This window comes from Enterobacter cloacae complex sp. 385G4 (assembly GCF_057320665.1).
Genome location: NZ_JBXWDD010000003.1, coordinates 1 through 111,805, shown reverse-complemented (window position 1 = coordinate 111,805; position 111,805 = coordinate 1). Strand labels below are relative to the sequence as shown.

The 111,805-nt window shown below is 56.5% G+C and carries 111 protein-coding genes, 4 tRNA genes, 2 rRNA genes and 1 pseudogene (2 of these 118 running past the window's edge); 43 read left to right on the top strand and 75 right to left on the bottom strand.

Annotation, left to right across the window (positions count from 1 at the left end; genetic code table 11):
* Positions 1-4: pseudogene (locus AC2FAJ_RS11045) on the bottom strand (type II toxin-antitoxin system RelE family toxin) (it extends 281 nt beyond the left edge of the window).
* Positions 1-236, bottom strand: partial view of a type II toxin-antitoxin system RelB/DinJ family antitoxin gene (locus AC2FAJ_RS11040; RefSeq protein ID WP_023331889.1) — the 5' portion only. 7 nt of this gene lie to the left of the window's left edge; only the first 236 of its 243 coding nucleotides appear in the window; its start codon is at positions 234-236; the stop codon falls past the left edge of the window. The pseudogene AC2FAJ_RS11045 and the gene AC2FAJ_RS11040 overlap by 11 nt, the downstream one beginning before the upstream one ends.
* Before the next feature lie 77 nt (positions 237-313).
* Positions 314-2,224: a BglG family transcription antiterminator gene (locus AC2FAJ_RS11035; protein WP_060573507.1), complete on the bottom strand. Its 1,911-nt coding sequence runs from the start codon at positions 2,222-2,224 to the stop codon at positions 314-316.
* A gap of 19 nt (positions 2,225-2,243) precedes the next feature.
* Positions 2,244-3,380 (bottom strand): lactonase family protein, encoded by a 1,137-nt coding sequence (locus AC2FAJ_RS11030; RefSeq protein ID WP_485454128.1) that lies wholly within the window; start codon positions 3,378-3,380, stop codon positions 2,244-2,246.
* A 25-nt stretch (positions 3,381-3,405) separates the two neighbouring features.
* Entirely contained in the window at positions 3,406-4,146 is a 741-nt protein-coding gene (gene dagF, locus AC2FAJ_RS11025) for a 2-dehydro-3-deoxy-phosphogluconate aldolase (protein ID WP_041911457.1), read from the bottom strand.
* Positions 4,143-5,261 carry a DgaE family pyridoxal phosphate-dependent ammonia lyase gene (locus tag AC2FAJ_RS11020; RefSeq protein WP_028015299.1) on the bottom strand — a complete coding sequence of 373 codons (1,119 nt, stop codon included), beginning with the start codon at positions 5,259-5,261 and terminating at the stop codon, positions 4,143-4,145. Before AC2FAJ_RS11020 ends, dagF begins: the two co-directional genes overlap by 4 nt.
* Positions 5,245-6,378 carry an amidohydrolase/deacetylase family metallohydrolase gene (locus AC2FAJ_RS11015; RefSeq protein ID WP_485454127.1) on the bottom strand — a complete coding sequence of 378 codons (1,134 nt, stop codon included), beginning with the start codon at positions 6,376-6,378 and terminating at the stop codon, positions 5,245-5,247. Before AC2FAJ_RS11015 ends, AC2FAJ_RS11020 begins: the two co-directional genes overlap by 17 nt.
* 42 nt (positions 6,379-6,420) lie before the next feature.
* Entirely contained in the window at positions 6,421-7,062 is a 642-nt protein-coding gene (locus AC2FAJ_RS11010; protein WP_003856081.1) for a DUF4310 family protein, read from the bottom strand.
* A 13-nt stretch (positions 7,063-7,075) separates the two neighbouring features.
* Positions 7,076-7,852, bottom strand: a complete 777-nt coding sequence (locus AC2FAJ_RS11005; RefSeq protein WP_023310182.1) for a DUF4311 domain-containing protein — start codon at positions 7,850-7,852, stop codon at positions 7,076-7,078.
* Positions 7,853-7,874: 22 nt separating this feature from the next.
* On the bottom strand, positions 7,875-8,174 hold the full coding sequence (locus AC2FAJ_RS11000; RefSeq protein WP_008501409.1) for a DUF4312 family protein: 300 nt from the start codon (positions 8,172-8,174) through the stop codon (positions 7,875-7,877).
* A 2-nt stretch (positions 8,175-8,176) separates the two neighbouring features.
* Positions 8,177-8,539: an SFCGS family glycine-rich protein gene (locus tag AC2FAJ_RS10995; protein WP_023293430.1), complete on the bottom strand. Its 363-nt coding sequence runs from the start codon at positions 8,537-8,539 to the stop codon at positions 8,177-8,179.
* Positions 8,540-8,549: 10 nt separating this feature from the next.
* Positions 8,550-8,888 carry a PRD domain-containing protein gene (locus tag AC2FAJ_RS10990; RefSeq protein ID WP_026080657.1) on the bottom strand — a complete coding sequence of 113 codons (339 nt, stop codon included), beginning with the start codon at positions 8,886-8,888 and terminating at the stop codon, positions 8,550-8,552.
* 416 nt (positions 8,889-9,304) lie between these two features.
* Between AC2FAJ_RS10990 and AC2FAJ_RS10985 the strand changes: the two genes are divergently transcribed.
* On the top strand, positions 9,305-9,460 hold the full coding sequence (locus tag AC2FAJ_RS10985) for a Hok/Gef family protein (protein WP_041911460.1): 156 nt from the start codon (positions 9,305-9,307) through the stop codon (positions 9,458-9,460).
* A gap of 70 nt (positions 9,461-9,530) precedes the next feature.
* Here the strand turns inward: AC2FAJ_RS10985 and cybC are convergent, their stop codons facing one another.
* Positions 9,531-9,917 (bottom strand): cytochrome b562, encoded by a 387-nt coding sequence (gene cybC / locus AC2FAJ_RS10980; RefSeq protein WP_028015297.1) that lies wholly within the window; start codon positions 9,915-9,917, stop codon positions 9,531-9,533.
* Positions 9,918-9,957: 40 nt separating this feature from the next.
* Complete coding sequence (gene pmbA / locus AC2FAJ_RS10975; protein ID WP_485454126.1) at positions 9,958-11,310, bottom strand: metalloprotease PmbA; 1,353 nt, start codon at positions 11,308-11,310, stop codon at positions 9,958-9,960.
* Positions 11,311-11,405: 95 nt separating this feature from the next.
* Between pmbA and yjgA the strand changes: the two genes are divergently transcribed.
* Positions 11,406-11,957: a ribosome biogenesis factor YjgA gene (yjgA, locus tag AC2FAJ_RS10970; protein ID WP_028015295.1), complete on the top strand. Its 552-nt coding sequence runs from the start codon at positions 11,406-11,408 to the stop codon at positions 11,955-11,957.
* Between the two features lie 74 nt (positions 11,958-12,031).
* Here the strand turns inward: yjgA and mpl are convergent, their stop codons facing one another.
* Positions 12,032-13,405 (bottom strand): UDP-N-acetylmuramate:L-alanyl-gamma-D-glutamyl-meso-diaminopimelate ligase, encoded by a 1,374-nt coding sequence (mpl, locus tag AC2FAJ_RS10965; RefSeq protein ID WP_047364063.1) that lies wholly within the window; start codon positions 13,403-13,405, stop codon positions 12,032-12,034.
* 197 nt (positions 13,406-13,602) lie between these two features.
* Between mpl and fbp the strand changes: the two genes are divergently transcribed.
* Positions 13,603-14,601, top strand: a complete 999-nt coding sequence (gene fbp, locus AC2FAJ_RS10960) for a class 1 fructose-bisphosphatase (protein ID WP_028015293.1) — start codon at positions 13,603-13,605, stop codon at positions 14,599-14,601.
* Between the two features lie 148 nt (positions 14,602-14,749).
* On the top strand, positions 14,750-15,106 hold the full coding sequence (locus tag AC2FAJ_RS10955; protein WP_041911461.1) for a helix-turn-helix domain-containing protein: 357 nt from the start codon (positions 14,750-14,752) through the stop codon (positions 15,104-15,106).
* Here the strand turns inward: AC2FAJ_RS10955 and AC2FAJ_RS10950 are convergent.
* The 5 genes from AC2FAJ_RS10950 to ytfQ form a co-directional block, all read right to left on the bottom strand.
* The gene (locus AC2FAJ_RS10950) at positions 15,078-16,649 is read right to left on the bottom strand and encodes a methyl-accepting chemotaxis protein (RefSeq protein ID WP_485454125.1); all 1,572 of its coding nucleotides are present in this window, start codon (positions 16,647-16,649) and stop codon (positions 15,078-15,080) included. The genes AC2FAJ_RS10955 and AC2FAJ_RS10950 overlap by 29 nt on opposite strands.
* 68 nt (positions 16,650-16,717) lie before the next feature.
* Positions 16,718-17,698 carry a galactofuranose ABC transporter, permease protein YjfF gene (gene yjfF / locus AC2FAJ_RS10945; protein WP_041911463.1) on the bottom strand — a complete coding sequence of 327 codons (981 nt, stop codon included), beginning with the start codon at positions 17,696-17,698 and terminating at the stop codon, positions 16,718-16,720.
* Positions 17,685-18,710, bottom strand: coding sequence for a galactofuranose ABC transporter, ATP-binding protein YtfT (gene ytfT / locus AC2FAJ_RS10940; RefSeq protein WP_162268710.1), 1,026 nt, complete (start codon positions 18,708-18,710; stop codon positions 17,685-17,687). Before ytfT ends, yjfF begins: the two co-directional genes overlap by 14 nt.
* Positions 18,711-18,720: 10 nt before the next feature.
* A complete protein-coding gene (gene ytfR / locus AC2FAJ_RS10935) occupies positions 18,721-20,223 on the bottom strand; it encodes a galactofuranose ABC transporter, ATP-binding protein YtfR (protein WP_485454124.1) in 1,503 nt (500 codons plus the stop codon).
* 65 nt (positions 20,224-20,288) lie between these two features.
* Positions 20,289-21,245 (bottom strand): galactofuranose ABC transporter substrate-binding protein YtfQ, encoded by a 957-nt coding sequence (ytfQ, locus tag AC2FAJ_RS10930; protein ID WP_021240696.1) that lies wholly within the window; start codon positions 21,243-21,245, stop codon positions 20,289-20,291.
* A 309-nt stretch (positions 21,246-21,554) separates the two neighbouring features.
* On the opposite strand from ytfQ, the gene ppa reads away from it, so the two are divergent.
* Positions 21,555-22,085: an inorganic diphosphatase gene (gene ppa, locus AC2FAJ_RS10925; protein ID WP_041911466.1), complete on the top strand. Its 531-nt coding sequence runs from the start codon at positions 21,555-21,557 to the stop codon at positions 22,083-22,085.
* A 54-nt stretch (positions 22,086-22,139) separates the two neighbouring features.
* On the opposite strand, the gene AC2FAJ_RS10920 is transcribed toward ppa, so the two are convergent.
* From AC2FAJ_RS10920 to tamA, 3 genes are read right to left on the bottom strand one after another with little or no spacing between them, the layout of a single operon-like run.
* Positions 22,140-22,484, bottom strand: coding sequence for a gamma-glutamylcyclotransferase family protein (locus AC2FAJ_RS10920; RefSeq protein WP_008501424.1), 345 nt, complete (start codon positions 22,482-22,484; stop codon positions 22,140-22,142).
* 2 nt (positions 22,485-22,486) lie between these two features.
* Positions 22,487-26,263 carry an autotransporter assembly complex protein TamB gene (gene tamB / locus AC2FAJ_RS10915; RefSeq protein ID WP_485454123.1) on the bottom strand — a complete coding sequence of 1,259 codons (3,777 nt, stop codon included), beginning with the start codon at positions 26,261-26,263 and terminating at the stop codon, positions 22,487-22,489.
* A complete protein-coding gene (gene tamA, locus AC2FAJ_RS10910) occupies positions 26,260-27,993 on the bottom strand; it encodes an autotransporter assembly complex protein TamA (RefSeq protein WP_045631255.1) in 1,734 nt (577 codons plus the stop codon). Before tamA ends, tamB begins: the two co-directional genes overlap by 4 nt.
* Positions 27,994-28,216: 223 nt before the next feature.
* On the opposite strand from tamA, the gene msrA reads away from it, so the two are divergent.
* Together msrA and paeA are read left to right on the top strand one after the other, a co-directional pair.
* Positions 28,217-28,858 (top strand): peptide-methionine (S)-S-oxide reductase MsrA, encoded by a 642-nt coding sequence (msrA, locus tag AC2FAJ_RS10905; RefSeq protein WP_028015284.1) that lies wholly within the window; start codon positions 28,217-28,219, stop codon positions 28,856-28,858.
* 211 nt (positions 28,859-29,069) lie between these two features.
* Positions 29,070-30,407 (top strand): polyamine export protein PaeA, encoded by a 1,338-nt coding sequence (paeA, locus tag AC2FAJ_RS10900; RefSeq protein WP_028015283.1) that lies wholly within the window; start codon positions 29,070-29,072, stop codon positions 30,405-30,407.
* A 75-nt stretch (positions 30,408-30,482) separates the two neighbouring features.
* Here paeA and AC2FAJ_RS10895 read toward each other — a convergent pair whose 3' ends face one another.
* The gene (locus AC2FAJ_RS10895; RefSeq protein WP_008501430.1) at positions 30,483-30,689 is read right to left on the bottom strand and encodes a DUF1107 domain-containing protein; all 207 of its coding nucleotides are present in this window, start codon (positions 30,687-30,689) and stop codon (positions 30,483-30,485) included.
* 323 nt (positions 30,690-31,012) lie between these two features.
* Between AC2FAJ_RS10895 and AC2FAJ_RS10890 the strand changes: the two genes are divergently transcribed.
* A complete protein-coding gene (locus AC2FAJ_RS10890; RefSeq protein WP_485454122.1) occupies positions 31,013-31,570 on the top strand; it encodes a YtfJ family protein in 558 nt (185 codons plus the stop codon).
* Here the strand turns inward: AC2FAJ_RS10890 and cysQ are convergent.
* Positions 31,564-32,304, bottom strand: a complete 741-nt coding sequence (gene cysQ / locus AC2FAJ_RS10885; RefSeq protein WP_028015281.1) for a 3'(2'),5'-bisphosphate nucleotidase CysQ — start codon at positions 32,302-32,304, stop codon at positions 31,564-31,566. The two genes, AC2FAJ_RS10890 and cysQ, sit on opposite strands and share 7 nt — an antisense overlap.
* Positions 32,305-32,494: 190 nt before the next feature.
* Here cysQ and AC2FAJ_RS10880 point away from each other — a divergent pair, with 190 nt between their 5' ends.
* Positions 32,495-34,438, top strand: coding sequence for a bifunctional 2',3'-cyclic-nucleotide 2'-phosphodiesterase/3'-nucleotidase (locus tag AC2FAJ_RS10880; RefSeq protein ID WP_045631256.1), 1,944 nt, complete (start codon positions 32,495-32,497; stop codon positions 34,436-34,438).
* A gap of 40 nt (positions 34,439-34,478) precedes the next feature.
* On the opposite strand, the gene AC2FAJ_RS10875 is transcribed toward AC2FAJ_RS10880, so the two are convergent.
* The gene (locus AC2FAJ_RS10875) at positions 34,479-34,865 is read right to left on the bottom strand and encodes a winged helix-turn-helix transcriptional regulator (protein ID WP_028015279.1); all 387 of its coding nucleotides are present in this window, start codon (positions 34,863-34,865) and stop codon (positions 34,479-34,481) included.
* An 84-nt stretch (positions 34,866-34,949) separates the two neighbouring features.
* Here AC2FAJ_RS10875 and AC2FAJ_RS10870 point away from each other — a divergent pair, with 84 nt between their 5' ends.
* The 3 genes from AC2FAJ_RS10870 to AC2FAJ_RS10860 all read left to right on the top strand — a co-directional run bounded on the left by AC2FAJ_RS10870 (position 34,950) and on the right by AC2FAJ_RS10860 (position 37,745).
* The gene (locus AC2FAJ_RS10870; protein ID WP_045631257.1) at positions 34,950-35,798 is read left to right on the top strand and encodes an SDR family oxidoreductase; all 849 of its coding nucleotides are present in this window, start codon (positions 34,950-34,952) and stop codon (positions 35,796-35,798) included.
* An 81-nt stretch (positions 35,799-35,879) separates the two neighbouring features.
* A complete protein-coding gene (locus tag AC2FAJ_RS10865; protein ID WP_248113318.1) occupies positions 35,880-36,704 on the top strand; it encodes an AraC family transcriptional regulator in 825 nt (274 codons plus the stop codon).
* A gap of 75 nt (positions 36,705-36,779) precedes the next feature.
* Positions 36,780-37,745 carry a DMT family transporter gene (locus AC2FAJ_RS10860; RefSeq protein WP_045631258.1) on the top strand — a complete coding sequence of 322 codons (966 nt, stop codon included), beginning with the start codon at positions 36,780-36,782 and terminating at the stop codon, positions 37,743-37,745.
* A gap of 38 nt (positions 37,746-37,783) precedes the next feature.
* Here AC2FAJ_RS10860 and AC2FAJ_RS10855 read toward each other — a convergent pair whose 3' ends face one another.
* The gene (locus AC2FAJ_RS10855; RefSeq protein WP_045631259.1) at positions 37,784-39,433 is read right to left on the bottom strand and encodes a methyl-accepting chemotaxis protein; all 1,650 of its coding nucleotides are present in this window, start codon (positions 39,431-39,433) and stop codon (positions 37,784-37,786) included.
* A 244-nt stretch (positions 39,434-39,677) separates the two neighbouring features.
* Here AC2FAJ_RS10855 and ytfE point away from each other — a divergent pair, with 244 nt between their 5' ends.
* A complete protein-coding gene (gene ytfE / locus AC2FAJ_RS10850) occupies positions 39,678-40,340 on the top strand; it encodes an iron-sulfur cluster repair protein YtfE (protein ID WP_041911473.1) in 663 nt (220 codons plus the stop codon).
* 86 nt (positions 40,341-40,426) lie between these two features.
* Here ytfE and cycA read toward each other — a convergent pair whose 3' ends face one another.
* Positions 40,427-41,836: a D-serine/D-alanine/glycine transporter gene (gene cycA / locus AC2FAJ_RS10845; RefSeq protein WP_485454121.1), complete on the bottom strand. Its 1,410-nt coding sequence runs from the start codon at positions 41,834-41,836 to the stop codon at positions 40,427-40,429.
* Positions 41,837-42,148: 312 nt separating this feature from the next.
* Complete coding sequence (gene bamJ / locus AC2FAJ_RS10840) at positions 42,149-42,769, bottom strand: BamJ family beta-barrel-assembly machinery protein (protein ID WP_008502892.1); 621 nt, start codon at positions 42,767-42,769, stop codon at positions 42,149-42,151.
* Positions 42,770-43,002: 233 nt separating this feature from the next.
* Between bamJ and AC2FAJ_RS10835 the strand changes: the two genes are divergently transcribed.
* Positions 43,003-43,641 (top strand): OapA family protein, encoded by a 639-nt coding sequence (locus AC2FAJ_RS10835; protein WP_028015272.1) that lies wholly within the window; start codon positions 43,003-43,005, stop codon positions 43,639-43,641.
* A 46-nt stretch (positions 43,642-43,687) separates the two neighbouring features.
* On the opposite strand, the gene AC2FAJ_RS10830 is transcribed toward AC2FAJ_RS10835, so the two are convergent.
* The 5 genes from AC2FAJ_RS10830 to rpsF all read right to left on the bottom strand — a co-directional run bounded on the left by AC2FAJ_RS10830 (position 43,688) and on the right by rpsF (position 46,210).
* On the bottom strand, positions 43,688-44,617 hold the full coding sequence (locus AC2FAJ_RS10830; protein WP_063437233.1) for a DMT family transporter: 930 nt from the start codon (positions 44,615-44,617) through the stop codon (positions 43,688-43,690).
* A 153-nt stretch (positions 44,618-44,770) separates the two neighbouring features.
* Positions 44,771-45,220, bottom strand: coding sequence for a 50S ribosomal protein L9 (rplI, locus tag AC2FAJ_RS10825; RefSeq protein WP_006810372.1), 450 nt, complete (start codon positions 45,218-45,220; stop codon positions 44,771-44,773).
* 41 nt (positions 45,221-45,261) lie between these two features.
* Positions 45,262-45,489 (bottom strand): 30S ribosomal protein S18, encoded by a 228-nt coding sequence (gene rpsR, locus AC2FAJ_RS10820; protein ID WP_000135199.1) that lies wholly within the window; start codon positions 45,487-45,489, stop codon positions 45,262-45,264.
* Between the two features lie 4 nt (positions 45,490-45,493).
* A complete protein-coding gene (gene priB, locus AC2FAJ_RS10815; RefSeq protein ID WP_028015270.1) occupies positions 45,494-45,808 on the bottom strand; it encodes a primosomal replication protein N in 315 nt (104 codons plus the stop codon).
* A 6-nt stretch (positions 45,809-45,814) separates the two neighbouring features.
* Positions 45,815-46,210, bottom strand: coding sequence for a 30S ribosomal protein S6 (gene rpsF, locus AC2FAJ_RS10810; RefSeq protein ID WP_014068637.1), 396 nt, complete (start codon positions 46,208-46,210; stop codon positions 45,815-45,817).
* A gap of 340 nt (positions 46,211-46,550) precedes the next feature.
* Here rpsF and yjfY point away from each other — a divergent pair, with 340 nt between their 5' ends.
* Entirely contained in the window at positions 46,551-46,826 is a 276-nt protein-coding gene (yjfY, locus tag AC2FAJ_RS10805) for a DUF1471 family protein YjfY (protein WP_045631262.1), read from the top strand.
* A 139-nt stretch (positions 46,827-46,965) separates the two neighbouring features.
* Here yjfY and AC2FAJ_RS10800 read toward each other — a convergent pair whose 3' ends face one another.
* The 6 genes from AC2FAJ_RS10800 to ulaA are packed head-to-tail and all read right to left on the bottom strand — an operon-like array spanning position 46,966 to position 51,373.
* Positions 46,966-47,652 carry an L-ribulose-5-phosphate 4-epimerase gene (locus AC2FAJ_RS10800; protein WP_045631263.1) on the bottom strand — a complete coding sequence of 229 codons (687 nt, stop codon included), beginning with the start codon at positions 47,650-47,652 and terminating at the stop codon, positions 46,966-46,968.
* Positions 47,645-48,505 carry an L-ribulose-5-phosphate 3-epimerase gene (locus AC2FAJ_RS10795; RefSeq protein ID WP_045259632.1) on the bottom strand — a complete coding sequence of 287 codons (861 nt, stop codon included), beginning with the start codon at positions 48,503-48,505 and terminating at the stop codon, positions 47,645-47,647. Before AC2FAJ_RS10795 ends, AC2FAJ_RS10800 begins: the two co-directional genes overlap by 8 nt.
* A 9-nt stretch (positions 48,506-48,514) precedes the next feature.
* Positions 48,515-49,165 (bottom strand): 3-keto-L-gulonate-6-phosphate decarboxylase UlaD, encoded by a 651-nt coding sequence (gene ulaD, locus AC2FAJ_RS10790; protein WP_023334265.1) that lies wholly within the window; start codon positions 49,163-49,165, stop codon positions 48,515-48,517.
* A gap of 12 nt (positions 49,166-49,177) precedes the next feature.
* Complete coding sequence (gene ulaC, locus AC2FAJ_RS10785; RefSeq protein ID WP_045259633.1) at positions 49,178-49,645, bottom strand: PTS ascorbate transporter subunit IIA; 468 nt, start codon at positions 49,643-49,645, stop codon at positions 49,178-49,180.
* A 9-nt stretch (positions 49,646-49,654) separates the two neighbouring features.
* Complete coding sequence (gene ulaB, locus AC2FAJ_RS10780) at positions 49,655-49,960, bottom strand: PTS ascorbate transporter subunit IIB (RefSeq protein ID WP_003856022.1); 306 nt, start codon at positions 49,958-49,960, stop codon at positions 49,655-49,657.
* Between the two features lie 12 nt (positions 49,961-49,972).
* Positions 49,973-51,373 carry a PTS ascorbate transporter subunit IIC gene (ulaA, locus tag AC2FAJ_RS10775; RefSeq protein ID WP_041911480.1) on the bottom strand — a complete coding sequence of 467 codons (1,401 nt, stop codon included), beginning with the start codon at positions 51,371-51,373 and terminating at the stop codon, positions 49,973-49,975.
* Between the two features lie 358 nt (positions 51,374-51,731).
* Here ulaA and ulaG point away from each other — a divergent pair, with 358 nt between their 5' ends.
* Both ulaG and ulaR read left to right on the top strand, forming a co-directional pair.
* Positions 51,732-52,796 (top strand): L-ascorbate 6-phosphate lactonase, encoded by a 1,065-nt coding sequence (ulaG, locus tag AC2FAJ_RS10770; protein WP_045631264.1) that lies wholly within the window; start codon positions 51,732-51,734, stop codon positions 52,794-52,796.
* Between the two features lie 110 nt (positions 52,797-52,906).
* The gene (ulaR, locus tag AC2FAJ_RS10765; RefSeq protein ID WP_024907324.1) at positions 52,907-53,662 is read left to right on the top strand and encodes an HTH-type transcriptional regulator UlaR; all 756 of its coding nucleotides are present in this window, start codon (positions 52,907-52,909) and stop codon (positions 53,660-53,662) included.
* On the opposite strand, the gene yjfP is transcribed toward ulaR, so the two are convergent.
* Positions 53,659-54,381 carry an esterase gene (gene yjfP / locus AC2FAJ_RS10760; protein ID WP_041911482.1) on the bottom strand — a complete coding sequence of 241 codons (723 nt, stop codon included), beginning with the start codon at positions 54,379-54,381 and terminating at the stop codon, positions 53,659-53,661. The two genes, ulaR and yjfP, sit on opposite strands and share 4 nt — an antisense overlap.
* A gap of 137 nt (positions 54,382-54,518) precedes the next feature.
* Here yjfP and bsmA point away from each other — a divergent pair, with 137 nt between their 5' ends.
* The 3 genes from bsmA to AC2FAJ_RS10745 all read left to right on the top strand — a co-directional run bounded on the left by bsmA (position 54,519) and on the right by AC2FAJ_RS10745 (position 57,375).
* Positions 54,519-54,848 (top strand): biofilm peroxide resistance protein BsmA, encoded by a 330-nt coding sequence (gene bsmA, locus AC2FAJ_RS10755; protein WP_028015263.1) that lies wholly within the window; start codon positions 54,519-54,521, stop codon positions 54,846-54,848.
* Between the two features lie 136 nt (positions 54,849-54,984).
* Positions 54,985-55,272 carry a DUF1471 family protease activator YjfN gene (gene yjfN, locus AC2FAJ_RS10750; RefSeq protein WP_032644956.1) on the top strand — a complete coding sequence of 96 codons (288 nt, stop codon included), beginning with the start codon at positions 54,985-54,987 and terminating at the stop codon, positions 55,270-55,272.
* A gap of 171 nt (positions 55,273-55,443) precedes the next feature.
* Positions 55,444-57,375, top strand: coding sequence for a methyl-accepting chemotaxis protein (locus AC2FAJ_RS10745; RefSeq protein ID WP_047364087.1), 1,932 nt, complete (start codon positions 55,444-55,446; stop codon positions 57,373-57,375).
* Here AC2FAJ_RS10745 and AC2FAJ_RS10740 read toward each other — a convergent pair.
* Positions 57,372-58,994 carry an isovaleryl-CoA dehydrogenase gene (locus AC2FAJ_RS10740; protein ID WP_485454120.1) on the bottom strand — a complete coding sequence of 541 codons (1,623 nt, stop codon included), beginning with the start codon at positions 58,992-58,994 and terminating at the stop codon, positions 57,372-57,374. The genes AC2FAJ_RS10745 and AC2FAJ_RS10740 overlap by 4 nt on opposite strands.
* 194 nt (positions 58,995-59,188) lie before the next feature.
* Between AC2FAJ_RS10740 and AC2FAJ_RS10735 the strand changes: the two genes are divergently transcribed.
* Positions 59,189-60,463: an MFS transporter gene (locus tag AC2FAJ_RS10735; RefSeq protein ID WP_485454119.1), complete on the top strand. Its 1,275-nt coding sequence runs from the start codon at positions 59,189-59,191 to the stop codon at positions 60,461-60,463.
* Between the two features lie 90 nt (positions 60,464-60,553).
* On the opposite strand, the gene rlmB is transcribed toward AC2FAJ_RS10735, so the two are convergent.
* The 14 genes from rlmB to nnr all read right to left on the bottom strand — a co-directional run bounded on the left by rlmB (position 60,554) and on the right by nnr (position 76,324).
* Positions 60,554-61,288 carry a 23S rRNA (guanosine(2251)-2'-O)-methyltransferase RlmB gene (gene rlmB / locus AC2FAJ_RS10730; RefSeq protein ID WP_028015258.1) on the bottom strand — a complete coding sequence of 245 codons (735 nt, stop codon included), beginning with the start codon at positions 61,286-61,288 and terminating at the stop codon, positions 60,554-60,556.
* A gap of 65 nt (positions 61,289-61,353) precedes the next feature.
* Positions 61,354-63,795, bottom strand: a complete 2,442-nt coding sequence (gene rnr, locus AC2FAJ_RS10725) for a ribonuclease R (RefSeq protein WP_163332749.1) — start codon at positions 63,793-63,795, stop codon at positions 61,354-61,356.
* Between the two features lie 38 nt (positions 63,796-63,833).
* Positions 63,834-64,259, bottom strand: a complete 426-nt coding sequence (gene nsrR / locus AC2FAJ_RS10720; protein ID WP_028015256.1) for a nitric oxide-sensing transcriptional repressor NsrR — start codon at positions 64,257-64,259, stop codon at positions 63,834-63,836.
* Positions 64,260-64,451: 192 nt separating this feature from the next.
* Positions 64,452-65,750, bottom strand: coding sequence for an adenylosuccinate synthase (locus AC2FAJ_RS10715; RefSeq protein WP_006178975.1), 1,299 nt, complete (start codon positions 65,748-65,750; stop codon positions 64,452-64,454).
* Positions 65,751-65,854: 104 nt separating this feature from the next.
* Entirely contained in the window at positions 65,855-66,052 is a 198-nt protein-coding gene (locus tag AC2FAJ_RS10710; RefSeq protein WP_003855996.1) for a DUF2065 domain-containing protein, read from the bottom strand.
* Positions 66,053-66,124: 72 nt separating this feature from the next.
* On the bottom strand, positions 66,125-67,129 hold the full coding sequence (hflC, locus tag AC2FAJ_RS10705; protein WP_028015255.1) for a protease modulator HflC: 1,005 nt from the start codon (positions 67,127-67,129) through the stop codon (positions 66,125-66,127).
* A 2-nt stretch (positions 67,130-67,131) separates the two neighbouring features.
* Positions 67,132-68,391 (bottom strand): FtsH protease activity modulator HflK, encoded by a 1,260-nt coding sequence (gene hflK, locus AC2FAJ_RS10700; RefSeq protein ID WP_319879710.1) that lies wholly within the window; start codon positions 68,389-68,391, stop codon positions 67,132-67,134.
* Between the two features lie 56 nt (positions 68,392-68,447).
* Positions 68,448-69,728 carry a ribosome rescue GTPase HflX gene (gene hflX, locus AC2FAJ_RS10695; protein ID WP_163332750.1) on the bottom strand — a complete coding sequence of 427 codons (1,281 nt, stop codon included), beginning with the start codon at positions 69,726-69,728 and terminating at the stop codon, positions 68,448-68,450.
* A 73-nt stretch (positions 69,729-69,801) separates the two neighbouring features.
* Positions 69,802-70,113, bottom strand: coding sequence for an RNA chaperone Hfq (gene hfq, locus AC2FAJ_RS10690; protein ID WP_013095287.1), 312 nt, complete (start codon positions 70,111-70,113; stop codon positions 69,802-69,804).
* A gap of 85 nt (positions 70,114-70,198) precedes the next feature.
* Positions 70,199-71,149, bottom strand: a complete 951-nt coding sequence (miaA, locus tag AC2FAJ_RS10685) for a tRNA (adenosine(37)-N6)-dimethylallyltransferase MiaA (RefSeq protein ID WP_028015253.1) — start codon at positions 71,147-71,149, stop codon at positions 70,199-70,201.
* On the bottom strand, positions 71,142-72,986 hold the full coding sequence (gene mutL, locus AC2FAJ_RS10680; protein ID WP_047364110.1) for a DNA mismatch repair endonuclease MutL: 1,845 nt from the start codon (positions 72,984-72,986) through the stop codon (positions 71,142-71,144). Before mutL ends, miaA begins: the two co-directional genes overlap by 8 nt.
* Positions 72,987-72,995: 9 nt before the next feature.
* On the bottom strand, positions 72,996-74,330 hold the full coding sequence (amiB, locus tag AC2FAJ_RS10675; RefSeq protein WP_028015251.1) for an N-acetylmuramoyl-L-alanine amidase AmiB: 1,335 nt from the start codon (positions 74,328-74,330) through the stop codon (positions 72,996-72,998).
* 16 nt (positions 74,331-74,346) lie between these two features.
* On the bottom strand, positions 74,347-74,808 hold the full coding sequence (gene tsaE / locus AC2FAJ_RS10670; protein ID WP_485454118.1) for a tRNA (adenosine(37)-N6)-threonylcarbamoyltransferase complex ATPase subunit type 1 TsaE: 462 nt from the start codon (positions 74,806-74,808) through the stop codon (positions 74,347-74,349).
* Positions 74,801-76,324, bottom strand: a complete 1,524-nt coding sequence (gene nnr, locus AC2FAJ_RS10665) for a bifunctional ADP-dependent NAD(P)H-hydrate dehydratase/NAD(P)H-hydrate epimerase (RefSeq protein WP_163332751.1) — start codon at positions 76,322-76,324, stop codon at positions 74,801-74,803. Before nnr ends, tsaE begins: the two co-directional genes overlap by 8 nt.
* On the opposite strand from nnr, the gene queG reads away from it, so the two are divergent.
* Positions 76,323-77,462, top strand: coding sequence for a tRNA epoxyqueuosine(34) reductase QueG (queG, locus tag AC2FAJ_RS10660; protein ID WP_028015248.1), 1,140 nt, complete (start codon positions 76,323-76,325; stop codon positions 77,460-77,462). The genes nnr and queG overlap by 2 nt on opposite strands.
* A gap of 270 nt (positions 77,463-77,732) precedes the next feature.
* Here the strand turns inward: queG and AC2FAJ_RS10655 are convergent.
* The 4 genes from AC2FAJ_RS10655 to orn form a co-directional block, all read right to left on the bottom strand.
* A tRNA-Gly gene (locus AC2FAJ_RS10655) sits at positions 77,733-77,808 on the bottom strand.
* 36 nt (positions 77,809-77,844) lie between these two features.
* Positions 77,845-77,920, bottom strand: a tRNA-Gly gene (locus tag AC2FAJ_RS10650).
* A gap of 36 nt (positions 77,921-77,956) precedes the next feature.
* Positions 77,957-78,032 (bottom strand) — tRNA-Gly (locus AC2FAJ_RS10645).
* A gap of 196 nt (positions 78,033-78,228) precedes the next feature.
* Positions 78,229-78,774 carry an oligoribonuclease gene (orn, locus tag AC2FAJ_RS10640; RefSeq protein WP_028015247.1) on the bottom strand — a complete coding sequence of 182 codons (546 nt, stop codon included), beginning with the start codon at positions 78,772-78,774 and terminating at the stop codon, positions 78,229-78,231.
* Between the two features lie 107 nt (positions 78,775-78,881).
* On the opposite strand from orn, the gene rsgA reads away from it, so the two are divergent.
* The 3 genes from rsgA (at position 78,882) to mscM (ending at position 84,343) form a co-directional block, all read left to right on the top strand.
* Positions 78,882-79,934, top strand: coding sequence for a small ribosomal subunit biogenesis GTPase RsgA (gene rsgA / locus AC2FAJ_RS10635; protein WP_319879719.1), 1,053 nt, complete (start codon positions 78,882-78,884; stop codon positions 79,932-79,934).
* Positions 79,935-80,031: 97 nt separating this feature from the next.
* A complete protein-coding gene (gene asd / locus AC2FAJ_RS10630) occupies positions 80,032-81,000 on the top strand; it encodes an archaetidylserine decarboxylase (RefSeq protein WP_485454117.1) in 969 nt (322 codons plus the stop codon).
* Between the two features lie 19 nt (positions 81,001-81,019).
* Positions 81,020-84,343 carry a miniconductance mechanosensitive channel MscM gene (gene mscM, locus AC2FAJ_RS10625; protein ID WP_028015244.1) on the top strand — a complete coding sequence of 1,108 codons (3,324 nt, stop codon included), beginning with the start codon at positions 81,020-81,022 and terminating at the stop codon, positions 84,341-84,343.
* Positions 84,344-84,380: 37 nt separating this feature from the next.
* Here the strand turns inward: mscM and yjeM are convergent, their stop codons facing one another.
* Together yjeM and epmA are read right to left on the bottom strand one after the other, a co-directional pair.
* Positions 84,381-85,880, bottom strand: coding sequence for a glutamate/gamma-aminobutyrate family transporter YjeM (yjeM, locus tag AC2FAJ_RS10620; RefSeq protein ID WP_041911492.1), 1,500 nt, complete (start codon positions 85,878-85,880; stop codon positions 84,381-84,383).
* 198 nt (positions 85,881-86,078) lie between these two features.
* A complete protein-coding gene (gene epmA, locus AC2FAJ_RS10615) occupies positions 86,079-87,056 on the bottom strand; it encodes an elongation factor P--(R)-beta-lysine ligase (RefSeq protein WP_041911493.1) in 978 nt (325 codons plus the stop codon).
* A 310-nt stretch (positions 87,057-87,366) separates the two neighbouring features.
* Between epmA and frdA the strand changes: the two genes are divergently transcribed.
* From frdA to frdD, 4 genes are read left to right on the top strand one after another with little or no spacing between them, the layout of a single operon-like run.
* Positions 87,367-89,157, top strand: a complete 1,791-nt coding sequence (gene frdA, locus AC2FAJ_RS10610) for a fumarate reductase (quinol) flavoprotein subunit (RefSeq protein WP_060573537.1) — start codon at positions 87,367-87,369, stop codon at positions 89,155-89,157.
* Positions 89,150-89,884 carry a succinate dehydrogenase/fumarate reductase iron-sulfur subunit gene (locus AC2FAJ_RS10605; RefSeq protein WP_041911494.1) on the top strand — a complete coding sequence of 245 codons (735 nt, stop codon included), beginning with the start codon at positions 89,150-89,152 and terminating at the stop codon, positions 89,882-89,884. The genes frdA and AC2FAJ_RS10605 overlap by 8 nt, the downstream gene beginning before the upstream one ends.
* A gap of 10 nt (positions 89,885-89,894) precedes the next feature.
* On the top strand, positions 89,895-90,290 hold the full coding sequence (frdC, locus tag AC2FAJ_RS10600) for a fumarate reductase subunit FrdC (RefSeq protein WP_028015239.1): 396 nt from the start codon (positions 89,895-89,897) through the stop codon (positions 90,288-90,290).
* A gap of 10 nt (positions 90,291-90,300) precedes the next feature.
* Entirely contained in the window at positions 90,301-90,660 is a 360-nt protein-coding gene (gene frdD / locus AC2FAJ_RS10595) for a fumarate reductase subunit FrdD (RefSeq protein WP_000609653.1), read from the top strand.
* 29 nt (positions 90,661-90,689) lie between these two features.
* Here the strand turns inward: frdD and ampR are convergent, their stop codons facing one another.
* Positions 90,690-91,565, bottom strand: coding sequence for a LysR family transcriptional regulator AmpR (gene ampR, locus AC2FAJ_RS10590; protein WP_041911495.1), 876 nt, complete (start codon positions 91,563-91,565; stop codon positions 90,690-90,692).
* 132 nt (positions 91,566-91,697) lie between these two features.
* Here ampR and blaACT point away from each other — a divergent pair, with 132 nt between their 5' ends.
* Both blaACT and AC2FAJ_RS10580 read left to right on the top strand, forming a co-directional pair.
* Positions 91,698-92,843, top strand: coding sequence for an ACT family cephalosporin-hydrolyzing class C beta-lactamase (gene blaACT, locus AC2FAJ_RS10585; RefSeq protein ID WP_224066186.1), 1,146 nt, complete (start codon positions 91,698-91,700; stop codon positions 92,841-92,843).
* A 105-nt stretch (positions 92,844-92,948) separates the two neighbouring features.
* Positions 92,949-93,479: a lipocalin family protein gene (locus tag AC2FAJ_RS10580; protein ID WP_028015236.1), complete on the top strand. Its 531-nt coding sequence runs from the start codon at positions 92,949-92,951 to the stop codon at positions 93,477-93,479.
* Here the strand turns inward: AC2FAJ_RS10580 and sugE are convergent.
* Entirely contained in the window at positions 93,476-93,793 is a 318-nt protein-coding gene (gene sugE, locus AC2FAJ_RS10575) for a quaternary ammonium compound efflux SMR transporter SugE (protein ID WP_006178944.1), read from the bottom strand. The genes AC2FAJ_RS10580 and sugE overlap by 4 nt on opposite strands.
* A 259-nt stretch (positions 93,794-94,052) precedes the next feature.
* Between sugE and AC2FAJ_RS10570 the strand changes: the two genes are divergently transcribed.
* Positions 94,053-94,652: a helix-turn-helix transcriptional regulator gene (locus AC2FAJ_RS10570; protein WP_041911497.1), complete on the top strand. Its 600-nt coding sequence runs from the start codon at positions 94,053-94,055 to the stop codon at positions 94,650-94,652.
* Positions 94,653-94,692: 40 nt separating this feature from the next.
* On the opposite strand, the gene ecnB is transcribed toward AC2FAJ_RS10570, so the two are convergent.
* From ecnB to efp, 3 genes are all read right to left on the bottom strand, one after another.
* Complete coding sequence (gene ecnB, locus AC2FAJ_RS10565) at positions 94,693-94,839, bottom strand: lipoprotein toxin entericidin B (protein WP_003855942.1); 147 nt, start codon at positions 94,837-94,839, stop codon at positions 94,693-94,695.
* Between the two features lie 108 nt (positions 94,840-94,947).
* Positions 94,948-95,079, bottom strand: a complete 132-nt coding sequence (locus tag AC2FAJ_RS10560) for an entericidin A/B family lipoprotein (RefSeq protein WP_028015234.1) — start codon at positions 95,077-95,079, stop codon at positions 94,948-94,950.
* A gap of 58 nt (positions 95,080-95,137) precedes the next feature.
* Positions 95,138-95,704, bottom strand: coding sequence for an elongation factor P (efp, locus tag AC2FAJ_RS10555; protein ID WP_003855940.1), 567 nt, complete (start codon positions 95,702-95,704; stop codon positions 95,138-95,140).
* Positions 95,705-95,744: 40 nt separating this feature from the next.
* Here efp and epmB point away from each other — a divergent pair, with 40 nt between their 5' ends.
* Positions 95,745-96,773: an EF-P beta-lysylation protein EpmB gene (gene epmB, locus AC2FAJ_RS10550; protein WP_028015233.1), complete on the top strand. Its 1,029-nt coding sequence runs from the start codon at positions 95,745-95,747 to the stop codon at positions 96,771-96,773.
* Between the two features lie 64 nt (positions 96,774-96,837).
* Here the strand turns inward: epmB and AC2FAJ_RS10545 are convergent, their stop codons facing one another.
* Entirely contained in the window at positions 96,838-97,191 is a 354-nt protein-coding gene (locus tag AC2FAJ_RS10545; RefSeq protein ID WP_014882205.1) for a DUF4156 domain-containing protein, read from the bottom strand.
* Positions 97,192-97,425: 234 nt separating this feature from the next.
* Here AC2FAJ_RS10545 and AC2FAJ_RS10540 point away from each other — a divergent pair, with 234 nt between their 5' ends.
* Genes AC2FAJ_RS10540 through iadA form a run of 3 tightly spaced genes read left to right on the top strand, consistent with a single transcriptional unit; the run spans position 97,426 to position 99,707 of the window.
* On the top strand, positions 97,426-98,091 hold the full coding sequence (locus AC2FAJ_RS10540; RefSeq protein ID WP_041911498.1) for a nucleoside recognition domain-containing protein: 666 nt from the start codon (positions 97,426-97,428) through the stop codon (positions 98,089-98,091).
* The gene (locus AC2FAJ_RS10535; RefSeq protein ID WP_028015231.1) at positions 98,072-98,533 is read left to right on the top strand and encodes a YjiG family protein; all 462 of its coding nucleotides are present in this window, start codon (positions 98,072-98,074) and stop codon (positions 98,531-98,533) included. Before AC2FAJ_RS10540 ends, AC2FAJ_RS10535 begins: the two co-directional genes overlap by 20 nt.
* A gap of 10 nt (positions 98,534-98,543) precedes the next feature.
* Complete coding sequence (gene iadA / locus AC2FAJ_RS10530; RefSeq protein ID WP_485454116.1) at positions 98,544-99,707, top strand: beta-aspartyl-peptidase; 1,164 nt, start codon at positions 98,544-98,546, stop codon at positions 99,705-99,707.
* Positions 99,708-99,771: 64 nt separating this feature from the next.
* Here the strand turns inward: iadA and groL are convergent, their stop codons facing one another.
* Entirely contained in the window at positions 99,772-101,415 is a 1,644-nt protein-coding gene (gene groL / locus AC2FAJ_RS10525) for a chaperonin GroEL (protein WP_023310114.1), read from the bottom strand.
* Between the two features lie 31 nt (positions 101,416-101,446).
* Positions 101,447-101,740, bottom strand: a complete 294-nt coding sequence (locus AC2FAJ_RS10520) for a co-chaperone GroES (RefSeq protein WP_003855929.1) — start codon at positions 101,738-101,740, stop codon at positions 101,447-101,449.
* A 178-nt stretch (positions 101,741-101,918) separates the two neighbouring features.
* Here AC2FAJ_RS10520 and yjeH point away from each other — a divergent pair, with 178 nt between their 5' ends.
* The gene (gene yjeH, locus AC2FAJ_RS10515; RefSeq protein ID WP_028015229.1) at positions 101,919-103,157 is read left to right on the top strand and encodes an L-methionine/branched-chain amino acid transporter; all 1,239 of its coding nucleotides are present in this window, start codon (positions 101,919-101,921) and stop codon (positions 103,155-103,157) included.
* Positions 103,158-103,188: 31 nt separating this feature from the next.
* On the opposite strand, the gene AC2FAJ_RS10510 is transcribed toward yjeH, so the two are convergent.
* Positions 103,189-103,653, bottom strand: coding sequence for an FxsA family protein (locus tag AC2FAJ_RS10510; RefSeq protein ID WP_028015228.1), 465 nt, complete (start codon positions 103,651-103,653; stop codon positions 103,189-103,191).
* Positions 103,654-103,988: 335 nt separating this feature from the next.
* Between AC2FAJ_RS10510 and aspA the strand changes: the two genes are divergently transcribed.
* The 5 genes from aspA to AC2FAJ_RS10485 all read left to right on the top strand — a co-directional run bounded on the left by aspA (position 103,989) and on the right by AC2FAJ_RS10485 (position 109,590).
* Positions 103,989-105,425 carry an aspartate ammonia-lyase gene (gene aspA / locus AC2FAJ_RS10505; protein ID WP_047364122.1) on the top strand — a complete coding sequence of 479 codons (1,437 nt, stop codon included), beginning with the start codon at positions 103,989-103,991 and terminating at the stop codon, positions 105,423-105,425.
* 116 nt (positions 105,426-105,541) lie between these two features.
* On the top strand, positions 105,542-106,843 hold the full coding sequence (locus AC2FAJ_RS10500; RefSeq protein WP_008502949.1) for an anaerobic C4-dicarboxylate transporter: 1,302 nt from the start codon (positions 105,542-105,544) through the stop codon (positions 106,841-106,843).
* Positions 106,844-106,956: 113 nt separating this feature from the next.
* On the top strand, positions 106,957-107,280 hold the full coding sequence (cutA, locus tag AC2FAJ_RS10495; RefSeq protein ID WP_028015227.1) for a divalent cation tolerance protein CutA: 324 nt from the start codon (positions 106,957-106,959) through the stop codon (positions 107,278-107,280).
* Positions 107,256-108,965: a protein-disulfide reductase DsbD gene (locus AC2FAJ_RS10490; RefSeq protein WP_485454115.1), complete on the top strand. Its 1,710-nt coding sequence runs from the start codon at positions 107,256-107,258 to the stop codon at positions 108,963-108,965. The genes cutA and AC2FAJ_RS10490 overlap by 25 nt, the downstream gene beginning before the upstream one ends.
* Before the next feature lie 49 nt (positions 108,966-109,014).
* On the top strand, positions 109,015-109,590 hold the full coding sequence (locus tag AC2FAJ_RS10485) for a transcriptional regulator (RefSeq protein ID WP_045631277.1): 576 nt from the start codon (positions 109,015-109,017) through the stop codon (positions 109,588-109,590).
* Here the strand turns inward: AC2FAJ_RS10485 and AC2FAJ_RS10480 are convergent.
* Positions 109,587-110,177, bottom strand: a complete 591-nt coding sequence (locus tag AC2FAJ_RS10480; protein WP_045631278.1) for a LysE family translocator — start codon at positions 110,175-110,177, stop codon at positions 109,587-109,589. The two genes, AC2FAJ_RS10485 and AC2FAJ_RS10480, sit on opposite strands and share 4 nt — an antisense overlap.
* A 40-nt stretch (positions 110,178-110,217) precedes the next feature.
* Entirely contained in the window at positions 110,218-111,060 is an 843-nt protein-coding gene (locus AC2FAJ_RS10475) for an AraC family transcriptional regulator (protein WP_045631279.1), read from the bottom strand.
* A 168-nt stretch (positions 111,061-111,228) separates the two neighbouring features.
* Here AC2FAJ_RS10475 and AC2FAJ_RS10470 point away from each other — a divergent pair.
* Positions 111,229-111,304, top strand: a tRNA-Phe gene (locus AC2FAJ_RS10470).
* A 241-nt stretch (positions 111,305-111,545) separates the two neighbouring features.
* On the opposite strand, the gene rrf is transcribed toward AC2FAJ_RS10470, so the two are convergent.
* Positions 111,546-111,661, bottom strand: a 5S ribosomal RNA gene (gene rrf, locus AC2FAJ_RS10465).
* Positions 111,662-111,726: 65 nt separating this feature from the next.
* A 23S ribosomal RNA gene (locus tag AC2FAJ_RS10460) occupies positions 111,727-111,805 on the bottom strand; the annotation flags it as partial.

Below are 111,805 nucleotides of genomic sequence, written 5' to 3'. Positions count from 1 at the left end.
TCATCCAGACTAACCTTAATTCCCTTTTGTGGATTCGCCAGTCGCTCCCGGACTGTCTGTATCAGTTCATCTTCACTGTCACTGATGGTGACAGTTTTCACCGGCATACGCCCTGTTTCCGCAACGTACTGAAACAGTAACCGCACGGCTTCCGTTGGGGTAATATTGAGTTTTTCCAGCACGGCATACGCCTCATTTTTGAGTTTGTCATCCAGACGGACGTTAAGCGTGGCCATTATGCCTCCAGTAAAATCGAATGTGTAATGCAGTTTAGCATTACATTCGCATTACATCGAATTCTGGATAACGCCTCTCAAAACCGGCTCAAACTCTCCATCGCCTCAGCCTTAAACGCCGCAAAATCCTCGCACTGGCACAGGCGCGTCATTGCGCGTTCTCGCAGGAAAGTGACGAAGATGTCGTAAATCGCCATCGCCTCTTCGTACTCGCTTTTGCTGATGGCGAGCAGGAAGATGACGTGCGCCGTTTCATCCCCCCACTGAATACCCTGCGGAGCCAGCACCGTATAGACCACCGTTTTCTGTGCCAGCAGGCCGAGGGAGTGCGGCAGCGCGATGCCGTCGCCGAGCATGGTGCTGACGATAGCTTCACGCTCAACGACCGAATCCAGAAACTCCGCGCCAACAAAGCCTTCGCGTTCAAGCTGGTCACACAGCTCGCGGAACAGCGTTTGCTGGTCAACAGGTTTGTTGAGAATGCGGAAATGGGCCGCGTCGAAGTATTTCTCCAGCATCCACGGGCGGGTGCGGTCCACCAGCACCAGCTTGCCGATCTGCTCTAACTGATAATCGGTCGGGAACGGGGCGATCGTCACCACCGGTTTAGATTTTTCACTCACGCGGGCGGTGGAGATGACAAAGTCTTCGCCGATGGCATCCGCAAGCTCGTACTCGCGCAGAGTGAGCGTGCGCGTCACCTCGATCTGCGGGTATTTGCGCTGGAGCACCGCCTCGATCATGCGCACCATCGCATTACCGGCGTCGCACACCAGCAGCACGCGCGGCTGGCGCTGGTAGCCGATGTTGTAGTGGCGCTCCAGCCCCACGCCGATGTGCAGCACCAGAAAACCAATCTCGTTCTCGCTGATCGCATACGGCGTATATTTCCCCCAGCTCGACACCGCCGCGAGAGTCATATCCCACGCCATCGGATAGTGCTGCTTGATGTTGTCCAGCAGCGGATTGGGGATCATGATTTGATAGCGCACGCGGGTGATCATGGTTTTGATGTGCGTGAGCAGATCGGCGTGCAGCTGCGCGTCGCTGAGCAGGTTGTAGTTATAGTGGGTGTTGATGTAGCGCAGGATATAGTTGACCAGCGCTTCGTCGTCGTCGGCGTTAATCGCGCTGGGGGCAATCTCCTGAATCTGCCGCGCCGCGATGTGGACGCACAGCCAGCTCTCTTCCGATGGCGCAAGCGCCTTGCCCGCCAGCTCCTGAATGGCCACCGCGATATCCTTCGCCGCCTCGCGCACGTTCTCTTCCACGTCTTCCGCGTGGAATTCCGGCAGCGGATACCCCTCGCTGATGCGCCGCACCGACACCGCGCAGTACAGGCGCAGGAACAGTTCGCCTTCGTCGGTCAGACGAATGTGATGGCGGGTGAGCGCGTCGTGAAGCACGACCACCATCTGCTCCGGTACCCCGGCGTTGAGCGCGACCTCCGTCACCAGCGGGTTAAGGCTGTCCTGCTGCGCCAGCTCCCACAGAAGATCGGTCAGGCAGGCGCGGACCGACATCTCGCTGCCAAACAGCTTCATGCCGTGGCGCGGGCGGGTTTCCAGCGTCAGGTTATAGCGCTGGAACCACTCGCGCACTTCCACCATGTCGCTCTGCAAGGTGGCGCGGCTGACAAACCACTCGTCGGCCAGATCTTCAAGCTTAAGTGAAAACGCCGACGTCAGGAAACGCACCACCAGATAATGCACGCGCTCCGGTCCCGTTCGGGGAATACGCAGCGCGCGCGGGTGCGATGCCTGCAGCTGCTGATAGCGCTCGGCATCGTCAATTTTAAGCTGGTAGCCGTTACCCCGGCTCAAAATAAACTGCGCGCCGTGGCTCGCCAGCAGCGCGTTCAGGGCGGTGATATCTGCGCGGACGGTTCGCGTGGAGACCGACAGCCGCTGCGCCAGCTCGTCCTGCGGCAGCGTCTCGTTTTGCAACAGATCGAAAAGTTGCGCTAAACGTTGGTTCGGAAATCGCACGTCGTTGTCCTCTTACTGCTCAGGGTGAAATAACCATCTGGGATGGGCTGCCGACCGGGATATAGTCTGGCTCGAAGATCAGCTTGCCGTCCTGCGCCACGCGGAAACGGGTAATGTTGTCGCTGCGCTGGTTCATGACGTACAGCCAGCGGCCCTGCTTATCGAGCGTCAGGGTGCGCGGGTAGTCGCCGCGCGTCCAGACATCCTCCTGATGCGTCAGCGTGCCCTCCGCTGTTACGGTAAAGTGCCCGATGCTGTTATGCAAACGGTTCGCCACATACAGCTGTTTACCATCGGCGCTTAGCGCCAGCCCGGCAGCAAAACTGGTGCCTTTATAGCCGTCCGGCAGGGCAGAGACCGTTTTACCCTCTTTCAGTCTGCCGCTGCTGTCCAGCGCATAATGGGTGAGCGTCGACGCCTCTTCGTTAATCAGCCACAGGGCATCGCCTTTCGGCGTAAAAACAAAATGACGCGGGCCGGCGCCTTTTGAGGAGGCGCTGATAAACGGCGGATCGTTCGGCGTTAGCTTTCCGGTTCGATCGTCAAAGCGGTACTGATAGATACGATCCAGCCCAAGATCGGTGGAAAAAACGTACTTCCCACTCGGATCGGCGGCGATCATGTGCGCATGCGGGCCGTTGTGATCGCTGATGGCAAAGCTACCTTCGACAGCCGCTTCCGGCTTCGCCGCGCCCGGTTCGCCCTGGTCCTGATGTCTGTCCGTCGCGTCACCCAGGCTGCCGTCCGCGTTGACGGGCAAAACGGCAATCGATCCGCTGACGTAGTTCGCCACCAGCAGATGCTTGCCGTTTGGCGTTAGCGAAAGATACACCGGCCCGGCGCCGCCGGAGGCCACCTGATTCAGCTCGCTCAGCTCACCGTTATCGCCGACGCGCAGCGCCTGCACCACGCCCTGCTCCACTTCGCTTGCCAGATACAGCGTTTTACCGTCTTGCGAAAGGGTCAACTGCGCCGCATTCGGCAGTTTGCTCACCAGCGTTTTGTTATCGAGCGCGCCGGTTTGCGGGTCAACGGTAAAACGGTACAGCCCTTCACCATTCGGATTATAGGTGCCCACCCAGGCGTATTGCGTCTGGGCGATGGCGGCGGTGGCGAGCATTGAGAGTGAAGCGACAAGCAGGTTACGGGTGTGCATGGTGGCTCCTTTATATGTGTGAGTTCTACTTCACCAGCTTCTTCGTCATCGCCAGCAGCGTACGCACATCTTCGGGACGCGTATCGCCGCTGGCTTTGTCGATAATCGAGCTGTAGATATGCGGGATGATTTTGCTCACGCCCGCGTCGAGGGCGATCTGCAGGATCGCCTCATAGTTTTCCAGATCGATACCCCCCGTCGGCTCCAGCCAGAAGTCGTGACGGGCGCAGGCTTCCGCCACCGCCTGGTATTCGTCACGGCACTTGAGGCCGCCCATCGGGAAGTACTTAATCGAACTGCCGCCGAAGTCTTTCAGCAGGGCAATCGCCGTTTCAACCGGCACGATACCGTCCGGCGCTTTGCTGCTCAGCGGGCCGGTGGAGATTTTCACCATGCCGACGGTACCGGTCGGAGAGACCAGGCCATTGACCACCGATTCATTCTGCCCCAGCAGCGCGCGGCTCGCGGCCACGCCGGTGAAGACCTGATTAACGTGCTGCGGCTGCACCTGGCGGGAGATCTCGCTCACCATTGCCGACTGGTTCGGATCGCCCGCGCCCAGCCCTACGGAGAGCGCGTTATCAATCAGCGCCGCGTATTCACGCATATCCGCGACCGCGCTCGCCACGTCCGGGTAATTTTTGGAGAGCACGCCCACCAGCACGTGACCTTCCGCCGCCTCGTAAATGGCGCTGGCGTTGGCTTTCGAGCCAGCCAGCACGTTCAGGCAGACGCGGTCACGGTAAAAATTGGGGGTCAGTTTCATGCGTTTTTCTCCTGTCCTAATACTTCACTAATGCGGCGGTAGACGATGTTCAGCTGGTCAGCACTTACGCTGCGCACGTCCGCTTCGATAATCCCTTCGTTGGCCTTGTAGCCACGGAAATAGATGGCGTATTCGCCCTGCTTGAGCGCATTCACCAGGTCACCCGTGCCGACGCCTGTGGTGGCTTCGTCGAACTTAATTTCGGTGCGGGCGATATCGCGACCCGCGCTGTCCCAGACCACGCGGGCGGTGACGCCGTTCAGGGTGTTGAGCGCGTCGATAAACGGCGTCATTTTCGCCACCATCTCGGCGCCGCTTTCCTTGGTGGCCGTCAGGTAGTGTTCGATGGCGCAGGTCAGGCCGAGGATCCCCTCTTTACCCACCTTCATGGCGCGGCCAATACCCGCCGTCTGGCGTTTCACCCACTCGACGTACTGGGTTTTGCCGATCACCAGGCCGCTGGTTGGCCCCTCGATCGCCTTCGCGCCGCTGTAAATCACCAGATCCGCGCCGGAGCGGTAGTACACGTGCAGATCTTCTTCCGCCGCGGCATCGACGATCAGCGGCAGGGAGTGTTTACGTGCGACGACTGCCGCCTGCTCGACGCTGAGCATGCTTTTCTGAACGCAGTGGTGCGATTTGATGTAGAGGATCGCCGCCGTGCGCGGGGTGATGGCCGCCGCCAGCTGATCGGCGGAACATTCGTTGGCGTAGCCCGCTTCCACCAGCTTGCCGCCGCCCAGCGCTACCATGGTGCCGACCGGCGCGCCAAAGTTAACGTTGTGGCCTTTCGGCAGGACGATTTCATTGTTCTCGATTGGCGTGACGTGTAGGTTTTCCAGCAGCCAGTCGCTGTCTTTTACCAGCACCGCCGCCACGGACTGGGCGATGCCCGCCGACGCGCAGGAGACCACCGTCGCGCCTTCCACATCCAGCAGCTTCGCGATGTATTCCCCGGTTTTATTGACCAGATCCTTCATCTCGAAGTAATGATTCATGCCGTCCATCGCCGCCTGCACTACTTCCGGGCGCGGCGTGGAGACGCCCAGCGCCGTCATGCGGCCAGAGGTGTTGATAACCTGCTTTAAATTATACTTCTCATAAATCGAAGGCATGTTCCGTGCTCCCTTGTTCGGTCATGTAGCCCTTGCCCGCGCGGATCGCGGCAAGCGGCACCAGAATGTGTTCAGCCTGCAGGCTGTCGTTTTCAGCGTCCGTCAGCACCGTTGGCTGGCGTTTAATCGTAAACAGCGTCAGGTCGGCGTCGAGACCCGGCTGGATGCGACCCTTACGCGTCAGGCGCAGGCCGTCGGCGGCGTTCGAGGTCACGCAGTCAATCACCTGCGGCAATGACATGCCGATGGCGAGAAACTTCGACATCACGCTTGCCAGCGAGCCAACCGGGCCGTTGATGCGGTTGCGGCAGTAGATATCCGAGCTGATGGTGTGCGGCAGAATGCCCATCGCGATGGCGCGTTTCGCCACCTCAAAGCTGAAGCTCGCCGTGCCGTGGCCGACGTCCAGACGCACGCCACGCTTCAGGGCGGAGGTGATGGAGGCGCGCAGCTCGCCGGACGGCGTCAGAATGCGGTTAGGCTTACCGTTATAGCAGTGGGTAATGATGTCGCCGGAGCTTAACAGCTCGGCGATTTCATCGAGGTTCGGCGGGTTATTGCCGATGTGCACCATCAGCGGCAAGTCGCCATTCTCTTTCTGGATGGCTTTGGCGCGCTCCAGCGGCGTGATGCCGTTTTCACCGACCACGCTGCTGCTCATGCGCGCCTTCAGGCCGACGATGAAATCAGGGTGGCGCGTTACCGCCTGCTTCACCGCGCCCGCATCAATATTGGCCATATTGGCCAGCTCGTTCTGGGCGATCAGCCCCACGCGGGAGATGTTCAGCAGGGCAAAGACCTCGGTGGAGGCCTTGCGGGTAATCGCGTAAAAATCGTCCACGTCGTCGGCCCCGGTACTGCCCGCGTCCACCACGGTAGTGACGCCGGTGGCAATGCCCACGCTGTCCGGCTCGTCGTGGTAAATCGGTGAGTTCGGGTAGCAGTGAACGTGGGAGTCAATCCAGCCCGCGCTAACGTACACGTCACCGTTAAGCTCAACCGTTTTACGGGCGGGAGCGTCAATTTCGCCCATCGCGGCGATCTTCCCGTCCTGAATGGCGATATCGGTCAAAGTATCGTCGGCGAGGCGCGCACGGCGCAGGAGTAAATCAAACATGAGGATCTCCTGATATGGCGGGCGCCGGAGCGCCCGCGAGTATTAAAGGGCGACCGGGAACAGCCAACCCAAAATCATTGCGCCGAGGATGGCGCCACCGGTAATCGGCTTCTGCCAGATGTAGAACAGCAGCGCGCCTACCAGCGAACCGACGCCGATTGGAATGGAGGCGGTCATCGCGCTGAGGATAATCAGCGGCCCGAGGAAGCGGCCGGAGGCGTTACCCGCGCCCATCATCACGTCTGCGCCGTAGGTGGAGTTGCTCTGGTTGATGGTGAACTTACGCGCCAGGATGATGACGTAGCCAATCGCCAGACCAATCACCAGGCCGGTAATCAGCGAGGCGATGAAGTTGGTCACCGGGAACATGATCCCCGCACCCAGCAGCAGCGCCGGTACGCCGAGGCCTACGCCGGTCTGGATCGCCCCGCCGATGTCGAGAATACCCACCAGCGATCCTTCAATAATGCGGGCGAACAGGAAGCTCGCGCCGAACGCCGCCACCGCGCCGTAGACGCCGGTATCGATCCCCGCTTTCAGCATCGCCACGAAGGCCACTTCGTTAAACGCGCCGATGCCGTAGAGGTAGTACATGTGCGTCCCGGCGAAGACGCCGGAGGAGAGCAGGCCAACGAAGATCGGGAACGACCAGTCGGCATACCAAAAACCTTTATTCTGTTCCATGTAGAGGCTCCTGTTATTTACCGCTGAGCGAGTTGTGGATCATGTCGAGCCAGTTCGGCACGGTCAGATGGAAGGATTCGATCATCTTCATGTCGAAGCCGCGGAAGAAGCCGCTCAACACGAACAGCAGCACGATCGCCGCCATCATCACTTTGGTGACGTGGTTCCAGCCGCTCTCCTCAACGCCTTTACCGATCAGGATGCCGAGAACCAGACCCGGTACGGCGTTCCCCATGATCAGCTGCGCCGCGCCGCCGAAGATGGTGGCCCAGAAGCCCGATTTTTTACCCGCGTCGATGGCCGCCAGCCAGAAGATCACCGGCATCACGGTGTTAACCAGCAGGTTCGCGGCAGGCACCAGCACCTTCACGGCGGTGACCTGCAGCGCTGCCGGCACAGAGGAGGCGGTCAGGTTCAGGAAGGTCACGACGAGCATGCCAATCACGCCGCAGGCAATCGCCATTTTGCGGGGATCGTGCAGCGTTTCGCCGACGTTACGGTTTTTGATCATCAGTGCAGCAGCACCCCAGTTCGGGATGATGCGGTGGTCAACGTCCTGTGTGAAGGCACCCGCAGCCACGGAAGAGGCCCAGGCGTTAAAGAAGAAACCTAACCCAAAGGAGAAGTGGGACGCCGGATCCCCTTCACAGGAGTTCAGTTCCCCCAACGTACGAAACGCGCCCATACCCTGAGTGGTAGGCGCATGAAACATGCGTGCAGCCCCGGCTCCGACACCGACGCCAACCAGGCCGCCAATGATGAGCGATTTTATTAATATAATTAAGAACATCAGTCTGCCCTTTTATGAATAATCAGCGTTGCGTGACGAAATCCACCCGGTCAAGATTGATGGCGGTCACGTTGACGGTCACATCCAGCTCCACGCTGTAGGTGCGTCTTTCCCGGCGCAAAAAGAAGAACAGAAACGCTTCTTTACGCACCGCTTCTTGCGCCTGAACAACCTGCACATCCTGTGGCTCAATACGCAGTAAGATATGCGGTGAGGCTTTCATCACCGCGGCCTGAACGTGGTTGAGGGCGTCGGCAAAGGCGCGCGCTTTGGCGTCGCCCTTCCCCTTCACTCTCACCGTGGTTGTGAACTGTTCTTTCATGCTTATGCGCCGTATTTCTTCTGCCACGCCTGCACCAGACGCTCGCCCAGCTCTTCTTTATCCATAAAGCCAAAGCCCAGCACGTTGCAGCCTTCGTTGATGGCGGTCACGCCCTCTTCCACGGAACGCATGCCGTATTTGGCCTTGTAGCCATATTTGGTTTGGGCGGTGATGGCCCCCGCGCCGCCGCTGCCGCAGAAGGAGATGCCGAAGGTGGCGTTTTCCGCTTTCATTACGTCGCCGAGCTTCATGTCCGCCGCCATGCCCGGCACAACCACTGCGCGTCCACCTGCTTTTTCCACACCCGCAGCCACTTTCTGACCTTTACCCAGGCGATCGCCAATCACGACTGTAATCTGTTCCATGTGTTGCTCCTTAAAGGTTGTCTTTCGCGACTTCAAAGTGAACGGAGAGCAGCCAGGCCTCTTCATCAGGAAGGTTGCCAAACTGCGCCACCACTTCACGGGCAAGCTGCATTGAATCTGGTGAAATTTCGTCGAACAGCTCTGCTTCAACCTCCGGCAGCGGCTCGCCGGTCACGGACCGGTGCGCCATTGCGCGAACGTGGGAGGTGAGCATCTGCTCCTGTACCGCATTGGGGATGATGTTGTGCCGGGCCAGCAGGGCATAAACCTGCTGCAGCATGGTGTTCGCGAGCTGTTCTGTTTGCACCGCCTGTTCCCCAACGTCGTTCATTACCGCTCCGTTAATCACTCGTCTTACCCCGTTAATGGCTCTGGAATAAAACTAACGTTGGGCGTGAAGGGTTTGTAGCGAGTTGTTTTCCACTTCGAAGTGGAAAGGCGAGCCGCAGCAGTGATCTGTGCCACATAAATATGGTGAATCTGGATTAACGGCCGCATTTACGTGATGAATATCACGCTATTAAGCGGCACTAAACAGGTAAGCGGAGTGGAAAAGTTTACGAGCAGGCTCGTAGAAATGTGACGTGGATAAGGTTTTCTTATGGGGATTCGCTAGAGTGGCTGCGGGTGCTTGAGACTGACCGTCTCAGGCATGGGACGGAAAGTGGAAAGCCCCGCCTGATAGAAAATCAGGGCGGGGGCTCGAAACGACACGTCGGACCGTGGAGTTCGCTACCTCGCCCGCTTTAAAGCAAGGAGGCATCCATGAAACGCCAATCCCCAATTATCCGGGTTTCGATGATTGTTGCTTTGACAATAATCATCTTAACGCTGGTGACGAGGAAAACACTGTGCGAGATCCGTTTTCGAAACGGCTCGCTTGAAGTGACAGCGCGGATGGATTGTCGCTCCGGCCAGTAGGGAGCAAGGATGCGGGGGCGCTTAGTGCGCCTCCGCATACGGAGGAAGGACGTACAGCTCAGGCACCCAATTAACGGTATTTCTTGTGATACGTGTTGCGCGTCGCCACAAACTGGTCGGCCGCCGCCTGGGCTTCCTTCACTTTGCCTTCGTTAGCCAGCTTCAGCGCGCCGTCGATCTGACCGACCAGCACGTCAAAGCCGTGGCGATAGTCTTTCATCTCTGCGCTGTCTGCCGCTTTGCTTTCCAGCTTTGGCGGCGTCGCTTTTTGCGCGTCCAGCGCCGCTTCACGCATTTTGGTCAGTGCGCCTTTCATTTCCGCCGCATTGTCCGTTTTCTGCACTACCTTCAGGTTTTGACTGAGGATGTCCATGTTGTCTTCGAGATCGGCAGCAAACGCAGAAGAGCCAAGAACCAGCGTTGAAGCCGCGACGATCGCTAACAGGTGTTTACGCATTGCTCACTTCCTTTTTTATTATTAAAACGCTTGTCGGGTATTACTGGCCGGCGATTTTCATTTCCGGCAGTAATACAGAACCACACTGTATATTGCTACGTGTTTCAATATCGTTACCGACCGTAACGATATTGCGCCACATGTCCTTCAGGTTACCGGCGATGGTAATTTCGCTCACCGGATACTGAATTTCGCCGTTTTCGACCCAGAAGCCTGCCGCACCGCGAGAATAGTCACCGGTGATGCCGCTTACGCCCTGGCCCATCAGCTCGGTGACCACCAGACCGGTGCCCATCTCTTTCAGCATCTGCTCGAAGTTCAGGCCCTGCCCGGCAATGCGCCAGTTGTGGATCCCGCCCGCGTGCCCGGTGCTTTTCAGCCCCAGCTTGCGCGCGGAGTAGTTGGTCAGCAGCCACTGGGTCAGAATGCCGTCTTTAACGATATCGCGGCGTTCCGTGCGCACGCCTTCGCTGTCGAATGGCGTGGAGGCCAGCCCTTTCAGCAGGTGCGGATGTTCCTCGATAGTCAGCCACTCCGGCAGGATCTGCTTGCCCAGCGAGTCGAGCAGGAAGGTCGATTTACGGTACACCGAGCCGCCCGCGATAGCGCCCACCAGATGGCCAAACAGGCCGGTCGCCACTTCATTAGCAAAAATGACTGGGGCCTTAATGGTGGCGAGCTTACGCGGCGACAGGCGAGACAGCGTGCGTTCGGCACACTCTTTGCCCACCCACTCAGGAGACTGCAAATCCCCCAGCGCGCGGCCAATGGTGTAGGCGTAGTCACGCTCCATGTCGCCGTTCTCTTCGGCAATCACGCAGCTTGAAAGCGAGTGACGGGTGGAGCAGTAGCCCTGCAGCATGCCGTGGCTGTTGCCGAAAACTTTGATGCCGTAGTGGCTGTTGAAGCTGCCGCCTTCGGTATTCGTGATGCGCTTGTCAGCCTGCAAAGACGCCTGCTCGGCGCGCGCGGCCAGTTCAATCGCTTCATCCGGCGTGACTTCCGCCGGATGGAACAGATCGAGATCCGGCGCGTCAAACGCCAGCAGATCTTTATCCGCCACGCCTGCGTAAGGATCCGGAGAGGTGTAACGGGCGATATCCAGCGCCGCCTGCACCGTGCGGGCGATGGCATCCGGGCTGAGATCGGTGGATGACGCGCTGCCTTTGCGGTTCTGGTGATACACCGTGATCCCAAGCGCGCCATCGCTGTTAAATTCTACATTCTCCACTTCGCCATAGCGGGTGCTCACGCTAATGCCGGTGGTTTTGCTGACCGCCACTTCGGCGCCATCTGATTTACCTGAAGCGAGCGTCAGCGCGGTGGAGACGGCTTCTTCCAGAATCTTACGCTGCGCTTCAACTTGTGAGGTTACTTTCATCGCAAATGCCATACTGTAAGAGAGAGTTAAGTGAAGTCTAACAGAGAACCGTTTTTCAGTGCGCGTCTTAACTGGTAACATTAGCCTCTTTTTTTAAGGAGCCTGACATGACTAAGCAGCCCGAAGACTGGCTCGACGACGTTCCCGGTGATGACATCGAAGACGAAGATGATGAGATCATCTGGGTCAGTAAAAGTGAAATTAAACGTGACGCCGAAGAGTTAAAACAGCTTGGCGCAGAAATGGTAGAACTGGGTAAAAACGCGCTGGATAAGATCCCGCTCGACCAGGATCTGCGTGATGCCATTGAACTGGCACAGAAAATCAAGAAAGAAGGCCGTCGTCGCCAGCTTCAGCTTATCGGTAAAATGCTGCGTCAGCGCGACGTGGATCCGATCCGTCAGGCGCTGGACAAGCTGAAGAACCGCCACAACCAGCAGGTTGCGCTGTTCCATAAGCTGGAGCAGATCCGCGATCGTCTGATTGAACAGGGTGATGATGCGGTACCGGAAGTGCTGAACCTGTGGCCGGATGCCGACCGCCAGCAGCTGCGTTCTTTGATCCGCAACGCGAAGAAAGAGAAAGAGGGGAATAAGCCGCCGAAATCCGCGCGTCTGATTTTCCAGTATCTGCGCGAGCTGTCTGAGAACGCAGAGTAAGCCCCTCACCCCAAAGGGGAGAGGGAGAAGAGATAATGTAAGCCCGGTAAGCGCTAGCGCCACCGGGCTTTTTTTTACTCTGCGGCCGCGGCTTTCTTCGCCAGACCGTCCAGCAGCTTCTGATGGATCCCACCGAACCCGCCGTTGCTCATCACCAGAATGTGGTCGCCAGGCTGTGCGGCTTTCACCACCATATCCGCTAAGACATCCACGTCCGCGCTCCAGTGCGCAGGCTGAATGCAGGCGTCGGCCACTTCAGCCACCTGCCACGGAATATGCTGCGGCTGCAGCAGGAAGACTTCGTCGGCACGTCCCAGGGACGGCGCGAGGTCGTCTTTGCAGATGCCCATTTTCATGGTGTTCGAGCGCGGTTCCAGCACCGCCAGAATGCGCGCGGTGCCGCCAACCTTGCCGCGTAACGCAGCAAGCGTCGCCAGAATGGCCGTTGGGTGGTGCGCGAAATCGTCATACACCGTCACGCCGTTCGCTTCGCCGCGCAGCTCCAGGCGGCGGCGGGCGTTGATAAACGTCCCCAGCGCATTGGCCGCATCCGCAGGCAGCACGCCCACGTGGCGCGCCGCGGCGATCGCCATCAGGCCGTTGTGCATATTGTGCTCGCCCACCAGGCCCCATTTCACCTCGCCCACTTTCTCACCGTCGAGCAGTACTTCCCACTCGGAGGCATCCGCGTTGAGTTTTTTCGCCTGCCAGTGGCCCTGCTCGCCCACCAGCTCCTGCTCGCTCCAGCAGCCCATCGCCAGGGTCTGCTTCAGGTTGATGTCGTTCTCCGGCAGGATAATGCGGCCCTGGCCCGGAACAATGCGCACCAGGTGGTGGAACTGTTTCTGAATGGCTTTCAGGTCGTCAAAGATATCCGCGTGGTCAAACTCAAGGTTGTTGAGGATCAGCGTGCGCGGGCAGTAGTGCACGAATTTGGAACGCTTGTCGAAGAATGCGCAGTCGTATTCATCCGCTTCAATCACAAAGAACGGGCTGTCGCCGAGACGCGCAGAGACGTCGAAGTTACCCGGCACGCCGCCGATCACGAAGCCCGGCTTGTAGCCGCAGGCTTCGAGGATCCAGGTCGCCATACCGGCGGTGGTGGTTTTGCCGTGGGTACCGGCTACGGCAATCACCCAGCGGTCGCGCAGCACGAAATCATGCAGCCACTGCGGGCCGGACATGAACGGAATATTGCGTTCCAGCACCGCTTCAACGCACGGGTTACCGCGGGTCATGGCGTTGCCAATGATGACCAGATCCGGCTCGGGATCCAGTTGGCTGGCATCGTAGCCCTGAATTAAAGAGATGCCCTGTTTTTCCAGAAGCGTGCTCATCGGCGGATACACATTGGCGTCCGAACCTGTCACTTCATGGCCCAGCGAGCGCGCCAGCATTGCCAGTCCGCCCATGAAAGTGCCACAAATCCCCAATATATGAATGCGCATACGTCACTATCCTTCTTTAATGTGGCGCACATTTTACTCACATGTTAGCGGCTGTGAAACGCATTTCAGGTAAATCCGTATGTTGCTGGCGCGATTCACCTCTGCGCTACTATTTGAATATTTGTTAAGATTGTTGGGCTTTAGTCGTTTTAGTGAACATACAATCGCTCTACTCACAAAGATGCAGGGAAAGTGTTATGAAAACGTTAGGTGAATTTATTGTCGAAAAGCAGCACGAGTTCTCTCATGCTACGGGTGAACTCACTGCTTTGCTGTCGGCAATAAAGCTGGGCGCTAAGATCATCCACCGTGATATCAACAAGGCCGGTCTGGTCGATATCCTGGGTGCCAGCGGTGCCGAGAACGTTCAGGGCGAGGTTCAGCAGAAACTCGATCTGTTCGCAAATGAAAAACTGAAAGCTGCACTGCGCGCGCGCGACATCGTTGCGGGTATCGCCTCCGAAGAAGAAGATGAAATTGTTGTATTCGAAGGGTGTGAACACGCGAAATACGTCGTACTGATGGATCCGCTCGACGGCTCCTCCAACATCGACGTTAACGTTTCTGTCGGTACCATTTTCTCCATCTACCGCCGCGTCACGCCTGTTGGTACGCCGGTAACCGAAGAAGATTTCCTGCAGCCGGGCAGTAACCAGGTTGCGGCCGGTTACGTCGTTTATGGCTCGTCCACCATGCTGGTCTACACCACCGGATGCGGGGTTCACGCCTTTACCTACGATCCGTCGCTGGGCGTCTTCTGCCTGTGCCAGGAACGTATGCGCTTCCCGGAGAAAGGCAGCACTTACTCCATCAACGAAGGCAACTACATCAAGTTCCCGAACGGCGTGAAGAAGTACATCAAATTCTGCCAGGAAGAAGATAAAGCGACCCAGCGCCCTTACACGTCCCGCTACATTGGCTCTCTGGTCGCGGATTTCCACCGTAACCTGCTGAAGGGCGGTATTTACCTCTACCCAAGCACCGCCAGCCACCCGGACGGGAAGCTGCGCCTGCTGTACGAATGCAACCCGATGGCGTTCCTGGCCGAACAGGCGGGCGGCAAGGCGAGCGACGGTAAACAGCGTATTCTGGACATCGTGCCGGAAAGCCTTCACCAGCGTCGTTCGTTCTTCGTTGGCAACAACCATATGGTTGAAGACGTTGAACGTTTTATCCGTGAGTACCCGGACGCGTAATATCTCTCCCGGGGAGCCAGTCTGGCTCCCCAACACATTTATACATTTTACCGTATAAGTGTTTATAAAAATCACGCTTTAATCTTCACCCCTGCTCCTGCATTATTTCCATAACAGTTTGACATTTATTTCCTGGAGCAGAATTGCAATGAAAAATTATTCCCGGGCTAATACCGGCATTGATTTAAATCTTATCCCTGTATTTATTGAAGTCGTCCGCTGCGGCAGTATGGCAAAAGCCTCTTTGCGCCTGGAGATGTCCCGTCCTGCGGTGAGCCTGGCGTTGAAGCGTTTTAATCAACTGTTTGATGAGCCGTTATTTTTTCGCAAAGGTTTATATCTCGAGCCGACTGAAAAAGCGTTAGCGTTAACCAACTCGCTGGAATTATTAATGGGTGATATTCACGATAATATTGCGGCAGTAAATTCCGCGAGAAATAAAGCCCCGGCACAGAACGCACCGGGGCTGGGAAATATTATGCCGCAGTCTGAGCCGTCACTTTAAATGATGACATGGCTTCCATCAGCTGACGCGACTGCTCCTCAAGGGAGCGGGTCGCGGCGGAGGATTGCTGCACCAGCGCCGCATTCTGCTGCGCGGTTTCATCCATCTGGTTCACCGCAATATTCACCTGCTCGATGCCGCGGCTCTGCTCCTGAGACGCGGTGGCAATTTCGCGCATCAGTTTGGTCATGCGCAGCACTTCGGTGGCAATCTCATCCATCGTTTCACCCGCCTGCTGGGCCAGCTCGCTGCCCTCGTTAACGTGGGCCTGCGAATCGCCGATCAGAGAGCGGATCTCTTTCGCCGCGTCGGCGCTGCGGCTGGCAAGGTTGCGGACTTCACCGGCGACCACGGCAAACCCGCGTCCCTGCTCGCCCGCGCGCGCCGCTTCCACGGAGGCGTTAAGCGCCAGAATGTTGGTCTGGAAGGCAATACCGTCAATCACGCTCAGGATGTCGGCGATGCGCGCCGAACTGCCGGAGATATCGCGCATTTTTTCAATCACGTAGCAGACCATTTCGCTGCCGTGATCGGCGGTGTCGGAAACAGACTTCGCCAGCTGGTGCGCCTGCTCGGCGTTGTCGGCGTTAAGCTTCACCGTGGCGGTGATCTGCTCCATGCTGGCGGCGGTCTGCTCCAGCGACGTGGCGGTGGATTCGGTGCGCTCGGCAAGATCCCGGTTCCCCGCCGTCAGCTCGCGGCTGCCGGTATCAATTTGCGAGCTGGCATCGCGAACCCGCAGAACCGAGCTCATCAGCGACTGACGCATCTCCTCTATCGCCGCGTTGAGGCGGTTAAACTCCTGGCTCGCCGGGGCATTCAGCGTGTGGGTTAAATCGCCCGCTGCCACGTTCTCCAGCTGAGCAATCGACGCCGAGAGCGGCTTGAGCAGCATATGGCGCAGCGCCAGCCAGGCGAGCGCGATAATGCCCGCCGTCAGCAGCGCAGCGACAATAATCAGGATCAGCACGCGGGTTTTACTCGCCTGTACGGCACGCACTTCCGCCTGACCTCGCGCTTCGCTCCATTTCTGAAACGCCTGCATGTCGTTATCGAACTGCTTCGCCACCGGAATCAGCGTGTTCTCCAGCAGATCGTAATAGCTGTCTGCACTCTGGTCATTCAGGGTTTTCAGCATCGGGCCGATCCCCTGCTGGTTATACGTCGCCAGGCTGGCCGCGACTTTGTCGAGGAGCTGCTGCCCCTGTTCGTCAGCCACGCCGCCGTCAATCACGCCTTTTAACGTTTTCCGGGCCAGAGCGACTTCCTGATTGATGTTTTTTACCGCTTTGGCCGCATCGTCCAGCATGCCGATTTCCATCATGCGGACGGCCTGACCCGCCTCATTGCGCGCGCGCAGGATCAGCGTATAGCCGGTATTCAGCTGCACCATCTGCTCACCCTGAAGGCGATTAATGCGCTGCAGTGAGGAAGAACTCTGTGTGAGGGCATAAATGCCGATGCCGCTGACAATCAGCAGCAGAAGGGTCATAACGGCCAGTAAAGAGAGCAAGCCGGTACGAATCGATAGCGTTTTAAGCATGATATTATTTCCGGTAGCGAGATATTTCTGGGCATAAAATAAGATTATCGGCCGCTACCGGAGAATATTTATACACGTGTTACAGGCGAACTCTGACGATTCTCCCAAAGCACCGTCAGACCGCGTTGCAGGGCAATAAAAATAAACAGCAGAATGCCAATGGCGATCTTCGTCCACCACGAACTGAGCGTGCCGTCAAAGTTGATATAGGTTTGTATCAGCCCCTGAATCGCGACGCCGAACAGCGTCCCCAGCACCGTCCCTACCCCGCCGCTGAGCAGCGTGCCGCCGATAACCACCGAGGCAATCGCATCCAGCTCGACGCCGACGCCTGCAAGGGCATAGCCCGCCTGGGTATAAACTGAGAAGACAATACCCGCCAGCGTTGCCAGGCCGGTCGAGAGCATATAGATGCGGATGGTGGTGCTGCGGGTTGAGATCCCCATCAGGTTGGCCGACGTGGCGTTGCCGCCAATAGCATAAACCTGATTGCCAAACCGGGTTCGGTGGGCAAGGAAAATACCAATCACCACCACCCCCAGCATCAGCAGCCCCATCGCGCTCAGGCGACCGCCGCCGGGAATTTTCCACGCCAGGCTGGAGAGCGTGTCATACACCGGATGGTTAATCGGAATCGACTCCTCAGAAACCAGATAACTTACGCCGCGCAGGAAAAACATCCCGGCCAGCGTGATGATAAAGGCCGGAATTTTCAGCGCGTCGATCAGAAGCCCCATAAAGGCGCCAAACGCGCAGCCCATCACCAGCACCAGCGGAAACGCCACCAGCGGCGAGATGCCCCAGAAGCCGATCGCCTTCGCAAGGAATACCCCCGTGAACGCGATCACCGAGCCGACGGAGAGATCGATCCCGCCGGAGAGGATCACAAAGGTCATGCCGACGGCGATAATGCCTAAAAAGGCGTTGTCCGTCAGAATGTTGCAGATCACGCGCGTTGAGGCAAAACCGGGGAACTGCGTGAGGCAGTAGAGATACCCCAGCACAAACACGCCCAGCGTGATCATTAACGGTAAATTACGTTTTATCATGGCCACGGATCCCCTTAATGATGCTGACAAAGCGCGGCGACTGGACGATCAGCACGCAGAGTACAACTACCGCTTTTACCACCTGGTTGAGTTCCGGCTGGAATCCCGACAGCAGGATCCCGGTGTTCATGCCCTGAATGATCAGCGCGCCGATCACCGAGAGCAGCAGGTTAAAGCGCCCGCCCATCAGCGATCCGCCGCCGATCACCACCGCGAGGATCGCATCCAGCTCCAGCCAGAGTCCGGCGTTATTGGCATCGGCCCCGCGAATATCGGCGGCGACGATGACACCGGCAATGGCGGCGCAGACGCCGCTCAGCACGTAGGTCAGCATCACCATCAGGCGGGTGTTGACCCCGGCGTTGCGCGCGGCGCGAATGTTGATCCCCACCGCCTCAATAAACATGCCGAGCGCCGTTTTGCGGGTGAAGAGCCAAAAGACAATAAGCGTGACCAGGGCAATAATCACCGGCGTCGGGAAGAACAGAAGGTTACCGCTGCCAAGCCACGCCAGGCTCGGAGAGTTGAAGGTGACAATCTGCCCCGAGGTGATCAACTGTGCGACCCCGCGCCCGGCCACCATCAGGATCAGCGTAGCGACAAAGGGCTGAATTTTAAGCACCGCCACCAGAATGCCGTTCCATAGTCCGGCCAGCACGCCGGTGCCTAAGGCCGCCAGCAGTACCACCGGCAGGCTGTGACCGGCCACGGTCATGGAGGCTGCCGTGGCCCCGGCGATAGCCATCACCGCGCCGACGGAGAGATCTATTCCGCCGGTGGCGATCACCAGCGTCATTCCAATCGCCAGCAGCGCCACGGGCGCGGCGCGGTTTAAAATATCGATCGGGCTGCCAAACAGGCGGCCATCCTGAACAATAATCTGGAAGAAATGCGGTGCGACAAGGCTATCTACCAGCAGCACCACCAGCAGCGCTGCAATTTGCGGCGTGCCGGTTGGCCAGCTAAAGCGGCGCTTTGACTCACCGGTTTGCGAAAGCGAACGGGACATCACGATTCACTCCTTACGCCGCGATGGCATTCATGATTGCCGGAACGGACAGTTTATCCAGTGGGATCTCTGCCACCTGTTTGCGATCGCGCATGATGATGACGCGATCGGCATAGCCCACCAGCTCCTCCAGCTCGGATGAGATAACCAGCAGGGCCAGCCCGTCCGCACAGAGCGTTTCGATAAGCCGGATAATTTCGGCGTGCGCGCCCACGTCGATACCGCGCGTCGGCTCGTCAAGGATCAGGAACTGCGGTTTGGTCAGCAGCCAGCGGGAGAGCAGCACCTTCTGCTGGTTACCGCCGGAGAGAAATTCAATCGGCTGTTCCGCGCTCGGGGTGCGGATGCCGAGCTGGCGGATAAAGCGCTCGGCGATGGCGTTTTGCTCTTTACGTGGGATCGGGCGTAGCCAGCCGCGCTGGGCCTGCAGGGCCAGGATGATATTTTCCCGCACCGAGGCGGCGGCAATGATGCCGTCCGTTTTCCGGTCTTCGGGGCAGAAGCCAACGCCCAGACAGGAGGCCTGATGCGGCGATCGCAGGGTTTGCGGTTTGCCCTTGATCAGCGCGGTGCCGCTGTCGGCAGGCTTGATCCCGAAGATCACCTCGGCGGTTTCGGTTCGGCCCGAGCCCAGCAGGCCCGCCAGCCCGACAATTTCGCCGGGACGCACCTCAAGGTTAAACGGCGATATCACGCCTTTCTTGCCGTAATCGCTGAACGCGGCAACCGGTTTTTCGCTCAGCAACGTGCGGCCCGCACGCTGGAGCGCGTTGGTTTCCAGCTCGCGGCCCAGCATCATTTTCACCAGCTCGATCTGCGGCAGCTCGCGGGTTTCGCGGCAGCCGACAAAGCTGCCGTTGCGCAGCACCGTAATGCGGTCGCTCACCTCATACACCTGATCGAGAAAGTGCGTGACGAAGATCAGGCTCACGCCCCGATCGCGCAGCTGGCGCATCAGGGTGAAGAGCATCTCCACTTCCTGGGTATCGAGGCTGGCGGTGGGTTCATCGAGGATCAGCACCTTCGCAGAGAGATCGATCGCGCGACAGATGGCGACGATCTGCTGCATCGCCACGGAAAAGCGGTTCAGCGGCTCGCGGACGTCGAGGGAGAAGCCGTAGGACTCCATCAGCTTCGTGGCGCGCGCCTCCATCTCTTTGCGGCGCAGCAGGCCAAAGCGGCGTGGCTCGCGGCCAATAAACAGGTTGTCTGCCACCGACATATTCGGCAGCAGGTTCACTTCCTGGTAAACCGTCCCGATCCCCAACTGCTGGGCGTGGGCGGTATTTTTTGGCGAAATGGCATTGCCTTCCAGCCAGATGGTGCCGCGATCGGCGTGATAAACGCCGGTCAGCGATTTGATCAGCGTCGATTTTCCCGCGCCGTTCTCGCCCAGCAGCGCCATGATCTCACCGCGCCGCAGGCTGAAATCAACGCTATCCAGCGCCTTTACGCCGGGGAAGAATTTACTCAAGCCCTCTGTGCGGAGGATTTCCTGGTGTTGTTCAGTTTTCATATTCACGTCCCCGGCACGTTCCCGTAGGCCGGGTAAGCGCAGCGCCACCCGGCAATTTCACTGGATCAGTAGCCCATATTTTTCTTCTTCTCTAACTCTTCTTTCGCTGTATCAGGCAGGTAGAGCGTGGACTTGGTGACGGTCACCTTCTCAGGCATCGTGCCGTCTTTCTTGAATTTCTCCAGCGCGTCGAATGCCGGGCCCGCCATGTTCGGCGTCAGCTCGACGCTGGCATTGGCTTCACCGTCGATCATCGCTTTGTAGATGTCCGGCACGCCGTCGATAGAGCCGGTGAGGATATCTTTGCCCGGCTTCAGGCCCGCTTCTTTAATCGCCTGAATCGCCCCGATCGCCATGTCATCGTTGTGGGCGTAAACCATGCAGATATTCTTGCCGTTGTTTTCAGCCTTGATAAAGCTCTCCATGACCTCTTTACCCTTACTGCGGGTAAAGTCGCCGGACTGGGAGCGGATAATCTTGATGTTTGGCGCTTTGGCAATGGCCTCAGCAAAGCCTTTCTTACGGTCGATGGCCACGCTCGCGCCGACGGTGCCCTGCAGTTCAACGACGTTACACGGCTTGCCGTCGACCTGTTTAATCAGCCAGTCGCCAATTAACTGCCCTTCAAGCACGTTATTAGCGGTGACGGTGGTCATATAGAGAGATTTGTCTTTAACATCGATGGAACGGTCGAGCAGGAAAACCGGAATTTCAGCGTCTTTCGCTTCCTTCAGAACCGGTTCCCAGCCGGTCGCCACCACTGGCGCAATAAAGATGGCATCCACGCCCTGGGCGATAAACGAGCGCACGGCTTTGATCTGGTTTTCCTGCTTTTGCTGACCATCGGCGATTTTCAGGGTGATGCCGCGTTTCTGAGCCTCGCTTTTCGCAACGTTGGTTTCCGCCGCACGCCAGCCGGATTCAGAGCCAACTTGCGAAAAACCTACGGTTAAGGGAGCGGCCATCGCCATAGACGACATGGCTGCCGAAACTGCTGTGACAAGAAGTAAGCGCTTCCACATATGAGCGTCCTCGTAGGGGTGTTTATTGTTGGTTAAAAGATGTTCTGCGAAATGACTATAGCCAATGAAATATGTAACGAATTGCGTTACATCACACTTCAGGAAAGTGAATAAAATGTTAATCACAAGTTTGTAATCGCTTTCATTTCACCATTAAAAATGCGGCTGAGTTTATGGATTTTCCTGTCATGGAAACGGTCTGAAAAGTGGGGCTTGCGGGGAGAGAAAGCGAAAAGAGGCGGAGACATTCAGCGTGAGTTGGCTATAATACCTGCCACTTGTTTACCATCCATTTTAAAGGACACCGACATGAGCTTACTCAACGTCCCAGCGGGTAAAGAACTGCCAGAAGACATCTACGTTGTTATTGAAATCCCGGCCAACGCAGATCCAATCAAATACGAAATCGACAAAGACACCGGTGCGCTGTTCGTTGACCGTTTCATGTCTACCGCCATGTTCTATCCGTGCAACTACGGCTACATCAACCACACCCTGTCTCTGGACGGTGACCCGGTTGACGTACTGGTTCCAACGCCATACCCACTGCAGCCAGGCTCCGTCATTCGCTGCCGTCCTGTTGGCGTGCTGAAGATGACTGACGAAGCGGGTGAAGATGCGAAGCTGGTTGCGGTACCGCACACCAAGCTGAGCAAAGAGTACGATCACATTAAAGATGTGAATGACCTGCCAGAGCTGCTGAAAGCGCAGATCGCCCACTTCTTCGAGCACTACAAAGACCTCGAAAAAGGTAAATGGGTTAAGGTTGACGGCTGGGACAACGCAGAAGCGGCGAAAGCAGAAATCATCGCCTCCTTCGAACGCGCTGCTAAGAAGTAATTCTTACTGCCAGACACAAAAAACAACGCCACCTCACGGTGGCGTTGTCGTTTTTCAGTACTGGTCTCTGTCTAACCAGTTACCGCTTACAATCCGCGTTAACCCGTCGACCGGACGCTGGTAGACATACATCCACGCGCTTCCGTACGGTGTCTGGATCAACTGGCGAGCGTATTCACCGCCCCTGGTGCGCAAGGCATCAAGTTCGGCAAGTGTAGCATTATCAATACGATAAACTTCACCCTGTACTGTTCCTTCGCCGGGAACCGCGCCTGGATAGTGGCCCAGGCTGTACAACTGGTAGTTCTCGATATTGTAATTCCCCAGTAGCTGGGCATTGGTCATCCAGTGACTGTTGCCTTGCCTGGTTCGTAAACTGCCGTAGACAAATATTCGCATTGCTAAAACTCAAACTGATAGAGCAGATCAAGTGCCTGGTCTACGCCGGACACTGCTTCCAGATATAGCTTAGGCATCAGGCGATAGCGTAACGTGAGTGTTGCCAGTGAGTCAAAGATCCCCACACCATATTTTACCTGCAGACCCGGCAGTACATAGCCGCTGACCACCACCTGCGAGGAGTCACCCACGCCCTGGGTGTCCAGCGCCAGATTGCTTACGCCGAACGTCTCGCCGATTTTACCCACAACCTGCCCACTTTGTGCAACCCCCAGACCGACCAACATTGAGGTCATCGCCGCACTGTCGCTTTGTCCGCTGTCCAGACCTTGTCCGCGCAGCAGATAAGAGAGGGCTTCCTGCTGCGACATCGCCGGGTCGGAGAAGATCTCCGCCTTCGGTTCGTCGGCAGAGCCGGTGACGCGTACGCCAGCAATGACGTCGTTTTCCGTCGCTTCCGGGTTACGAATCGCTTCGATGTTCAACAGCGGTTGATCCGGTGGGCCGGAGAACAGCAGCTCGCCTTTACGGACAATCAGATCCTGACCATAGGCATGGAAACGCCCTTCAGGAATATTGATCTGCCCATTGAGGCCAAGCCCTTGTTTATCCTGCGCCACTTTCAGGTCGCCCGTGAGCCTCGCCTTCAGCCCAAACGCATCCAACCGCACGTTATTTCCCACGTGCACGATAAGGTTACTATTAATCGGTATGCCAGCGCTCTTCTGTTCGACAGGTTTCAGATTTTCATTGAGCATAACTTCATCACTGGAGACGCCGACCGCGCTTTCCGGCACCTCGTGAACCACGATACGCGCCCACGGCACGTCCACGCGGCCATCCAGGGTGAAGAGGCTTGGCGTCGCCTCAAAGACCACGTCCGGCGAGACGTCCAGGCGCACCATTGGCGGTACGGTAATGCGCACCTTACTGCCTTTCGCGGCAATACGGGCGCGCCAGTTGTCGAGCTGGCTCCAGTCCGCGTCGCCGCTCAGGTTGATTTGCCCCTGCTGAGTTAATACCGAGCCGTTCAGCGTCGAGCTCATGCCGTTGAAGTTCATCGCAATCTGGCTGGGCTGCATATCGAATGGCATAAAGTTACCGTCGATATCCACACCGCTGAGCCGCAGCTGGCCGAACAGCTGAGGGCTTTGCGCGTTGCCCGCCAGGCGCAGGTTGGCATTTACCATGCCCTCGGCTTTTTCCCCGCGGGCGAAGATCGGGTTGACCATCGCCAGGTTGAAGTTACGAATATTGACGTTGCCGCCCAGATTGCGCCGCCCCTGCGGATCGGTAATCTGTATCTGCCCGTCCATCTGGCCGTTGTTGGTCAGACGGATAAGCCACCCCAGCTCCGCACGGTTGTTATGCAGGTCTGCACTCACGTTCAGAGTGTCGAAGGCCACCGGCAGCGGCGCGTCGTTGACTTCCTGCGTCACCTTCACGTTGCGCCCGGAAAGCGTGACGCTGCCCTGTGGAAGCCCCTCTTTGGTGGTGTCCCAGGCGACATCGGCTTTCCCGCTGAAGACGCCGCTGGCCTGCGTGGTGTCCGGCATAAACGGTTTCAGCATCGCCAGATCGAAGCGGTTCAGGTTGATCTGCGCGCGCCCTTCCGCCCCCGCATCAATGGTCTGCGGCACGCACAGCTCCGCGTTCGGGTTGGTCCAGCAGTGAGGCCCGATGCTGATCTTCTGCTCGGCGTTGCGGTAGTCCAGCGCAATGGAGCGCGAGAGCGCCAGCGGCCCCACCGGGGTGTTGAAGCGAGTGTTGTCCAGCGTTCCTTTCCAGCGCGTTTCCTTCCGGTCAAAGCTGCCGGTCAGGTGAAGCTGGCCGGAGACGGGCTCGCCCTGCACGCGCAGTTGGAGGTCGTGCTGCTTCTCGTTCCCTTTGGCGTCCAGAGTCACCAGGCTAATGTTCACGTCCGGCTGGGAAATGCGCTCCACGCGCAGGTTCAGGTTGCCGCCGATCTGATCGGTGGATTTCACATCCCCTTCCACGCGGACGCGGGCAACGCTCAGCTCCTGCCAGCGCAGATTGTTGGCGGTGATATCTGCCAGCAGCTGCGGCGCGTCCACGGTGCCGCGCACTTTCACGAGTCCTTTCGCCGTACCGCCCAGACCCGGCAGGGCGTTATCCAGATTCGGCGCGTCGATGGTGGCGTCAAGATTGAGATCTTTTACCCCCAGCTCGCCTTTGATATCCGCCGTGTTGCGGCCCAGCGCCACGTGCAGTCCCGGGATAATCCACTGCAGGTAGCTGTTGCCCTTCACCGAGCCTTCAACGTTCACCTTGTTCTGCTTCACGTTCCCGGTGAGCTTGATTTCCGGCACGTCCATCTGCCACGTGCCGCCGTAGAGGCTGCCGCGGGTTTTGATCAGCCCGTCCAGCTTCGACGGCCAGTCCGGCACCTCTTTGGCGGTGTTAATTCCCGTCAGCTTCAGCTCGCCGCGCCAGCTGATCGCCTGCTGCCAGTCGAGCAGCGCGGTCAGTTCCGTTTTGCCTTCCAGCGCCGCGACGGTCAGCTTGTCGAGGTTAACCTGCTGTTCGTTGCCTTTTGCATCCAGCGTGATGGTCGCGGGCGGCACGCCCTGCCCCTTCACCGCAGTGCGGAACGAGAGCGTGTAGTCGGTCATTTTGCCGCTCAGCTTCAGCTTCAGATCGTCGGCCTGATACTGTTTTTCGCCGGTAAACGGCCAGTAAAGCTGCTTGCTGACAACCTCAAGATTGAGCGGCAGCCCGGCTTCCGCCAGCTGGGTTTGCGCGCGCAGGGCCATGTCTACCGGGCCGGAGAGATTCACCCCGATATCCAGCTTCTCGCGCAGCGCCCCGCCCACTTTAACCTTCACTTTTTCGCCCTTCAGCGGGTCGATATTCAGGGCGCTATTGAGGGTGATATCCACCGGCCAGCTGTCGCGCAGCAGGGCGTTGCCTGACGCGTTCACCGAGCCCTGGTTGGTGTCGATATCCAGCGCGTCGAGCTTCATGTTGCCGTCAATGCTGCTGACTTTCAGCAGCATGTTAAAGACCGTCAGATCGGTGTCGCCGGTCAGGCGCAGCTGTTCGCCTTTGAACTCCTCAATGTTGAGGTTCAGCGGCAGATGCACGTCGGTCATTTCAGGCAGGACAGGCTTCGAGAAGAGTTCTTTCAGCGTTTCGCCCAGCGGCTTCTCTTCCGGCTGCGGGTTCTGGATCTTCGGTTCGACGATCTCTTCCTGCGCCACGTCCGCCACTTTCGGCAGCGCAATCAGCAACCCTTGCAGCGAGGTTGGCGTCAGGGTGAGGTTTTTCTCCTGCCAACGCAGACCGGAGGTGAAATCCATCACCGAAACGGTGGTGTCGTCGATTTTGATATTGACGTTATCGAGCGCCACCCGATAGAGCGCAATCGGGTACGGCGTGGAGAGATTCAGCGGGCCGCTGTCCTCTTCCTCAACCTGCGCAGACTTCGGCATTTTCTTTGAGTCTACCGCCACGTTGACGTCTTTTAGCGACAGATCGTTTACGCAGAGCTTGCTGTCCCGCAGGCAGCCCAGCTTCACCGCGAGATGAAATTCCCCGGCGTTGACCGCCACGCCCGGCTGCTCGTAGCGGATGTTCTTCAGACGCAGGTCGCGCCAGCCGCCCGTTACCTGACCAATTTCCAGCCCCGGCACCCAACGGTTCGCGGCGTTAAACAGCAGATGCAGCCCGGTCGTCGTTCCCACCAGAAACGCCACCGTACCGAGCAGCAGCACGATAAAAATCAGCACCCCGAGGCTTATTTTCTTCCATAAACTCATAATTCAGGCCCCAGACCGATGTAAAACTGTAATCCGTGTTCATCTTTGTCGCCCACCGGCACGGCGAAATCGAGCTTGATGGGCCCGACGGGTGATTGCCAGCGTACGCCCACGCCTGCACCAGTTTTAAAGTCGCTGCGGCGGATATCGTTCACCGCTTCACCACCGTCAACAAACATGGCGCCCCACCACTTGCCGCTGACGTTGTACTGATACTCCAGCGATCCGGTCGCCAGTTTGGATGCCCCGGTCAGCTGGCCTTTTTCGTTTTCAGGTGAGATCGATTTGTACTTATACCCGCGAATGCTGCGGTCGCCCCCGGCGAAGAAGCGCAGATCCGGCGGAACGCGCTCGAAATCACCCGTCTCAATCCAGCCGAGATTGCCGCGCATCACAAAGCGGTGTTTGTCATACAGCGTGCGGATCCAGACGTTTTGCGCCTGCACCACCGTGAAGTCGACGTCAGAGCCCCACATCGTATTGGAGTAGTCGATAGAGTAACGCTGTGAATCACCCCAGGTTGGCATCAGGCCGCCGCGCGAGCGGGTGCGGCTGATCATCACGCCCGGATAAAGCAGCATAGTGGTATTGGTGACGTTTGCCTGGGTAAAGTGATCAAGGCTCCAGCGCAGGTTAATGGCGCGCTGCCAGCCGCTGGAGAGATCCCAGAAGCGTGAAACCGCAAGCGTTGTCGAGTCCTGCTCGGTATCGTTCAAATCGGTACGCTTAAAGCCGCCCTGCAAAAGGTAATATTGCTCAAGCGGGTTTTTCAGCAGCGGCATTTTATAGCTGAAATCAAGCTGCTGTTCCGGCGCGGAAATGCTGGCGCTGGTGGTCAGGCTGTGGCCGTAGGAGTTCATCCACGGCTTTTTCCAGGAGGTCTTCACGCGCGGACCGACGTCTGTCGAGTAGCCAACACCGGTCTCAATGGTGTTCTCGGTGCGCGGCGAGACAACGCCATGCAGCGGCAACACCTTGGTTTTGCGAGACTTATCAAATTCCGGTGCGACAACCACGGAGTTAAACCAGCCGGTAGCGGAGAGGCGACGGTTCAGCTCCGCCAGATCGCTCGACTGGTAGTAGTCGCCTTTTTTAAACGGCACGAGGTTTTGCAGATACTCTTCACGAATTTGCGAACCTTCAAACGTTACATCGCCAAAGCGGTAGCGCTCACCGCTGTCGTAGTCAATATCCCAGAAGGCCTGACGTCGCTCCAGCGCGATGCCCAGCTGGCTTTTATTGAACTGGCTGTCGAAGTAGCCCTTACGCAGAGAGACGCTCGTCAGCTCTTTTTTGAAGTGGTCGTAGTCACCGTGGTTGAGCACGGTGCCGATTTTCGGCCGCGTGCTGAGCAGGTCCAGGTAGTCGCGGTCGGTACGCGCGCCGCCGCGCAGGATGACGTTCGTGCCGCCAATCAGCACCGGCTCGCCCGGCGAGACGCGGGCAATAAGCACCTGACGCCCCTTCTTTGGCGGCGGGCGGAGATCGAAATCAATGGTGGGTTCGTAATACCCCAGCGCTTTTAGCCCTTCACGGATCGCGTCATCCACGCGCGCGCGAAAACGCCGGTCCGGCGTCACCTCATCGCTCTGGATGGTCGACAGCTGCGCACGCACGTTTTTTTCCAGCGTCCCGGATAACCCCTCAACCTGCAAACGGACATTCGCCGCGCTGGCAACCCCGCTTGTCAGCAATACACTGACTAAACATAACTGGCGGATTTTTGTCACGTTTTCTCCTGAATATCCCTTTTCCACCCTGGAAGCAAATGAAGCGCCGCCGTGCGGCAAAATACGGCCCGGAAGCCAAAAACCCAAATCGTGGGTTGAAAACGGGTGTAACACCCAAATATTTCTTATGATTAAATCTAGTCTCATTCAGCGCATTTATTGTGTTCAATTAAACGCTTCGTGACAACCTTAACCGAAACATCGCACCCCGGGAGGCCCCATCGTGAGTTTATTCGACAAGAAGCATCTGGTTTCACAAGCTGATGCATTACCGGGACGCAACACCCCTATGCCTGTGGCGACCTTACACGCCGTCAATAACCATTCAATGACCAACGTTCCTGATGGAATGGAAATCGCCCTGTTCGCCATGGGCTGCTTCTGGGGCGTTGAGCGCCTCTTCTGGCAGCTGCCCGGCGTCTACAGCACCGCGGCCGGCTACACGGGCGGCTATACGCCGAATCCAACCTACCGCGAAGTCTGCTCCGGCGAAACCGGCCATGCGGAAGCGGTACGCGTGGTATATGACCCGACGGTCATCAGCTACGAACAGCTCCTGCAGGTCTTCTGGGAAAACCACGACCCGGCGCAGGGCATGCGTCAGGGCAACGACCACGGCACACAGTATCGCTCGGCCATTTATCCGCTCACGCCTGAGCAGGACGCCGCCGCGCGCGCCAGCCTTGAGCGTTTCCAGCAGGCCATGCGTGAAGCAGGCGATACGCGCGAGGTGACCACGGAAATCGCGACGGCGAAACCGTTCTACTACGCCGAGGACGATCACCAGCAGTATCTGCATAAAAACCCGTACGGCTACTGCGGCATCGGAGGCATCGGCGTTTGCCTGCCGCCACAGCTTGCCTGATTATTAACCGTTAAATCGTCACCCGTACCGGACAGCGCACGCTGTCCGGTCTGTTTTATGCCAAAAATGTGACCTCTGGCAGATTTACATCTCTTTACGCTATACTACCGCTGAAATAATCGGCTCAACGCTACGAGCTGACGTTCTACGTGTTTTCACACAAATGGTATCAACTCCCCTTCTGAGGATCTGGCGAGAAGCCGGATAAACTATGTTAAACAGTATTTTAGTAATACTTTGTCTTATTGCCGTCAGTGCATTTTTCTCGATATCTGAGATCTCGCTGGCCGCGTCCCGTAAAATCAAACTTAAGCTGCTTGCCGACGAGGGCAACATCAATGCCACCCGCATCCTGAAAATGCAGGAAAACCCCGGCATGTTCTTCACCGTGGTGCAGATTGGCCTTAACGCGGTCGCCATTCTCGGCGGTATCGTGGGCGATGCGGCCTTTTCTCCAGCGTTTTATAGCCTCTTTGTCAAATACATGTCCGCTGAGCTTGCCGAACAGCTGAGCTTTATTCTCTCCTTCTCGCTGGTAACCGGCCTGTTCATCCTCTTTGCAGACCTGACCCCGAAACGCATCGGTATGATTGCGCCAGAAGCTGTAGCTTTGCGTATCATCAACCCGATGCGCTTCTGTCTGTACGTGTTTCGTCCGCTGGTGTGGTTCTTCAACGGCCTGGCGAACGTGATTTTCCGCATCTTTAAGCTGCCAATGGTGCGTAAAGACGACATCACCTCTGACGACATTTATGCGGTGGTGGAAGCCGGCGCGCTAGCCGGGGTGCTGCGTAAGCAGGAACACGAGTTGATTGAGAACGTATTTGAACTGGAATCCCGTACCGTGCCCTCTTCCATGACGGGCCGTGAAAACATTATCTGGTTCGATTTACATGAAGATGAGCAGAGCCTGAAGAACAAAGTGGCGCAGCATCCTCACTCCAAGTTCCTGGTCTGTAATGAAGATATCGACCACATCATCGGTTACGTCGACTCCAAAGACCTGCTGAACCGCGTGCTGGCAAACCAGAGCCTGGCGCTCAACAGCGGCGTGCAGATCCGCAATACCCTGATTGTGCCGGACACCCTGACGCTCTCCGAAGCGCTGGAAAGTTTCAAAACCGCCGGGGAAGACTTCGCGGTGATCATGAATGAATACGCGCTGGTGGTGGGTATCATCACGCTGAACGACGTGATGACCACGCTGATGGGAGACCTGGTTGGCCAGGGACTGGAAGAGCAGATTGTTCAGCGTGACGATAATTCATGGCTGATCGACGGCGGTACGCCGATTGAAGACGTCATGCGCGTGCTGGATATCGACGAGTTCCCGCAGTCCGGTAACTACGAAACCATCGGCGGCTTTATGATGTTTATGCTGCGTAAAATCCCGAAACGCACCGACTCGGTGAAGTTCTCCGGCTACAAGTTTGAGGTGGTGGATATTGATAACTATCGCATCGACCAGCTGCTGGTGACGCGTATTGACAACAAGCCGACCGTACTGGTGCCGAAGCTGCCGGACGCGGAAGAGAAGGTGTCGGCGTAACGTTCCTGCCCCCACAAACATCAACGGCTCCCATCGGGAGCCGTCTTTTTAACTACCTACTGCATAGCACGTTGGTTAAGCCATCTCAGTTTGCAGACGCATAACCTGACGGTTGACTTCGGACATCACAGACAGGTGCTGTTTGTCCTTCACTTTTGGGACAAGGATCTTGCCCTTATCAAACTCAAAAGCGCCAACATCCTTGATGTACAACCGTCCACGGAACAGGATCTTCACGTACTTCGCCACCTGAAGCGGGTTGTAGCGTTGGAAAATTTTCATTCTTGTATCTCCTGCGAATCATACGCTCTTGCGGTGCCACAATCGGCCCGACTGTCCTGAGCGCAAATTTTGATGCCCAATGACTATAGACCAGAACTACGGTGTTACCCAGTGTGCATAAGTTTATTTACCGTTTGATTACAATTATTCAGAATAATCTTTGCAAAGCGTGATAGAGAGCAGTATAAGCCGTCGTTTTTTCATGGATATGTGCGTTCACCCGCAAACTGGCACTCGGATTGCGGGAAAACCACATTGATCGCACTTATGATTAAAACGTATGACCAAGTGGTCGGATCACCTGCAAACAATAAGGAAACGCCATGACCCTACGTAACATCCTTGCGGCAGCCTGCCTGCTGCTGCCCCTGTGGGCTTCCGCTCACAGCATTGAAAAAGGACAACGTGTACCGCTAGTCGGCATTGCTGACCGGGGAGAATTGATTCTCGACAATGATAAGTTTAGCTATAAAGCCTGGAATAGCGCGCAGCTCGCGGGCAAAGTGAGAGTTGTACAACATATTGCCGGTCGTACATCCGCAAAAGAGAAGAATGCCAGCCTGGTGGAGGCGATCAAGGCCGCAAAATTCCCTCATGACCGCTACCAGACCACCACGATTGTGAACACCGATGATGCCATTCCTGGCTCCGGGATGTTTGTGCGCTCAAGCCTTGAGAGCAATAAAAAGCTCTACCCGTGGTCGCAGTTTATCGTCGACAGCAACGGCGTGACGCGTAAGGCCTGGCAGCTTGAGGAAGAGAGCTCCGCGATTGTCGTGCTGGATAAGGACGGCCGCGTGCAGTGGGTGAAAGACGGGGCGCTGACCCAGGAAGAGGTGCAGCAGGTTGTCGCCCTGCTGCACAAACTGCTGGCTCAGTAAAGAGAGACGCGGAAGCCGGGGTTGAGGAAGGATTCGCGCGGGGTGTAGTCCAGCGGCTTGCCCTGCCAGTCATGGACATGCGCCCCGGCGGCCGCGGCAACGGCATGGCCTGCCGCGGTATCCCAGACGTTGGTTGGCCCAAAGCGCGGATACAGCTGCGCCTGACCTTCCGCCACCAGGCAGAATTTCAGCGACGAGCCAATCGAGGTGGTCTGGTGTTCACCCAGCTGTTGCAGGTATTCCTCCAGCTCGCTGTCGCTGTGCGAGCGGCTAATCACCACCAGCGGTGGACGGGCATCGCGCACCTGGATCTGCTTGCGTACGCCGCACTCCTCCTTCCAGGCCTTCCCTTCTGCAGCGCTGTACATCACCTTCATTACCGGCGCGTAGACCACGCCGAGCACCGCTTTACCCTTCTCAATCAGGGCAATATTGACGGTGAACTCACCGTTGCGCTTGATGAACTCTTTTGTCCCGTCCAGCGGATCGACCAGCCAGTAGCGCTGCCAGTGCTGGCGCTCGTCCCAGCTTTGCGGAGCTTCTTCAGACAGAACGGGGATATCCGGCGTTAAGGCCTGCAGACCTTGCAGGATCACCTTATGCGCCGCGATATCGGCCGCCGTGACCGGGGAGTCGTCCGCCTTGCTGACGACCTCCATAGGTTTTACACCGTCATACACCTGCATGATGGCATCTCCCGCATCCCGTGCGAGCTGACAAATCTTATCTAGCATTTTCCACCTCTTTGTTAACGCAGTGAGGTTAACTCTTTGTTTTAGTTATATCGTAATGTGAACAATTCCGCTATCTGTGAAGCAATTCCGGTTTCAGGTCGCTTTTTTCTGTCAGGATTCACATTTCTGTAAGCAACAAACGATAGATACATACTCTTTTGTGGAACGGATCGAAAAAAGGACTCCTCTGATGATTAAGTTTAGTGCAACGCTTCTGGCGACGCTGATTGCAGCGAGCGTGCAGGCGGCGACGGTAGATCTGCGTATTCTGGAAACGACCGATCTGCACAGCAATATGATGGACTTCGATTACTACAAAGATACCCCTACGGAAAAATTCGGACTGGTACGTACAGCAAGTTTGATCAACGCCGCGCGGGGTGAAGTCAAAAATAGCGTGCTGGTGGACAACGGCGATCTCATTCAGGGCAGCCCGCTTGGCGATTACATGGCGGCGAAAGGTCTGAAGAAAGGCGAGATCCATCCCGTTTATAAAGCGATGAACACGCTGGACTATGCCGTTGGCAACCTGGGCAACCATGAATTTAACTACGGCCTGAAATACCTGCACGATGCGCTGGCCGGCGCGAAGTTCCCCTACGTTAACGCCAATATCATCGACGTTAAGACGCAAAAGCCGCTCTTTACCCCTTACCTGATTAAAGAGAGTGAAGTTGTCGATCGGGACGGTAAAAAGCAGACGCTGAAAATCGGCTATATCGGCTTCGTACCGCCGCAGATCATGACCTGGGATAAAGCCAACCTCGACGGCAAAGTGACCGTTAATGACATTACCGAAACCGCGCGCAAGTATGTGCCGGAAATGCGTGCGAAAGGCGCGGATGTCGTTGTCGTGGTGGCTCACTCAGGCCTGTCAGCCGACCCGTACCAGGCCATGGCGGAGAACTCCGTTTATTATCTGAGCGAAGTCCCGGGCGTTGACGCGATCCTGTTCGGCCACGCTCACGCCGTTTTCCCGGGCAAAGATTTTGCCAGCATTCAAGGGGCGGATATCGAGAAAGGGACGCTCAACGGCGTGCCGTCGGTGATGCCGGGCATGTGGGGCGACCACCTTGGCGTGGTGGATCTGGTGCTAAATAACGACAGCGGCAGCTGGAAGGTGACGCAGTCAAAAGCCGAAGCGCGCCCGATTTACGACGCGGCGGCTAAAAAATCCCTGGCCGCGGAAGATAAAAAGCTGGTCGACGTGCTGAAGCACGACCACGACGCCACCCGCGAATTCGTCAGCAAGCCGATCGGCAAATCCGCCGACAATATGTACAGCTTCCTGGCGCTGGTGCAGGACGATCCGACCGTTCAGGTAGTCAACATGGCCCAGAAAGCCTATGCCGAACACTTTGTTCAGGGCGATCCGGATCTGGCAAAACTGCCGGTGCTGTCTGCCGCTGCGCCATTCAAAGTGGGCGGACGCAAGAACGACCCGGCAAGCTATGTTGAGGTCGAAAAAGGCCAGCTGACCTTCCGTAACGCCGCCGATCTCTATCTCTACCCGAATACCCTGGTAGTGGTTAAAGCCACGGGGAAAGAGGTGAAGGAGTGGCTGGAGTGCTCCGCCGGACAGTTTAACCAGATCGACCCGAAGAGCAGTAAACCACAGCCGCTGATTAACTGGGACGGCTTCCGCACCTACAACTTCGACGTGATCGACGGCGTAAATTACCAGATTGACGTCACCCAGCCGGCGAAATATGACGGCGAATGCCAGGCGATTAACCCGCAGGCCGAACGCATCAAAAACCTGACGTTCAACGGCAAGGCGATTGACCCGAATGCAACCTTCCTGGTGGTGACCAATAACTACCGCGCCTACGGCGGCAAGTTTGCCGGTACGGGCGATAGCCACATCGCTTTTGCCTCGCCGGACGAAAACCGCTCGGTGCTGGCGGCGTGGATCGGCGCGGAGTCGAAGAAGGCGGGCGAAATTCACCCGGCGGTGGATAACAACTGGCGTCTTGCGCCAATCCACAGCGATGCGAAACTGGATATCCGCTTTGAAACGTCACCGTCCGATAAAGCAGCCGCGTTTATTAAGGATAAGGCGCAGTATCCGATGAAGAAGGTTGCGACGGATGATATCGGGTTCGCGATTTATCAGGTGGATTTGAGCAGGTAGCGGTGATTGTGCCGGGTAAGGCGAAACCGCCACCCGGCTTTTACGCCGCACGCTCATCCCGATTCGCCATCACCTTCGGCGTATTGACTTCAATCCAGTCCGCCAGCGCGGCGACTTTCTCGCTCACCTCGATGCCCATCGGTGTCAGGCTATACTCGACGTGCGGCGGCACGACCGGATACGACACGCGATCGACAAACCCGTCCTGCTCCAGCGCCTGAAGCGACTGGGACAGCATCTTTTCGCTCACCCCGCCCATTTTATGGCGCAGCTCGCTAAAACGGTGCGTTCCTCCGCGCAGAGCCAGCAGGATCAGCACGCCCCATCGGCTGGTAACGTGTTTAAGCACCTCCCGTGAAGGGCACTGTTCCGCGAAGAGATTGCCATCGCGCATTTGCTCGCTGAGCGTTGGGATCGTTTTTTTCATACTTACCTTTTTGTACGTACTTACTAAAAGTTAGCTATGGTGATAGTGTGCCACAACACCAGACAAACACGAAGGAGATTTATCATGATCGCGATTACCGGCGCTACCGGCCAGCTTGGTCAGCACGTTATTGAAGAACTGCTGAAAACCGTTCCAGCAAACCAGATTGTTGCCATTGTTCGTAACCCGGCGAAAGCTGAAGCGTTAAGCAACCAGGGTATTGTGGTTCGTCAGGCGGATTACACCGACAAGGCCGCCTTTACTGCCGCGCTGAGCGGCGTGGAAAAGCTGCTGCTCATCTCCTCCAGCGAAGTGGGCCAGCGCGCGACCCAGCACCAGAACGTTATCAACGCCGCCAAAGCGGCAGGCGTGAAATTTATCGCCTACACCAGCCTGCTGCACGCGGATAAATCACCGCTGGGTCTGCACGTTGAACATGTCGCCACTGAAAAAGCGCTGGCGGCGTCCGGCATTCCCTATGCCCTGCTGCGCAACGGCTGGTACACCGAAAACTACCTGGCGAGCGCGCCGCCTGCGCTGGAACACGGCGTATTCATTGGTGCCGCAGGCGAAGGAAAAATTGCCTCCGCCACCCGCGCAGACTATGCCGCGGCGGCCGCCAAAGTGATCGCTGAAGAGGGTCATGCGGGCAAGGTATACGAACTGGCAGGCGACCACGGCTGGACATTGAGCGAGCTGGCGGCGGAACTGAGCAAGCAGAGCGGTAAACCTGTGGCGTATCAAAACCTGAGCGAAGCGGACTTTGCAGCCGCATTGAAGAGCGTGGGTTTACCCGCCGGGCTGGCGGATATGCTGGCGGACTCCGACGTGGGCGCGTCCAAAGGCGGCCTGTTTGACGACAGCCGTACCCTGAGCAAGCTGATTGGCCGCCCGACTACACCGCTGGCGGAGAGCGTCAAAGCCATTCTGTAATTGTTACGGATTGGTTATTTTTTGTGGCATCCCCTCGGGTCATCTCTGATAATGTAGTGATGACCCATGAGGAGGCTCATCGTGCAAGGCGTACCGGAACAGTTTATTGATGAGAGAGACAGCGCGCGCTTTCGCCATCTGGCGCAGCTGCCGGGCCTTGAACTCTATCACGCGCATATCTCTGACTACGCCTTTGAGCCCCACACCCATGAAGCCTTCGGCATCGGCACCATCGAAACCGGCGCCGAACGCTTTCGCTATCGCGGCACCCAGCATCTCGCACCTGAAAAATCCGTTGTTACCATGAACCCGGACGAGATCCATACCGGGGAGTCCGCGACCGAAGACGGCTGGCGCTACCGGATGGTCTACATCGAACCCGATCTTCTGGAAGAGGTAACCGGCCTGCGCCACTGGTGGTTCAGCGACGTAACCCGTTACGACCCGCAGCGCTCTCAGCAGATCGGCAGGCTAATTTACGGCCTGTGGCATACGGACGATCCGCTGGCGCAAAAAGGCTTATTGCTGGATCTGATCGAGACCTTTCAGCCGCTAGCCCATCACGCGCCGAAGGTTCAGGAAGGCGCACACCGGTTCGAGCGCGTGCGCGAGTATTTGCACGACAACTATATGCACGCCCTGACGCTGGACGAACTGGCGAACGTTGTCTCGCTCAGCCCGTACCATTTCCAGCGCCAGTTCAAAGCCCATTTTCACGTTACGCCGCACCAGATGTTGATGGCCATCCGCCTGTGGCGCGCCAAGGCGTTTCTCACCCACGGTATGCCCGCCGCCGAAGTCGCCGCCGCAACGGGGCTGACCGACCAGTCGCATTTAACCCGCGCCTTCACCCGCCGCTACGGCATTACGCCCGTGCGCTACCAGAAACAGGTCACCCGGCGCTAATGCGCAATCTCATACAATACGCGCGCGTTTCCCCCTTCTAGACTGAGTGCAGAGTAAATCAATGTGGATGGAAAAATGATTAGCGGCGTGTTGTATGCCCTGCTTGCAGGTCTGATGTGGGGGCTGATCTTTGTCGGCCCTCTGATCGTGCCGGAATACCCGGCGATATTGCAGTCTACCGGACGTTATCTGGCGCTCGGGCTGATTGCCCTTCCTCTGGCATGGCTGGGGCGTACGCGCTTGCGACAGCTCAGCCGTCAGGACTGGGGCACCGCGCTGGCGCTGACCATGATGGGCAATCTCATCTATTACGTCTGCCTGGCAAGCGCCATTCAGCGAACCGGAGCGCCGGTGTCGACCATGATTATCGGCACGCTGCCGGTGGTCATCCCCATCTTCGCGAATCTGCTTTATAGCCATCGGGACGGCAAGCTGGCGTGGTCGAAAATGATACCCGCCCTGGCCTGCACCGCCGTGGGGCTGGTGTGCGTCAATATCGCCGAGCTGCGCCACGGCCTGGCAGACTTCAGCTTATGGCGTTACGGTTCGGGGATCGTTTTAGCGTTCATCTCGGTCGCGTGCTGGGCCTGGTACGCCCTGCGCAATGCGCGCTGGCTGCGGGAGAATCCGGATAAACACCCGATGATGTGGGCAACGGCGCAGGCGCTGGTCACGCTCCCCGTCTCGTTAGTGGGGTATGCCGGCGCATGCCTCTGGCTGGGCCATCAGCAGCCGGAATTTGCCCAGCCCTTCGGGCCAAGACCCTGGGTCTTTATTGGCTTAATGGTTGCGATTGCGGTGCTGTGCTCCTGGGTGGGCGCGCTGTGCTGGAACATTGCCAGCCAGAAGCTGCCGACGGTGATCTTAGGGCCGCTGATTGTGTTCGAAACCCTGGCCGGGCTGCTGTACACCTTCCTGATGCGCCAGAGCGTGCCGCCGCTGTTAACGGCCTGCGGGATCGCGCTGCTGGTGGTGGGGGTGGTGATGGCGGTAAGAGCGAAGCCGGAAAAACCGAGGGTCGTTCCGGCTTCGGAGGTGTGATTTTGCCGGGTGGCGGCTACGCCTTACCCGGCATGATGTTAAAACGTTTCCCAGTTCGCTTCAGGCGCCGTCGCTGCTGGCTGCGCTTTTGGCACATAGGTTTTCACCGGTGCCGCTTTGACCGCCTGATTACGCGTTATTTTGAACACCGCTACCGCTTCGTTCAGGCGTGCGGCCTGATCTTCCAGCGCCGCCGCTGCCGCCGCAGACTCCTCCACCAGCGAGGCGTTCTGCTGGGTCACGCGGTCCATCTCGGCTACCGCCTGACCAACCTGGTCGATACCGCGGCTCTGCTCGTCAGAGGCAGAGGCAATTTCGCCCATGATGTCGGTCACGCGGGTAACCGCGTTAACGATTTCCGCCATCGTCGCGCCCGCTTCGTTCACCAGCTGCGAGCCGGCGTTCACGCGCTCGCCGGAATCATCGATCAGCGCCTTAATCTCTTTCGCCGCCTGGGCGCTGCGCTGGGCAAGCGTGCGTACTTCTCCTGCAACCACCGCAAAGCCACGGCCCTGCTCGCCCGCACGCGCCGCTTCCACCGCCGCGTTCAGCGCCAGAATGTTGGTCTGGAAGGCAATGCCGTCGATAACGTTAGTAATTTGCGCGATTTTGCTGGAGCTGGTGGCGATCTCGTCCATGGTGCGCACCACCCCTTCCACCACGTTACCGCCCTTCTTCGCGGTTGAGGAGGCATCCAGCGCCAGACGAGACGCCTGACGCGCGTTATCCGCGTTCTGCTTCACGGTGGCGGTCAGCTGTTCCATGCTGGCTGCCGTCTCTTCCAGAGACGCGGCCTGCTGCTCGGTACGGGAAGAGAGGTCGTTGCTGCCCGCCGAGATTTCACCCGCACCGGTATAGATGGTGTCTGCGCCTTCACGCACCACGCCCACAGTGTTCGCCAGCGAGGTTTGCATCTCCTGCACGTTGCGCGCCAGGATAGCCATTTCGTTTTTGCCTTCAGCCTGAATCGGCTGGGTTAAATCCCCTGCCGCGATGGCGCGGATATGGTTGATCACCTCTTCCAGCGGCAGCAGCAGCACCCGGCGCATGGCGATCCAGCTGGAGATAATCACCGCAATGACGAGGATCATGACGGCAGAAAGGATCCACAGGATGCGCTTGTAGTCGCTTTCGTTATCCTGAATGCCTTTACTGGTGAGCGCAGCCTGCGCCTCGCGCCACTCGCGATAGACCTTTTGCATTGCCGTCTGCTTCTGTTCGGCATTCTGCTTGAACATATCTTCCAGGTTGCCCTGGCCCAGCAGAACGTTCATTTGCGTCAACGTGGCGGAGTAGATGCGGTACTGCTCTTCCAGCCGATCGGCCAGGTTCTCATCCAGACCCGGGGTATTCGGCAGGGCGTAGTATTTGTCGTAATGGACCTGCGCATTGGCCAGCAGATTTTTCGCGGTGTTAACCAGCTCGTTCAGCTGTCCGCCGTTAATCTGAGAGGCCATGCTGCTTTGCAGACGCAGCATCCCGCGGTTTAGCGTGACGCGCGCCTGGTTCAGGCTGATCCAGGCGTCGGTAAATTCCGCCACGTTCTGGCTGGAAAGCTGCGACACGGTGAAGTTGTCTTTATCGTTATTCAGCGCGTTGATAAAGATACCCGCGGAAATCACTTGCATGATGCCGAGCACAAGCAGCACCGAAATAAGAAGAGTAATGACTTTTATACGTTTAAACATGCGTTGCCTTTGTTATATGCAGGTTTGTCTGACGTGTATCTATCGGCACGCGCGGCGGGTTGTTTACTGTTTCTCCACCTTTAAAAACTTTCTAAACCACTTTCCTAAATCCATTCAGGGAGTTAAACGGGACATTTTTTTGTGATCCGTGTCGCACTTTCCCCCTTCCCTCTAAAGGGTTATAGCGCCGCCTTAAAGATGCATTTAATATGCATCTTATATTTTTAATGACGAGGTAACTGCTATGGCCTTTCGCGACCAACCCCTCGGCGAGCTGGCGCTCTCCATCCCTCGCGCTTCCGCGCTGTTCCGTAAATACGATATGGATTACTGCTGCGGCGGTAAGCAAACGCTGGCGCGAGCGGCCTCGCGCAAGGAACTGGACGTGGAGGCTATCGAAGCGGAGCTGGCGCTGCTGGCTGAACAGCCTGTTGAAAAAGACTGGCGCACCGCCCCGCTCGCGGAAATCATCGACCATATCATCGTGCGTTACCACGACCGCCACCGTGAACAGCTGCCTGAGCTGATCCTGCAGGCAACGAAAGTTGAGCGCGTACATGCCGACAAGCCTTCCGTGCCGCGCGGTCTGGCAAAATACCTGACCATGCTGCATGAAGAGCTTTCCAGCCACATGATGAAAGAAGAGCAGATCCTCTTCCCGATGATTAAACAGGGAATGGGAAGCCAGGCGATGGGGCCTATCAGCGTAATGGAAAGCGAGCACGATGACGCGGGCGAACTGCTGGATGTGATCAAACACACCACTAACAACGTCACGCCGCCGCCGGAAGCGTGCACCACCTGGAAAGCAATGTACAACGGCATTAACGAGATGATTGACGACCTGATGGAGCACATCAGTCTTGAGAATAACGTGCTGTTCCCGCGGGCATTGTCGGGGGAATAAAAAAGCCCGGTGGCGCTAGCGCTTACCGGGCCTACAACGTCCTCGAACATAGGCCGGGTAAGCGTCAGCGCCACCCGGCAGCATGCTTAACGCATGCCTGTCATACGTTTCTTACCGATAAACAGCCAGCCCAGCCCCAGCGCGATAAACCACAGCGGCGTGACGATCAGCGCCTGACGGGTGTCATCTTCGAGCGTCAGCAGCACCAGCACGAACACGAAGAACGCCATGCACACCCAGCACATCAGCTTGCCCAACGGCATCTTGTAGATCGACTTCTCATGCAGGTGCGGACGCTGTTTGCGGTACACCAGGTACGAGCACAGGATAATGGTCCAGACGAACATGAACAGGATCGCCGACACGGTGGTGATCATGGTAAACGCGCCAATTACGCTTGGGTTCACGTAGAGCATCACCACACCACCCAGCAGGCACATGCAGGAGAAGGTCAGCCCTTTCGCCGGTACCGCACGTTTAGAGAGTTTCGCAAAGGCGCTCGGCGCTACGCCCTCCTGCGCCAGACCAAACAGCATACGGCTGGTTGAGAACACGCCGCTGTTCGCAGACGATGCCGCAGAGGTCAGCACCACGAAGTTAATCAGGCTCGCCGCAGCAGGCAGCCCTACCAGCACGAACAGCTCAACGAACGGGCTCTTGCTGGGCACCACGGAACTCCACGGCGTAACGGACATGATGATGATCAGCGCGAAGACGTAGAACATGATGATACGCACCGGTATGGAGTTGATGGCGCGCGGCAGGGACTTCTCCGGATCTTTGGTTTCCGCAGCGGTCGTTCCGACAAGCTCAATCCCCACAAACGCAAACACCGCAATCTGGAAGCCCGCAAAGAAGCCGCTGATGCCTTTCGGGAACCAGCCACCGTCATTCCACAGATGGGTGAAGGACGCCTGAACGCCCGTTGGCGACTGGAAGTGCGTCAGGACCATCACCAGGCCCACCACAATCAGCCCCACGATAGCGACAATCTTGATCATCGCGAACCAGAACTCCATCTCACCGAACATTTTCACGGTGGCGAGGTTGAGGCTCAGCAGCAGAATAATCACCGCCAGCGAGGCGACCCAGTCCGACAGCCCCGGGAACCAGAACTGCGCATAAGCGGTAATCGCCACGACGTCCGCCATGCCGGTGACCACCCAGCAGAACCAGTAGGTCCAGCCGGTAAAGTAGCCCGCCCACGGGCCGAGCAGGTCCGACGCGAAGTCGCTGAAGGATTTGTATTCGAGGTTCGAGAGCAGCAATTCACCCATTGCGCGCATCACGAAGAAGAGCATAAAACCGATGATCATATAAACGAAGATGATCGACGGCCCGGCAAGACTGATGGTTTTGCCCGACCCCATAAACAGCCCGGTGCCGATGGCACCACCGATGGCGATAAGCTGTATATGACGGTTTGTGAGATTGCGCCGTAGCGACTGTTCAGACGTCGCCTCTTCTGCAGCGGCGACTTTGACCTGATCTACCATGTAATTTTTCCTGTTTATGCCTGTCTGTGTTGTTAAGGCTCTTCTGGCCTTTAAAAACGTCAAATAAATGACGGTCCCTTCGTAAGGGTTTATCGATATTAGGTAAGAATCGGCGGGATGAATACTATGATTTAGATATTATGTTAATAATATGTTGAAAGTGAGTGTCATATCACTCATACAGCGCGAAACAGCTCACAAAAATACACGCAACAGTTTCGTTTGCAAGATAAAATGTTGATTCCGTCGTAACTATGGGTTTTATCACTATTTTCCTCTCCCCGGGCGGAGAGAGGAAATAAGAAAAGTCGATTACAGGATTTCCAGCAGCTCGACTTCAAAGACCAGGGTGCTGAATGGCGGGATGGACGCGCCAGCGCCACGCTCGCCGTAAGCCAGGTTGTGCGGGATGGTCAGTTCCCATTTAGAACCCACTGGCATCAGGGTCAGGGCTTCGATCCAGCCCGCGATTACGCCGTTGACCGGGAACTCAGCCGGTTCGCCGCGCGCCACGGAGCTGTCGAACACGGTACCGTCGATCAGCTTACCGGTGTAGTGCACGCGAACGTGGTCGGTACGCGCCGGGATAGCGCCGTCGCCCTGGTTGATCACGCGGAACTGCAGGCCGGATTCGGTGCTGTTCACGCCTTCGCGCTCGCGGTTCTCTTCCAGATATTTCACGCCTTCGGCTGCCATCTCTTCGAAGCGCGCGCGACGCACGGCGTCAGCACGTTCGTGGATTTCACGCAGCGCACGATGCACAACGTCAACCGGAACGGCAGGCTGTTTACCTTCCAGCGCATCAGCGATACCCGCCACCAGCGCTTCAGGTAACAGACCTTCCAGGCCGGATTCGCTCAGCTGCTGTCCTACCTGCAAGCCGATACCGTAACTTGCCTGCGCTTCGATAGTGTCAAAAGTCGGGGTGGTCATGGGTTTTCCTTCCATCACATTTAAAGTAGCGGGCAGCATATCAGCCATGCCCTTATGGGTAAAACTTTGTCTGAAGTTAAGGTGACAAACCGCGACGAAACAGAAACAATAGAGACAACCAGGATTAATCCCGAACTGATGTCACGGATGTCCGGTTTGCTACGTCGTTCAGGCAGTTAGCGAACTATACTTCGAAGCACAGGATATAAAAGACGCGGAGCAGGAGGAGAGCCATGCCCGGGCGATTTGAACTGAAACCTACCCTGGCGAAAATCTGGCAGGCGCCGGACAATTTTCGCATTATGGACCCGCTGCCTCCTCTGCACCGCAGGGGGATCATCATTGGTGCGCTGATGGTGATCGTGGGCTTCCTGCTTCCTTCCGGCGGTGATGATGTTGATACCGCGCCGGTCACCCGCAATGCGCAGCTGGATCTTCAGTCGCAAACGCGGCCGCAGCCTGACGCGCAGCCGATGCAGACGCAGCTGGTAACCCCGTCTAACGATCCGGGTCAGGTCGCGCCTGTTGAACCCGAACCCGTTCAGGATGAACAGGAGCAGGCCGCAGCGCCGTCTGAGCCGCAAACCCAGCAGCCGACCGGCATCGAGCAGCAGTGGCGTTCCTATCGCGTGGAGCCGGGCAAAACCCTGGCACAGCTTTTCCGCGACCACAACCTGCCGCCGACCGACGTGTATGCCATGGCAAAAGTGGAAGGCGCAGGTAAACCGCTGAGTAACTTACAGAACGGCCAGATGGTGCAGATTCGCCAGAACGCCAGCGGGGTGGTCACCGGGCTGACCATTGATACCGGAAATGGGCAGCAGGTGCTGTTTACCCGCCAGCCGGACGGCAGTTTCATCAGAGCACGTTAATGGCGTATGCCGGGTAAGGCGAAGCCGCCACCCGGCACTTTTGTTCTCAGGCACTCCGTTTATTCACCCACCAGATCCCCGAGCAGACCAGCACCAGCGCAATCGCGTATTTGATATCCAGAATGTTTTCGCCGAGGAAAATGGCGGAAAGCACCGTCCCTGCAACAGGAATGACAAAGTTGAACGGAGCAATCATGCTTACCCGGTTCACTTTCAGCAGCGCGCTCCACAGGGCGAACGCCACCGATGAGAGCAGCGTCAGATACCCCAGCACCGCAACGGCCTTCATGCTGTGCACTTCCAGCGTTCCGCCCGTGGCATAACCTCCCGCAACCAGCGCAGCTCCGCCTATCGCCAGCTGCCAGCCGGTCATCACCGTTGGGTCGACGGTCTGGGAAATACGTTTCCCGTAAAGCGTGGCGGCAGAGAGAATAAAAGCCGCCAGCACCACAAAGCCGTCGCCTTTCCAGATAAACTGGAAATCGCTCAACCCACTGTGAAAATTCACCAGCATCACCCCGGCAAACCCAAGAATACAGCCCAGCGTTTTGTTATAGCTGAGTTTGTCATTGTGGTAGATAAAGTGCGCCAGCAGTACGCTGAAGAAAGTCCCGGTGGCGTTCATGATTGAGCCGTTTACCCCCGTCGTGTAGGCCAGTCCTATATAGAAGAATGTGTACTGAATGGTGGTCTGGGTCAGCCCGAGGATCGTGAGCTGGCCAAACTGCGCGGGCGTGAGCCTGCCAATCGGTTTGCGCTGGGCCAGCGCAAACAGCAGCAGCAAGGCACCGGCAAACAGAAAACGGTATCCGGCAAAAACGACTTTGGAGGGAATATCATCGGTCGCGATCTGAAAGAGTTCGTAGCCATTTTTAATGGCCGGGTACGAGCTCCCCCAAAGCAGGCAGCAGAGCGTGGCGCAGGCGTAGGCCACATGTCGACGGGCAAAGACGGGCGTGGGCAGAGCGGTATCCATGACAAATCTCATAAATAAAATTGCGTTTCAATTTATTATCAGAGAATGCGTCAGGAATAGCTACCATACGAGATAAAAAGAGAATTTCCGGTAGCCTTAAAAAAGCAAAACGCCGGCACAAGGCCGGCGCTTCGACGCAAGCAGAGTAAAAAATTACTCAGCTACAACGTTAACAACCAGTTTAGCGAACACTTCGCTGTGAACCTGGAAGTCAACTTCGTGCTCACCAGTGGTACGCAGAACGCCGTTCGGCATGCGAACTTCGCTCTTAGCCACTTTAACGCCTGCTGCAGTAACTGCATCAGCGATATCGCGGGTACCGATGGAACCGAACAGTTTACCTTCGTCGCCAGCTTTGGAAGCGATGGTAACAGTGCCCAGTGCGTTGATTGCTTCAGCGCGAGCGTTAGCAGCCGCCAGAACGTCAGCCAGTTTGGCTTCCAGTTCAGCGCGACGTGCTTCGAAAAACTCTACGTTTTTCTTAGTAGCTGGAACAGCTTTACCCTGTGGAACCAGGAAGTTACGAGCGTAGCCCGCTTTAACGTTAACCTGATCACCCAGGCTGCCCAGGTTTGCTACTTTATCAAGCAGAATAACTTGCATTACCTTATCCTCTTAAAGTCGTATTAATGGACCGTGCCCGATTACTGATGACGATCAGTGTACGGCAGCAGGGACAGGTAGCGAGCGCGTTTGATAGCGCGAGCCAGCTGACGCTGATATTTTGCACGAGTACCGGTGATACGGCTTGGGACAATCTTACCGCTTTCGGTGATGTAGTTTTTCAGCGTTGCGATATCTTTATAGTCGATCTCTTGAACGCCTTCCGCGGTGAAACGGCAGAACTTGCGACGACGGAAATAACGTGCCATATGGCTAGTCTCCAGTATCTATCAAATCAATCTGCTCGGCATGCAGAACCATTTTGCTCAGGCCGTTCTTTGCCTTGTGGCAAGAGATGAACCCCTGAACGATTACTGCGCTACCGACCGTTAAACTGTGAGTAATGGCCTGGTTTTCGTGTCCGCTAATAATAACGGGCATTTGGCACCACGCCTGCCGGTGAAACCCGGCTTCCTCTTGCACAGAACGATGCTCAAGCACGAACTGGCAATGCGGAATTCCTGATGGACTGACCTTTCGAAGGGGAGCCCTGCATACGATGCCGGACAACGCCAGACGGTTGGTCATCAGAAATTACTCTTCAGAATCCCCAGCATCAGAATCATCTGCGGTTTCGTTTGCGAAATCATCGCGACGCTCACGGCGCTCGTCTTTCGCTTTAACCATCGGAGATGCTTCGGTAACTGCGTTTTTGGTACGCATAACCATGCTGCGGATAACGGCATCGTTGAAGCGGAAGGTAGTTTCCAGCTCATCGATCACTTCCTGCGGCGCTTCAACGTTCATCAGAACGTAGTGTGCTTTGTGCAGTTTGTTGATCGGGTAAGCCAGCTGACGGCGGCCCCAGTCTTCCAGACGGTGGATCGTACCTTCTGCACCAGTGATGGCAGCAGAGTAACGCTCGATCATACCCGGAACCTGTTCGCTCTGGTCAGGATGGACCATAAAAACGATTTCGTAATGACGCATCGAATTGCTCCTTACGGATTATTCAGCCTCCTGTCTGGGTCAGCCGAGGCCCGGGGAGGCAAGGAACGTGTTAAAGGTCGGCTGAAAAATTGACGCGTCATAATACTTGCCCCCCCCAGGAAACTCAAGCTGATTGCACAAATAATTCGCACAAAGCGTAAAGCTGGTCTAAGTGGGTGATTTAAAATTAATCGCATCAGGAAGCGTTGTTTTTTTGAACAACTGCATCAGAAATGGTCACGCATCCCCGCCGGAGGAATGATTACACTTTAATCAGAGATCAGCTGAATTAAAGAAGGAGTATTCCCCTCACACAGCACGCAGTCGTGGAGCGCATATCATGAAAAAAATCGCAGCAGCCATAATGGCGGCGCTTTTGCTCAGTGCAAATGCGATGGCAGCCATCAAAATAGACGGCCGGCAGGCCAGAAACATGGATGATGTGCATAGCTTAGGCGTAATCTATATCAATCATAATTTCGCCACTGAAAGCGAAGCAGATCGGGCACTAAATGAAGAGACCGATGCCCAGGGCGCAACCTATTACCACGTGATGTTAACCCGTGAGCCCGGCAGCAATGGCAATATGCACGCCAGTGCAGATATCTACCGGTAACCCTTAACGCTAGCACCAGGAAAGCCAACAACGAGAACATAGCCATAGTTGACGTTGCCCCCTGTCCGGGGGCTTTTTTTTGTGAATGGCTCCGGAATACCACCGGTTACAACTGTTTTCGGTATTCCAGAGCACTTATTCACTTCTGCCCGTAGTAGGCATTCGGGCCGTGCTTGCGCATGAAATGCTTGTTCATCAGGTAATCGTCAATGCCCTGAAGCTGTGGGTTGATGCCGCGGGCAATCCACGCCATGCGCGCCACTTCCTCCATGACAACCGCATTATGAACGGCGTCGTGGGCATCTTTTCCCCAGGCGAACGGGCCGTGCTGATAGACCACAATACCCGGCGTATGCAGCGGTTCGCTTTCACCCAACGTTTCGATGATGACCTTCCCGGTGTTGAGCTCGTATTCGCCTTCCACTTCAGCCTGCGTTAATGCGCGCGTGCAGGGGATGTCGCCAAAGAAGTAGTCCGCATGCGTTGTTCCCAGCGCCGGAATCGCCAGCCCCGCCTGTGCCCAGGCGGTGGCGTGCGTGGAGTGGGTATGCACAACGCCACCCAGCGATGGATAACGCTGGTACAGCGCCAGATGGGTCGCCGTATCAGAAGAAGGACGCCATTTGCCCTCAACGACGTTTCCTTCGAGGTCGACCACCACCATATCGTCCGCTTTCATGGTTTCATACGCCACGCCGCTCGGCTTGATCACAACCAGACCTTGTTCACGGTCGATGGCGCTCACGTTGCCCCAGGTGAACGTTACCAGGCCATAGCGCGGCAGATCCATATTGGCCTCAAAGACCTGCTGTTTCAGCTTAAGCATGTTCAGCCTCCAGTAACCCCGCGCGCGCCATACGCTCGCGCACCCAGTCCCGCGCTTTTGCCACTTCCGCAGCCGGATCGTCTGACGTTTCGCTCCACATCTCAATCAGATAAGGGCCGCAATACCCTGTCTGTTTGAGCGTCTCGAAGCACCGTTCGAAATCCACCACCCCGGTGCCGAACGGTACGTTTTTAAACACGCCAGGGCGGGTATCTTTGACGTGCACCGCCACGATATGCCCGATGCCCGCCTGCAGCTCCATCTGCACGTCGTTATCCCAGGCCGACAGATTGCCGATATCCGGATAAAGCTGGAACCAGGGGTTATTCAGATAGTGCGCATAGCCCAGCGCCTTGCTGATGGAGTTCATCAACGGGTAGTCCATGATCTCCATCGCCAGCGTGACCTGCGCGCGGCTTGCCATCTCAACGCTCTCTTTCAGGCCGTCACGGAAACGACGGCGCGTTTCGTCGTTGGCTTCCTGATAGTAGACGTCGTAACCCGCCAGCTGGATCACGCGGATGCCGACATCCTGCGCAAAACGAATGGCTTTGCGCATGATCTCCAGCCCTTCAGCGCGCACGGCATCGTCTTCACTGCCGAGCGGAAAACGGCGGTGGGCGCTCAGACACATGGACGGCACGCGCACGCCGGTTTCGGCAATGGCGCCCACCAGCGCCAGGCGCTGCTCGCGACGCCAGTCCAGGCGAGAAAGGCGCACATCCGTCTCATCCACGGACATTTCGACAAAATCGAAACCCAGCTGTTTTGCCAGCCGTAACCGCTCCAGCCAGCACTCCCCTGCAGGGAGTGCCTTTTCATAGATGCCAAGCGGGACCTGTTTTGACAACATACCCGCTCCTTAACCCCAAAGCTGAGCGATTGAGCGTTTGAACTGACGCGCCGCTTCCACCGGAGATGCCGCGTCGCGAATGCTGCGGCCAGCGATAAAGACGTGAATAGGGATGCCCTGGAACAGCGGCAGATCTTCCAGCGCCAGGCCACCGGTGACGGTGACTTTGAAGCCCATATCCGCCAGACGCTTAATCGCGCTGATATCCGCTTCGCCCCACGCCACGCCTGCGGCTTGCGCATCGCGGCTGCGGTGATACACCACCTGCTGGATGCCCGCATCGCGCCACTCCTGCGCCTGCTCCCAGGTCCAGAAGCCGGTCAGTTCAATCTGCACGTCGCCGTTAAACTCTTTTGCCACGTCCAGCGCGCCTTTGGCGGTGTTGATATCCGCACAGCAGATCACGGTGACCCAGTCGGCGTTGGCTTCAAAGCACATGCGGGAAAGGATTTTGCCTGCGTCAGCAATCTTGGCATCCGCCAGCACGATTTTGTGCGGATAGAGCGCTTTCAGGTCACGAACGGCGCGCACGCCTTCGCCCACGCACAGAATGGTCCCCACTTCGATGATATCCACCTCTTCCGCAATCAGGCGGGTGGTTTCGTAAGCGTGAGACAGCGTCTGGTTATCCAGCGCAACTTGCAACATTGGTAATGACATGTTCAATTCCTCTTAAACGGCCGCCGCAGTGGCGTTATCAATTAAATCCAGCACTTCCTGCGCGGTGCGGCAGGCGCGTAAACGGTCAAAATTGGCTTCGTCATCAAACAGATTGACGATCTGCATGATGCCCACCTCCTGGTGGGTGTTGGCATCAACGGCCGCCATGGTGATGAGAATGTCGACCGGGTCGTTATCTTCGTGGTTGAACACCAGCGGCGTTTTCAGGGTCACCAGCGCAAAACCGGTTTTCTTGACGCCCTCTTCCGGGCGGCCGTGCGGCATGGCCAGGCCCGGCGCAATCACGAAATAGGGGCCGTGCTGCGCCACGCCATCCAGAATGGCCTGGTAATAGCGCGGCTCGACAACGTCCGCTTTAACCAGCAGATCCACACTCAGCTTCACCGCTTCCTGCCAGGTGCTGGCGTCGGCCTGTAAAAGGATGGCGTTATTCTCTGCCAGCGAATCACGTAGTTTCATGTGGCGTCCTTACTTCACGTCTTGTGGGAAGTGTTCTTTGATCACTTCCAGCAGTTTTGGCCCGAAATCCGCAGGCGAGAGCATGTTGCGCACGCCTACCACATATTTGTTGCCCGACACGCTAATCTCACCGGCAATATGAGTTGAAGCGATGATGATGTCCGCGCCGTTCAGTTCACTTTTGTATTCACCCACTGCGCAGCTGTTCACCGTGTGGTCGATGTTTGACTGGGTCAAAAACTGGTCCACTTTCATCTTCATGATCATGGAGCTACCTTGCCCATTGCCACACACAGCCAGGATACGTACGGTCATAATCGAAACTCCTTAATGAGCAGACACTTCTGCTGTTTGTTTTTCCGCATCTTCTTCAGCTCGCAGCGAACGGCCAGCGAAGAACATATAAGCCAGAGCAATCAGGATGATGACGGCCATAAAGGCCAGACCGACGGAGGCAAAGCCCTGCATCATCGGTGGGGCCAGAATTGACCAGTCCGCCATGCCCATCCAGGCGCTCATACCGGTGAGCTTGACCGCCCACACGCAACCGAAGATTTCCACCATGCCCATCACCAGGCAGATCTTGAGCGCCGCGCGCCAGCCGCCGAAGTGGTTAGCAAACACACCAATGGTGGCGTTGGAGAAGAACATCGGGATAAAGCCAGGAATGATCAGGATTGAGGAGCCGCAGCCCACCAGGATGCCCACCGCAATCAGCTGGCCGATGGTGCCCCACATAAAGCCCCAGACGACGGCGTTTGGCGCAAAGCTATAGATAGCCGCACAGTCAATCGCCAGTACCGCACCAGGGATCAGGCGCTGAGAGATGCCGTTAAAGGCCTCCGACAGCTCGGCGACGAACATACGCACGCCCTGAGTGATGATGAAAATCGCTACCGCGAAGGAGAAACCGGTCTGCAGGATATAGACCGTCCAGTGGGTTTTACCCGCCATCGCCTGCACGACGTCAATGCCGAAAGAGAGCAGAATGGCGCCGAAGAAGATGGTCATCACAATCGCGGTGGAGACGATGTTGTCGTGGAAGATATTCAACCAGCCAGGCAGTTTGAGGTCTTCGACACTCTCCTCTTTTTTGCCCAGGTACGGCGCAACTTTATAGGCAATCCAGGAGGCGAACTGCTGTTGGTGGCCGATGGAGAAGCCACAGCCGTCAGTCACTTCCTGGGTTGGCTTGTACATCATGTTGGAGGTGATACCCCAGTAGAGCGAGACCAGCACCGCGGTGCAGATAATCGTGGTCCACATGGAGTAACCGAAGATATAGAGAGAAACCGCGATCAGCCCCGCCTGCTGGAACATGATGTGCCCGGTGAGCATGATGGTGCGAATGCCGGTAATGCGGCGCAGGAGCACGTAAATGATGTTCAGCGCCAGCGCGAGCAGCACCGCATACCCCACCCAGCTATAGGCATCACCCATGCGATCGATGGTCGCCATCATTGAGGCGTAGGTATCAGAGATAGCGCCGTTGATGCCATACACTTCCGACATTTTGGCTACGACCGGCTTAAACGTGCTGGTCAGAATGCCTGACCCCGCCTGCAACAGCATGAAGCCGATAATGGTTTTGATGGTGCCTTTAATAATCACGCTGACGCTTTTGCGCAGCAGGATGTACCCCAGGCACGTCACGATACCCAGCAACAGCGGGGCGTTGGTCATTACCTGATTAAAGAAAACGGTAAAGACGTTGTAGAGGATCTCCATAACTCTCTCCAGAAATGAGAACACGAGGGGCAATCCCTGTGCGGTTGGTGCCATCACTCTATTAATCACAAATAATCACCACAAGATTGCATTTGATTATTTGTGACGCATCACGCAATTTATTTCCATGCTGTTAGTAATGATTTTCACTACCGCATCACAAAAATAAATTAATCCTTATAATTCATCAAATTAATGTTTAATGCAGGATAGTCTAACAAGTAAAGAGTGGAGAGTCCGTGAAGTCGCGCAGATAAAATTCCGCATTTTCACCATTGCAAAGCACGTCAAATAGTGCCAGCATAAATCATAACGAATCACCATGTGATTACTTTTGATTAAACCAGGAGTTAAAACGATGAGTAAAGTGAAAACCATTACCCGTGAATCATGGATTCTGAGCACCTTTCCGGAGTGGGGTAGCTGGCTGAACGAAGAGATCGAGCAGGAACAGGTTGCTCCTGGCACGTTTGCAATGTGGTGGCTGGGCTGCACCGGTATCTGGCTGAAATCTGAAGGCGGCGCCAATATCTGCGTCGATTTCTGGTGCGGCACCGGCAAACAGAGCCACGGTAACCCGCTGATGAAAAAAGGCCACCAGATGCAGCGTATGGCCGGCGTGGAAAAGCTCCAGCCGAACCTGCGCACCACGCCGTTTGTGCTTGATCCTTTTGCCATTCGCCAGATCGATGCCGTGCTTTCTACTCACGATCACAACGACCATATCGACGTGAACGTGGCGGCAGCGGTGATGCAAAACTGCGCGGACGACGTACCGTTTATCGGGCCGCAAACCTGCGTAGATCTCTGGATTGGCTGGGGCGTGCCTAAAGAGCGCTGCATCGTGATGAAGCCTGGCGACGTGGTGAAAATTAAAGACATTGAAATCCACGCGCTGGATGCCTTTGACCGTACCGCGCTGATTACCCTGCCGGCCGACCAGAAGGCTGCTGGGGTACTGCCAGACGGCATGGACGAACGTGCGGTGAATTACCTGTTCAAGACGCCGGGCGGCTCCCTGTATCACAGCGGTGATTCCCACTACTCTAACTATTACGCGAAGCACGGCAACGAATATCAGATTGACGTGGCGCTGGGCTCGTACGGGGAAAACCCGCGCGGTATTACGGACAAAATGACCAGCGCCGATATGCTGCGCATGGCGGAAGCGCTCAACACCAAAGTAGTGATCCCGTTCCACCACGATATCTGGTCAAACTTCCAGGCCGATCCGCAAGAGATCCGCGTGCTGTGGGAGATGAAAAAAGACCGCCTGAAGTACGGCTTCAAGCCCTTTATCTGGCAGGTAGGCGGCAAGTTCACCTGGCCGCTGGACAAAGACAATCTCGAGTATCACTACCCGCGCGGCTTCGATGATTGCTTCACCATTGAGCCGGATCTCCCGTTTAAATCCTTCCTCTGATTGTGAGGCCACATCGCCAGACCCTGTGTCTGGCGATTTCATATTTATTTTAGTAATTTCACGCTATTTCAAATATCATCTTTTCAAATCAATTCTTATCGGAATAGCTCATGACGGAAGCGCAACGGCATCAAATTTTACTGGAACTCCTGGCGCAAACAGGGTTTATCACCGTCGAGAAAGTGATCGAACGTTTAGGGATCTCCCCCGCCACCGCGCGGCGAGACATCAACAAGCTGGATGAGAGCGGCAAGTTGAAAAAAGTCCGCAACGGCGCAGAAGCCATCAGCCAGCAGCGTCCACGCTGGTCGCCGATGAATATTCATCAGGCGCAGAATCACGATGAAAAAGTACGGATTGCCAGAGCGGCGTCGCAGCTGGTGAACCCCGGTGAGAGCGTCGTTATCAACTGCGGCTCCACGGCGTTTTTGCTGGGCCGTGAAATGTGCGGCAAGCCGGTGCAAATCATTACCAACTATTTGCCGCTGGCTAACTACCTGATCGATCAGGAACATGAAAGCGTGGTGATCATGGGCGGCCAGTACAACAAAAGCCAGTCCATCACGCTCAGCCCGCAGGACAGCGAAAACAGTCTCTACGCCGGGCACTGGATGTTTACCAGCGGCAAAGGCCTGACCGCTGACGGCCTGTATAAAACCGATATGCTGACCGCGATGGCGGAACAAAACATGCTCAACGTGGTGGGCAAGCTCGTTGTGCTGGTCGACAGCAGCAAAGTCGGTGAACGCGCAGGCATGCTGTTCAGCCGCGCAGAACAGATCGACATGGTGATCACCGGCAAAGGGGCGAACCCCGAGATCCTCCAGAAGCTGGAAGATCAAGGAGTGAAAGTCCTGCGCGTTTAAAGATGCTTGCGGAAAAACGCCACCGTGGCGTCCAGCGCCGCTGGCGTGATGCGGTGGCGGACGCCTGATTCCCACAAACAGGTCAGATTAGCGTCCAGTCCTTCATTCTTTAACGCCTGCTGCAGGCGGAAGGTTCCATCGGGCGGGACAACATCGTCCGCATCACCGTGCCATAGCAGCAGCGGGCGATCGGCCAGGCGCGGCAATGCCCGGGTCACTTCCCACTCTGCCAGCATCGGCGTAATTTCCGTTAAATCCTGAGGGGGGAAAAGCGTCTTCGCCAGCGAGGTAAAATAGCCCGAGCCCATCAGACAGGCAACAGACCGCACGTCAGGATGATGCGTCATAATTCCCAGCGCCGTCATGCCGCCCATCGACGCCCCGGCCACCGCCAGCCGATTATCGGCCACCAGCCCTGCCTCATAGAGCGCATCGCGCAACCCGGCAAACTCGGTCAGGCTGCCGTGCAGAATGTGCCAGAACTGCCCCAGTCGCGCCCGCTCATTGCCCGTAAAGCGCGCGCCGTGGTCAGGCGCATCCGGCATTACCACGCGAAAACCCGCCTGAGCCAGCGCCACTGCAAAATAACTGTAAACCAGTTTCGATGAGGTAAACCCATGATAAAAAACCACAACAGGCAGCGATTTATCACGTTTCCCTGCCGGCACAGCGTGTAAAATTTCATGGTCGCCGAGATGGCGTATTTCAATTTCAATCATTGTCGACCCTGTACGAATGAATGATTCATAATGTTGAGAACTGGATTACGGTTTGACGCTATTTTCATTCGAAAATTACGTCCCAGATAACACTTCGGGAACATTCCCCCAAAACTAAATTCGCAGACAACTACACTATGGCTAACAGGAAACGAGATATGGTTATGCACAGGTTTGCTGCTTTATTGCTGGTGTTTCTGCTCAGCGGCTGTAGCGCACTGCAGGGTACACCGCAACCCGCTCCCCCGGTTGCCGATCATCCGCAGGAGATTCGTCGTAATCAGACGGAAGGATTACAGCGAATGGGCACCGTCTCCGCGCTCGTTCGCGGTTCGCCGGATGACGCAGAAGACGCAATAAAGGCACAAGCAGTCGCTGCCAAAGCAGATTATTACGTCATTATTATGATCGACGAAACCATCATAACGGGACAGTGGTATTCACAAGCCATTTTGTACCGGAAATAATGGTTTACCTTTGAACGACATTTACACTGCTTTGCGTCCATAGACATTTTCCTGTCCACAATAAACTCCATGCCAGCGACAAGGAATGGGAGTTTATTCGCGAAGGATTGCCCGGCGGATACCGGAAATATGTGAAATGGAGCTGACGATGAAACGAACTCTTGCTTTGACCTCTCTGTTGCTCTCTGCAGGCCTGGTGAGCACCACCGCGCAGTCAGCAGAATTCGCCAGTGCGGATTGCGTAACAGGTCTGAATGAAATAGGCCAGATCTCCGTCAATAACATTCCGGGGAGCCCGCAAGACGTTGAACGTATCGTGGCATTAAAGGCCGATGAACAGGGCGCGTCATGGTATCGCATCATCCAGATGCAGGAAGATAACCATATCGACCAGTGGCGGGTACAGGCCATTCTCTACGTATAAATCCTTCCTGATAAAAGCCACTTATTTTTAGTGGATTTTCGTTTTTGCAAATTTTTTATCTAATTTAAAACCATTCTAAAACAATAAAATAACATTTTGTTACATTAATTCAGTAAACGTAATCTCCGCTCTGCCGTTGAAGAACCATACCTTTTCAATGATGAGCAATTTATGATCAATGTTTTCCGCCGTGCGGGCCTTGGAACAAAGCTGTCGCTGCTGACGGGCGTCAGTGTCGCCACGCTGTTTCTGCTTTTCACTTTCCTGCTCAGCCAAAAAGCCAGCCAGCAGCTTGAAGCCCTCGCGGTAGAAGATCTGCATAATCAGTCCACCGGTATGGTCGACATGGTGCAGATGTTTAATACCAGCCTGAGCGAAGAAGTCGAAAGCTACACCAGACTGTTTACGACATTTCTGCCTCAGCCGTTTAGCGTCGATACTCAGCAGACCCGGACCATAAACGGGCTCGCCGTTCCCCTGCTGAAAGGGGGCGACGCTGAACTCCATGAAAATACAACGTTTTCTGATGATTTCCTGAGCCGTACGGGAGCGATCTCAACGCTGTTTGTTCGCAGCGGTAACGACTTCATTCGCGTTGCCACCTCCCTGCGCAAAGAGAATGGCGATCGCGCTATGGGAACGGTTCTGGACACGAGCAGCCCGGCGTTTGCCTCCGTCACGAAAGGCGAGGTGTACCGCGGCCTGGCGCTCCTGTTTGGCAAGCGCTACATAACCCAGTACCAGCCCGTGAAGAACAGTGAAGGTCAGGTTATCGGGATCATCTTCGTTGGGGTGGATATCACTCACTCCTGGAATGTCATGCGCGAGAAAATCCTCAACCGCCGCCTGGGCGAGAGCGGGCACTTCTTCGTGCTGGACCGCAGCAACGGCAAAACGCGCGGTCAGTATCTGTTCCACGCCAGCGAAGAGGGAAAACTGCCGAAGTGGGATAGCGCCACCCAACAGCAGCTGTTGAGCGATTCCTCAGGCACGCTGGAACGCGTAAGCGACGACGGTCGCACGCTGAAAATGGCCTATACGCCGCTGCCCGGCTGGAACTGGACCATCGTCGGTGAAGTGGATAAATCAGTCCTGCTCTCAAGCGTTAACGCCATGCGCGACCGTTTCCTGCTGGCCGGCGTAGCGTTGTCCGTCCTCTTCGCGGGCCTGTTTGTGGTGCTTATTCGCCGGATGCTGACCCGTCCGCTGCGTAACGTGATTGACCTTGCCCGCCAGTATGCCGCGGGCGATTTACGCTCCAGCCTGCCCGTGACCCGCCAGGATGAGGTTGGCCAGCTGGTTGAAGCCATTAACGGTATCGGTGATGGGCTACAAAAAATTGTCCTGCAGGTCCGCGAGGCCGCGGGCGAGATCCATCTGGGCACCAATGCGCTGGCCTCCGATACCGGAGACATCTCCGAGCAGATCAACAAGCAGGCCAGCAGCGTTGAAGAGACCTCCGCCAGCATGGAGCAACTGGCCGCGACCGTGCAGCAAAATGCCGCCAACATGGAGCAAACGCAGCAGCTGGTAGGTGAAACCTCGCGCGCGGTTCATCAGGGTGGTGAAACGGTGACCCATGCGGTTGCCACCATGGACGACATTCGCGAAGCGTCAAAACGTATCGAAGACATCACCCGCGTGATCGAGTCCATCGCGTTCCAGACTAATATTCTGGCGCTGAATGCGGCGGTAGAAGCGGCACGCGCAGGCGAGCATGGAAAAGGTTTTGCTGTGGTCGCGCAGGAAGTTCGCGCCCTGGCAGGTCGAAGCGCCAACGCGGTGAAGGAGATTGAACATCTGATTGGCGATACCCTACGAAAAGTGGGCGAAGGCCACGCGCTGTCTGAACAGACGCGTCTGGCGATGGATTCCATCATCGTTCATATCGACAACATCAGCCAGCTGGTCACGGAGATTAACCACGCGTCACGCGAGCAGTCCGCGGGGATCGGCCAGGTCAATCTTGCCATGACCCACATTGGCGAAGCGTCGCATATCAATGCCGATCGCATCTCACGCAGCGAGCAAACCGCACGCACGCTGCGCGAGAAAGGGTCACACCTTACCCAACTGGTCAGCCTGTTCCAGCTTAAACGCTAGCCAACCCTGCCCGTGGCGCGCAGCAGCAGATCGCTTTGCACCTGCTCATTCATGAGCGTACCGCCACGGGTATCCAGCATCATGCGGCACCACGCCTGCGCCATGGGCGGCGATGCGTGCCGCAGCATCTGGCTGCCGGTCCCCAGCAAAAAGAGCTGCTGAGCGATCTCCCTCCCCTGTGCCTCCTGCGGTTTACGCAGCTTTTGCTGAAGCTGCCGCCAGCTGCGGTCAAAGTGTCTGTCCTGCCCTTTGACCTGGGCAAACTCGTCGGCAAGCAGGTCGTGGATACCTGGCTGCTTCGCCAGCACACGCAGCACGTCCAGGCACATGATATTGCCCGATCCTTCCCAGATGCTGTTCACCGGCATCTCACGATACAGGCGTGGAAGTTCACTCTCCTCGCAGTACCCGACGCCACCGAGTGCCTCCATCGCCTCCGCCACGAACGGAATGCCCCCTTTGCACACGCTGAATTTTGCGGCCGGGGTAAAAAGCCGCGCCCAGGCGGCCTCCTGCGGGTCGGTGCGGTTATCCCACGCCCGGGCCAGACGGAACAACAGCGCCGTGTGTCCCTCCAGCACCAGTGCCATACGGCTTAGCACTTCACGCATTAGCGGCTGATCGATAAGATTTTTGCCGAAGGTCTGACGCTGATGGGCGTGGTACAGCGCCACGGAAAGCGCCCGGCGCATTAGCCCGTGGCTGCCCAGCGCGCAGTCGAAGCGCGTCAGCCCGCCCATCTTCAGGATTTGCCGCACGCCTTCTCCCTCTTCACCCAGCAGCCAGCCGGAGGCATCGAGGAACTCCGCCTCGCTGCTGGCGTTCGAGCGGTTGCCGAGCTTGTCTTTCAGACGTTCCAGCCGTACGGCGTTGCGCTGTCCGTCGGGTAAGAAACGCGGGACAAAGAAGCAGGACAAACCGCCTTTCGCCTGCGCCAGCACCAGATGCGCATCGCTCTGCGGCACGGAGAAAAACCACTTGTGGCCCACCAGACGGTAGCTGCCGTCGCTGCATTTTTCCGCTCTGGTGGTGTTGCTGAGCACGTCCGAGCCGCCCTGCTTTTCCGTCATTCCCATGCCGATCAGCAGGCCGCGCTTTTGCCCACCCGGCGCGAGATGGGGATCGTAACGGTCGCTCATCAGCGGCGTTAACCATTCATGAAACGGTTTGGGCAGCGACTGCTGCAACAGCGGCGTGGCGGCGAAGGTCATGGTCACCGGGCATAACGTCCCCGCTTCTACCTGAGCATGGAGCACGAAGCGCGCGGCCCTGGCGACGAAAGAACCTTTTCGTGCCTCTTCCTCCCATGCCAGATTATGTACCCGGTTAGCGCAGAGCCCCTGCATCAGCAGGTGCCATGCCGGATGAAAGCGGACGTCATCCAGCCGCTCTCCCGTGGGGTCGTAGCGTAATAGCTCCGGCGGATTCACGTTCGCCAGCCTGCCCAGCTCCAGCGACTCCGCCGTGCCTAACTGCTGTCCAATGCTGGCAAGAAGATCCATATCCCACTCGGCACCCTCGCGCGCAACCGCGTCGCGCAGGGCGCAGTCAGAGAGGAAAAGGTTGCTGTTAGAGAGTGGGGCTGGTTGATTAAAAACGGTATGGGTCTGCCAGTGCATGCTGTCTCCCTCCTTCAGTGGCAATGAAGGTAAGTATGGACAGACCGTATGAACGCTGCATGGGAGTGAGGTCACACGATGGCGATCCCGCTGATATCATTCGTGAAATAGCTCACAGAACATAAGAATAAACTATTTCATTACTCAGCTTATGTTGAATAATTTATTCTTAACCCGTCTTTGTGAGGATCGTTATGCAACAGGATGCGCACAAGCGAGCATTAATTGCAGGCTCCATTGGTAACTTTATCGAGTGGTATGAGTTTGCGGTCTACGGTTTTCTGGCGACCGTGATTGCGAAGAACTTCTTCCAGCTTGAGGGAGAGGCGGGACTGACCAGTCTGATCCTCACCTGGGCCTCGTTTGCCATTGCCTTCTTCTTCCGTCCGCTGGGTGCGGTGATATTTGGCCGCATTGGTGACAGGATAGGCCGAAAACCGACGCTGATTATTGTGCTGGTGCTAATGACGCTCGCCACCACGGCCATCGGCATCGTGCCCGTCTACGCCAGCATCGGCATTGCTGCACCGCTGATCGTTACGCTGCTGCGCATCCTGCAGGGCCTGTTCGCGGGCGGCGAGTACGGCGGTGCGGTCTCACTGATGACGGAGTTCGCCCCGCGTGGCAAGCGCGGTCTGTACGGCGCGTGGCAGTCCTTTACCGTGGCGCTCGGGCTGTTAGCGGGCGCAGGTATTGTCGCGCTGCTCTCTGCCCTCCTCACGCCTGAAGCCCTGCACGACTGGGGCTGGCGCATTCCATTCTTCCTTGCCCTGCCGATGGGCGTGGTCGCGCTGTGGCTGCGGGTGAGCATGGAAGAGACGCCGAGCTTTGTGCAACAGAAGGAAAAAGCGGTCATTGCTCAGGCCAGTACTTCCGCCACGCTCAAAACCATCCTGATGGGCATTGGCCGCGTGATGGTCTGGTCCGCGGCGGGGTATACCTACCTCGTGATCATGCCGACCTATCTGCAGTCTGCGCTGCACACCGGGTTTAATCAGGCGCTGCTGATAGCGGTGATTTCTAACATTGGGTTTGCGCTCACCATCATTCCGTCGGGAACGCTGAGCGACAGGATCGGGCGGCGAACGGTGATGATTATCGCCACCGTGCTACTGCTGATCCTCGCCCTGCCGCTGCTGAAAATTTTGCAGGCGGAATCCAGTACGATGGCGGTCAAAGCGATAGTGGTATTGATTGCGGGCGGTCTGGTGGGGATGCTGGCAGGGCCGGGGCCGGCGATGCTGTCTGAGATGTTCCCGACGCGCGTGCGCTATACCGGGCTGGGGCTGGCCTATTCGTTATCAAACGCGATTTTTTCGGGCTGTGCGGGGTTAACCATTACCGGGCTGATTAAGCAGACGGGCAACCTGGACATTCCGGCCTATTACGTGATGGCAACGGCGGTGGTGAGTATTTTCGCGCTAATGACGCTCAGGAAGGATGACCATTTACGGTCGTTAGAGGAGTGAGGTTGTCACCGTCTGGTGCCCTCACCCCGGCCCTCTCCCACGGGGAGAGGGAGAAAACACTAAAGGCCGTCCTTTGGACGGCCTTGCTGTTTATTCTCCGCGCTGGCGCACCGCTTCAAACAGGCAGATACCCGTTGCAACGGAAACGTTCAGAGACGACACGCTGCCCGCCATCGGGATGCTGATCAGCTCGTCGCAGTGCTCGCGCGTCAGACGACGCATGCCTTCACCTTCCGCCCCCATCACCAGCGCCAGACGGCCGGTCATTTTGCTCTGATACAGAGTATGATCCGCTTCGCCCGCGGTACCGACGATCCAGATATTCTCTTCCTGCAGCAGACGCATGGTGCGCGCCAGGTTGGTCACGCGGATCAGCGGAACGTTTTCCGCCGCGCCGCAGGCCACTTTCTTCGCCGTCGCGTTCAGTTGGGCAGAGCGATCTTTCGGTACGATCACCGCGTGCACGCCCGCCGCATCCGCGCTGCGCAGGCACGCGCCGAGGTTATGTGGATCGGTGACGCCATCGAGGATCAGGAAGAACGGATTCTCCAGCTCAGCAATCAGATCCGGCAGATCGTTTTCCTGATACTGACGGCCCGGCTTCACGCGGGCAATGATCCCCTGGTGCACCGCGCCTTCGCTTTTCTCATCCAGGAACTGGCGGTTCGCCAGCTGGATCACCACGCCCTGCGCTTCCAGCGCGTGGATCAGCGGCATCAGACGTTTGTCTTCACGACCTTTCAGAATAAACACTTCCTGAAAACGCTCCGGTGCGCGCTCGAGAAGGGCCTGCACCGCGTGGATGCCGTAAATCATTTCACTCATTGATGGTTCTCGTAATAAATATTTCCCCTCTCCCGGTTGGGGAGAGGGTCAGGGTGAGGGGAGAATTACTCCGCCTGCTTTTTCTTGGCTGCGCGCTTCGCTTTTGTCGCGGCAGCGATTTTCTGCGTCTTCGCGGAAGGCTTTTTCGCTGAGCGAGCCTCTTTCTTCGCCGCCTTTGGCTTCTGTTTCTTCTCGCCGCGGAACGCGCTGTCCGGCTCGAAGTTTACCTTTTTGCCCGCCTGGCGACGTTTACCGCTCGCTTTGCCGTTTCCGCCTTTTTTCGCCCTTTCACGCTCGGTTTTACCGACGTTACGCGGCGCGCGCTCGCTGGAGATCAGGCTGAAGTCGATTTTACGGTCGTCCATATTCACGGCTTCGACCTTCACTTCCACGCGATCGCCCAGACGGTAGGTCTGGCCGCCTGATTCGCCAATCAGACGCTGGCCGACCTGGTCGAAGCGGTAGTAGTCGTTATCCAGGCTGGAGACGTGCACCAGACCGTCGATAAACAGCTCATCCAGACGAACGAAGAAACCAAAGCCGGTCACGCTGGCAATCACGCCCTTAAAGACGTTGCCCACCTGATCCAGCATAAAGTCACACTTCAGCCAGTCCGCCACGTCGCGCGTCGCTTCATCCGCACGGCGCTCGGTCATGGAACAGTGCTGACCCAGTTGCAGCATCTCTTCCATCGAGTAGTGATACCCACCGGTTTCAGTCGTGTTGCCTTTATGGCCCTGCTCGTGCGCCAGCAGATACTTGATCGCACGGTGCAGTGACAGATCCGGATAACGGCGGATCGGCGAGGTAAAGTGCGCGTAAGACTGCAGCGCCAGGCCGAAGTGCCCCCGGTTTTCCGGATCGTAAATCGCCTGCTTCATGGAGCGCAGCAGCATCGTCTGCAGCATTTCCGCGTCAGGACGGTCGCTAATGGATTCCAGCAGTTCGGCGTAATCGCGTGGCTCTGGCTTATTACCGCCAGGCAGCTCCAGGCCGAGCTCAGCCAGCACGGAGCGGAACGACGTAATGGCTTCCGTGGTCGGCTTATCGTGAATACGGAACAGCGCAGGTTCTTTGGCTTTCTCAACGAAGCGTGCCGCCGAGATATTCGCCAGAATCATACACTCTTCGATCAGCTTGTGCGCATCGTTACGCTGGGTCTGTTCGATACGCTCAATGCGGCGCTCGGCGTTGAAGATAAACTTCGCTTCTTCGCTCTCAAAGGAGATACCGCCGCGCTCTTCGCGCGCCTGCTCCAGCGTTTTGTAGAGGTTATGCAGCTCTTCAATGTGTTTAACCAGCGGCGCGTACTGCTCGCGAAGGTCCTGGTCGCCCTGCAGCATATGCCAGACCTTGGTATAGGTCAGACGCGCGTGCGAGCTCATTACCGCTTCGTAGAATTTGTAGCCCGTTAAGCGCCCTTTGGTGGAGATGGTCATCTCACATACCATACAGAGACGGTCAACCTGCGGATTCAGGGAGCACAGGCCGTTGGAGAGCACTTCCGGCAGCATCGGTACCACCTGCGACGGGAAGTAGACCGAGGTACCGCGGCTGCGCGCTTCGTTATCCAGCGGCGTGTGCGGACGCACGTAGTAGCTTACGTCAGCGATAGCAACCCACAGACGCCAGCCGCCGCCGCGTTTTTTCTCGCAGTACACGGCATCATCGAAGTCGCGGGCGTCTTCACCATCAATGGTGACCAGCGGCAGACTGCGGAGATCCACACGGCCCGCTTTGGACTCTTCCGGTACTTCTTCGCGCAGGTTTTCGATCTGCTCTTCGACCGCTTTCGGCCAGACGTACGGAATTTCATGGGTACGCAGCGCCATATCGACGGCCATGCCGGTGCCCATGTTATCGCCCAGCACTTCGACGATTTTACCGACCGCTTTGGTGCGACGGGTCGGACGTTGGGTGAGTTCAACCACCACCACAAAGCCCATACGCGCGCCCATCACCTCTTCAGGTGGGATCAGAATATCGAAGCTCAAACGGCTGTCGTCCGGCACCACGAAGCCTACGCCCGCATCGGTAAAGTAGCGGCCCACAATCTGGCTGGTTTTTGGCACCAGCACGCGAACCACGCGTGCTTCGCGGCGGCCTTTACGGTCTGCACCCAGCGGCTGCGCCAGGATCTGGTCGCCGTGGATGCACATTTTCATCTGTTCGGATGAGAGGTAAAGGTCGTCCTTACGGCCTTCCACGCGCAGGAAGCCAAAGCCATCGCGGTGACCAATGACGGTCCCTTTCAGCAGATCGAGGCGTTCCGGCAGCGCGTAGCACTGGCGGCGGGTAAAGACCAGTTGCCCGTCACGCTCCATCGCGCGCAGGCGGCGGCGAAGGGCTTCAATTTGCTCTTCACCTTCAATATTTAATTCAACGGCAAGTTCTTCACGATTGGCGGGTTTTTCGCGTTTTGTTAAGTGTTCAATGATGAACTCGCGGCTGGGGATAGGATTCGCGTATTTTTCGGCTTCGCGTTCCTGGAAAGGATCTTGTGACATGTCGGTTCCTCCGTTGTCAGCTCCGGTGGAAATTTTCTTCATTCCACCAGCAATAATTTATAAAGCGGTTGATTCTCTTCAACCAAATCGGCCAGCGTATAGTTATCCAGTTCCTTGAGAAAACTTTGCACGGCCTTAGAAAGCGCCTGTTTCAGGCGGCAAGCGGGCGTAATGTGGCAGAACGCGCTGCTGCAGTTCACCAGAGACAAGGGCTCCAGCTCGCGTACCACATCCCCGATACGAATACTCTGTGCCGGTTTACCAAGACGGATCCCTCCATTCTTCCCGCGGACGGCAGCAACGTATCCGGCACGGCTAAGTTGATTGATTATTTTGACCATATGATTACGGGACACACCGTATACCTCTGTGACTTCAGAGATACTGGTCATCTTCCCTTCGGGTAACGACGCCATGTAAATCAGCGCGCGTAAGCCGTAATCGGTGAAACTTGTTAACTGCACATCAACCTCAGGAAAAAGGGAAAACGCGGTCAAACCGCAGAGATATTCATTAATGATGATAAACCAGCCAGATAGTTAGCGGCTAATTTATTTGACAGACGGGGCGAAAAAGCGGAGATCCAGGAGCGGTCGCCGGTTGGCGCTACGCTTATCCGGCCTACGGGTCTCCCCGCAGGCCAGCAGTCACGAAGATTATGCGTCGAACGGGTCGCGCAGGATCATCGTTTCAGTACGATCCGGGCCGGTAGAAATAATATCGATCGGCACTTCGGTCAGTTCTTCAATGCGCTTGATGTAATCCAGCGCAGCCTGCGGCAGGCCGCTACGCTCTTTCACACCAAAGGTGGTCTCAGACCAGCCCGGCATAGTTTCGTAGATTGGCTCAATGCCTTCCCAGTCGTCAGCAGCCAGCGGAGTGGTGGTCACTTCGCGGCCATCTGGCATACGGTAGCCTACGCAGATTTTCACTTCTTTCAGGCCGTCCAGTACGTCCAGCTTGGTCAGGCAGAAGCCAGACAGGGAGTTGATCTGCACTGCGCGACGCACGGCAACCGCATCCAGCCAGCCGGTACGACGACGACGACCGGTGGTCGCGCCAAACTCGTTACCCTGCTTGCACAGGAACTCGCCGGTTTCATCAAACAGTTCGGTCGGGAATGGACCCGCACCTACGCGAGTAGAGTACGCTTTGATGATACCCAGAACGTAATCCACATAACGTGGACCCAGGCCAGAGCCGGTCGCCACGCCACCCGCGGTGGTGTTAGAAGAAGTAACGTACGGATAGGTACCGTGGTCGATGTCCAGCAGCGTACCCTGCGCACCTTCGAACATGACGAAATCGCCACGCTTGCGCGCCTGGTCCAGCAGATCGGATACATCAACAACCATACCGGTCAGAATGTCTGCAATCGCCATGACGTCATCCAGCACTTTCTGGTAGTCAACAGCGTCAGCTTTGTAGAAGTTCACCAGCTGGAAGTTGTGATATTCCATCACTTCTTTCAGTTTTTCAGCGAAGGTCGCTTTGTCGAAGAGGTCACCGACGCGCAGACCGCGACGTGCAACTTTATCTTCGTAAGCCGGGCCGATACCACGACCGGTGGTGCCGATCGCTTTCGCGCCACGCGCTTTTTCACGCGCCACGTCCAGCGCCACGTGATAGTCCAGGATCAGCGGGCAGGCTTCGGAGAGCAGCAGACGCTCACGAACAGGGATACCACGGTCTTCCAGACCTTTCATCTCTTTCATCAGCGCAGCAGGAGACAGCACAACGCCGTTACCGATGATGCTGGTGACGTTTTCGCGAAGAATGCCTGATGGAATAAGATGGAGGACGGTTTTTTCACCGTTGATTACGAGAGTATGGCCTGCGTTGTGACCGCCCTGGTAGCGTACAACATATTTAGCCCGTTCAGTCAGAAGATCGACAATCTTCCCTTTACCTTCGTCACCCCATTGGGTGCCCAGTACGACGACGTTGTTACCCATTTTTTTCAAAATCACCGTTTGCTTAAAAATGGATTCTACCATCGCTTTTTCAGATATACAGCACTTTTTGACCTTAAAATACGCCAATTGCGGCTAGTTTTTGATCAGCCAATCGTTTTCCTCAACATGTAGTAGATAACGATACCGGCAACCACAAGACCACCGCCGAAACGACGCAAAATATTATCCGGTAGCTGGCTCATGGTCGCGATCATACGACGCCACGCGCGCGGATAGAGCATCGGGCCGAGACCTTCCAGCACCAGAACCAGGGCCAGCGCGAGCCAGATCGTTGAATTCATTTTTTCATCCTTATAAAAGAAAACCACCGCTCCGTTGGGAGCGGTGGTTTGAATACTCAAACGAGCCTGAGTTTATCGCGTTGCGTTGGTCGGCGTCTTCATATAACGGAAGAAATCGCTGTCCGGGCTGAGCACCATCACATCCTGGTTGCTCTTAAAGCTATTCTCGTAAGCGCGCAGGCTACGGATAAAGGCGTAGAAGTCTGGATCCTGGCTGAATGCATCGGCAAACAGCTTCGCCGCTTCCGCATCGCCTTCACCGCGCAGGATACGGCCCTGACGTTCAGATTCCGCCAGCGTCTTGGTCACTTCATAGTCCGCTGCCGCACGCAGTTTTTCAGCCTCTTCCTGACCCTGTGAACGATGACGACGGGCAACCGCTTCACGCTCGGCGCGCATACGGTTGTAGATCGCCTCGGACACTTCCGCTGGCAGGTTGATCTGCTTGATACGCACGTCAACCACTTCGATACCCAGCGCCGCCATACTGTTCGGGTTGATCACCGGCACTTTACCGTTGGTTTCAGCCTGAACGCGTTCGGCCGCTTTAGCAATCGCGTCATCCGCTGCTGGCGTCGCCACTTCGTCTTCGGTGCCCGCTGTACCGGAGTTCAGCGCATCGCGCACTTCCAGGGTCAGACGACCGCGGGAGTCGGTCACGATGTCTTTCACATCAAGACGACCAATTTCAGAACGCAGACGGTCAGAGAACTTACGTTTCAGCAGCACTTCTGCCTGAGACACGTCACCGCCGCCCGTTGCCAGGAAGTAACGGCTGAAATCGCTGATGCGCCATTTGATGTAAGAATCAACGATCAGGTCTTTCTTCTCTTTGGTCACGAAACGGTCGGCCTGGTTATCCATGGTCTGGATACGCGCATCAAGCGTTTTCACAGACTGAATGAACGGCACCTTGAAGTGCAGGCCCGGCTCGTAAATCACCGGACGTTTGTCGCCATCACGCACGACGCTGCTGAACTGGAACTTGATCCCACGCTCGCCCTCTTTCACCACAAAGATCGAGGTATACAGCACGACCAGTACGATGACGATGATCGCAATAACTGACTTACGCATCCTTATTCCCCCTGACGCTGGTAGTCGTTACGCTGCGCGTTAGCACGGCGTTGGTCCATAATGTCACCATCGTTCGAAGAAGGCGTTGTGTTCGCGCTGGAGCTGCCTGATGAGGCTGGCGGCAGACGCAGGAGGTTGTTCGCTCCGCTGGTGTCTTTCGCTGCCGGTGCAGAACCGCCTTTCAGCATCTGATCCAGCGGCAGAACCATCAGGTTCCCGCCTTTGCTGTCGTTAACCAGCACTTTGCGGGTGTGGCTCAGCACTTTTTCCATAGTCTCGATATACAGACGCTCGCGGGTAATTTCCGGGGCGGCTTTGTATTCCGGCAGGATGCGCGCGAAGCGAGCCACTTCACCCTGAGCTTCCAGGATGGTCTGGGTCTTATACGCACGCGCCTCTTCCAGAATACGCTGCGCCTGACCGTTAGCACGCGGCTGAACTTCGTTGGTGTACGCTTCTGCTTCGCGGATGTACTGCTGTTCGTTTTCACGGGCAGCAATCGCATCGTCAAACGCGGCCTTCACCTCTTCCGGCGGACGTGCAGCCTGGAAGTTGACGTCCAGCAGGGTGATACCCATGTTGTACGGACGAATCGTCTCTTCCAGCTCGCGCTGGGTATCGCTACGAATAACGGTACGACCTTCGGTCAGGATGCGGTCCATGGTGTATTTGCCGATCACACCACGCAGGGCGCTGTCGGTCGCCTGACGCAGGCTGTCATCGGCGCTGGTCACGCTAAACAGATAACGCTCAGGATCGGTCACGCGGTACTGCACGTTCATCTCTACGCGCACCACGTTCTCGTCAGACGTCAGCATCACGCCGGAGGCGGCCAGTTCACGGACGGACTCCACGTTAACTGCGGTCACGTCATCAATGAAGGTCGGCTTCCAGTTCAGGCCCGGCTCCACCAGATGGCTGAACTTACCGAAACGGGTAACCACGCCGCGTTCTGCTTCTTTAATGGTGTAGAACCCGCTGGCTGCCCAGACGATCACCAGCCCGGCAGCAACGATGCCCACCAGGCGGCCACCTAATTGCGGGCGCGGTCCCTGGCTGGAACTACCACCCGAGCCAGAACCTTTTCCTCCGCCAAGGCTACCAAGCTTTTTGCTCAGCTTGCGGAAGATATCATCCAGATCCGGCGGCCCCTGCTCGCGACCACCTTTGTTGCCATTTCCCCCAGAGTTGCCGCCTTGATTATTGCTGCTTCCCCACGGGTCGCGGTCTTGTCCGTTATTACCGGGCTGATTCCACGCCATGTATATGCTCCATATTTGTTATGCAAGGGCGAATTTTTCAGGCTTCCCCTTTCTGATCAGACGATATAGTCCGCCAGCGCAGGTTCTTGTTTACAGAGGCGACGCCAGTCAACGATCGGCATACGCACCTGCATCCCCACGCTGCCGTCATCCTCCATCCACTCTTTTTCTATCGCCTGAAGCTGATAAAACCGGCTGCGCAGCCTGCCTTCCTGTGGCGGCAGTCGCAGCGTGTGCTGAGCTACCTCACCGGAAAGACGTTCTGTCAAAGCCTGGAAAAGCAGTGGCACACCGATTCCGGCCTGAGCAGAAAGCCAGACCCGAATCGGTTTGTTCTCTTCATCACGGTCGATACGCGGTTCGAAATCCTCCAGCATATCGATCTTATTCATCACCAACAGGGTGGGAATTTCGTGGGCGTCAATTTCTTCCAGCACCACGTTCACCGCGTCGATGTTCTCCTGCACGCGTACGTCAGCCGCATCAATCACGTGCAGCAGCAGGGTCGCCTGACGCGTCTCCTGCAACGTCGCCTTAAACGCCGCCACCAGATCGTGCGGCAGATGGCGGATAAACCCTACGGTATCCGCCAGCACTGTTTCACCCACGTCTGAAACGTCAATGCGGCGCAGCGTCGGGTCCAGGGTCGCAAACAGCTGGTCTGCGGCATACACCTGGGCCTCGGTTATCTGGTTAAACAGGGTGGATTTACCGGCGTTGGTATAGCCCACCAGCGACACCGTGGGGATGTCGGCTTTGGTTCGCGCCCGACGCCCCTGTTCACGCTGTTTCTCGACACGTTCCAGACGTGAGAGGATCTGGGTAATACGGCCACGCAGCAAACGGCGGTCGGTTTCGAGCTGGGTTTCACCCGGACCGCGCAAACCAATCCCGCCTTTTTGTCTTTCAAGGTGGGTCCAGCCACGCACCAGACGCGTCGCTAGATGGCGCAACTGCGCCAGCTCAACCTGCAGTTTCCCCTCGTGGGTACGGGCACGCTGAGCAAAAATGTCTAAAATCAATCCCGTGCGATCGATAACACGGCACTCGCAGAGAGCTTCCAGGTTGCGCTCCTGGGCTGGAGACAGCGCATGATCAAACAACACGACTGACGCGCCGGTTGCTTTTACGGCATCCGCAATTTCTACTGCTTTACCTTCACCAACAAAATACTTTGGGTGCGGCGCTTTACGGCTACCGGTAATCACCTGCATTGCTTCGACACCGGCGGAAGAGACCAGAGATTCAAACTCCTGGAGGTCTTCCATATCTTTGTCTTGCGAAAAATAGATGTGTACCAGCACCGCCTGCTCACCGGCATCATAACGGTCAAACAAGCGTAAACCTCTCTAAAAAGATCAGCGGGGAACGCAGGATCCCTGGCTCCCCGTGTGGATAACAGCTAAAACCTTATTCGGTCTCGTCGCTGTCCTGCGCAGGAGCAGAAGAACCCTGCGCGTTGCTGCCATGATGGTAGTTACTGCCTGTGCCGCCGCCAGCGTTATTGCTGTGATGAGAGACCGGACGGGACGGAACAACAGTAGAGATAGCGTGCTTGTAGACCATCTGGCTGACCGTGTTTTTCAACAGGATCACGAACTGATCGAAAGACTCAATCTGACCTTGCAGCTTAATACCATTCACCAAATAAATAGAAACTGGAACACGTTCCCGACGCAATGCGTTCAGGAACGGATCTTGTAAAGATTGCCCCTTAGCCATTCTATCTTTTCCTTATATGCTTGTTTTGTACTTAGAACCTTGCGATTCTGAAAAATTGCGCACGATACGTCTCAATTGTACACATTCAGTGGGCGATATCACCAACAACCTCAATCACATCGTTTAACGCCTGTTGCGGTTTTTCACTGTCTAACCAGTGAACCCCCTCCCAACCGCGCAACCAGGTGATCTGGCGCTTCGCTAACTGTCTCGTGGCGCAAACACCTCGATAAACCATTTCATCGTATGAAATCTCACCTTCAAGATACGACCACATCTGGCGGTATCCCACACAACGAACGGAAGGCATATCCGTATGCAAATCTCCACGGGCAAATAGCGCCCGCACTTCTGCTTCAAAATCTGAAGCCAACATCTGATGAAAACGCTGCTCAATTCGTTGATGGAGCAGTTCACGGCTCGCCGGGGCGATGGCGAACTGATGCACCTGATACGGCAGAGCGTCTCCTGACGTTTGCGTCAGTTCCGTTAAAGTTTTACCCGAAATGAAAAAAACTTCCAGTGCCCGGGAAAGCCTTTGCGGATCGTTTGGATGGATTCGCGCCGCCGCAACCGGGTCAATCTCTGCCAGTTGCTTATGCAATGCGTCCCACCCCTGCTCTGCCGCCTGCTGCTCAATCTTTGCTCTGATTTCAGGATCTGCAGAAGGTAAGGGTGACAATCCTTCGAGCAGCGCCTTGAAGTAGAGCATGGTTCCGCCAACCAACAGCGGTATACGCCCCGCCGCCGTTATCTCGGCCATCTCAGCTAAGGCATCCCGGCGGAAATCCGCTGCGGAGTAAGCCTCTGCCGGGTCGAGAATATCCAGCAAACGGTGCGGTGCCGCACGCAGTTCGTCTGCGCCGGGCTTCGCCGTGCCGATGTCCATCCCTCGATAGATGAGGGCGGAATCAACGCTAATCAACTCTACAGGCAAAACTTTACGTAACTCAATGGCTAACGCTGTTTTGCCAGAGGCCGTTGGGCCCATTAAAAAAATTGCCTTTGGCAGGCTCGCCTTGCTTACGTCAGTCATGTTTCAGGGCGGTCATCGCCGTTTTTAAATCAACAGGTTGTAATAACCCACCCGGCGGCGCTTTCACCAGTTGTGGGCAGAGGCGTTCCACCTCCGCCAGCACGGTAATCGCCTGCGCCATACTCCACGGTGAATGTTCGCTGGCCAGATGACGGGCGATCCACTGCGCGGTGTTGGCAGCCTCCAACGATGTTTGCTGCGCCAGGTAGCCTATCAGTTCAGGAATCAAGTTTTGTAAATTTTGTTGGCGTAAGGGTAAAGGCACTGCGCGAATTGTCACATGTTGTGGTTCGAGCACAATTTCAATGCCCATTTGCGCCAGCTGGGCCTCTGCACGCTGCAATACCCTTGTTTCTTCAGCGGATATTTTCAGGCGAACCGGGATCAATAACGGCTGCGCACAGGCCGCATGTTCCCCCGGCGTCAGTTGCGCCTGCTTGAGCCAGCGTTCGGCAACCGGAAGCGCCAGAAGCAGCAGTTTGCCGTCGCGCTCAAGCAGGGCCATATCCGGTGCGATAATCGTCAGCACCCTGCCAAAACTCTGGCTATGGCCTTCAAGGGAAGGTGTCGCCACCGAAATGTGCTCTTTGCGCTCGACTGCGGGCGTTTCCAGCAGTTTACGGTACAGCGCCCCCTGCTGCTTCTGATAGCCGGGCTGAGCGTTCGGGTAGTTCACGCCCGTCGGACGCGGCGCGGCTCCTGCAGAGGAAAAACGCGGGGCGTCTGGTTCACGCGCGACGGCAGGCTCCGCAAAATGGTTGCGGCCCGCAGCAACACGGTTTTCCGGAATGGGGCGCGGTGCGGAGTCTTCTTTTTCCAGCGGCAGCGTGGGTTCAAGCTGCTGTTGCAGCACGCTCAGCACGCCCTGGTAGATAAAATCATGCACCAGACGCGACTGATGGAACCGTACTTCATGCTTGGCAGGATGGACGTTGACATCCACCTGATGCGGGTCGATCTCCAGATAAAGCACAAAGGCCGGTTGCTGATCGGCCCCGAGCTTGTCTTCGCAGGCCTGGCGAATGGCGTGATTAATGAGGCGGTCGCGCATCATGCGGCCATTCACGTAGCAATACTGAATTTCAGAATACGCCGCGCTACTGGCGTTCGGATCGGCCACCCAGCCGCGTAAAGCCAGATCGCCGTGCTGCCACTCGATAGCCAACGCCTGCTCCAGGAACGGCGTCCCGCAGATAGCGCCTAACCGTCGCTCTTTCTGACCACCTTCAGCCACCGCGCGGTACTGGCGCATCACCTTGCCGTTATGGCTGAGGTTGATGGTGACGTCGAAACGGGCGAGCGCAATTCGGCGGATGATCTCGTCGATATGGCCGAACTCGGTTTTTTCGGTACGCATAAACTTGCGGCGGGCGGGAGTATTGTAGAACAGGTCCAGAACTTCCAGCGTAGTACCGACAGGGTGCGCCGCGGGTTTGACCGTGACGTCCATATCCCGCCCTTCAGCGTAGGCCTGCCAGGCTTCCTGCTGTTCAGCGGTGCGGGAGGTCAGCGTTAAACGAGAAACCGAGCTGATACTGGCCAGCGCTTCGCCGCGAAAACCGAGGCTGATAATCGCTTCCAGGTCATCCAGAGAGGCAATTTTACTGGTGGCATGACGCGCCAGCGCCAGCGCCAGCTCCTCTTTTTTGATGCCGCAGCCGTTGTCGCGAATGCGGATAAGCTTTGCGCCGCCGCGTTCGATATCAATATCAATGCGGGTGGCGCCCGCATCGAGGCTATTTTCAACCAGCTCCTTCACCACCGACGCAGGGCGTTCCACCACCTCACCGGCGGCGATTTGGTTCGCGAGCTGCGGCGGCAGAACCTGAATCGGCATGAAATCTCCTTAATTTGTGGCGGTCAACCCACCCGGCTGCGCGGCGCTGGCCGTCTGGGCTGCTCCGCCCTGCGGCGCGGACTGCAGAGGATGCGCCTCAAAATATTTACGTAAACCGTTATAAATCGCTTCGGCAATTTGCTGCTGATAGCTGTCGCTGCCCAGCAGGCGCTCTTCACTGTTATTGCTGATAAAGCCCGTCTCTACCAGAATTGACGGAATATCCGGCGAGCGCAGAACGCCCAGGCTCGCATGTTCAGGGCGGCGCTTATGCAATGCCCCGATGCCCTGCAACTGGTTCAATACGTTAGTGGCGACATCATACCCGACGCGCTGAGAATGACCGAACTGTAAATCCAGCACCGCCTGGCTGAGGTATGGGTCAGACTGGCTGTTTGCCAGCACATCACCCGCGCCGCCTAACAGTTCAGACTGTTTCTCATGCTCTTCCAGCCAGTTGGCCATTTCGCTGTTTGCCCGGCGGTTCGACAGAACCCATACCGAGGCGCCCGTCGCGTTACGGTTCGGCGCGGCATCCGCGTGAATGGAGACCAGGAAATTGGCGTTTTGCTTACGCGCCACGTCTGAGCGGCCCATCACAGAGATAAAATAGTCGCCGTCGCGGGTTAGTACGCCTTTAAACATCGGATCATCGTTTAACAGCGTCCGCAGCTTGCGGGCCACCGCAATAGTGACATTTTTCTCTCGCGTGCCGCCCGGGCCAATCGCTCCAGGATCCTGTCCACCGTGCCCGGCATCAATGGCGATAATCACTTTGTCACCGCTGACCGTACGCCGTGCGCTGACCGCCGGACGCGTTACCGTGTTACTGCTGGTTGCCGCGGTGATGCGATCGTTCTGCGATTTAAACGGATTACGCGCAGGTTCCGATGGGCGAGGCGTATACACCGGCTCTTCCACGCGTTTCGCGACAACCGGTGGCGGCGGAGGCGGCGGAACATCGGCATTGATGGTGAAGACCACCGTATAGTTCGCCCCGTTTTGCTGCTTCACCGCCTTCGTTTTGCCCTTTTCGGTCAGATCGACCACCAGGCGCAGCGACTGGCTGTCCTGAGGGGTACCCGAGCGGATACTTTTCACCAGGTTGTTACCGCTGAACCGCAGCGGTAACCCCTGGATCACGCCTGTCTGTTTGATATCCAGCGCCACGCTGTGGCTGTCTGGCTGTGAAAACGCGTATTCAGGGTCGCCCATAAAGCTGAACGTAATCCGGGCCTGGCTTTCGCCGTTTGACACCTGAATATCCGAAAGGCTTGCCGCCCCGGCCTGCGCGCACAGCAGCACCGTCGCAGCCAACACCCAACCTTTAACGCGACTAATCATCCCGTCATCCCTACTCTTAACCGGCGAGACGCGCCAGTAAGGAACACCCTGATGAGGAAACCGCACTGATGCGAGCCTCACGCCCTTGAGCCTGGTAATCTAAGTGAATTTCGACATCCGGGTCAGGCAGCACACCCGCACCTTGTTGCGGCCACTCCACCAGGCAGATGGCGTCGTTGGCAAAATAATCACGGATCCCCATAAATTCCAGCTCCTCAGGATCCGCAAGGCGGTATAAATCAAAGTGGTACACCATAAGATTGTCGAGGGTGTACGGCTCGACCAGCGTGTAGGTAGGGCTTTTCACGTTCCCGTTATGCCCTAACGCCTGCAAAAAACCCCGGCTGAAGGTGGTTTTACCCGCACCTAAATCGCCATACAGATAAATGACGGTTGCCCCCTGACAGGCCTGCGCCACGCGCTTGCCGAGCTCTAAAGTGGCTTGTTCATCAGGTAAAGGAATCGCTCGATTAGTCATTTTCTACGTCAATCACATCCGGGTTAACAACACGCCGCAGCGTGCAAAAGAGATCGGTGGCCAGCATACCGCGTGTCCCCTCCCGCTCAGCAAGCCTGTCAGCTGCCGCGCCGTGGGCCACGCAGCCCGCACAGGCTGCATCATAAAGGGGAAGTTTCTGTCCAAGCAATGCGCCGATAATGCCTGAAAGCACATCGCCCATACCGCCGCTCGCCATGCCCGCATTTCCGGCATCAATAATGCCCTGCGTCTCGTCACTGGCGACAACGGTGCCTGCCCCTTTCAAAACGGCAACACCTCCGTAACGTTTTACCAGACGCTGAGCAGAAAGTAAGCGATCGCTTTCAATTTCTGCCACGCTGCAGTTAAGCAGGCGCGCGGCTTCGCCGGGGTGTGGCGTCAGAATGCGATTGTGACGCTTATCCGGATTTATTGCCAGAAGGTTAAGCGCGTCGGCATCCCACAGCATCGGTTTACGAAAATTCTCGACCTTTTGCAGGGCCTGTTTACCCCATGTCTGTTGTCCAAGCCCGGGACCAATAACCACCACATCCGCCCATTCAAGGCTTTCTTCCAGCGTCTGGGGCGTAAGCTCATGGACCATCAGTTCCGGTCGGGCTGTGATGATTGGCGCAATATTTTCAATGCGAGTGAGTACTCGCACTAACCCGGCACCGCTGCGAAGTGCCGCCTCACCGGTCATGCGAACCGCGCCTGCCGTACCGCGATCGCCACCAATAATCACCAGCCTGCCGTTGTCGCCCTTGTGAGACGTTGGGCGGCGCGGCGGAAGCCACTCTTTTAGCTGCGAGGAATCAAAGCGCGACAGGAGCGTTTCCTGTCCAACGAGCCAGCTCTCCAGCCCCAGCGCGTTATGGTGCAATACACCGACCACATCCCGCGCTTTTCCGGTTAACAGGCCCGGCTTCAGAGCGATAAAGGTCACGGTGTGCGCAGCCTGAATAACGGCGCCAGGCGTCGCGCCGGTCTGCGCGATCAGGCCCGACGGAATATCCAGCGCGACGACCGGCGCAGAGTACCCGTTAGCGTGTTCAATAAGCGCGGCAATGTTTTCGCGAGGCGCGCTGCGTAGCCCGGTCCCCAGCAGACCATCAACAATCAGATCAACATCTTCCGGCCAGACGATATCATGAGCATGAATCACGCCGCCTGCGTTCAGCCATGCCTCCCGCGCCGCGCAGGCCTCTTCCGGCAGGGGCTTATCACTCTCCAGCGCCAGCAGGGTAACGCGGAGACCGGCTGCAACGGCAAGACGCGCAACGACGTAACCGTCGCCGCCGTTATTGCCGTGCCCGCACAAAATCAGCCAGTGAGTGGACTGCGGGTACGCGCTGCGGGCAACGTTAAACGCCGCCTCTCCCGCGCGCTGCATCAGTTCATAAAGGGTAATGCCGAGACTGTCTGCGGCCTCTTTTTCGGCGCGCCGGAGGTCATCCGCATGCCAGATGGAATGTGGTATACTTGCGGGGTTTTTCTTCACCGTATGGTCCGTCATGTCACAGCCCCTCGATCTCAATGAATTAGCGCAAAAAATAAAACAGTGGGGTGCTGAGCTTGGCTTCCAGAAGGTGGGCATTACCGATACCGACCTCTCTGCCAGCGAGCCAAAACTGCAGGCCTGGCTGGACAAACAATACCACGGCGAAATGGAGTGGATGGCGCGTCACGGCATGATGCGCGCCCGTCCACATGAACTTTTACCGGGTACACTACGCGTCATCAGCGTGCGCATGAACTACCTGCCTGCCAACGCGGCCTTTGCGCGCACGCTAAAAAATCCCTCCCTGGGTTACGTCAGCCGGTACGCTCTGGGACGTGATTACCATAAGCTTCTGCGTAACCGCTTAAAAAAACTCGGGGAAACCATTCAGCAGCACTGTGATTCGCTGAATTTTAGACCCTTTGTCGATTCCGCGCCTGTTCTTGAGCGCCCGATCGCCGAAAAAGCCGGACTTGGCTGGACAGGTAAGCACTCACTTATCCTGAGCCGCGACGCCGGATCGTTCTTCTTCCTCGGTGAGCTGCTGATAGATTTACCCCTGCCTGTAGATGGCCCGGTGGAGGAAGGCTGTGGCCGCTGCGTGGCCTGCATGACCATCTGCCCGACGGGCGCCATCGTTGAGCCTTACACCGTTGATGCCCGCCGCTGCATCTCCTATCTCACGATAGAGCTTGAAGGGGCGATCCCGGAAGAATTCCGACCGCTTATCGGCAACCGCATCTACGGCTGCGACGACTGTCAGCTGATTTGCCCGTGGAACCGCTATTCACAGCTGACGGACGAAGAGGACTTCAGCCCGCGTAAAGCGCTGCATGCGCCACAGCTTATTGAGCTGTTCGCCTGGACCGAAGCCTGGTTTCTGAAGGTGACGGAAGGTTCCGCTATTCGGCGTATTGGCCACCTGCGCTGGCTGCGAAACGTGGCCGTCGCGCTGGGCAATGCCCCGTGGGATGAAGCGAATATTCAGGCGCTCGAAAGCCGTAGAGGTGAGCACCCACTTCTTGATGAACACATAGAATGGGCGATTGCGCAGCAAATCGAGAAGCGAAATGCCTGCGTGGTCGAGGTGCAGCTTCCTAAGAAACAGCGGCTGGTTAGGGTGATTGAAAAAGGGCTTACGCGGGATGCGTGATATATTCACAGCCTGTGAATAAAAATAAAAACTCAAGCGCCATCTGGACTTGAGAAGAGGTCAAGTGATCTCAATAACATTTTGAAATGAAATTTTATCCACTTAATACAGTAACTTAGGAAGATATTATTCACCCTGCTAACTTTCTGTACGGTTTGGGTAAAGCGCGAATTCTGTGGATAACTCTGTTTACAAGAGTATTTCAGATGCAATAGAAAACGTCCCCAGCGCGTCTTTTCGCTGTGGATATTTTAGAGATGAAGAAGAATTTGGAGCGGGAAACGAGACTCGAACTCGCGACCCCGACCTTGGCAAGGTCGTGCTCTACCAACTGAGCTATTCCCGCTTGGGTGGTCCGTGCTTTAGAAGCACTTTCAAATTTTGGAGCGGGAAACGAGACTCGAACTCGCGACCCCGACCTTGGCAAGGTCGTGCTCTACCAACTGAGCTATTCCCGCTTGGGCAGTCTGTGCTGTGGAAGCACCTTCAAATTTTGGAGCGGGAAACGAGACTCGAACTCGCGACCCCGACCTTGGCAAGGTCGTGCTCTACCAACTGAGCTATTCCCGCAAATCTGTACTGCTTTTGTTGCTGTCGTAACGTGTAATTCTCTGTCGTTACGGGAGGCGCATTATACGAGAAATCCTTTTAGCTGCAACCCCCCTTAAAGTGATTTTTTCGAAATTCAGTTCAAGTGCTTATTTAATCGGCAAGCTGAACAATTTAACGACAAAAACCCGGCCGCGCAAGGTGCCGGATCTCAAAATCACAGCTTAATAAAGTTTTCGCGGTAGTACGCGAGTTCCGCCACGGACTCGCGGATATCGTCCATCGCCTGGTGCGTACCCTGTTTTTTAAAGCCGTCCAGAATTTCAGGCTTCCAGCGGCGCGCCAGCTCTTTCAGAGTGCTCACGTCCAGATAGCGGTAATGGAAGTAAGACTCCAGCTCCGGCATGTACTTGAAGAGGAAACGGCGATCCTGACCGATGCTGTTCCCGCAGATCGGCGATTTACCCGCTGGTACCCACTGCTTCAGAAATTCGAGCGTCGCCAGTTCCGCCTCGCGATCGCCCAGCGTGCTCGCCTTCACGCGCTCGACAAGACCGCTGCCGGTGTGGGTACGCACGTTCCACTCATCCATCAGCGCAAGCTGGTCGTCGGACTGATGCACCGCAATCGTTGGCCCTTCGGCAAGGATATTCAGGTTGGCATCGGTCACCAGGGTTGCAATCTCAATAATGCGATCGCGCTCGGGATCCAGCCCGGTCATTTCGAGATCGATCCAAATCAGGTTGTTTTCATCCGCGCTCATGTTATTTTCCACCCTTCTCGCATAACCGGCAGTAGCAGGTTAACTAGTATTAATTAGAGTGTATCATAGAGGTTTTGCCCCTTACGGGCGACCAGGAGCCAGTGCGATTGAGTAAAAATAAACTCTCCAAAGGGCAGCAGCGCCGCGTGAATGCCAATCATCAGCGCCGTCTTAAAACCACTTCGGAGAAGGTCGATTACGACGACAACCTGTTTGGCGAACCAACGGAAGGCGTAGTCATCAGCCGTTTCGGTATGCACGCCGACGTGGAATCCGCCGATGGCGAAATCCACCGCTGTAACATTCGCCGGACCATTCGTTCTCTGGTGACCGGCGACCGCGTCGTCTGGCGACCGGGTAAAGAGGCGGCAGAGGGCGTTACGGTAAAAGGTATCGTTGAAGCGGTCCATGAGCGTACGTCCGTGTTAACCCGTCCCGATTTTTACGACGGGGTGAAGCCGATTGCCGCCAACATTAACCAGATTGTCATCGTATCAGCGATTTTGCCCGAACTTTCGCTCAATATTATCGACCGATACCTTGTCGCCTGTGAAACGCTGCAGGTTGAACCGATTATCGTGCTGAACAAAATCGATCTGCTGGATGACGAAGGCATGGCTTTCGTTAATGAGCAGATGGATATCTACCGCAAGATTGGCTACCGCGTTCAGATGGTGTCCAGCTACACCAAAGACGGACTGAAACCGCTGGAAGAGGCGCTTACCGATCGCATCAGCATCTTTGCGGGTCAGTCCGGCGTGGGGAAATCGAGCCTGCTAAACAACCTTCTCGGCCTCCAGCAGGAGATCCTCACTAACGATGTGTCTGACGTCTCGGGCCTCGGCCAGCACACCACCACTGCCTCACGTCTCTATCATTTCCCTCACGGCGGCGATGTGATCGACTCACCGGGCGTGCGTGAATTCGGTTTATGGCATCTTGAGCCGGAACAAATCTTTAATGGATTTGTCGAATTCCATGATTATTTAGGCGCTTGCAAATACCGCGACTGCAAACACGATAACGATCCAGGCTGCGCTATCCGCGAAGCGGTTGAGAAAGGTGAAATCGCGGAGACCCGCTTCGAGAATTACCACCGCATTCTTGAGAGCATGGATCAGGTAAAAACGCGTAAAAACTTTTCTGATTCTGATAACTGACAACTAAGCTAAGCATCGCTAAAATCGTCCCCTTTTTTCAGGTTCCGGCGGCTTACTGCCGGATCAGGAACGACAAAACAATGGCCTGGAGGCTACCTTGTTAAACGCATTTAAACTTTCTCTTCAATACATTCTGCCAAAACTGTGGCTCACTCGCCTGGCGGGCTGGGGCGCAAGCAAACGCGCGGGCTGGCTGACCAAACTGGTCATCGACCTTTTCGTTAAGTATTACAAGGTCGACATGAAAGAAGCGCAGAAGCCGGACACCGCCAGCTACCGCACGTTCAACGAGTTTTTCGTGCGCCCGCTGCGCGACGAAGTGCGCCCGCTGAACACCGACCCTAACGTCCTGGTGATGCCAGCAGACGGCGTGATCAGCCAGTTGGGTAACATCGAAGACGACAAAATTCTGCAGGCGAAGGGCCACAACTACAGCCTGGAAGCGCTGCTGGCGGGCAATTACCTGATGGCGGACCTGTTCCGCAACGGCACCTTTGCCACCACCTATCTGTCACCGCGCGACTACCACCGCGTACACATGCCGTGTAACGGTATCCTGCGTGAGATGATCTACGTGCCGGGCGATCTGTTCTCCGTGAACCACCTGACCGCGCAAAACGTACCGAACCTGTTTGCCCGTAACGAACGCGTCATCTGCCTGTTCGATACTGAATTCGGCCCTATGGCGCAGATTCTGGTGGGCGCGACCATTGTCGGCAGCATCGAAACCGTCTGGGCTGGCACCATTACCCCACCGCGTGAAGGCGTGATCAAGCGCTGGACGTGGCCTGCCGGTGAAGAAGAAGGCTCTGTCGCCCTGCTGAAAGGCCAGGAAATGGGTCGCTTCAAGCTGGGCTCTACCGTCATCAACCTGTTTGCGCCGGGCAAAGTGAAGCTGGCTGAGCAGCTCGAAAGCCTGTCGGTCACCAAACTGGGTCAGCCGCTGGCGGTCTCTACCGAAACCTTCATGACGCCGGATGCAGAACCTGCTCCGCTGCCGCAAGAAGAGATCGACGCCGAGCACGACGCCAGTCCGCTGGTTGACGACAAAAAAGACGAAGGCTAACAACAGAAGGATCGCTGACGTGCGCCCGATTATCGTTCTACTGATGGCCTGGTGCCTCAGCATGGGGGCGTACGCAGCGACAGCCCCCGACGCCAAACAGATAACCCAGGAGCTGGAGCAGGCGAAAGCGGCTAAACCCGCTCAGCCAGAGACCGTTGAGTCACTCCAGTCCGCACTGAACGCGCTTGAAGAGCGGAAAGGCTCGCTTGAGCGCGCTCAGCAGTATCAGCAGGTTATCGACAACTTCCCTAAACTCTCGCAAACGCTGCGCGCGCAGCTCGCTAATCTGCGCGATGAGCCGCGCGAAGTGCCGGAAGGCATGACCACCGACGCCCTGAACCAGGAAATCCTGCAGGTCAGCAGCCAGCTCCTGGAAAAGAGCCGCCAGGCTCAGCAGGAGCAGGAGCGAGCGCGTGAAATTGCCGACTCCCTCAGCCAGCTTCCGCAGCAGCAAACCGACGCCCGCCGCCAGCTTAACGACGTTGAGCGCCGCGTGGGTACGCAAAGCGGCAACACGCCGCAGGCTCAGGCGCAAAATCTGGGTCTGCAGGCGGAATCTGCCCGCCTGAAGGCCCTTGTGGATGAGCTGGAGCTGGCGCAGCTTTCCGCCAACAACCGCCAGGAGCTGGCGCGGATGCGCTCTGAACTCGCTCAGAAGCAGAGCGAGCAGCTGGATGCGTACCTTCAGGCCCTGCGTAATTTGCTTAACAGCCAGCGCCAGCGCGAAGCCGAGCGAGCGCTTGAAAGCACCGAGCTGCTGGCGGAAAACAGCGCCAATCTGCCGGAAGGTATCGTCGATCAGTTTAAGGTCAACCGCGAGCTTTCTGCCGCCCTGAATCAGCAGGCGCAGCGTATGGATCTGGTTGCCTCCCAGCAGCGTCAGGCGACGAATCAAACCCTGCAGGTGCGCCAGGCGCTCAACACCCTGCGCGAGCAGTCCCAGTGGCTCGGGTCATCAAACCTGCTGGGCGAAGCGTTACGCGCCCAGGTCGCGCGCCTGCCGGAAATGCCGAAACCGCAGCAGCTGGATACCGAGATGGCCCAGCTGCGCGTGCAGCGACTGCACTTTGAAGATCTTCTCAATAAGCAGCCGCAAATACGCCAGATCCGTCAGGCTGACGGACAACCTCTGACCAGCGAGCAAAACCGTATTCTGGAAGCCCAGCTGCGCACCCAGCGCGAACTGCTGAACTCCCTGCTGCAGGGCGGGGATACGCTGATTCTGGAACTGACTAAGCTCAAGGTCTCTAACAGCCAGCTGGAAGACGCGCTGAAAGAGGTGAACGAGGCTACGCACCGTTATCTCTTCTGGACATCCGACGTACGTCCAATGACCTTCTCGTGGCCAATTGAGATTGTTCAGGATCTGCGCCGCCTGATTTCGCTCGACACCTTTAGCCAGCTCGGACAGGCCAGCGTGATGATGCTGACCAGTAAAGAGACGATTTTCCCGCTGCTGGGCGCGTTGGTTCTGGTGGGCTTCAGCATTTATTCGCGCAGACATTTCACCCGCTTCCTGGAGCGTTCCAGCGCGCGGGTGGGGAAAGTCACTCAGGATCACTTCTGGCTGACGCTGCGCACCGTGTTCTGGTCGATTCTCGTCGCCTCTCCGCTACCGGTGCTGTGGATGACGCTTGGCTATGGCCTGCGGGAAGCCTGGCCCTATCCGCTCGCGGTCGCCATTGGCGATGGTGTCACCGCCACGGTACCGTTGCTGTGGGTGGTGATGATTTGCGCGACGTTCGCGCGGCCTAACGGCCTGTTCATCGCCCACTTTGGCTGGCCTCGTAACCGCGTGGCGCGCGCCATGCGCTATTACCTGATGAGCATCGGGCTGATTGTGCCGCTGATTATGGCGCTGATCATGTTTGATAATCTCAACGACCGGGAATTCTCAGGCTCGCTGGGCCGCCTCTGCTTTATGCTGATCTGCGGCGCGCTGGCCATCGTCACGCTCAGCCTGAAACGCGCGGGGATACCGCTCTATCTGGATAAATCCGGCAGCGGCGACAACATGTTCAACCGGCTGCTCTGGAACCTGCTGCTGAGCGCTCCTCTGATTGCGATGCTGGCAGCAGCGGTAGGTTACCTGGCAACCTCGCAGGCGCTGCTGGCGCGACTGGAAACGTCGGTGGCGATCTGGTTCCTGCTGCTGGTGGTGTATCACGTGATCCGTCGCGGGATGCTGATCCAGCGCCGCCGTCTGGCCTTTGACCGCGCCAAGCATCGCCGGGCAGAGATCCTCGCTCAGCGTGCCCGTGGCGAGGAAGAGCCAACCCATGTCAACAGCACGGAAGGCACGATGGATGCGGACGAGGTCGAACTGGATCTGGATGCCATCAGTACCCAGTCTCTGCGCCTGGTGCGCTCCCTCCTGATGCTGATTGCCCTTCTGTCGGTGATCTTCCTGTGGTCGGAAATTCATTCCGCGTTTGGCTTCCTGGAGAACATCTCTCTGTGGGACGTGACGTCCACGGTGCAGGGCGTTGAAAGCCTGGAGCCGATCACCTTAGGCGCGGTGCTGATTGCCATTCTGGTGCTGATCATCACCACCCAGCTGGTGCGTAACTTCCCGGCGTTGCTGGAGCTGGCGCTGCTGCAGCATCTGGATTTAACCCCCGGCACGGGATACGCCATTACGACCATTACGAAATACCTGATACTGCTGTTTGGCGGAATGGTCGGGTTCTCAATGATTGGTATTGAGTGGTCTAAACTGCAGTGGCTGGTGGCCGCGCTGACGTTTGGCCTTGGCTTTGGCATGCAGGAGATTTTCGCTAACTTTGTATCCGGCCTGATCATCCTGTTTGAAAAGCCGATTCGCATTGGCGATACGGTGACGATCCGCGATCTGACCGGGAGCGTAACGAAGATCAACACCCGCGCCACCACGATCAGCGACTGGGACCGTAAAGAGATCATCGTGCCGAACAAGGCATTTATTACCGAGCAGTTTATCAACTGGTCCCTGTCGGACTCCGTCACGCGCGTGGTGCTGACGGTACCGGCGCCGTCGGATGCCAACAGTGAAGAGGTCACGCAGATCCTCTACACCGCCGCTGAACGCTGTACGCTGGTGCTCGATAACCCTGCGCCGGAAGTATTCCTGGTTGATTTACAGCAGGGGATCCAGATTTTCGAACTGCGTATCTACGCCGCCGAAATGGGACACCGCATGCCGCTGCGCCATGAGATCCACCAGCTGATTCTGGCGGGCTTCCGCGAGCATGGTATTGATATGCCGTTCCCACCGTTCCAGATGCGTCTGGAAAGCATGGACGGACGCAAGATGGGTAAAACGCTCACGTCGGCGGCAAGATCGCGCCCGGCGGGAAGTCTGTAATCGTTCTCCCCTCCCTTTCGGGAGGGGCATTTTACCGCTACGCCACTTCCGTGACGTACGCCATTGAGCGCCGGCGGTAATTCTCATAAATCCCCATCGCCAGCAGCGAGAAGAAGACTGGCCCACCGACCATCCACAGCGCGCTGTTCCAGTCGTTCGCCTCAACCACGGGCTGAATAACGGTAAAGATGTTGGCAAACGCCACGACCAGCACCACCACCGTGGTCGCCAGCAGCGTTGCCGCGCGAGTTTTGAAGATCACAAACGGACGCTCAAGATCCCGCTTCGCCTTAAAGAACGGGAACGCCAGCGTCAGGAACAGGTACGGCAGCGTCATCGACACGTTCGCCATCAGGGTCAGCTTGTTATAGAACGCAGACGCGGTATCACCGCCAAATGACACCAGCAGAATGAACACGCACACCAGCAGACACTGCATCCACATGGCGTTGGCAGGCATGCCTGCGGTATTGAGCTGCGTCATGCGTGCCAGCCACAGCGCCTTTGGCGTACCCTGGATGATTGCTTTCAGCGGCGAGTAGATTAGCGTGAAGAACGCGCCGGTATAGGCTAGGAACATCGACAGGCCGGTAATGCGCGCAAACCAGATCCCCAGGGTGGCCGATGCTTCCAGCGTCAGGTGCATGGCGTTACCCAGCGTCATTCCCAGGCTTTTCATCAGCACGTAGGTGATGTTCCCGAGGTTAGTGGTATTGTTACTCAATACCTGCTGCCAGTTGGTGCTAACGCCCCAGAGGAAAATCGCCAGCGAATAGCCGATGGAAATCACGATGGCGGCAAAAATAATCCCTTTGGCAAAGTTTTTTTCCGGGTTCTCGGTCTTATCGACCAGCCCACCTACCGCTTCAATACCGCCGTAGGCAAAAATGGCAAATACCACGAAGGAGAGCATGGCCAGCCCGGACTGATAGCCCGGATTAGGCGATGAAACGAAGTTCACCTCCTGCGCGAAGTGTCCGCCGTTCAGGCACAGAATGGCGATACTCACCAGCAGCAGCACCAGGTTCAGGCACATCACGGAAATACCGCCAACGGCGGTGATACGGGCAATTTTGTTGATGCCTTTTGACGCCACCAGCGTCACCACCACCATCCAGCACACCGCCAGAATTCCGACCACCTGCGTGGAGCTCAGCCCGGCTAAAGACCAGACCTGCGTTTTATCCGCACCGAAAAGAAACGTGGAGAACGGCACCCAGACTTTGGCCGCCGTGCTGACCATCCAGACGACGTAGGAGGAGAACCACATAAACGTGCCGATAAACGCGTAGCGCGGGCCGATGCTGTTGTTCATCCATGAATAGATACCGCCCTCTTCTTTCCGGTAAGCCGAGCCCATCTCCGCCATCATCAGCGCAAACGGGATAAAGAAGAACAGAGCAGAAACGATATAAAACGGCGTCGCGCTGTAGCCCATCAGATAGAAAGCCGACGGGCTGTTGGCAAAGCCAAAAACTGACGTAAAAATCATCAGAATGAGCCCGGTGAGGGTCATCTTTTTGAGTGACTGGGACATATAACCATCCGAAGAGGAATTAAACTGCGCGGATGGTAGCAGATGACCAGACTAATATTGTGGCTATACGAGGCAATTTAAGAAAAAGACCCGTGTACAGAGAAAATGGCAGTTTTTAATGTTGCGGAGAAGAAATGGAAAGGAAAATTGCCACAGATACTATATGCCGGGTAAGCGACAGCGCCACCCGGCCATGCTTTAGGCGCGATCGACCGTAAAGGCAATCACATCGCCCAGCTGCTCGGCACCCAGCGCCAGCATGACCAGACGATCCACGCCCAGCGCCACGCCGGAGCAATCCGGCAGACCGGCCTTTAATGCTTCCAGCAAGTTAACATCAATCGGCTGCTGCGGCAGACCGCGCGCGGCGCGCTTACGGTTGTCCTGCTCGAAACGCTGCTGCTGTTCGCGCGCGTCGGTCAGCTCGTGGAAGCCGTTCGCCAGCTCGATGCCTTTGTAGTAAACCTCAAAACGCTCTGCCACACGGTGGTCTTCGGTGCTGATCTGCGCCAGTGACGCCTGGCTTGCCGGGAAGTGATAGACAAACGTCGGGCGATCTTTGCCAATCTGCGGTTCCACGCCGAAGGTGAACAGCAGCTGCAGCAGCGTGTCGCGATCCTCTTCGGTATCCGCCACGTTGCTCAGATCCAGTTTTGCCGCCACTTCACGCAGCTGAGCTTTGTCCGCCGACAGCGGATCGATTTCCAGATGGCGCTGGAAGGCCTGCTGATAGGAGAGCGTTTCGGCTTCAGAGCAGTCCAGTACCTGCTGCAGCAAATCGTCCACCTCATTCATCAGGCGGTACATATCATAGTGCGGGCGGTACCACTCCAGCATGGTGAATTCCGGGTTGTGGTGACGCCCCATTTCTTCATTACGGAAGCTGCGGCACAGCTGATACACCGGACCACACCCCGCCGCCAGCAGGCGCTTCATGTGATATTCCGGGCTGGTCATCAGATACAGATTCATGCCCTGGGAGTGGCCTGGGCCAACAAAACGGGTTTCAAACGGGACCAGATGAATATCCGTTACCGTTGCCTGACTCATGCACGGGGTTTCCACCTCCAGGACGCCGCGGTCGGCAAAGAAACGGCGGATCTCCGTCATAATTGCGGCGCGTTTTAACAGATTTGGGATGGATGCGCTCGGCTGCCAGGTGGCCGTTTCGCTCATGAGTTTTTCTCCGATTTCAGACAAGGGCACGAAGTCTACTCGTTAGCAGTGGCAGAGACAAATTTTGCGCAGTAAAAACGCGTATTTCATTTATGTGGATTATTCTGTGATGCAATTCATCAATCACGATGATAAATCACCGCACAGAACAGCAAAAAAATCGAACACGTCAAATTTCCCTCACAACTACGCGGTTATACTGTTATACCCATAAAGGAGCAGTGGAATCGCTTCCGCAATCGCCCGTTCGGGCAGGTGAACTTCCTTTAGTTCATCGCATTGCGGGAAAACAAAAATCTGGAGGAATGTCGTGCAAACTTTTCAAGCCGATCTTGCCGTAATAGGCGCTGGCGGGGCTGGATTACGCGCTGCAATTGCTGCGGCACAAGCCAACCCGAACGCTAGAATCGCATTGATTTCAAAAGTCTATCCGATGCGCAGCCACACGGTGGCAGCAGAAGGAGGATCCGCCGCCGTCGCGCAGGATCATGACAGCTTCGAATACCATTTCCACGACACGGTTGCAGGGGGCGACTGGCTTTGCGAACAGGATGTCGTTGACTACTTCGTGCACCATTGCCCAACGGAGATGACCCAGCTCGAGCAGTGGGGATGCCCGTGGAGCCGCCGTCCGGACGGCAGCGTCAACGTCCGCCGCTTCGGTGGCATGAAGATCGAACGTACCTGGTTCGCCGCCGATAAGACCGGCTTCCACATGCTGCACACCCTCTTCCAGACCTCCCTTCAGTTCCCACAAATTCAGCGCTTCGATGAACATTTTGTCCTCGACATTCTGGTCGACGACGGTCATGCACGTGGCCTGGTGGCGATGAATATGATGGAAGGCACGCTCGTCCAGATCCGCGCCAATGCGGTGGTGATGGCAACGGGCGGTGCGGGTCGCGTATATCGCTACAACACCAACGGCGGCATCGTCACCGGCGACGGGATGGGCATGGCGCTGAGCCACGGCGTGCCGCTGCGCGATATGGAGTTTGTGCAGTATCACCCAACCGGCCTGCCGGGCTCCGGTATTCTGATGACGGAAGGCTGCCGCGGTGAAGGCGGTATTCTGGTCAACAAAAACGGCTACCGTTATCTGCAGGATTACGGCATGGGCCCGGAAACCCCGCTCGGCGAGCCGAAGAACAAATACATGGAGCTCGGCCCGCGCGACAAAGTTTCTCAGGCCTTCTGGCACGAGTGGCGCAAGGGCAACACCATCTCAACGCCGCGCGGCGACGTGGTCTATCTCGACCTGCGTCACCTGGGCGAGAAGAAACTGCTGGAGCGTCTGCCGTTTATCTGCGAACTGGCAAAAGCCTACGTGGGCGTCGACCCGGTGAAAGAGCCGATACCGGTACGCCCAACCGCGCACTACACCATGGGCGGGATTGAAACCGACCAGCAGTGTGAAACCCGCATTAAAGGTCTGTTCGCCGTGGGCGAGTGTTCCTCCGTCGGCCTGCACGGCGCCAACCGTCTGGGCTCTAACTCGCTGGCAGAGCTGGTCGTCTTTGGCCGCATGGCGGGCGAGCGCGCCATGGAGCGTGCGGCGACCGCAGGCGAAGCAAACGGTGCGGCGCTGGATGCGCAGGTCACAGACGTTGAAAAACGCCTGAAGGATCTGGTGAACCAGGAAGGCAACGAGAACTGGTCGAAGATCCGCGACGAGATGGGCCTGTCGATGGAAGAAGGCTGCGGTATCTACCGTACGCCGGAACTGATGCAGAAAACCGTCGACAAGCTGGCGGAACTGCAGGAGCGCTTCAAGCGCGTGCGCATCACCGATACCTCCAGCGTCTTCAACACCGACCTGCTCTATACCATTGAGCTTGGCCACGGCCTGAACGTCGCGGAATGTATGGCGCACTCTGCGCTGGCGCGTAAAGAGTCTCGCGGCGCCCACCAGCGTCTGGACGAAGGCTGCACCGAACGTGACGACGTCAATTTCCTGAAACACACTCTCGCCTGGCGCGATGCGGATGGCACCACGCGTCTGGACTACAGCGACGTGAAAATCACCACGCTGCCACCGGCTAAACGCGTGTATGGCGCAGAAGCAGAAGCCGCCGAGAAGAAGGAGAAGGCGAATGGCTGAGATGCAAAAATTGAAAGTTGAAGTGGTGCGCTACAACCCGGAAGTGGATACCGCCCCCCACAGCGCTTTCTACGAAGTGCCTTATGACGAGCAAACCTCCCTCCTGGATGCGCTCGGCTATATCAAAGACAACCTGGCGCCGGACCTGAGCTACCGCTGGTCCTGCCGCATGGCGATCTGCGGCTCCTGCGGCATGATGGTCAACAAGGTGCCGAAGTTGGCCTGTAAAACCTTCCTGCGTGATTACACCAAAGGCATTAAGGTTGAAGCGCTGGGCAACTTCCCGATTGAGCGCGATCTGGTGGTCGATATGACCCACTTTATCGAAAGCCTGGAAGCGATTAAGCCGTACATCATCGGCAACCCGCGCACGCCGGACCAGGGTCCGAACACCCAGACGCCGGCGCAGATGGCGAAATACCATCAGTTCTCCGGCTGCATCAACTGCGGCCTGTGTTACGCCGCCTGTCCTCAGTTTGGCCTGAACCCGGAGTTCATCGGCCCGGCCGCCATTACCCTGGCGCACCGCTATAACGAAGACAGCCGCGACCACGGCAAAAAAGAACGTATGGCGCAGCTAAACGGCCAGAACGGCGTCTGGACCTGTACGTTTGTGGGCTACTGCTCTGAAGTCTGTCCGAAGCACGTCGACCCGGCCGCCGCAATTCAGCAGGGTAAAGTGGAAAGCTCGAAAGACTTTCTTATCGCTACCCTGAAACCACGCTAAGGAGTGCATGATGACGACTAAACGCAAAGCCTACGTGCGGCCTGTGCCGTCCACCTGGTGGAAAAACCTGCCGTTTTATCGCTTCTATATGCTGCGTGAAGGCACGGCGGTACCGGCGGTCTGGTTCAGCCTTGAGTTAATGTATGGCGTTTTTGCCCTTAAACACGGGCCAGAAACCTGGGCGAACTTTGTCGGTTTCCTGCAAAACCCAATCATCGTGGTTCTGAACCTGATCGCGCTCGCGGCGGCGCTACTTCATACCAAAACCTGGTTTGAACTGGCGCCAAAAGCGGCAAACATCATCATTAAAGACGAAAAAATGGGGCCGGAGCCAGTCATTAAAGGGCTATGGGCAGTGACGATCCTGGTCACGGTTGTCATTCTATTTGTCGCACTGTTCTGGTAAGGAGACTACTGTGATCAATCCAAATCCAAAACGTTCAGACGAGCCGGTCTTCTGGGGCCTGTTTGGCGCAGGCGGCATGTGGAGTGCCATCATCGCCCCGGTGATCATCTTGCTGGTCGGCATTATGCTGCCGCTGGGGCTGTTTCCGGGCGATGCGCTGAGCTACGAGCGCGTGCTGGCGTTTGCGAGCAGCTTTATTGGCCGCGTGTTCATCTTCCTGATGATCGTCCTGCCGCTGTGGTGCGGCCTGCACCGCATTCACCATGCGATGCATGACCTGAAAATCCATGTGCCGAGCGGTAAATGGGTGTTCTACGGGCTGGCAACCATCCTGACCGTGGTGACGCTGATTGCCGTTGTCACTATCTGACGCTTCTGGCCCGCCATCCGGCGGGCCTTTTATCTCTGCATCTTTCCCACCAGCCACTGGGCAAATTCACGCATTGCGGACGTTTCAGCCCGCGACTGCAGTCTCGTTAACCAGTAACTGCCCAGATCAATTTGCGTTGTAAACGGCTGCACGATGCGCTCGCTGTTCAGCAAATGGGTAAACATATCGACAGGCGCAATGGCAATGCCCATACCTGCCTGTGCGGCTTCCAGCATGGTGACAGACGAATCAAACACCATCACCCGGTGCGTTGGCGACGGAGGATGCTCGCCTGCCGCCTGCATCCACGCCGACCATTCGTCGCGTCGGTAAGAGCGCAGCAGGGTAAACTTCAGGATGTCGGCCGGAGACTGGAGCACGGCGGCGATTTCGGGCGAGCAAAGTGGCGCCAGCGGCGCAGGGCACAGGAATTGCGCCTCGGTGCCGTGCCACGCCCCACCGCCGTAGCGGATCGTATAATCAAGCCCTTCAGCAGCCGGATCGACGCGGTTGTTATGGGTGGAAAGGTGAAGATCGATATGCGGATAACAGCGGCGAAAGTCCGCGAGCTGAGAGAACAGGATACCCGTGGCGAAAGTTCCTACTACGCCAATTTTTAGCTTCTCCTGAGCGCGCTGGCTGGCAAAGCGATCCAGCATTCCGGCGATACGATCGAATGAATCATTCAGCACCGGCAGCAGATTTTCCCCCTCCGTGGTCAGCATCAGGCCGCGCGAGACGCGGACAAACAGCTGGCAATTCAGATGCTGCTCCAGCGCCTTAACGTGCTGGCTGATGGCGGAATGGGTGACGTTCAGCTCTATCGCTGCATGCGTAAAACTGAGGTGCCGGGCGGCCGCTTCGAAGGCGCGAAGCGAATTAAGCGGAAGATAGCTGCGGGTCATTGTTCCATCCGTTAGAAAAATTAACAGCTCATGTTAAATTTAACCGTTTGTCAGCCATAGTCAAATCCAACAGACTACAGCGGTCTGCCGGGCCCGGACACTCCCTTGACCTGCTATTATGGAAGATAATTGATGATGAAAAAATTCCTTTGCTGCGCCCTGCTGCTCAGCACATCCTGCTCTGTACTCGCCGCGCCGATGTCGGAAAAACAGCTGGCTGACGTGGTAGAACGCAACGTTACGCCCCTGATGAAAGCGCAGGGTATTCCAGGCATGGCGGTGGCCGTGATTTATCAGGGCCAGCCACACTACTTTACCTTTGGAAAGGCCGATATCGCGGCGAACAAACCCGTCACCCCGCAAACCCTGTTCGAGCTGGGCTCTATAAGTAAAACCTTCACCGGCGTGCTGGGGGGCGATGCCATTGCCCGCGGCGAAATTTCGCTGGGCGATCCGGTAACCAAATATTGGCCTGATCTGACCGGCAAGCAGTGGCAAGGGATTCGCATGCTGGATCTGGCAACCTACACCGCCGGTGGCCTGCCTTTACAGGTGCCCGATGAGGTCACAGATAACGCATCCCTGCTGCGCTTCTATCAAAACTGGCAGCCTCAGTGGAAGCCGGGCACAACGCGTCTTTACGCCAACTCCAGCATCGGTCTTTTTGGCGCGCTGGCGGTCAAACCTTCCGGCATGAGCTATGAGCAGGCCATGACGACGCGGGTCTTTAAGCCGCTCAAGCTGGATCATACCTGGATTAACGTTCCGAAAGCGGAGGAGACGCATTACGCCTGGGGATATCGTGACGGTAAAGCGGTCCACGTTTCACCGGGCATGCTGGATGCAGAGGCATATGGCGTGAAAACCAACGTGCAGGATATGGCGAGCTGGGTGATGGCCAATATGGCCCCTGACGCACTGCAGGATACGTCCCTGAAGCAAGGCATTACGCTGGCGCAGTCTCGCTACTGGCGCGTGGGTGCCATGTATCAGGGGTTAGGTTGGGAGATGCTTAACTGGCCGGTCGATGCCAAAACCGTCGTCGGAGGCAGTGATAACAAGGTGGCGCTGGCACCGTTGCCTGCGAGAGAAGTGAATCCACCCGTTCCCCCGGTTAAGGCCTCATGGGTGCACAAAACGGGCTCCACCGGCGGGTTTGGCAGCTACGTGGCCTTTATTCCTGAAAAGCAGCTCGGCATTGTGATGCTGGCGAATAAAAGCTATCCGAACCCGGCGCGAGTTGAGGCGGCATACCGTATCCTCGACGCGCTGCAGTAAAACATTGCCGGGTAGCGCTGCGCTTACCCGGCGAAACACACCGCACAAAAACCACATTTTCCTTGCCGTCATCTACACTTAACAAAAAACAGTAAGGAAACTCCTATGCGCATTTTGCCTGTTATCGCCGCGGTGACAGCCGCGTTTTTAGTGGTGGCCTGCAGTTCCCCTACCCCACCTCCTGGCGTTACCGTCGTCACGCCTTTTGATGCACAACGCTTCCTTGGAACATGGTATGAAATCGCGCGCCTCGACCATCGGTTTGAGCAGGGCTTAGAGAAGGTTACTGCTAATTACAGCCCAATGGATGATGGCGGTATTCAGGTGATCAACCGGGGCTATAATCCCGATCGTGAGATGTGGCAGCAGTCGGTCGGGAAAGCCTATTTCACTGGCGACCCGCGACGGGCCGCGCTCAAAGTCTCTTTCTTCGGCCCGTTTTATGGCGGCTATAACGTGATAGCGCTCGACAGAGAGTACCGTCACGCGCTGGTCTGCGGGCCGGATCGCGACTATCTGTGGATACTTTCCCGCACGCCAACTATTTCGTCAGAAATGAAACAGCAGATGCTGGACGTCGCGACCCGACAGGGGTTTGATGTGTCGAAACTTATTTGGGTAAAACAGCCCCGTTAATGGGTACTGAGCTTCAGCCCAATGATACCGGCAACAATCAGAGCGAGGCTGGCAATGCGCGCCAGGCTCGCTGACTCACCCAGCAGCAGAATGCCGGTAATCGCCGCGCCTACGGCACCGATCCCCGTCCAGACGGCATAGGCCGTTCCCACGGGCAGAGAACGCATTGCCCACGATAGCAGAACAATGCTCACGATCATCGCCGTAACGGTAATAACGCTGGGCGTCAGGCGGGTAAATCCGTGGGTGTACTTGAGACCAATCGCCCATACCACTTCGAGCAGACCAGCAATAAAGAGAATAATCCAGGACATCTCGGGCTCCTTAACTTAAAAACAGTTGGGGCCGTCCCCGATGAAGGAAGCGCTTACGGGTCGTCCCGCAAGGCAGATAACACCCCATATTTTGGTTAGCGTGTGATTTTTTTTCAATCATTTTCTGATGAACGCGTTAAGCCCAGAAATAGCCGCAGTATGGCGCGGAGTTCAGGCATTTATAGCTCATCGGACTTCTCTATGATGATGTGCTTTCTGATGGCAGGAAGCCAAACCACTAGCCGACTGCGAATAAAATATGTTCAAGATTCTTTTGATTGACCGTTGTCACTTCACCCGCACCGGGTTTGAAGCATGGCTCAATCATTCCGGTTTGTTCCCGGGGCACTACGTTGTGACCGGGCTGAACAATCTATTCCTCGCCAGAGAGCACATTCTGCAATGGAAACCTGAGCTGGTCATCGCTGACCTGCATGGTTTCAGGCAGGATATTCACCATTTCCAGCAACTCTCTTCTTTGCTGAACGCCAGCGAAAAATTACCTTTTATTATGCTGCAATCGGGAGAGGACAAGGACCTGGCGACCTGGCTCGGGAACTTCCCGGTCTGGTCTTCGCTAATGAAAAATGCCCCTCTTGAGGAAATCGCGACGGTTATCAATGACGCGTTAATTTCGCGCGCAAGCACGTACCGCCCGACGGTGGCCGCCCCCTTGCTGACACGACAGGAGGAGAAAGTGTTGACGTTATGGATGGACGGCGCGAGCAACCAAAAGATAGCCGCTCACCTGAGCATTAACGGAAAAACGGTTTATACCTATAAACGCAATATCCGCATGAAGCTGCATATGGATACACGCTTTTCACCGTTTTTATCCCTGCAGGAAGCAGAGAATTGACGGTACGGTGAAACTCACGTGCCGTACCGTCCATGCTTCATTAGTTCTGAGCTTTAGTTGCTGCACCAGAAATCGCGTTACCACCGTCGGAGATATCTTCCCCTACGCCGCGGGTGGTATTACATGCAGTCAACACGGAGGAAAGCACGAGGACAGAAAAGATCGCTGCAATTGTTTTCTTAACCATAATATCTTCCTTTTATAGCCAAAGTTGTTTTGTGTATAGCAACTTAAGAATAGACAAGATCCCGCCGATTGACGGAAAAGGAAGCAATTTTAGGAAAATTAGACGGACTTAGCTGGCTGCGTGAGAAATGATATGACCGAGGTCCTGGATATCTTCCCCCATGCCACGGGCGGTGTTACAGCCGGAAAGCAGTACGCTGGAGAGCGCTAACAGAAGCAGAATTTTAACGGTACGTTTCATCATCCCTGCCTGCAAAAATCAGGCGCAGCGGGCGCTGCGCCTCGAATCATGACGTAAATTACTTCACGCGGGATACGTATTCGCCGGAGCGAGTATCCACTTTGATCACTTCACCGATCTGTACGAACAGCGGTACTTTCACCACAGCGCCGGTGGAGAGCGTTGCTGGCTTGCCGCCAGTACCCGCGGTGTCACCTTTCAGACCTGGATCGGTTTCAACGATTTCCAGCTCAACAAAGTTTGGTGGGGTAACGGCGATAGGCTGGCCGTTCCACAGGGTCACGATGCACTCAGCCTGATCCAGCAGCCACTTCGCGTTATCGCCAATGGCTTTCGCGTCAGCAGACAGCTGCTCGAAGGTTTCGTTGTTCATGAAGTGCCAGAACTCACCGTCGTTGTACAGGTAAGTCAGGTTCATATCGACAACATCAGCGCCTTCAGCGGAGTCAGTAGATTTGAAGGTTTTCTCAACACGGGTACCGGTCAGCAGGCGGCGCAGCTTAACGCGTGCGAATGCCTGGCCTTTACCTGGTTTAACGAATTCGCTGGCTTCAACCGCGTACGGTTCGCCGTCCATCATGATTTTAAGACCAGCACGAAAATCGTTGCTATAGTACGTTGCCATAAGGCCCTCTAAATTTGTTAACTGGTAGCTAAGCCACAAAATGGCGCATATTGTAACCCTAAACACCCCATCCAGAGAAGATTGGTTATCGCAACTTGCCGATGTAATCACCAGTCCTGATGAATTGCTGCGTCTTTTAGACCTCGATCAGCATCCGGAGTTGCTTGCTGGCCGTGAGGCAAAGCGACTTTTCGCCCTGCGTGTTCCCCGCGCGTTTGTTGCGCGCATGGAAAAAGGCAACCCTGACGATCCTTTATTAAAACAAACCCTTACGTCGCAGGATGAGTTTATTACAGCGCCGGGCTACAGCACCGATCCGCTGGAAGAGCAAAACAGCGTGGTGCCGGGTTTACTGCACAAATATCTCAATCGCGCCCTGCTGCTGGTAAAAGGCGGCTGTGCGGTAAATTGTCGTTACTGCTTTCGTCGGCACTTCCCGTATGCCGAAAACCAGGGAAATAAGCGCAACTGGCAGGTTGCGCTGGACTATATCGCCGCCCATCCAGAGCTGGATGAGATTATTTTTTCCGGCGGTGACCCACTGATGGCAAAAGATCATGAACTGGACTGGCTTTTGACGCAGCTTGAAGCCATCCCGCACATCAAACGTCTGCGCATTCACAGCCGTTTACCGATTGTCATCCCGGCGCGTATTACCGACGCCCTGGTCACGCGCCTGGAGCAGTCCCGTCTACAGGTGCTGCTGGTAAACCATATCAACCACGCGAACGAGATCGACGATGAATTTCGCGCGGCGATGGCGCGTCTGCGTAAGGCGGGCGTGACGCTGCTCAACCAGAGCGTATTGTTGCGCGGCGTGAACGACAGTGCCCGGGTGCTGGCCGATCTCAGCAATGCCTTGTTTGACGCAGGCGTGATGCCCTATTACCTGCACGTGCTGGATCGCGTGCAGGGCGCGGCGCATTTCATGGTGACGGATGAGGAAGCCCGACAAATTATGCGCGAGCTGTTAACGCTGGTTTCAGGTTATATGGTGCCGAAGCTGGCACGCGAGATTGGCGGAGAGCCGAGTAAGACGCCGCTGGATTTGCAACTGCGGCAGCGCTAAAAGGCAGGTGGCGCTACGCTTACCTGCCCTACGAGGTGGGGCGCAGCGCCATCAGCAAGTAAACTCAGTTCGGGCACTTATAGACCTGGCCGCTCATCTGGCTGGCCGTTGGCACGAAGCTGGAGAGCATTCCTTGCGTCGGGCTGCTCACGCCGTAAATCACGTTCCCCCCCATTGCAGCAGCCTGGTTACGCAGGGCATTCGCCGCGCCGCGCATAGAGCCGCCCTCTTCACCGTGCTGACCCGACATCCAGTTACTTTGTTCACCGGTGGCCGTGCCTAACAGCTGGCATTCGCTGCCTGGCTTATCTTCCACAAAGCGAACGCCCTGGCCCGCTGCCGACAGTTCATTGCTGGAGCTACAACCCGCCAGCAGCAACGCTGCTCCTACGATCCCTGCACAGACTTTTACGCGCATGTTATTCCTCGTTTTCAATAAGCTGGACAGTAATTGTCCGTGTGTAAATCTTATACCTAAAAGATGACTAAAAGAAAAATCCCCGCGCATTTCTGCGAGCCGGATTCCGTACATCACTCCTCCGACATCTTAAATGAATTCTGATAATGCCCTTTGGGATATCGTGTTTTAGCCCTCGATCGTTTTTAGTGTTGCGACGTACAACTTTTGTACGCGATTAAAACAGGGGGTTTCATGAGTGCATCATCCTCAGGAGAGGAAAAGGTAACATGGGTGGGCTATCTGGCGTTTGTGCTCACCATCGTATTTTTCTCAGGCTTTTTCGCCAAAAGTACCGAATGGTGGCGCGTGCTGGATTTTACCGTCCTAAACGGCAGCTTCGGTCCGGTGAACGGCACGCTCACGTTTCGCGGTGAGGGCGGCACGGGGGCGAAAGACGGTTTCTTATTTGCCCTTGAACTGGCGCCTTCGGTCATTTTATCGCTCGGGATCATTGCCGTCACCGAGGGGCTGGGCGGGCTGCGTGCCGCGCAACAGCTGATGACGCCCATTTTGCGCCCGCTGCTTGGCGTACCGGGCGTCTGCTCTCTGGCCCTCATCGCCAACCTGCAAAATACCGATGCCGCAGCAGGGATGACCAAAGAGTTGACAGACGAAGGGGCTATTACCGATCGCGAGCGCGCCATTTTCGCCACCTTCCAGACCAGCGGTAGCGCCATCATTACCAACTATTTTTCTTCCGGCGCCGCACTCTTCACGTTTATTACCGTCCCGGTAATCACGCCGCTGGCCGTCATACTGATGTTTAAATTTGTTGGCGCGAACCTCCTGCGTCTGTGGATCGCTCGCATGGAAGATCGTCGTATTCAGGAGGAAAAAAATGATCGCCCAGCCGCGTAAAAATATCATGGACATGTTTATCGATGGCGCCCGCCGAGGCTTTACCATCGCCACTACCAGCCTGCTGCCGAACGTGGTTATGGCGTTTGTCATCATTCAGGCGCTCAAGGTGACCGGCCTGCTGGATATTGTTGGCAATATTTGCGAGCCAATTATGGCCCTGTGGGGGCTTCCGGGCGCGGCGGCAACGGTCCTGCTGGCCTCGGTGATGAGTATGGGCGGCGGCGTGGGGGTTTGCGCCAGCCTGGTGGCTGCCGGCACGCTCAACGGCCACGATGCCACCGTTCTGCTGCCCGCCATCTATCTGATGGGCAATCCGGTGCAAAACACCGGCCGCTGCCTGGGCACCGCAGGCGTTAACCCGAAGTATTATCCGCACATCATTACCGTCTGCGTCATTAACGCCCTGCTCTCAATGTGGGTAATGCAGCTACTCTTCTGAGGAGATAAAAATGGATTTTTCAGTGCTGGAACCCCATCTTTTCCGCAATGTGCACCTTTACGCGCCGGAGGATCAGGGACGTTGCGATCTGCTGATCGCCGGGGGAAAAATCGTCGCGATTGAAAAAACGGATCGCGCGGCAATGCAGCTTAGCTGTCCTGAAACCGATCTCGCCGGGGCGGTGGTTTGCCCGGGCTTTATCGATCAGCACGTACACCTGATCGGCGGCGGCGGTGAAGCCGGTCCGCACACCCGGACGCCGGAGGTACGGTTGTCCGCGCTGGTGGCGGCGGGCATCACCTCCGTAGTTGGCCTGCTGGGTACCGACGGCGTGACCCGCCATCCCGAATCTCTGCTGGCAAAAACGCGGGCGCTTGAGCATGAAGGGATCAGCGCGTGGATGCTGACAGGCGCATACGGGCTGCCTTCTCCGACGATTACCGGCAGCATCGAAAAGGATGTGGCGCTGATCGATAAAATCATCGGCGTGAAATGCTCGATTTCCGACCATCGCTCTTCCGCACCAGCGGATGACCAGCTCGCGAATATGGCCGCCCAGTCGCGCGTCGGCGGGCTGCTGGGCGCCAAAGCGGGCATATCCGTGTTTCACCTCGGCAACAGCCAGAAGCTGCTGGAGCCGCTGCTTAACATTCTGAAAAACGCCGACGTGCCCCGCACGAAGCTGCTGCCAACCCACGTTAACCGCGACCAGGCGCTGTTCCTCGCCGCGCTGGATTATGCCCGCGACGGGGGCTATATCGACATCACCACCAGCATCAGTGAGCCCATTGATGCCGCCACCGCCATCGCGACGGCCCGTGAATCGCAGGTGCCGTTTAACCGGCTTACGCTCAGCTCGGATGGTAACGGCAGCCAACCGAATTTTGACGCGAACGGTAATCTGGTGGGCATTGGCGTAGCCGGGTTCGAATCTCTGCCTCAGACGCTGCAGCAACTGGTCAGCCGGTATCACCTGCCGCTGGAGGAGGCGCTTCTGCCGTTTACGCGTAACGTAGCGGAGTTTCTCGGGCTGGAGCATAAGGGGCGGCTCGCGCCCGGATGCGATGCCGATTTCCTGGTGCTGACGGATGACCTGAAGATCCGCGAGGTCTGGGCGAAAGGCCGCCAGATGGTGCGCGAAGGCGCAGCATGCGTGAAGGGAACATTTGAGTAGCGGCAATAAAAAACCCCGGACATTTCTGCCCGGGGTTCGTTCTGAGAGGTTCAGAACAACATGATTACATCATGCCGCCCATTCCACCCATGCCGCCCATACCAGCAGCACCTAAGTCAGGCGCGTCGCCTTTTGGCAGGTCGGTTACCATGCACTCGGTAGTGATCATCAGGCCAGCTACAGATGCCGCGTACTGCAGAGCAGAACGGGTCACTTTAGTTGGGTCCAGGATACCGAAGTCGATCATGTTGCCGTATTCTTCAGTTGCCGCGTTGTAACCGTAGTTACCTTCACCCGCTTTCACGTTGTTCGCAACCACAGACGGCTCTTCACCGGCGTTGGAAACGATCTGACGCAGAGGAGCTTCCATTGCGCGCAGCGCAACTTTGATACCCACGTTCTGGTCTTCGTTCTGAGCGGTCAGGCCAGCCAGCTTAGCGGCTACACGCACCAGCGCGACACCACCACCAGCAACTACGCCTTCTTCTACCGCAGCACGGGTCGCGTGCAGGGCATCGTCAACGCGTGCTTTCTTCTCTTTCATTTCAACTTCGGTCGCCGCACCAACTTTGATTACCGCAACGCCGCCAGCCAGTTTCGCTACGCGCTCCTGCAGTTTTTCACGGTCGTAATCGGAAGTGGCTTCTTCGATCTGCTTACGGATCTGACCAACACGGCCCTGAATAGCGGCTTCTTCACCCACACCGTCGATGATGGTGGTGGTGTCTTTGTTGATCACAACGCGTTTCGCCTGGCCCAGGTCTTCCAGGGTCGCTTTTTCCAGCTCCATACCGATCTCTTCGGAGATCACGGTACCACCGGTCAGGGTAGCGATATCCTGCAGCATTGCTTTACGGCGATCGCCGAAGCCAGGTGCTTTAACCGCAGCCACTTTCACGATGCCACGCATGGTGTTAACCACCAGGGTCGCCAGCGCTTCGCCTTCAACATCTTCAGCGATGATAACCAGCGGCTTGCCTGCTTTCGCAACGGCTTCCAGCACTGGCAGCATTTCGCGGATGTTGGAGATTTTCTTGTCAGCCAGCAGGATGAACGGGCTTTCCAGCTCAACAGCGCCAGTTTCTGGCTTGTTGATGAAGTATGGGGACAGGTAACCGCGGTCGAACTGCATACCTTCAACCACGTCCAGTTCGTCTTCCAGACCGGTACCGTCTTCAACGGTGATCACGCCTTCTTTACCGACTTTATCCATCGCTTCAGCGATCAGTTTACCTACGGTTTCGTCGGAGTTAGCGGAGATAGTACCAACCTGAGCAATGGCTTTAGAGTCAGAGCACGGTACGGACAGCGCTTTCAGTTCTTCAACAGCGGATGCGACAGCTTTGTCGATACCACGTTTCAGATCCATTGGGTTCATGCCCGCAGCAACGGCTTTCAGGCCTTCAGTGATGATAGCCTGCGCCAGTACGGTCGCGGTGGTGGTACCGTCGCCTGCAGCGTCGTTCGCTTTAGAGGCAACTTCTTTCACCATCTGCGCGCCCATGTTTTCGAACTTGTCTTCCAGCTCGATTTCACGTGCAACGGAAACACCATCTTTGGTGATGGTTGGCGCGCCGAAGGATTTATCCAGCACTACGTTACGGCCTTTCGGGCCCAGGGTCACTTTAACTGCATCTGCCAGTACGTTTACGCCGCGGAGCATTTTTACACGAGCGTCGTTACCGAATTTTACGTCTTTAGCTGCCATGTTCTTATTTCCTCAAATTCTCGTGCGTAAATTACGCTTCAACAATTGCCAGAATGTCGCTCTCGGACATGATCAACACTTCTTCATTGTCGATCTTCTCGGATTTCACGCCGTAGCCATCGTTGAAAATTACGATGTCACCAACTTTAACGTCCAGTGGCTGCACAGTTCCGTTTTCCAGGATGCGGCCCTTACCGACAGCGATGATTTCGCCACGCGTTGATTTGGCTGCTGCAGAACCGGTCAGAACGATGCCGCCAGCAGACTTGGTTTCAACTTCTTTACGTTTGACGATCACACGATCATGTAACGGACGAATACTCATTGATAGCTCTCCTTTGAGAAAGTCATTATCAGTTATGGATGACGCCGGCCCGCATGCGGTTTTCCGACTAGTGCCCTGAGAGATGGGGATAGCTTTTTACCCCTTCAAGGGGGAATCGAAAAAAAATTTGCGAAAGTGTTACCATCCACTCTCTTTTGATGGTGGCAGGGCAAGGTAAATGAGTGGACTCAGGCAGGAGCTGGGGCTGGCGCAGGGCGTTGGCCTGCTTTCAACCTCCTTGTTAGGTACCGGCGTGTTTGCCGTACCGGCACTGGCAGCGCTGGTCGCCGGAAATAACAGTCTTTGGGCATGGCCGGTGCTGATCCTGCTGGTGTTCCCGGTGGCGATTGTGTTTGCCATACTCGGGCGGCACTTCCCCAGCGCGGGCGGCGTGGCGCATTTTGTCGGCATGGCGTTTGGTCCGCGCATGGAGCGCGTAACCGGCTGGCTGTTTTTGTCGGTAATACCCGTTGGCCTTCCGGCAGCCCTGCATATCGCCACCGGCTTTGGACAGGCGCTGTTTGGCTGGCACGATGAGCAACTGCTGCTGGCTGAGCTGGGTACGCTGGCGATCGTCTGGTGGGTGGGCTCGCGCGGAGCCAGTTCAAGCGCGAATCTGCAAACGCTGGTTGCAGCGTTGATCGTCGTGCTGATCGTCGCCATCTGGTTTGCGGGTAACATTACCGTAGCAGATATCCCCTTCCCTGCGATAAACGATATCGACCATTCACAGCTTTTCGCTGCGTTATCCGTCATGTTCTGGTGTTTTGTTGGCCTTGAAGCGTTCGCTCACCTGGCATCCGAGTTTAAACAGCCCGAGCGTGATTTTCCCCGCGCTCTGATGATTGGTTTACTGCTGGCGGGCACCGTATATTGGGCCTGTACCGTGCTGGTGCTGCACTTCAACGCGTTCGGCGAAGATAAAGCCGCCGCCGCATCGCTACCGGGTATCGTGGTTAAACTTTTCGGCGTGAAGGCGCTATGGGTGGCCTGTGTGATTGGCTATCTCGCCTGCTTTGCCAGCCTCAACATTTATATCCAGAGCTTCGCCCGTCTGGTGTGGTCACAGGCGCGCTACAAACCTGAGAGCCGCCTCGCGCGGTTGTCTAAACGTCAACTCCCTATGAATGCGCTGAATGCCGTGCTGGGCTGCTGCGTCCTGAGCTCGCTGGGTATTTATCTTCTCGACATCAACCTCGATGCTCTAATTATCTACGCCAACGGTATTTTCATCATGATCTACCTGCTGTGCATGCTGGCGGGCTGTCGTCTGCTGAAAGGTCGCTATAAAGCCCTGGCGGTCGTCGGGGGCGTGCTGTGCCTGCTGTTGCTGGCGATGGTGGGATGGAAGAGTGTGTATGCCATCGTCATGCTGGCGGGGCTGTGGGCGTTTTTACCGAAGCGGAAAAATCCCTAGGCCCGGTAAGCGAAGCCACCGGGCAAAAAAATTATCGATCGTCTTTATGATCTAAACGGTCGCGCTGTTCATCCTTGCGCTGATACTCCCCTTCGAAGGTATCGCCTGGCCCTGTGCTGAACCCGCCGCCCGGCATGCGGCTGAAGCGCAGGTGCGGCAGCAGCTTCATGGTCAGGTGCTTCTGCACCGGCGGCAACAGCAACAGCAGGCCGAGGAAGTCGGTGAAGAACCCCGGCAGGATCAGCAGCAGGCCAGCAATAATCAGCGACACGCTTTTGATCATCTCTTCTGCCGGGCTTTCGCCTGCGGCCATCTTCTGCTGCATTATCAGGAAATTTTTGAAACCCTGATTACGCACCAGCGACATGCCGATGACGGAGGTGAAGATCACCAGAATCAGCGTCAACAGGACGCCCAGCACGTGAGCTACCTGAATGAAAATAGAAATCTCAATGTAAACATAGAGAAAGAAAGCTATAAACGGTATCCAGCGCACTGGCATCTCCTGTGTGGCAGGGGCCATCTGGCCCCTGTCTGAATGTGTTCGCGTCACGCGTCTGTAAGAGATGGAGACGGTTAGCCAAAATTCAATCGGTTTGCACGGATATTTTTTTCGGAAATATTAAAGCGGTGACACATTTCACAGATTAATAATTATCATGGAATCGGGTCGATAATAAGTGATCCAGCTTACGGCAATTCGCTATCATCAGCATATGATCTCGAACATCTGGCCGATTGAGGGAATAATCGTCGGTCAGAAAATATTCAAAACCACATATATGTTGTGTGTTTAGTACAATCCATCGGCAGCTTGAAAAGAAGGTTCACATGTTAAACAACATTCGTATCGAAGAAGACTTGTTGGGTACCAGGGAAGTTCCAGCGGATGCCTACTATGGTGTTCACACTCTGAGAGCGATTGAAAACTTCTACATCAGCAACAGCAAAATCAGCGATATCCCTGAGTTTGTCCGTGGCATGGTGATGGTGAAGAAAGCCGCAGCGCTGGCGAACAAAGAGCTGCAAACCATTCCTAAAAGCGCGGCAAATGCGATTATCGCTGCCTGCGATGAAGTGCTGAACAACGGCAAATGCATGGACCAGTTCCCGGTTGACGTCTATCAGGGCGGCGCGGGTACCTCCGTCAACATGAATACCAACGAAGTACTGGCAAACATCGGTCTGGAGCTGATGGGCCACCAGAAAGGTGAATACCAGTACCTCAACCCGAACGACCACGTTAACAAATGCCAGTCCACCAACGACGCCTACCCAACCGGCTTCCGTATCGCGGTGTATACCTCCGTGGTCAAACTGGTCGACGCGATCAACCAGCTGGGCGATGGCTTCCAGCGTAAGGCCGTTGAGTTCCAGGACATTCTGAAAATGGGCCGTACCCAGCTGCAGGACGCGGTGCCAATGACCCTCGGTCAGGAATTCCACGCGTTTAACGTGCTGCTGAACGAAGAGACCAAAAACCTGCTGCGCACCTCCGAGCTGCTGCTGGAAGTGAACCTGGGTGCCACCGCCATCGGTACGCGTCTGAACACCCCGGATGGCTATCAGCAGCTGGCGGTTCAGAAGCTGGCGGAAGTGTCTAACCTGCCGGTGGTGCCTGCGGAAGACCTGATTGAAGCCACATCCGACTGCGGCGCGTATGTAATGGTACACAGCGCCCTGAAACGTCTGGCGGTGAAACTGTCCAAAATCTGTAATGACCTGCGCCTGCTTTCCTCCGGCCCGCGCGCTGGCCTGAACGAAATCAACCTGCCAGAGTTGCAGGCCGGATCGTCCATTATGCCAGCCAAAGTTAACCCGGTAGTGCCAGAAGTGGTGAACCAGGTTTGCTTCAAAGTCATCGGTAACGACACCACCGTGACCATGGCTTCCGAAGCCGGTCAGCTGCAGCTGAACGTGATGGAGCCGGTGATTGGCCAGGCGATGTTTGAATCCATTCACATCCTGACTAATGCCTGTTACAACCTGCTGGAAAAATGCATTAACGGCATCACCGCGAATAAAGAAGTCTGTGAAGGCTATGTTTATAACTCCATCGGGATCGTTACTTACCTCAACCCGTTCATCGGCCACCACAACGGTGACATCGTTGGTAAGATTTGCGCCGAAACCGGTAAGAGCGTGCGTGAAGTCGTGCTGGAGCGTGGACTGTTGACCGAAGCCGAGCTGGACGATATCTTCTCGGCCCAGAACCTGATGCATCCGGCATATAAAGCAAAACGATATACCGATGAAAGCGAACAGTAACAGTTCAGGCTAGGCTTCCGAAAGGCACGTCACTTGTGACGTGCCTTTTTTCTTTTTAGGCGTTACCTAAATACAACAATTCAATATCAACTTGTTAATAAGCAAGGCAGGTCTTTATGTTTGGAGCAGAACTCGTCATCGTCCTGTTGGCGATTTATTTGGGCGCGCGGCTCGGGGGTATCGGCATTGGTTTTGCCGGCGGTCTCGGGGTGCTCGTACTTACCCTTATCTTTCAGATTAAACCCGGCGCAATCCCTTTTGACGTTATCGAAATCATCATGGCGGTTATTGCCGCTATTGCGGCCATGCAGGTGGCAGGCGGTATGGACTACCTGGTGAGCCTGGCGGAGCGCATGCTGCGCCGCCATCCGAAATACATCACCTTCCTTGCCCCGCTGGTGACCTGGTTTATGACCATTCTCGCGGGAACCGGCCACACGGCGTTCTCCACGCTGCCGGTGATCACCGAGGTGGCAAAAGAACAGGGGATTCGCCCGTCTCGTCCGCTTTCTATTGCCGTGGTGGCGTCGCAGATTGCGATCACCGCGTCGCCAATCTCAGCCGCCGTAGTCTTCTTCGCGGGTATCCTTGAGCCGATGGGCGTGAGCTACCTGACGCTGCTGGCGATCTGTATTCCAGTCACGCTGATTGCGGTGATGATTACCGCCGTGCTGTGTAACTTCCTCGGTGCCGAGCTGAAAGACGATCCGGTTTACCAGGAGCGTCTGGCAAAAGGTGAAGTGAGCCTGCGCGGTAGCCAGGTCTTCGAGCTGAAGCCGCACGCGAAACGCTCCGTGCTGCTGTTCCTGATCGGTATCGTCGCCGTGATGTTCTACGCGACCGCCATCAGCGACACCGTGGGGCTGATCCAGAACCCGGTGCTGCCGCGTAACGAAGCGATTGTGGTATTCATGCTGACCATCGCCACGCTGATTAGCATCACCTGTAAAATCGACACCAGCGAAGTGCTGAACGCCAGCACCTTCAAATCCGGTATGAGCGCCTGCGTGTGCGTACTGGGCGTGGCGTGGCTCGGTGACACCTTCGTGAAAGCGCACATCAGCGACATCCAGACCGTTGCCGGCGACCTGCTGCACAACTACCCGTGGCTGCTGGCGGTGGTACTGTTCTTTGCCGCGACGCTGCTTTACTCTCAGGCTGCCACCACCAAAGCGCTGATGCCTGCGGCACTGATGCTGGGCGTGACGCCGCTGACGGCGATTGCGTCTTTTGCGGCGGTTTCTGCGCTGTTCGTTCTGCCAACCTACCCAACCCTGCTGGCCGCGGTTGAGATGGACGATACCGGCTCAACCCGCATCGGTAAGTACGTGTTTAACCACGCGTTCCTGATCCCGGGCGTGGTGGCGATTACGCTTTGCGTCGTCCTCGGCTTTATCATCGGTGGCATTGTGCTGTAAACGGTTAGCGGTTGTAAAAATAGTTAAAATCGGGCCGCTCTGCGGCCCGTTTCATTAATGACCAATCGCATGGCGTGATATAGTGAAGACTTTCGTGATGAGGAGGTCGACTTGTGAACACGCCTGATGCTGTTGTCGTACTGTGTACCGCCCCTGATGAAGCCTCTGCCCAGGATCTCGCCGCCAAAGCGCTGGCCGAAAAACTGGCAGCCTGCGTCACGCTGCTCCCCGGCGCGACCTCCCTCTATTACTGGGAAGGCAAGCTGGAGCAGGAGTATGAAGTCCAGATGTTGCTCAAAACCAATCTGGCGAATCAGCAGGCGCTCCTTGACTGCCTCAAGTCTCATCATCCTTATCAAACCCCGGAGCTGCTGGTGCTGCCAGTGGTCCACGGCGATAACGACTATCTCTCATGGCTCAACGCTTCTTTACGCTGATCCTGCTGCTGTGCAGCACGTCAGTATTTGCCGGGTTGTTTGACGCGCCCGGCCGTTCGAACTTTATTCCCGCCGACCAGGCGTTCATTTTCGACTTTCAGCAAAACCAGCACGATCTCAATCTGACCTGGCAGGTGAAAGAGGGTTACTACCTCTACCGCAAGCAGGTCAGCATCATGCCGGCAAAGGCTAACGTTGGCGCATTGCAGATGCCCGCTGGCGAATGGCATGAGGACGAGTTCTACGGTAAAAGTGAAATTTATCGCCAGCGCTTAAGCGTGCCCGTTACGGTGAATCAGGCGGATAAAGATGCCACGCTGACGGTTACGTATCAGGGCTGTGCCGACGCGGGCTTCTGCTACCCCCCTGAAACGAAGGTCGTTCCGCTTACTGAAGTTAAAGCGGCTGCCTCCCCTCTCCCCTCAGGCGAGAGGGACAGGGTGAGGGATGAAGGCGAAGCCAAAGCTGCTTCCGATCTGCCGTTCTCAGCACTTTGGGCCTTACTGATTGGTATCGGCATTGCCTTTACCCCTTGTGTCCTGCCGATGTACCCGCTTATCTCCGGGATTGTTCTGGGCGGCAAACAGCGTCTTTCTACCGCCCGGGCGCTGCTCCTGGCCTTTATTTATGTGCAGGGCATGGCGCTCACCTATACCGCGCTCGGCCTCGTGGTCGCCGCGGCCGGACTGCAGTTCCAGGCAGCCCTCCAGCACCCTTACGTGCTAATCGGCCTGTCAGCCGTATTTATTCTGCTGGCGCTGTCGATGTTTGGCCTGTTCACGCTTCAGTTGCCCTCTTCGCTGCAAACCCGCTTAACGCTGATGAGCAATCGCCAGCAGGGTGGCTCTGCGGGCGGCGTGTTCGCAATGGGCGCCATCGCCGGGTTGATTTGTTCCCCCTGCACTACAGCACCGCTGAGCGCTATCCTGCTGTACATCGCCCAGAGCGGTAATATGTGGCTCGGCGGGGGTACGCTGTATCTTTACGCGCTGGGGATGGGCCTGCCGCTGATTCTGGTGACGGTGTTTGGCAACCGCCTGCTGCCGAAGAGCGGCCCGTGGATGGAGACGTTGAAAACCGCGTTCGGCTTTGTCATCCTGGCGCTCCCGGTGTTCCTGCTGGAGCGCATCATGGGTGACGAGTGGGGTTTGCGCCTGTGGGCCATGCTCGGCGTGGCGTTCTTCTCCTGGGCGTTTATCGTCAGCCTGGGGGCAAAAAAAGCGTGGATGCGTCTGGTGCAAATTCTCCTGCTCGCCGCCGCGTTGGTGAGCGTGCGCCCGCTTCAGGATTGGGCGTTCGGCTCGCCTGTGGGCCAGACGCAGGCACATTTAAACTTTATACACGTTAAGAACGTCGATGAGCTCAACAGCGCGCTGGCGCAGGCAAAAGGCAAACCGGTGATGCTCGACCTCTATGCCGACTGGTGTGTTGCCTGCAAAGAGTTTGAAAAATACACCTTTAGCGATCCTCTGGTGCAAAATGCCCTGAAAGAGACGGTACTCCTTCAGGCAAACGTCACAGCCAACAATGCGCAGGATAAGGCCCTGCTTAAACACCTTACCGTACTCGGGCTACCAACCATTCTGTTCTTCAATGAGCAGGGGGAAGAGCTGCCAGAACAGCGTGTAACCGGGTTTATGGACGCACCGGCATTCAGCGCGCATTTGCGCAATCGCCAACCGTAAACAACACTTTAGACGGGACATACCGTTGGGAATAGCGGAGGAGATAACCGTGCAACGCGAAGACGTACTGGGACAAGCCCTGCAACTACTTGAGATTCAAGGGATCGCCAGCACCACGCTTGAGATGGTAGCCGACCGTATCGATTACCCTCTGGATGATCTTAAGCGCTTCTGGCCGGATAAAGAGGCGCTGCTTTATGATGCCCTACGCTATCTTAGCCAGCAGGTGGATATCTGGCGCAGGCAGCTAATGTTGAATGAAGAGCTGACCGCCGAGCAAAAACTGTTAGCGCGCTACACCGCCCTGACAGAGTGCGTCAGCAACAATCGTTATCCAGGCTGCCTGTTTATTGCTGCCTGTACGTTTTATCCCGATCCTGGCCATCCAATACACCAGTTGGCGGATCAGCAAAAACGTGCGGCGCATGACTTCACCCACGAACTGCTGACAACGCTTGAAGTGGATGACCCGGCAATGGTCGCTAAGCAGATGGAGCTCGTACTGGAGGGTTGCCTGAGCCGCATGCTGGTGAACCGTAGCCAGGCCGATGTGGATACGGCGCACCGCCTGGCGGAAGACATTCTGCGCTTTGCCCAGTGTCGTATGGGCGGGGCATTAACCTAGACCAGCATGCCCGCCCAGGCGGAGACGAGCAAACATAGCGCCATCAGGCGCTGAAACCGCACCATCGCCACGGTGGTGCGAAACACTCGGTTTACCGCCTTCCCCAGCCACGCCCAGCACATCAGGCACATCACAGAAATCAGTAAGAACCATAGCGCCATCAGCGCAATATCTCTTAACGGATGAATGCTCGCGGGAGCAAAAAGACTCACTACTGCCAGCGCCATCATCCACGTTTTCGGATTCACCATCTGCAGCAGCGCTGCGGCTTGCGCGGTAAAGCGATGAGGCGCCTTCTCAGAGAGATTCGCCGCAGGCGCCCGATACAGTTGCCAGCTCATCCAGGTTAGCCACAGCACGCCCGCCCAACTCATTGCCTGGCGTATCAGAGGAAACTGACGCAGCACCTCCCCGGCGCCGGCACCCGATATCAGCACAATCAGACTCGCCGTAATACATCCCCCCAAAATGGCGGGAATGGTATTTTTCACACCAAAGTACTGGCTGTTAGTGAGAACGAGGATATTCGTCGGGCCGGGCGTTATCGACGCGACAAAGGCAAACAGCAGATAAGGCATCAGACTCACAGATGGCTCCTTTTTTGTTAGAGCCATTACTGTGCCGCTATTATCTGGAAGCGTCTGGAAGGTTTGTGCACAACCGGCGGTAGTGGGCAGGGGAAATGCGGTATGCACGCTGGAACCAGCGTCCCAGATGGCTTTGGTCGGCAAAACCGAGCGCTGTAGCCACATTAACAGGCTGTTCGCCGTGCGCCAGCAGCTGTCGCGCCTTTGCCAGACGCAGCTGAATAAGCCAGGCGTGCGGTGCCAGGTTGAACTCGCGCTTAAAACAGCGCGTCAGCGTAAAACGATCCGTGCCCGTCTCGCGCGCAAGGTCTGACAACCCCACGTTCTCGCCGATATGCGCATAAAGATAGTCGCGTGCGCGGTGCGCCACGGCAGCGCTCTGTAGCTGCGACGGGAGTTTCTTACGCCAGTGGCAATGGGAGGTGATCTGAGAGAGCAGCTTATCCATTGTGCTCTGCTGAACAATTTTCATCTCATCGCTATGCAATGCGTTAAACGTCTCGCCGATAGAACGGACCAGCTGAGGTTCTCGCGTTAGCGTTTGAGCAAAGTGAAGCGAGTAGCGATCCGGCGTGGCTTCATATAATCCACGGAGGGTACGCGTCAGCCACTGCTCGTCAAGATAGAAGGTGAGATAGGTAAAGCCTCCTTCCACAGGCGCGTCGCCGTCGTGAATTTCGCCCGGCTCCAGTAAGAACGCATCACCAGGATGGCTGCGGTGGCGTTCGCGACGACAGTGGAACTGCTGGGTGCCTGAAAGGGTAATCCCGACCAGATAACTATCGTGCCAGTGGGGATCGAAGGCATGGCCTTCGAAGTGCGCTTTAATCGTTTCAATGCCGGTATCCGCATGCTGACGGAGCTCAAGCCAGTCGTTTGCCATACTGCCCTCCTGTTGTCATCAGCATTGCTGCACGGCCCGGTATTGTCTGGAAGATTTGTGCATTTTCATGGTGAAAACGTACAGATTGCCGCAAACTTAAGCAGTTGAACAGCTTTTCCTGAAATAATGTTGACGATAAGGCGCGATTGCGGTTTAATGCGCTCCGTTGCCCGGATAGCTCAGTCGGTAGAGCAGGGGATTGAAAATCCCCGTGTCCTTGGTTCGATTCCGAGTCCGGGCACCACTATTTAAAGAACCCAGCCTATGGCTGGGTTTTTGCTTTTCTGCGTTTATCAAAACCTTACCTTATTTTTACTCCTGTATCTCTTCCCGGTAAGATCATGCGGTTAGCATTTCCCGGTGGCGCTGCGCTTACCGGGCCTGCAAAACCTATAGCCGGATAAGGCGAAGCCGCCACCCGGTATTTTCCGGCGCACAAAGCAAAAAACCCCGCACCTTACGGTACGGGGTTCTTCTTGATTGATGCCTGGCAGTTCCCTACTCTCACATGGGGAGACCCCACACTACCATCGGCGCTACGGCGTTTCACTTCTGAGTTCGGCATGGGGTCAGGTGGGACCACCGCGCTAAAGCCGCCAGGCAAATTCTGTTAATCTGTATCAGGCTGAAAATCGTCTCTCACCGCCAAAACACCTTCGGCGTTGTAAGGTTAAGCCTCACGGTTCATTAGTACCGGTTAGCTCAACGCATCGCTGCGCTTACACACCCGGCCTATCAACGTCGT

What these genes read in the sequence shown, in the direction of transcription:
- AC2FAJ_RS11030 (WP_485454128.1), bottom strand. Translation starts at nt 3,380, where the DNA reads ATGCACACCCGTAACCTGCTTGTCGCTTCACTCTCAATGCTCGCCACC.
- dagF (WP_041911457.1), bottom strand. Translation starts at nt 4,146, where the DNA reads ATGAAACTGACCCCCAATTTTTACCGTGACCGCGTCTGCCTGAACGTG.
- AC2FAJ_RS11020 (WP_028015299.1), bottom strand. Translation starts at nt 5,261, where the DNA reads ATGCCTTCGATTTATGAGAAGTATAATTTAAAGCAGGTTATCAACACC.
- AC2FAJ_RS11015 (WP_485454127.1), bottom strand. Translation starts at nt 6,378, where the DNA reads ATGTTTGATTTACTCCTGCGCCGTGCGCGCCTCGCCGACGATACTTTG.
- AC2FAJ_RS11010 (WP_003856081.1), bottom strand. Translation starts at nt 7,062, where the DNA reads ATGGAACAGAATAAAGGTTTTTGGTATGCCGACTGGTCGTTCCCGATC.
- AC2FAJ_RS11005 (WP_023310182.1), bottom strand. Translation starts at nt 7,852, where the DNA reads ATGTTCTTAATTATATTAATAAAATCGCTCATCATTGGCGGCCTGGTT.
- AC2FAJ_RS11000 (WP_008501409.1), bottom strand. Translation starts at nt 8,174, where the DNA reads ATGAAAGAACAGTTCACAACCACGGTGAGAGTGAAGGGGAAGGGCGAC.
- AC2FAJ_RS10995 (WP_023293430.1), bottom strand. Translation starts at nt 8,539, where the DNA reads ATGGAACAGATTACAGTCGTGATTGGCGATCGCCTGGGTAAAGGTCAG.
- AC2FAJ_RS10985 (WP_041911460.1), top strand. Translation starts at nt 9,305, where the DNA reads ATGAAACGCCAATCCCCAATTATCCGGGTTTCGATGATTGTTGCTTTG.
- cybC (WP_028015297.1), bottom strand. Translation starts at nt 9,917, where the DNA reads ATGCGTAAACACCTGTTAGCGATCGTCGCGGCTTCAACGCTGGTTCTT.
- pmbA (WP_485454126.1), bottom strand. Translation starts at nt 11,310, where the DNA reads ATGGCATTTGCGATGAAAGTAACCTCACAAGTTGAAGCGCAGCGTAAG.
- yjgA (WP_028015295.1), top strand. Translation starts at nt 11,406, where the DNA reads ATGACTAAGCAGCCCGAAGACTGGCTCGACGACGTTCCCGGTGATGAC.
- mpl (WP_047364063.1), bottom strand. Translation starts at nt 13,405, where the DNA reads ATGCGCATTCATATATTGGGGATTTGTGGCACTTTCATGGGCGGACTG.
- fbp (WP_028015293.1), top strand. Translation starts at nt 13,603, where the DNA reads ATGAAAACGTTAGGTGAATTTATTGTCGAAAAGCAGCACGAGTTCTCT.
- AC2FAJ_RS10955 (WP_041911461.1), top strand. Translation starts at nt 14,750, where the DNA reads ATGAAAAATTATTCCCGGGCTAATACCGGCATTGATTTAAATCTTATC.
- AC2FAJ_RS10950 (WP_485454125.1), bottom strand. Translation starts at nt 16,649, where the DNA reads ATGCTTAAAACGCTATCGATTCGTACCGGCTTGCTCTCTTTACTGGCC.
- yjfF (WP_041911463.1), bottom strand. Translation starts at nt 17,698, where the DNA reads ATGATAAAACGTAATTTACCGTTAATGATCACGCTGGGCGTGTTTGTG.
- ytfR (WP_485454124.1), bottom strand. Translation starts at nt 20,223, where the DNA reads ATGAAAACTGAACAACACCAGGAAATCCTCCGCACAGAGGGCTTGAGT.
- ytfQ (WP_021240696.1), bottom strand. Translation starts at nt 21,245, where the DNA reads ATGTGGAAGCGCTTACTTCTTGTCACAGCAGTTTCGGCAGCCATGTCG.
- ppa (WP_041911466.1), top strand. Translation starts at nt 21,555, where the DNA reads ATGAGCTTACTCAACGTCCCAGCGGGTAAAGAACTGCCAGAAGACATC.
- AC2FAJ_RS10920 (WP_008501424.1), bottom strand. Translation starts at nt 22,484, where the DNA reads ATGCGAATATTTGTCTACGGCAGTTTACGAACCAGGCAAGGCAACAGT.
- tamB (WP_485454123.1), bottom strand. Translation starts at nt 26,263, where the DNA reads ATGAGTTTATGGAAGAAAATAAGCCTCGGGGTGCTGATTTTTATCGTG.
- paeA (WP_028015283.1), top strand. Translation starts at nt 29,070, where the DNA reads ATGTTAAACAGTATTTTAGTAATACTTTGTCTTATTGCCGTCAGTGCA.
- AC2FAJ_RS10895 (WP_008501430.1), bottom strand. Translation starts at nt 30,689, where the DNA reads ATGAAAATTTTCCAACGCTACAACCCGCTTCAGGTGGCGAAGTACGTG.
- AC2FAJ_RS10890 (WP_485454122.1), top strand. Translation starts at nt 31,013, where the DNA reads ATGACCCTACGTAACATCCTTGCGGCAGCCTGCCTGCTGCTGCCCCTG.
- cysQ (WP_028015281.1), bottom strand. Translation starts at nt 32,304, where the DNA reads ATGCTAGATAAGATTTGTCAGCTCGCACGGGATGCGGGAGATGCCATC.
- AC2FAJ_RS10880 (WP_045631256.1), top strand. Translation starts at nt 32,495, where the DNA reads ATGATTAAGTTTAGTGCAACGCTTCTGGCGACGCTGATTGCAGCGAGC.
- AC2FAJ_RS10875 (WP_028015279.1), bottom strand. Translation starts at nt 34,865, where the DNA reads ATGAAAAAAACGATCCCAACGCTCAGCGAGCAAATGCGCGATGGCAAT.
- AC2FAJ_RS10870 (WP_045631257.1), top strand. Translation starts at nt 34,950, where the DNA reads ATGATCGCGATTACCGGCGCTACCGGCCAGCTTGGTCAGCACGTTATT.
- AC2FAJ_RS10860 (WP_045631258.1), top strand. Translation starts at nt 36,780, where the DNA reads ATGATTAGCGGCGTGTTGTATGCCCTGCTTGCAGGTCTGATGTGGGGG.
- AC2FAJ_RS10855 (WP_045631259.1), bottom strand. Translation starts at nt 39,433, where the DNA reads ATGTTTAAACGTATAAAAGTCATTACTCTTCTTATTTCGGTGCTGCTT.
- ytfE (WP_041911473.1), top strand. Translation starts at nt 39,678, where the DNA reads ATGGCCTTTCGCGACCAACCCCTCGGCGAGCTGGCGCTCTCCATCCCT.
- cycA (WP_485454121.1), bottom strand. Translation starts at nt 41,836, where the DNA reads ATGGTAGATCAGGTCAAAGTCGCCGCTGCAGAAGAGGCGACGTCTGAA.
- bamJ (WP_008502892.1), bottom strand. Translation starts at nt 42,769, where the DNA reads ATGACCACCCCGACTTTTGACACTATCGAAGCGCAGGCAAGTTACGGT.
- AC2FAJ_RS10835 (WP_028015272.1), top strand. Translation starts at nt 43,003, where the DNA reads ATGCCCGGGCGATTTGAACTGAAACCTACCCTGGCGAAAATCTGGCAG.
- AC2FAJ_RS10830 (WP_063437233.1), bottom strand. Translation starts at nt 44,617, where the DNA reads ATGGATACCGCTCTGCCCACGCCCGTCTTTGCCCGTCGACATGTGGCC.
- rplI (WP_006810372.1), bottom strand. Translation starts at nt 45,220, where the DNA reads ATGCAAGTTATTCTGCTTGATAAAGTAGCAAACCTGGGCAGCCTGGGT.
- rpsR (WP_000135199.1), bottom strand. Translation starts at nt 45,489, where the DNA reads ATGGCACGTTATTTCCGTCGTCGCAAGTTCTGCCGTTTCACCGCGGAA.
- priB (WP_028015270.1), bottom strand. Translation starts at nt 45,808, where the DNA reads ATGACCAACCGTCTGGCGTTGTCCGGCATCGTATGCAGGGCTCCCCTT.
- rpsF (WP_014068637.1), bottom strand. Translation starts at nt 46,210, where the DNA reads ATGCGTCATTACGAAATCGTTTTTATGGTCCATCCTGACCAGAGCGAA.
- yjfY (WP_045631262.1), top strand. Translation starts at nt 46,551, where the DNA reads ATGAAAAAAATCGCAGCAGCCATAATGGCGGCGCTTTTGCTCAGTGCA.
- AC2FAJ_RS10800 (WP_045631263.1), bottom strand. Translation starts at nt 47,652, where the DNA reads ATGCTTAAGCTGAAACAGCAGGTCTTTGAGGCCAATATGGATCTGCCG.
- AC2FAJ_RS10795 (WP_045259632.1), bottom strand. Translation starts at nt 48,505, where the DNA reads ATGTTGTCAAAACAGGTCCCGCTTGGCATCTATGAAAAGGCACTCCCT.
- ulaD (WP_023334265.1), bottom strand. Translation starts at nt 49,165, where the DNA reads ATGTCATTACCAATGTTGCAAGTTGCGCTGGATAACCAGACGCTGTCT.
- ulaC (WP_045259633.1), bottom strand. Translation starts at nt 49,645, where the DNA reads ATGAAACTACGTGATTCGCTGGCAGAGAATAACGCCATCCTTTTACAG.
- ulaB (WP_003856022.1), bottom strand. Translation starts at nt 49,960, where the DNA reads ATGACCGTACGTATCCTGGCTGTGTGTGGCAATGGGCAAGGTAGCTCC.
- ulaA (WP_041911480.1), bottom strand. Translation starts at nt 51,373, where the DNA reads ATGGAGATCCTCTACAACGTCTTTACCGTTTTCTTTAATCAGGTAATG.
- ulaG (WP_045631264.1), top strand. Translation starts at nt 51,732, where the DNA reads ATGAGTAAAGTGAAAACCATTACCCGTGAATCATGGATTCTGAGCACC.
- ulaR (WP_024907324.1), top strand. Translation starts at nt 52,907, where the DNA reads ATGACGGAAGCGCAACGGCATCAAATTTTACTGGAACTCCTGGCGCAA.
- yjfP (WP_041911482.1), bottom strand. Translation starts at nt 54,381, where the DNA reads ATGATTGAAATTGAAATACGCCATCTCGGCGACCATGAAATTTTACAC.
- bsmA (WP_028015263.1), top strand. Translation starts at nt 54,519, where the DNA reads ATGGCTAACAGGAAACGAGATATGGTTATGCACAGGTTTGCTGCTTTA.
- yjfN (WP_032644956.1), top strand. Translation starts at nt 54,985, where the DNA reads ATGGAGCTGACGATGAAACGAACTCTTGCTTTGACCTCTCTGTTGCTC.
- AC2FAJ_RS10745 (WP_047364087.1), top strand. Translation starts at nt 55,444, where the DNA reads ATGATCAATGTTTTCCGCCGTGCGGGCCTTGGAACAAAGCTGTCGCTG.
- AC2FAJ_RS10740 (WP_485454120.1), bottom strand. Translation starts at nt 58,994, where the DNA reads ATGCACTGGCAGACCCATACCGTTTTTAATCAACCAGCCCCACTCTCT.
- AC2FAJ_RS10735 (WP_485454119.1), top strand. Translation starts at nt 59,189, where the DNA reads ATGCAACAGGATGCGCACAAGCGAGCATTAATTGCAGGCTCCATTGGT.
- rlmB (WP_028015258.1), bottom strand. Translation starts at nt 61,288, where the DNA reads ATGAGTGAAATGATTTACGGCATCCACGCGGTGCAGGCCCTTCTCGAG.
- rnr (WP_163332749.1), bottom strand. Translation starts at nt 63,795, where the DNA reads ATGTCACAAGATCCTTTCCAGGAACGCGAAGCCGAAAAATACGCGAAT.
- AC2FAJ_RS10715 (WP_006178975.1), bottom strand. Translation starts at nt 65,750, where the DNA reads ATGGGTAACAACGTCGTCGTACTGGGCACCCAATGGGGTGACGAAGGT.
- AC2FAJ_RS10710 (WP_003855996.1), bottom strand. Translation starts at nt 66,052, where the DNA reads ATGAATTCAACGATCTGGCTCGCGCTGGCCCTGGTTCTGGTGCTGGAA.
- hflC (WP_028015255.1), bottom strand. Translation starts at nt 67,129, where the DNA reads ATGCGTAAGTCAGTTATTGCGATCATCGTCATCGTACTGGTCGTGCTG.
- hflK (WP_319879710.1), bottom strand. Translation starts at nt 68,391, where the DNA reads ATGGCGTGGAATCAGCCCGGTAATAACGGACAAGACCGCGACCCGTGG.
- hfq (WP_013095287.1), bottom strand. Translation starts at nt 70,113, where the DNA reads ATGGCTAAGGGGCAATCTTTACAAGATCCGTTCCTGAACGCATTGCGT.
- miaA (WP_028015253.1), bottom strand. Translation starts at nt 71,149, where the DNA reads ATGACTGACGTAAGCAAGGCGAGCCTGCCAAAGGCAATTTTTTTAATG.
- mutL (WP_047364110.1), bottom strand. Translation starts at nt 72,986, where the DNA reads ATGCCGATTCAGGTTCTGCCGCCGCAGCTCGCGAACCAAATCGCCGCC.
- amiB (WP_028015251.1), bottom strand. Translation starts at nt 74,330, where the DNA reads ATGATTAGTCGCGTTAAAGGTTGGGTGTTGGCTGCGACGGTGCTGCTG.
- tsaE (WP_485454118.1), bottom strand. Translation starts at nt 74,808, where the DNA reads ATGACTAATCGAGCGATTCCTTTACCTGATGAACAAGCCACTTTAGAG.
- queG (WP_028015248.1), top strand. Translation starts at nt 76,323, where the DNA reads ATGTCACAGCCCCTCGATCTCAATGAATTAGCGCAAAAAATAAAACAG.
- nnr (WP_163332751.1), bottom strand. Translation starts at nt 76,324, where the DNA reads ATGACGGACCATACGGTGAAGAAAAACCCCGCAAGTATACCACATTCC.
- orn (WP_028015247.1), bottom strand. Translation starts at nt 78,774, where the DNA reads ATGAGCGCGGATGAAAACAACCTGATTTGGATCGATCTCGAAATGACC.
- yjeM (WP_041911492.1), bottom strand. Translation starts at nt 85,880, where the DNA reads ATGTCCCAGTCACTCAAAAAGATGACCCTCACCGGGCTCATTCTGATG.
- epmA (WP_041911493.1), bottom strand. Translation starts at nt 87,056, where the DNA reads ATGAGCGAAACGGCCACCTGGCAGCCGAGCGCATCCATCCCAAATCTG.
- AC2FAJ_RS10605 (WP_041911494.1), top strand. Translation starts at nt 89,150, where the DNA reads ATGGCTGAGATGCAAAAATTGAAAGTTGAAGTGGTGCGCTACAACCCG.
- frdC (WP_028015239.1), top strand. Translation starts at nt 89,895, where the DNA reads ATGACGACTAAACGCAAAGCCTACGTGCGGCCTGTGCCGTCCACCTGG.
- ampR (WP_041911495.1), bottom strand. Translation starts at nt 91,565, where the DNA reads ATGACCCGCAGCTATCTTCCGCTTAATTCGCTTCGCGCCTTCGAAGCG.
- blaACT (WP_224066186.1), top strand. Translation starts at nt 91,698, where the DNA reads ATGATGAAAAAATTCCTTTGCTGCGCCCTGCTGCTCAGCACATCCTGC.
- AC2FAJ_RS10580 (WP_028015236.1), top strand. Translation starts at nt 92,949, where the DNA reads ATGCGCATTTTGCCTGTTATCGCCGCGGTGACAGCCGCGTTTTTAGTG.
- sugE (WP_006178944.1), bottom strand. Translation starts at nt 93,793, where the DNA reads ATGTCCTGGATTATTCTCTTTATTGCTGGTCTGCTCGAAGTGGTATGG.
- AC2FAJ_RS10570 (WP_041911497.1), top strand. Translation starts at nt 94,053, where the DNA reads ATGTTCAAGATTCTTTTGATTGACCGTTGTCACTTCACCCGCACCGGG.
- ecnB (WP_003855942.1), bottom strand. Translation starts at nt 94,839, where the DNA reads ATGGTTAAGAAAACAATTGCAGCGATCTTTTCTGTCCTCGTGCTTTCC.
- AC2FAJ_RS10560 (WP_028015234.1), bottom strand. Translation starts at nt 95,079, where the DNA reads ATGAAACGTACCGTTAAAATTCTGCTTCTGTTAGCGCTCTCCAGCGTA.
- efp (WP_003855940.1), bottom strand. Translation starts at nt 95,704, where the DNA reads ATGGCAACGTACTATAGCAACGATTTTCGTGCTGGTCTTAAAATCATG.
- epmB (WP_028015233.1), top strand. Translation starts at nt 95,745, where the DNA reads ATGGCGCATATTGTAACCCTAAACACCCCATCCAGAGAAGATTGGTTA.
- AC2FAJ_RS10545 (WP_014882205.1), bottom strand. Translation starts at nt 97,191, where the DNA reads ATGCGCGTAAAAGTCTGTGCAGGGATCGTAGGAGCAGCGTTGCTGCTG.
- AC2FAJ_RS10540 (WP_041911498.1), top strand. Translation starts at nt 97,426, where the DNA reads ATGAGTGCATCATCCTCAGGAGAGGAAAAGGTAACATGGGTGGGCTAT.
- AC2FAJ_RS10535 (WP_028015231.1), top strand. Translation starts at nt 98,072, where the DNA reads ATGATCGCCCAGCCGCGTAAAAATATCATGGACATGTTTATCGATGGC.
- iadA (WP_485454116.1), top strand. Translation starts at nt 98,544, where the DNA reads ATGGATTTTTCAGTGCTGGAACCCCATCTTTTCCGCAATGTGCACCTT.
- groL (WP_023310114.1), bottom strand. Translation starts at nt 101,415, where the DNA reads ATGGCAGCTAAAGACGTAAAATTCGGTAACGACGCTCGTGTAAAAATG.
- AC2FAJ_RS10520 (WP_003855929.1), bottom strand. Translation starts at nt 101,740, where the DNA reads ATGAGTATTCGTCCGTTACATGATCGTGTGATCGTCAAACGTAAAGAA.
- yjeH (WP_028015229.1), top strand. Translation starts at nt 101,919, where the DNA reads ATGAGTGGACTCAGGCAGGAGCTGGGGCTGGCGCAGGGCGTTGGCCTG.
- aspA (WP_047364122.1), top strand. Translation starts at nt 103,989, where the DNA reads ATGTTAAACAACATTCGTATCGAAGAAGACTTGTTGGGTACCAGGGAA.
- AC2FAJ_RS10500 (WP_008502949.1), top strand. Translation starts at nt 105,542, where the DNA reads ATGTTTGGAGCAGAACTCGTCATCGTCCTGTTGGCGATTTATTTGGGC.
- AC2FAJ_RS10490 (WP_485454115.1), top strand. Translation starts at nt 107,256, where the DNA reads ATGGCTCAACGCTTCTTTACGCTGATCCTGCTGCTGTGCAGCACGTCA.
- AC2FAJ_RS10475 (WP_045631279.1), bottom strand. Translation starts at nt 111,060, where the DNA reads ATGGCAAACGACTGGCTTGAGCTCCGTCAGCATGCGGATACCGGCATT.